Raw genomic sequence first — 114302 nt, 5'->3', positions numbered from 1 at the left:
TCCTGCTCGGTCGCCTCGAGCAGCATCTGCGTCAACCGGCCCCCCAGGCGGGTACCCTGTTTCTGGTCAACCAGCACAGGCAGATCCTGGCTCGCAGCCAACCGGGTACGGCGCCGCCCCTGACCCCTGACGAGGCGCAGGATGGCTATCACTGGCAACAAGGAGCCTTCCAGCTCACCCATGCCATTCCCGGCACCCCGCTGACCCTGATCCACCGTATTCCTCTATTGCCCTTGCTGCAGACACTGATCTGGCAGTCCGCCACGGCGCTGCTCACCCTGCTCTGCCTGGTGGTGGCCGCCATCTCCAGCCTCAGAGCCCGGTTGCTGAACCGGCAGCTGAACTACCTGTCCCGTCACGATGCCCTCACCGGCGCCTTCAATCGCCACCATTTCAACGCCTTCGAGCAACGGCACGCCCTGGCTGGCACCACCCATATCGGCGCCATCATGTTCGACTGCGATCACTTCAAGCTGGTCAACGATCGCTTCGGTCACGGGGTGGGCGATCAGGTACTGATCCAGCTGGTGCGGATATGCCGCCCCCTGTTGGGGAGAGGCAGCATACTGGTCCGCTGGGGCGGCGAGGAGTTTCTGCTGCTGGTCGCAGACAGGGATCTCCCCCTGGCTCAGCTTGCCGAACAATTGCGGCTGCGCATTGCGGAACACGACTGGGCCGAGATAGCCCCCGAGCTGAGGGTGACCGTCAGCCTGGGCCATTGCCGCCAGGGCCCCGGCGTTCGCCTGCAGGAGGTCATCCGCCGTGCCGATCTCGCCCTCTATCGGGCCAAGGCCAATGGTCGCAACCGCAGCGAAGGCTGGCAGGATGACGCACAGGAGAAGCAGGAGTAAGCTGGAACCCCAACTCACAACAGGAGACGCACAGTGGCACGAAAACCCCGCCTTGGCCTGGCCCTTGGCAGCGGCGCCGCCCGCGGATGGGCGCACATCGGCATCATACGGGCGCTGGAGCGCCTCGGAGTCAAACCGGATCTGGTGGCCGGCTGCTCCATCGGCAGTTTCGTCGGTGCCGCCTATGCCGCCGGCGAGCTGGACAAACTGGAGTCCTGGGTGCGCGGCTTCAGCCGCTTGCAGGTGATGGGGTTGCTCGATCCCGCCCTCTCCGGCGGCCTGTTCCGCGGTGACAAGGTGTTTGGCATCGCCGCCAGCCACCTGGGGGATCCCGCCATCGAGAGCCTGCCGCTGCCCTTCGCCTGCGTCGCCACCGAGCTCGATACCGGCCGCGAGATCTGGCTGCAAGAGGGGCCTCTGCGCCAGTGCGTGCGCGCCTCCTGCGGCATGCCCGGCATTCTGACCCCGACCCGGGTTGATGATCGCTGGCTGGTGGATGGCGCCGTGGTCAACCCTGTGCCCATCTCCCTGGCCCGTGCCATGGGGGCCGAGGTGGTGATCGCCGTCAACCTCAACACAGACCTGCATCAGCCCTGGACCGACGAGCCGGACGAGCCCGCCCCGGGAGGGATCTTCAGCCAGTGGCTGGGCCGGGGAGAACCCAGCACCCCCGGCATGTGGGGCGTGATGACAGGCTCCATCAACATCATGCAGGAGCGGATCACCCGGGCCCGCATGGCCGGGGATCCCCCCGAGATCCAGCTCTGCCCGCGCCTTGGCAGCCTCTCCATCATGGACTTCCACCGTGCCAGCGATGCCATCAACGAGGGGGAGGCTTGCGTCGAGCGCAACCTGGACCAGCTCAAGGAGGAGCTCTCCCGACTCGGCCTGATATGAGGGCGCCATCGGGGCACCCCAATGAAAAAGAGCGCCATCAGGCGCTCTTTTTCTGTCCGGAGCGCGAGGTCAGAACAGCCCCAGTCCCTTGAGCATGACGATCAGGATGAGCGGCGGCGACACGTAGCGGATGATGAAGAACAGCGGCTTGAGAATGGCCAGCTCCAGCTCGCCCCCATTGGTCAGCGCCGCCTTCATCCGCTCGAAGCCCCAGACCCAGCCCACGAACAGGCAGAGGAAGATGCCGCCAAGGGGCATCAGCACATTGGAAGAGACGAAGTCGAACAGATCGAAGAAGGTCTTGCCGGCTATCTGCACGTCCGCCAGCGTGCTGTTGGAGAGCGCACAGGTCGATCCGACCGCCCCCAGCACCAGCAGGTTGATCAGGGTCGCCCTTCTTCGGCTCATGTGGAAACGCTCCGAGAGCACCGAGACCGGCACTTCCAGAATGGAGAGCATGGCCCCCGTGGCCGCGATGGCGGAGAGCACGAAGAACAGCACCATGAAGAGGTGGCCGAACGGTATGCTGGCAAACACCGCCGGAATGGTGATGAACAGCAGGGAGGGACCGGCGGTCGGCTCGAAGCCGAAGGCAAACACCGCCGGGAAGATGGCGATCCCCGCCAGCATGGAGACGAACAGATCGGCGCACATCACCCGGACCGTGGTAAGCGGTATGTGCTGATCGTCCCGAAAGTAGCTGCCATAGGTCATCATGCAGCCCATGCCGATGGAGAGCTTGAAGAAGGCCAGCCCCATGGCCGTCAGCACCACGCCGGCGGTGACCTTGGAAAAATCGGGGGAGAACAGGAAATTCAGCCCCTCGCTCGCCCCGGGTAGGGTCAGACTGCGAATGCCGATCACCAGCAGCAGGATGAACAGCACCGGCATCAGCCGCTTGGTGACGGCCTCTATCCCCTTCGACACCCCCATCAGCAATATGCCTCCCATCAGCGCCAGCACCAGCCACTGCCACAGCAGGCTCTGCAAGGGATCCGTGATGAGCGAATTGAAGGCCGCCCCCGTGACGGCGGGATCGGTCGAGAGGATCTCGCCGCTGGCCGCCTTGAAGATGTAGGCAAACACCCAGGCCGCCACTTCGGAGTAAAACGACATGATGAGGAAGGCCGCGCTCACTCCCATGGCCGCGATCAGCCACCAGGGTTGTCCCTTGGGCGCCAGCTTGATGAGCCCGCTCACCGCATCGGATTTCGCCTGACGCCCCAGCATGATCTCCGAGATCATCACCGGCAGCCCCACCAACAGGGTGGCGATGACATAGACCAGCAGAAAACCGGCGCCCCCGTTTTCCCCGGTCAGATAGGGAAACTTCCAGATGTTGCCAAGGCCGACCGCCGAGCCCAGGGTCGCGGCAAGCACGCCGAAGGTGCTGGTAAAGCCATCTCTGGCTTTGGGAAGGGTATTGCTCATGCGTGTCTCGCTTTGTGGATCAGGGGCCTGAAATTAAAGGGTCGGAATTTTCCGGGGATTAATCCAGCTTGCCAAGGTGATTTAGTTGAAATCGCCACATGAAGCACACAACGCACTCTGTATTTAAATAAATGCCTGTTTTGACAAATAAAAAATGCCGCCTCGCGGGCGGCATTTTTATCAAGGCTCAGGCAATCAAGCCTTGGCAATATCGTCCGGACCGATCTGACCGATTTCGGCGACTTTCTTGTCGGCCAGCAGCCAGAGGGTGAACTTGTGCAGTTCCGGGTGATGAGCCAGGGCGACCAGGAAGGCGCCTCCAACTTCACGGTAACCCAGTTCATAGTTCTTCAGGGTAGTCGGGGGGACGCCCAGCAGATCGGCAAACTTGGGACGGCTCAGGCCAACCGCTTCGCGGATCTGACGGATCTTCTTGCCAACAGTTACGATATTTGAATTCATGTGTTCCATACTCCGTTCGGCGGATTCACTCCACCTTTATTTTTCGCGACGACTCGTAGTCAAGTGTATCAGTTTTGAACGGACTCGTTATGGTCGAGCCTCTATCTTTAATAAGCGTCTTTCGACGACAACCCTAACAAACCTCGGGGATGGTAATCGCAGAGTCGCCTCAGGTAAACAGTCTCGAAGAGAAACCTTTATTGTTGCCACGGCCATAACTCGTATAATTCGCCGGTTATCCCTTAGAGAGTATTCAGCATGGCATTTCCCGGCATCATCTCCCGACTTCACCCGGATTCAGACCCCGATTCCCTCCCCCGCCAGCTCCGTCAGAGCCAGCAAACCCGGGCCGAGGCACTCTGGCTACCCGCCGCCATGCAGAGCGAGGCCGCATCCGTACTGGCTTCCCTTCCGGACAAGTGCAGCCTCTATCTCGAGCAAGCCGCCCCCCTGCCCCTGCGCAGCCACGACGGCGTTCTGCAGCCAGATGGCAGCCTGCTGCTCGGCAATGGTAACCGCATGACACTGGCGACGGAAAAAGGGGATGGTGGACTGGTGCCCGAGCAGGGCCTGCAGGAGATGGCCCAGTGGCTGGAAGCCGGCCATCAACATTTCATCTGTTCAGCCGCGATTCAGCCGGTGGCCAGGGCCATCCTCAATATCTGGCCCCTGGACCCCTATCTCGCCCGCCATTTTTTACTCGGCTTCACACCCTTGCTGTGCGAAGCAACCGAGGCCGACTATCTCGCGGTGTTTGCGACCAGGGACGCTATCGCCACCCCGCAGCACGCTTGGGTTGAGGCCTATATGAAGCTTGAGCGAAAGCTGCATCGCGCCTACTTGGATCACTAATAAATCCAGATAAACAGCCAGTTATCCATACGACACAATCTGCCCCACAGATTATCTGTGAGCTTGATCATGTTTTGAAATGAGCATAAAGTGCGCCACGTCATCGGAATGACATCGGCTGTTCGTGGCGAAGTATGCGCTCTCGATAGTGCAACTCGCCCACCTGTGCACCCAGATAACGTGCCTCCTGGATGGATCTAGGATCCCTGCTCGGCGCAACCCTTGTTGCCCGGCAGAGCCAGCAGCTTACATAAATTACAAAGTGCGAAGCACGTGAACAACGTGCCATCTCAACGAGGATTAATTTTATGATGAAAATGGCTCCTTCCCTGATCGCCATCGCCATGGCTGCCATGGGTGCAACTGCTGCACACGCCGCTGATGATATCTACTTCGGTGCCGGTGTCGGTGCAACTCACTTCAACGGTCTGAATAAGATCGAAGGCGTGAACACTGGTGAAGAAGACGCGGCTGCTGCCAATGCCTTCGTTGGTTACAACTTCAACGAGTACTTCGGTTCCGAACTGGGCTACCAGTACACCGGCCGTGGCAACACCGATGGCAACCGTTACGAGAGCCAGGGTGCCACCCTGTCCGGTATCGCTCGTCTGCCGCTGGGCAACGACTTCTCCCTGTTCGGTGAAGCTGGCGCCTACTGGGGCCACACCGACGGTATGGGCACCAGCGATACCAAGGTATCCCCGCTGGCCGGTGCCGGTGTGACCTACAAGGTCAACGACGCGCTGGATCTGCAAGCTCGTTACCGCTACATGTGGGACGTGGCTGACCTGCACGCCGACAACGTACGCTACAAGTCCAACCAGAGCGTTGCGACCCTGGAAGCCGTTTACCACCCGTTCCGTACTTCCTACGTAGCTCCGGCTCCGGCTCCTGTTGTTGAAGAAGCACCGGCTCCTGCTCCGCAGATCGTTGAAAAGAACTTCGCCCTGAACTCCGACGTGCTGTTTGCCTTTGGCAAAGACAGCCTGAAGGCCGAAGGCGTGGAAGCCCTGAACGCTCTGTACCAGCAGATCGTCGAGTTCCAGCCGAAAGACGGCAACGCCGTTGTTGTTGGTTACACCGACCGTATCGGTTCCGACGCTTACAACCAGAAGCTGTCTGAAGCCCGTGCCCGCACCGTTGCCAACTTCTTGGTCAGCAAGGGTATGGCTGCCAGCAAGGTTGCCATCGAAGGTCGTGGCGAAGCCAACCCGGTTACCGGCACCAAGTGCAACGGCGTAACCGCCAAGGCTCAGCTGATCTCCTGCCTGGCCCCGGACCGTCGCGTAGAAGTGCGCGTATCCGGCGTACAGGAAGTTCAGCAGTAATCTGACTCCGCTCAGATAACGCGAAAAGGGGATGCCACGGCATCCCCTTTTGCATGTCTGTCGCCTCAAACGTCACCCTCTGTCTCATCACACTCTCCCCGCCCCCTCTCTGATCAGGCCGCGCCCCGTCGCGCCAGCGCTGCATATCTGACCAGAAACTTGATCAAGCCGATTCAAAAGAATACAGTAGCAACGCTTGTAAGACATTGGATGAACTATTAAAAGTCCCCATTGCCCGGTTAGTTGTCCATGGAGAAACAGCTTCATGAGAATCCAGGTTACCATCCATTTTTTATTCAAGCCGTCCGTGACGAGATCACGGAATCGCAACATGACAACATGAAGTGTCATCTGCGATCGGTATAACAAAGAGTGCGCAGTACGCCCATAGCACGGCAACTCAACGAGGATAAAATGATGAAAATGAAAGTGGCTCCAACCCTGATTGCTCTGGCTATTGCAGCCATGGGAACTTCCACCGCCCAGGCGGCTGATGACTGGTACACGGGTATGGGTGCAGGTTGGGCTTATGGCCATGACCTGGACTCCTTCGGTCTGGATGCTGACAAGGACGCCACCGCGATCTCCCTGTTCGGCGGTTACAACTTCAACGATTACTACGCGGCCGAGCTCGGCTACCTCTACGCAGGCAAGGGTGGCGTCGATGGCGTCGACTTCAAGACCCAAGGTGCGACCCTGTCCGCCCTTGGCCGTCTGCCGCTGGGTGACATCTTCTCCGTGTTCGCCGAAGGCGGTGCCTACTTCAATCATGTCAACGGCAATGGCGAGAGCGACAACGGCACCTCGCCCCTGGCCGGCCTGGGTCTGACCGCCAAGGTCTCCGATCTGCTCGATCTGCAGGCCCGCTACCGCTACATCTGGGATCTGGGTGACGAGCAGAAGACCTGGAAGACCGACATGAGCGTCGCCACCGTGGAACTGGTGATGCACCCGAACCGCAAGGCCTATGTAGCCCCAGTGGCCGCGCCGGCTCCCGAGCCGGTTCCCGAGCCCGTCATGGTCGACAAGAACTTCTCCCTGAGCTCTGACGTGCTGTTTGCCTTCGGCAAATCCACCCTGAAGCCGGAAGGGACTGCCGCCCTCAACACCCTGTATCAGCAGATCGTTGACGTTCAGCCGAAAGATGGCAGCGCCGTGGTAGTCGGTTACACCGACCGTATCGGTTCCGACGCCTACAACCAGAAGCTGTCCGAAGCCCGTGCCCGCACCGTGGCCGACTTCCTGGTCGGCAAGGGTCTGCCGGCAGGCAAGGTCGCCATCGAAGGCCGTGGCGAGGCGAACCCGGTCACCGGCACCCAGTGTGACGGCGTCAAGGGCAAGAACCAGCTGATCGCCTGCCTGGCACCGGATCGCCGCGTCGAAGTGCGCGTCACCGGCGTGCAGGAAGTCCAGCAGTAAGCGGTCAACCCGCACCTGAAAAAAAGGGGCCGTACGGCCCCTTTTTTATTCATCTGTCAGCCCCTCCCACCCCCGTTCCGGGGCGAAACAGTTGTCACCTTCCTCACAGATTTTCCATACGGGGTCGCCACTTAAGTGGTTAAACGTCTCATATGGCCTATACATAATGTTGGTTATACATAACAAAGGGCTGGGAGCCCTATAACACCCAACATCGACGAGGAAACGCGATGAACATTAGACTGAAACCGGTATGGATTGCACTGGCATTGGCGACGGGAGCGGCACAGGCGGCGCCTATGCACGACTGGTATATAGGGGCGGGGGCGGGCTGGGCATGGGCCCATGATCTCGATGATTTCAGCAAGGATGTCAGCAATGATGACGCGTACAACGCCTTCGCCGGATACAACTTCACCGAAAACCTGGGCGCCGAACTGGGCTATCTGTCGGGCGGGGACTGGGACGTCAATGGTCACGAGTTCAGCAACCAGGGGGCAACCCTGTCGATCCTGGGCCGCCTGCCATTGAACGACATCTTCTCGGTGTTTGCCGAGGGTGGCGGCTACCTCTACAGCGTCAAGTCCATCAACGGCAGCGAGGACAACCTGGCGCCGCTGGCCGAACTCGGCATGACCGCCAGGCTGCACGACTGGATCGACATCCAGGCCCGCTATCGCTACATGGTGCGGGTGGGGGATGACTCGGACAACGACAAGCTGGGCAGCGGCACCTGGCGCTGGGTCAGCGACATCAGCACCGCCACCCGCAGAACTGGTGCTGCACCCCAACCCTGGCCACCCGGTGCGGTGGCCGCCCCCTGGTGGTGACCCCGCCGCCGCCCCCGAGCCGGTGGATCAGACCTTCGGCTACGAGCTCTGACGTGCTGTTTGCCTTCGGCGAGGCCGAGCTCAAGCCGGAAGGCATGGCCGCCCTGGACGATCTCTACCAGCAGATAGTCGACGTCAAGCCCAAGGATGGCAACGCCCTGGTGATGGGCTATACCGACCGCATCGGCTCGGATGCCAACAATCAGGCACTGTCGGAGGCCCGCGCCAGCACGGTCGCCAACTTCCTCATCGGCAAGGGGCTGCCCGCCGACAAGGTGAGCATCCAGGGCAATGGCGAGAGCAATCCGGTCACCGGTACCCAGTGCGATGACGTCAAGGCGAGAGCCGCCCTCATCGACTGCCTGGCCCCGGATCGCCGGGTCGAGATCCGGGTGACCGGCGTGCAGGCAGCCGCACCAGCGGCCACCGAGCCCGCGGCCGAACCTGCTGCCGAGCAACCGGCACAATAACCCCTCATCCACCTCTGTCGTGCACAAAAAAGGGATGCTTGCGCATCCCTTCTGCTTTTGCGGCCTCTTCGATCAGAACGAAGTGCGACGATAGCGGCGGTATTCCGGCCGCCAGAAGTTCGCCTCGATGGCCTGGTCTATCACATCATCGGGGGTCTGTACCGCCTTGCCCTGCAGCATGGCGGTCTTGGCCACCATCTTGGCGATGTAGCGGGAGACACTATGGATATCCGCCAGATCCGGCAGCAAGGAGCCCTCCTCTCCCTTCACCAGCGGCGAGCACTCCGCCAGGGCCCGGCTGGCGGACATCAGCATGGCGTCGGTCACCCGGGTGGCGCCCGAGGCGATGACGCCAAGACCTATTCCCGGGAAGATGAAGGAGTTGTTGCACTGGGCGATGACGTAGCGCTTGCCCTTGTACTCCACCGGCGCGAACGGGCTACCGGTAGCCACCAGCACCTGGCCGTCGGTCCAGCGGATGAGATCCGCTGGCGTCGCCTCCACCCGGGAGGTGGGGTTGGAGAGCGGGAAGATGATGGGGCGGGAGCAATGCTTGTGCATGGTCTTGACCACCTCTTCGGTGAACAGACCAGGCTGGCCGGAGACCCCGATCAGGATGTCAGGACGACCGTGCTCCATCACCTCCAGCAGGGAGATGTTGTCCCCCACCGGCCACTCCTTGATCCGCTCCAGCGGCTGGGAGAGCTTGCGCTGGAAGTCGAGCTGGTTGGGGATCTTGTCGGTGATGAGGCCGAAACGGTCCACCATGAAGACCCGGCCGCGGGCTTCCGCATCATTCAGCCCTTCGGCCTTCATCTGCGCCACTATCTGCTCGGCGATGCCGCAGCCGGCGCTGCCCGCACCGAGGAAGGCGACCCGCTTCTCGGAGAGCTTGGCCCCCGAGGCCTTGCAGGCGGCGATCAGGCTGCCGAGAGTCACGGCGGCGGTGCCCTGGATGTCGTCGTTGAAGCAGCACAGCTCGTCCTTGTAGCGGTTGAGCAGCGGGGTGGCATTGCCCTGGGCGAAGTCCTCGAACTGCAGCAGGATCTCGGGCCAGCGGCGCTTGACCGCCTGGATGAAGGCATCGACGAACTCGTCGTACTCCTCGCCCGAGATGCGCGGATGGCGCCAGCCCATGTAGAAGGGATCGTTCAGCAGTTGCTGGTTGTTGGTGCCCACATCCAGCACCACCGGCAGGCAGTAGGCGGGGGAGATGCCGCCGCAGGCGGTGTAGAGGGAGAGCTTGCCGATGGGAATGCCCATGCCGCCGATGCCCTGATCCCCGAGGCCCAGGATCCGCTCGCCGTCGGTGACCACTATCACCTTGACGTTCTGCTTGGTGGCGTTTTGCAGCATGTCATCGATCCTGTCCTTGTCCGGATAGGAGATGAAGAGGCCGCGGGCACGGCGGTAGATGTTGGAGAACTCCTCGCACGCCTTGCCCACGGTCGGGGTGTAGATGACCGGCAGCATCTCGGTCAGGTGATTGTTCAGCAGGCGATAGAACAGGGTTTCGTTGGTGTCCTGGATGTTGCGCAGATAGATGTGCTTGTCCATGTCGTTGCCAAACGCCATGAACTGGCGATAGGCACGTTCCGCCTGCTCTTCGATGGTTTCGATGTTCTGGGGCAGCAGGCCTTCCAGATTGAAGCTGCTGCGCTCCTCGCTGGTGAAGGCACTGCCCTTGTTGAGCAGCGGGGTTTCCAGCAGGGCCGGGCCGGCGTAGGGAATGTAGAGGGGACGTTTCTGATTATTATCTTCAAACATGGATCTGTACCTTGACTGTGTGGCCCGCCGATCCTATGGGCTTGGGCCAACAATTTCAAAGGGTTTGCACCTCAGTGGCAACAGGTTTGCGACCTAGGCGACGAAAGGCGCCCGGGGTCTGACCAGTGAGGCGGCGAAAACGGTTCGCAAAGTTGGCGCCGTCGCTGTAACCGACCCGGCCGGCCAGCTCAGCCAGCGGCCAGTTGGTATAGAGCAGCAGCTGGCGCGCCTTGTTCATCCGAAGCTGAGTCAGCCAGGCCATGGGCCCCATGCCGAACACCTGCCGGCAGAGCCGATGCAGATGGGGCACAGAGCAGGCCATCTGGCTAGCGAGCAGGGTCACGCTCCAGGGTTCATCGAGGCGCGCTTCCACCCGGCGAAACAGTGCCTGCAGCCTGAGCTCGGGGGTGCCGCGCACCTCCCCCTGCAGGGTCCTGTCCAGCAGCGCCAGCAGCAGGCTGAGCAGCTGGGGCTGCAAGGGCGATCGCACCCCCTCCCCCTGCATCAGGCTGAGCAGATGGTAGAGCTGCTCCCCCTCTTCCCCCTGCCAGATCCGGTGGCCGAGCCGGTGCAGGTGCTGCCAGCGCGGCACGTCATCCAGCAGGATCCAGCTTGTCTGCCAGCCCTCGCCAATGAGCCTGAGCCCCCCCGGTACGGCCGCCGGCAGGAAGATTAGCGAGCCCGCGGGGATGGGCTGCTCCCCCTGATCCGTCAGCAGGGCCCCGCCCTCGTCGTGGCTCACCATCAGGATGTGGAACTCAGGCCTGTTGCGGCGAATGAGGTAGTGATCCCGCAAGCGGGAGAGGCCGGTCAGGAAGATGCCGGCCTCCCCCAGCAGGGGTAAGCCTTCGCGACCCAGCATCCGCTCCTCGCAGCCGGGAGCTATCTCAAGACACTCGCTGACAAATGCCATAACGCCTCAACATGATAGTTTTGAACAAGAAAGCCGAGAGGTGCTCACAGTGGAACCTCCCGCTACTACCCCTATCATACCCATGACAAACCTTGCTTTTCACATACCCGGTTAACATAAATGAATTATTGGCAAGCGATTTTAAAACAAACCACCGATCGTGAGTTCATGACCCGACTGTGGCGGCTGGCCCTGCCGGTGTCGCTGCAATCCATGATGTTCTCCCTGCTCGGTCTCATCGACATCATGATGGTGAGCCAGCTTGGCACCACGGCTGTGGCGGCGGTCGGCTTGGGTAACCGGGTCTTCTTCTTCAACCTGCTGGTGATAGCGGGACTCTCTGGCGGGGTCTCGGTGTTGGCGGCGCAATACTATGGCCGGGGCGAGCTGGCCGGGGTGCGCCGCTCCCTGGCCCTGGCCCTGGTGGGCGCCCTGCTGGTGAGCCTGCCGTTTGCCCTCCTCTATGTGCTCTCGCCGGGCAGCGTGCTCGGCTTTGCCAGCCAGGATCCCGCGCTGCGCCTGCTGGCCGACGAGTTTTTGATGATCACAGGCGCCACCATCCTCTGCACCGCCATAGTCGTGCCCCTGGAGGCGGCCCTGCGCTCGGTGGGCAACGCGGCGGCGCCGACCCGGATCGGCATCATTGCCATCATCGCCAACGTCATCCTCAACTACGCCCTCATCTTCGGCAACTTCGGCTTCGAGGCCATGGGGGTCGCGGGCTCGGCCTGGGGCACCACGATTTCACGACTGCTGCAGACGGCGCTGCTGCTGATCTATGTGCTGCGTCAGGAGCCGCGCCTGGTGCCGCGCAGACAGGACTGGTGCGACGCCTTTCGGCGCAAGGAGGTGGTGCGCTTCACCCTGATCGCCCTGCCGCTCCTGTTCCATGACGGGCTCTGGGCCTTCGGCATGCTGCTCTACGGCTTCCTCTACGCTCATCTGGGCACCGACTCCCTGGCCATCATGACCACCCTCGGCACCTTGGAGAGCATCCTTATCTCCCTCTTCTTCGGGCTGGCGGTGGCCTGCTCCACCCTGCTCGGTCACCGGCTCGGGGCCGAGGAGTACGAGGCGGCCTGGCAGCACTCCCAGCTGTTCCTGCTGCTCGCCCCCATAGGCGCCCTGCTGGTGGGAATAGCCGTCTGGCTGCTGCAGACCAACCTGCTGCAGTGGGTCGGCAACCTGCCGGGGGAGCTGATGGGGGAAGCGGGCCAGGTGCTTGCCATCATGTGCCTCGGCATGTTGCTCAAGGTGTTCAACATGGTGGGCATAGTCGGGGTGCTGCGCTCGGGGGGGGACGTGAACTACAGCATCTTCATCGACATCGTCGCCATGTGGTGCATAGGCCTGCCGCTGGCCTGGGTCGCGGTCAGTCTGCTCGGCTGGCCCCTCTCCTGGGTGGTGGCCGTGGTGCTGCTGGAGGAGCTGTGCAAGGTGCTGCTGGTGCAGCGCAGGATCCGCCAGCGTCACTGGCTCAAGAATCTGGTGATGGGGTGACGGCAGCCCGCAGCCGGGCAAAAAGCGGGGTCATATCAATGACAGAAAATCCCCCCTTGCAGTATGCTAATCGCCTCTTCAATCAGCGGCGGGGCACACCAGGCCCTGCCAGTAGTCGCTTAAGGAGACTCACATGAAACCACAAAAAGAGCTGATCACCGAGACTGCCCTGCTGGAGATGGCCAACGGCATCATCAAGAGCCACGAAGACTTCATCCACGGCATGCGTGCCGATGCGGTGGAGCAGAAGGGGGAGATCCTGGTATTCAAGGGGGAGTTCTTCCTGGCCGAGGATGGCACCCCGACCGGCAAGACAATGGCGGTGTTCAACATGTTCAAGCTGCTGGCCCAGCAGTTGTCAGGCAAGTACCGGCTGAACTGATAGCGCCCCCCAGACAAGATGCCGCCCTCAGGCGGCATCCGTCTTTGTGGACCCGGGCTTGCCCGGCGTCTTCGCCAGCTCGCCCACCACGCAGTTTCGCCCCGCCATCTTGGCCATGTAGAGGCACTCGTCCGCCCGGTTGAGCAGCTCCTCGACGCTCTCCCCGCGCAGGGACAGGGTCAGGCCTATGCTCACCGTCACCTCCAGCAGTTCATCCGACGTCGGGCTCTTCACCAGCCGCGCCTCCACCGCCACCCTCAGTCGCTCGGCGATCCGTTTCGCCTGGGCCAGATCGGCGCAGTTGGGCAGCAGTATGGCAAACTCCTCGCCGCCGTAGCGACCGAGCACCATGCCGGGCTCCAGCTGCTCCGCCAGGGTCGCCGCCACCTCTTTCAGCACGGCGTCCCCCGCCAGATGGCCGAAGGTGTCATTGATGCGCTTGAATCTGTCCAGATCCAGCAGCAGCACGGCAAAGGAAGCCTGCTTGCGGATCATGCTGACCCTGGCCTTCTCGAGCTGTTTCATCAGCAGGCGGCGGTTCATCATGCCGGTCAGCTCGTCCGTGGTGGACTCCCGATAGAGCTGCAGCAGCATGTTGAGCTGGCCGCACTGCACCCAGGCACTTGCCACCGTGAAGAGCCCCAGCAGCCAGACCTGGTTGAGGGTCTGCACGCTCAGGAGCGGCTGGCCCACCAAGAGCCAGTTGCCCGCCAGCATGGTGATCAGTATGCCCCCCGCCAGTTGCAGGCTGAGGGAGAGCGGTATGGGGAAGATGGCAAACAGGCTGATGAGCAGATAGGGGAAGGCCATGTAGCCCGCCTGCAGCTCCTGATCCGTCCCGAAGCTGTGCAGACAGATGAGGGAGAAGAGCATCATCACCGCCATCAGGTAGCCCAGGGCCAGCTTCATGCGCTCGCGCTTGAAGTGGATGAGATAGGAGAGGGGGATCAGGGGAGAGAGGGCCAGCAGGCAGAAGATCCTGACCTGAAACAGTTCGTCAAACTGGGTGGCGGGCAGGGTCAGCCAGTCCACCAGCGCCCAGGCAGGCAAGCCCACCATCAGCAGGCAGGTGAGCAAGCGCAGACGCACCGTCATAAAGCCCATGCGGGTCAGGGTGAAATCTTCGGAGTGGGCACGGGCACTCCAGAACTCCGACAGCTTCAGCATCCAGAGTCTCCATTTTACAACTGAGGGCTCATTCTACACCGTCCCTTCCTGGATGCATCAGCATGTCCCCCATTTATAACGAGAACTGCCTCACACAAACCGGCGGATCATAATCGCCGCGCGCAAACGCTTCAACCCATCGAAAAATAAACTGGTTATTGCTCCAATTAGCGCTGGTCAGCCCAGGTTCAGCCACTAGAATAGCGCCCAATTTTCTCCCCCTCCCCACACTCAGAGGTATTTATGGAACAGGCTGCCGCCGTGCGCGCGACTCCAGAGACCCACCCCCCCAGGCGAGCCCACAGCGAGCTCATCTACGGCATAGACGAGGTTCCGCCCCTGCCCCAGACCCTGTTCGCCGCCCTTCAGCACATGCTCGCCATGTTTGTCGCCATCATCACCCCGCCCCTCATCATCGCCAATGCCCTGGGCCTCCCGGCCGCCGACACCCGCTACATCGTCTCCATGTCCTTGGTCATGTCCGGCATCGCCTCCTTTATCCAGACCCGCCGCTTCGGCCCCCTTGGTTCGGGCCTGCTCTCGGTGCAGGGCACCAGCTTCAACTTCCTCGGCCCCATCATCGCCTCCGGCCTGGCCCTCAAGCAGGCCGCCATGCCCACGGAAGATCTGCTGGGCACCCTGTTCGGCACCATGCTGGCGGCCGCCCTCACCATAGTGGTGATGAGCCGCTTCCTGCATCTGGTCAAACGGATCATCACCCCGCTGGTGACCGGTATAGTGGTGCTGCTCATCGGCCTGACCCTGATCAAGGTGGGCCTCATCAGCATGGGTGGCGGCTATGCCGCGCTCTCGGACGGCAGCTTCGCCAGCCACACCAACCTCTTCCTCTCCCTGCTGGTGCTCGGCCTCATCGTGTTGCTGCAGCGCAGCCGCAACCCCTGGCTGCGCCTCTCCGCCATCATGATCGCCATGCTGGCGGGCTACGCCGTCGCCCTGCTGCTGGGCAAGGTCAGCCCTCCCACCTTCGAAGGCCCCCTGGTGATGGTGCCCATCCCGCTCCACTACGGCATCGGCTTTGACTGGCAGCTGTTCGTGCCGCTCGCCATCATCTTCGTGGTGACGGCACTGGAAGCCATAGGCGACATGACAGCCACCTCGGACATCTCCGGCGAGCCGCTGGACGGGCCCGTCTACATGGCGCGGATCAAGGGGGGCGTGCTGGCCGATGGCGCCAACTCCATGCTGGCGGCTGTCTTCTCCACCTTCCCCATGTCCACCTTCGCCCAGAACAACGGCGTCATCCAGCTGACCGGGGTCGCCAGCCGCCATGTCGGCCTCTTCATCGCCGCCATGCTGTCCCTGCTCGGCCTGTTCCCGGCGGTGGCGAGCCTGGTGCAGCAGATCCCCGAGCCCGTGCTGGGGGGCGCCACCATCGTCATGTTCGGCACCATAGCCGCCGCCGGGGTGCGCATCATCTCCCGCGAGGAGCTGGACCGCCGCGCCCTGATGATACTGGCGGTGTCGCTCGCCATGGGGCTGGGTGTCGCCCAGGTGCCCGAGGTGCTGCAGCACCTGCCGGAGCTGGCCAGAAGCGTGCTCTCCTACGGCGTCGCCACCGGCGGCCTCACCGCCATCGTGATGAACCTGCTGCTGCCCAAGCGCGGCGGCGCCCAGGCCTGACGCGCTCCAGAACGAACAGGTAAAGCCCCGCCGTGCGGGGCTTTACCTTGTTTGCCGCCCCGGGTACTGTGCTGGGCAGCCTCTGTTCAGGATGCCTTTCATGCCCTATACCCTGCTTCCCCCCCTGCCCGCCCGCCACACCCCGGATCAGATACTGGCCGAGGAGCAGCGCTGGCTGCGGGAGTGCGCCCATGACGGCCAGCCCAGCGCCCACCTCTGGCAGGCCCCCCAATGCCTTATCGTCACCCGCAAGGACGTGCGCCTGCCCCGCTATCAGGCGGCCTGCGAGCAGCTCGCCAGCGAAGGCTGGCCCGTCCATGTGCGGGACAGCGGCGGCACCGCCGTGCCCCACGGGGCCGGCATCCTCAACATGTCTATCTTGCTGCCCCGTACCACCACGGATCTTGGCCACTACTACCGGCTGCTAGGGGCGCCGCTGCTGACCCTGCTGGGCGAATACGGTCTAGAGGGAAACTATGACTTCGTGCCCGGATCCTTTTGCGACGGCCAGTACAATCTGGTGATCGGGGGCCGCAAGGTCACCGGCACAGCCCAGCGCTGGCTGGCGCCGGGGCAGGATCACGGGGGCGCCGTGCTGGCCCAGGCCATGTTGCTGGTGGCGGGGGATGTGGACGAGGGCACCCGGATGGCGAGCCGCTTCTACGAGCTGGCGGGCGGGGAGCTGCGTTTCTTGCCCGGCACCTCCACCACGCTCGCGCGCGCCATCTGTTGGCAGGGTGACGAAACCGAGCTGGTAGCCAGGGTGCAAGGGCGGCTGGCGCGCCTGCTGACGGAGAGTCCGATGCCCTTACCCTGATCCCCCCGGAGGGTGCGCCTTCCCCATGCGCCATCCATAAAAAAGCCACGACCCGGGTCGTGGCTTTGCTTTTCCGCATTGGTCGGGCGCAGATTCAGGCGGTCTGCGGCTCGGGCTCGGACTCCGTATCCCGGTCCCGACTGAAGTAGGCCCGGGTCTCGGCGATCACCACGTGACGCAGGCCGATGAGGCCGATGAGGTTGGGTACCGCCATCAGGCCGTTGACGATGTCGGCCAGCAGCCAAATCAGGTCCAGATGGAGGAAGGCGCCGCTCGCCACCAGCACCAGATAGACGATGCGGTAGGGCTTGATCGCCTTGACCCCGAACAGGTACTCGGTGCAGCGCTCGCCGTAGTAGTTCCAGCCGAGGATGGTGGTAAAGGCGAAGAACAGGAGGCCGATGCTCACCAGATACTGGCCTATGTGGGCGTCCAGCCCCTGGGCAAAGGCCTGGCTGGTCATGGCGGCGCCGCTCAAGTCACCGCTCCACACGCCGGTCACCACCAGGGTCAGGCCCGTCATGGTGCAGATGATGATGGTGTCGATGAAGGTGCCGGTCATGGAGACCAGCCCCTGCTCCACGCAGGAGTCCGTCTTGGCCGCCGCCGCGGCTATGGGGGCCGAGCCCAGCCCGGACTCGTTGGAGAAGACCCCCCGTGCCACCCCGGACTGGATCGCCAGCATGATGCCGGCCCCGACGAAGCCGCCGGTGGCCGCATGGCCGGTGAAGGCGCTCTCGATCACCAGCATGACGGCGTCGGGCAGGGCGCCGGCGTTGTTCACCAACACGCCGAGACAGGCGAGTATGTAGAAGATGGCCATGAAGGGGACCACCTTGCTCGAGACGCTGGAGATGGACTGGATGCCCCCCAGGGTCACCAGGGCCACTATCAGGGTCAGCACCACCGCGGTCACTTCACGGGGCACCGAGAAGGAGAGGCTCATGGCATCACTGATGGCGTTGACCTGAGGGAAGGTGCCGATGCCGAAGAAGGCGACGCCTATGCCGAACAGGGCGAACAGCTTGGCCAGCGGCCTGGAGCCCAGCCCCTTCTCCAGATAGTACATGGGGCCGCCCGCCATCTGGCCGTTGGCATCCTGCTCGCGGTATTTGACCGCCAGCAGGCACTCGGCGTACTTGGTGGCCATGCCGAACAGGGCCGCCATCCACATCCAGAACAGGGCGCCGGGGCCGCCGAGCTTGATGGCGGTGGCGACACCGACAATGTTGCCTGTGCCTATGGTGGCGGAGAGGGCAGTGCACAGGGCGGCGAAGCTGGAGACATCCCCCTGCTTGCCCTGACCCTGATCCCGGCCAAAGACCAGCTTGAGGGCGAGCGGCAAGCGCACGACCTGAAGCAGACCCAGACGCAGGGTAAGGTAGATACCGGTCCCGACCAGCAGGATCAGCAGGGGTGGACCCCAGACAAAGCTATCGATGGCGGCGAGCGCCGATTGAATTGATGACATGCATCCTCCTTAAAAAACAACGATTAAGGAGGAGAAGGATGATCTTCCCATAGGTGTCGCGATCGGCCAGAGGCGATCGGATGCGGGCCAAAAACGTGCTCACACTCTTACTGCAAGGCCGTGATCAAGGCTCATGCGCTGCTCGGAAGCCTCATGTATTCACATACACTCCGGTTCCTGCGCTGCTCTTTACCTTGCTGACAACCTCTCGTGACAGATCGTGAACAGTTCTAAGCTCAGGTACAACCATCCCATCCCCTCTGTCCTTTTGCCTGAGAGTTTCCGGCGCCAGCCAGCCCTTGCGGGTCGTCATGGTGCCTTGCTCCTTCGGCGCCCGATCTAACGGGTCTCTCCAGAGTATCGTCCAGTAGCAGTCCACACCGGTTGCCCGGTACCTGAAAGATTCACTTCTTCGGTGGATGGTCCCCCATCGCTCTCCTGCTACCTTCATCCGAACTAGTTTGGATTAGGAAGCGGGCATGTTAATCCAAAAAATGTGAGCTGTCTCCCACTCGGCCAGCCTCGGCGCCGCTTTTTTCTGTCCAGGCCATGAGCGGAACCATGTTAAATGCTCGTTAACTATCAATAGCTTATGAAGTCTTCTCTGCCAATGCTGCGCACCGGCAGGGGCAGACTGCCCCATATCAAGATGATGTTTCGTCTCGACCAGAAATACTTGCCAACATATCCAATCAAAATGCTTGCACACAAACTCAATAAGTCGATAATCCCGCGCATAACTAAGCACTTTGCAAGGGAGTTATGCATTGTGCCTGGTCGGTCCCTCCGGACCACTCGCCTGAGCCGGCCGTCGCCGGTTCAATCGCATATGGCTTGGGCATATCACGCCCCCTAAGGATGATCAAAAGAGAATGAACGAGACCCTGGTCGCACAAGATTACCGTCAGCTGGTTGAACAATTTGGCTCCCCCCTGCTGCTGCTCGACAAGGCAGCCGTCCGCAAACAGTATCGGGCCCTGGCCGCCGCCCTGCCCGATGTGCGCTTGCATTATGCACTCAAGCCCCTGCCCCATGAGGCTGTGGTCTCTGTCTTGAAGGAAGAGGGGGCCTGTTTCGATCTGGCCACCAATGGCGAAGTGGATCTGGTGCGCAGCCAAGGGGTTCGCCCGGGACGCTGCATTCACACCCATCCCATCAAGCGCGACAGCGACATCCGTTATGCGCTGGAATTCGGCTGTACCGTGTTCGTCTACGACAACCCGCTGGAGCTGGAGAAGTTCCTGCCCTACAAGGACGAGGTCAAACTGCTGCTGCGCGTCAGCTTCCCGAATCCCGAGACCAAGGTCGATCTCTCCAAGAAGTTCGGCTGCACTCCGGAGCAGGCGCTGCCGCTGCTGCAACTGGCCCAGGCCAAGGGGATCAAGGTGATGGGGCTGTCGTTCCACGTCGGCTCCCAGGTGCCCCACCCCCGTCGCCACGTGCAGGCCATCGACGCCTGCCGCGAGATCATGGAGCAGGCCTGGGATCTCGGCCTCAAGCCCTGGGTGCTGGACATCGGCGGCGGTTTCCCGGTGGATTATGAGGGTGGCGAGTTCGACATCGACGGCTTCTGCGCCCCGATCCGCGAGGCGCTGGCCAAGCTGCCCGCCACGGTGCAGAAGATTGCCGAGCCGGGCCGTTTCATCAGCGCGCCGGCCATGACCTCGGTCGCCAGCGTGATGGGCAAGGCCCACCGCGGCGACAAGATCTGGTACTACCTGGATGACGGCCTCTACGGCAGCTACAACGGTCAGCTCTATGACCACGTCACCTACCCGGTGAGCACCCCCTACGCCCAGGGCCCGCTGCACAATGCCGTGCTCTCCGGTCCCACCTGCGACAGCGTGGACGTGATCCGCGACGGCATCATGCTGCCGGATCTCGCCATCGGCGAGCTGGTCATAGGCCGGGTGATGGGTGCCTACACCTGGGCGTCGGCCTCTACCTTCAACTTCTTCCCCAAGGCGAGCATCCTCATCCTGGACAGCGCCCAGAAGCAGAAGCTGGTGGCAGTGGCCTGATCGGTTTGACTACGCCAACAACATAGAGAAGGGGAGCCATTGGCTCCCCTTCTTGTTTGTCCTGTCGTGCCCTATCAGAACTGGCTGGTCAACAGCCAACCGGTATAGGCGACGAAGATGCAGAGCAAGATGCCCCCTTCCACCCTGTTGATGCGGCCCTGTCCCTTGCGGCCCAGGCACATCACCAGCAGCAGCAGGGTCAGCCCCATCATCAGGCTCCAGTCGCGGGAGAGCACCGCCGGGTCCACGTCCAGGGGCGCTATGCCGGCGGCGATGCCCACCACGGCCAGGGTGTTGAACAGGTTGGAGCCAAGCACGTTGCCGAGGGCCAGGTCGTGCTCCTTCTTCTTGATGGCCATCAGGGAGGAGGCGAGCTCCGGCAGCGAGGTGCCCACCGCCACTATGGTCAGACCGATGACCAGGTCGCTGATGCCAAATGCCTGGGCTATGGTCACCGCGCCCCACACCAGCAGGCGGGAAGCGCCCACCAGGAGTACCAGGCCGACGATCAACCAGAAGATGGCCTTCTTGAGCGGCATGGCTTCGCTGTCGAGCTCCACGTTCACGTCTTCGTCCAGGGCGTCTCCCTTGCCCTTGATCCCGGTCCAGATGGACCAACCCAGCAGTGCGATGAAGACGCCACCCAGAATGAGGGCGTCGCCACGCCCCAGGTGACCATCGATGAGCAAGGCACCGGTCAGCAGGGTGATGCCGAGCAGTATGGGGATCTCCTTGCGCACCACCTGGGAGGAGACGGCGATGGGGCTGATGAGGGCTGTCAGCCCGAGAATGAGGGCGATGTTGGTGATGTTGGAACCATAGGCGTTGCCGAGCGCCAGACCCGGGTTACCCTGCATGGATGCCAGGGCCGAGACCACCATCTCGGGAGCCGAGGTACCAAAACCGATGATCACCATGCCGATCAGCAGCGGCGGCATGCCGGCATAACGGGCGGTGGCGGCGGCGCCATCCACAAATTTATCCGCACTCCAGACCAGCAACGCCAGTCCGGCAATCAGGGCAACAAAAGCCAGGGTCATATTCTTCCATCTCGTCGACTGCAAACACGAGAGCCAGGCGGCTAGCCTGGCTCCATCCAAACGCGGCCTCAGTGTAGCGAGCCGCCTTGCTATTTCAAGCTGAAATCAAACGGCGATTAACAATTCACAAGGCGGCCAGCAGGCTCTGTGCATCCGACACCTCGAACTTGCCGGGAGCCTCCACGAACAGTTGCTCGACCACGCCGTCATTGGCGATCAGGGCAAAGCGCTGGGCACGCAGGCCGCCGAAGGCGCCGGTCTCCTTGGCAAGGCCGAGGGCCCGGGTCCAACTGCCGTCCCCATCCGCCAGCATGGTGATGGCATCGGCATTCTGGGCCGCCTGCCACGCCCTCATCACGAAGGCATCGTTGACCGAGAGACAATAGAGGGCATCGACGCCCTTGGCCTTGAACTGATCCGCCAGCACCACATAGCCGGGCAAGTGGGCGTTGGAGCAGGTGGGGGTGAAGGCCCCCGGCACCGCGAACAATACCACCTTCTTGCCCGCAAACAGGGCCTGGGTATCCTTCACCTGCTTGCCCTCGGCGCTGATGAAGGTAAATTCCCCTGCGGGCAGGGATTGACCGACCGTGATCATGATGACTCATCCTTCTGTGGTTCAAAGAGGCCCAGTCTACTCCAATCCACCCACAGGTGAACGGGTCTATCCGGGCGCAGTAAAGAGAACGCGCAACAAGCGTTTGCGGCCGCTAACCCCGGCCTGCTTGCGAACGTCGCGCCTGCCAGGTGGCGATGGCCAACAATGAATCCGGCGTGAATTCATCGGCCCGCTCGGCTATCTCGGCCAGGCTCATCCAGTGCACCTCGCTCACCTCCTCCGCCTGGAGTTGCAGCGGCCCCTGATAATGGCAACTGAACAGACCGCCCCAGACCCGATAGCCTCCCCCGCTCGCCTCCCCTTCGGCGTAGAAGGTGCCGAAGTCGTGCAGGGGCACGTCGTGGATCCCCAGCTCCTCGGCCAGCTCGCGCCGGGCGGAGGGCTCCATCGCCTCCCCAGTGGTCACCACACCACCGGCGCAGGCGTCCAGCATGCCGGGGCAAAAATCCTTGCTCGGGGTGCGCCGTTGCACCAGCACGCGCCCGGCCTCATCGAGCACCAGGATGTAGCTGGCGCGATGGCGCAAATTCTCCTGACGCACCCGGGTGCGCTCGGCCACCCCGATCACCCTGTCCTGCTCGTCTACTACGTCCACCCACTCCACGTGCGGCACCTTGTCCATCCTGCGATGGCCGCAGTATATCGGGGCCGGGGCCGGGGGCTGCACTACTTTTTCAACGCCGGGAGCAGGATGCCAGCCCGCCATAACAAGGATTCATACAAACCTTCATCAAGTGTCACATCAGTGTCATGGTGAGGCGGCATAGTGTGCCCTGTCCAAACAACAGGGTCTCTTGCCATGAAGGTGTTCAAGCAGTTGTCTCCTCGTCGAATTGCCCGCTATATCAAAAGCTTCCATCACGGCAGCTTCATGGTAGAGGCACTGGGACGATTCGAGTTTCAGGGGGGAGTCATCGATGTGAAGACGCTGGACTGCCGTCAGGCATTGAGCCTGGCCCGGCAGATCAATCTGGCCGTGCGCGATCTGCGCACCAGTACCCTGTTGCCGGGCTGACATACTCCTTTCCGTTTGTAGTCTGCTTTCATGCATGTCTTTGCCCGCCGCTCACCGAGCCGGCGGGCTATTTTCAATGGGGTTGGCCCCGCCTGACCCGCATCAGTGCTGCAGGATCTGGGAGAGAAACAGCTTGGTCCGCTCCGACTGGGGGTGGTCGAAGAACTGATCCGGCACGTTCTCCTCGATGATCTGGCCGCGGTCCATGAAGATCACCCGATCCGCCACCTGCTTGGCAAAGCCCATCTCGTGGGTGACGCAGAGCATGGTCATCCCCTCGTGGGCCAGCTCCACCATGACATCCAGCACCTCGCGCACCATCTCGGGGTCGAGCGCCGAGGTCGGCTCGTCAAACAGCATCACCTGGGGGTTCATGCAGAGGCTGCGGGCGATGGCGACCCGTTGCTGCTGACCGCCGGAGAGCTGGCCCGGGTACTTGAGGGCCTGCTCCGGGATCCTGACCCGGCGCAGGAAGGTCATGGCGATCTCCTCGGCCTCCTTGCGTGGCAACTGCTTGACCCAGATGGGGGCCAGGCAGCAGTTCTCCAGCACCGTCAGATGGGGGAAGAGGTTGAAGTGCTGGAACACCATGCCCACCTCCCTGCGTACCGTCTCTATGTTCTTGAGATCCGACGTCAGGGCCGTGCCCTTGACCAGGATGTCACCGCTCTGATGCTCCTCCAGCCGGTTGATGCAGCGGATCATGGTGGACTTGCCCGAGCCAGACGGCCCGCAGATGACGATCTTCTCCCCCCTGCCCACCTGCAGATTGATGTTGCGCAGCACATGAAACTCACCGTACCACTTGTTGACATCCTTGAGTTCTACCACAGCGTCCGTTTTCATCTCGAAACTACTCCTAATGCTTGTGACCGGTGTTGAGTTTGCGCTCCAGATAGATGGAGTAGCGGGACATGCCAAAACAGAACATCCAGAAGATCATGGCGATGAACACATAGGCCTCGGTGGAGAATCCCAGCCAGGCCGGATCCGCCAGCGCCACCTTGGAGATGGCCAGCAGATCGAACAGCCCTATGATCAACACCAGGCTGGTGTCCTTGAACAGGGAGATAAAGGTGTTCACCAGGGAGGGAATGGTGATCTTGAGGGCCTGGGGCATGATGACCAGTCCCATCACCTTCCAGTAGGAGAGCCCCAGGGCTTCACCCGCCTCGTACTGTCCCTTGGGGATCGCCTGCAGCCCGCCCCTCACCACCTCGGCCACATAGGCCGCCTGGAACAGAATGATGCCGATGAGCGCCCTCAGCAGCTTGTCGAGCTCCACCTCGGTACTCATGAACAGCGGCAGCATGACGGAGGCCATGAAGAGCACTGTGATGAGCGGCACCGCCCGCCAGAACTCGATGTAGACGGTGGAGAGGCTGGAGATGACCGGCATGTGGGAGCGGCGTCCCAATGCCAGCAGGATGCCGAACGGCAGGGCGACCACTATGCCCACCACCGCCAGCACCAGGGTCAGCATCAGGCCGCCCCAGCGGTTGGTTTCCACCACCTCGAGACCGGCCCCGCCGTGGATCAGCACGAAGGCGATGACAGGGAACACCAGCAGGGTAAAGAGCGCCAGCCAGCCCTTGCGCGGGGTGCGCGGCCAGATCAGCAGCGCCAGCAGCACGGCCAGACCGGCGAAGGCCAGATTGATGCGCCAATACTGATCGACCGGGTAAAAGCCGTAGAGGTATTGCCCCAGACGGCTCTCGATAAAGACCCAGCAGGCCCCGCCCTGGGCACAGTCGGCACGGCTGCTCCCCTGCCAGTTGGCGGAGAAGATAGCCCAGTCCAGCGCCGACCAGAGCAGTGGCAGCAGCAGATAGGCCAGCACCAGGGTCAGCAGGCCGTTCCACCAGTTGGGGAAGAGGTTCTGCCTGACCCAGGCGACCAGCCCCCGGCGATGATTGGGAGGCGGCAGCGCCTCCTGCAACTCGTTCACAAACATGACAGCTCCCTAGCGCTCGACCAGCGTCATCCTGCGGTTGTAGATGTTCATCAGGACTGAGGTGGTGATACTGATGATGAGATATACCCCCATGGTCATGGCGATCACCTCGATGGCCTGCCCGGTCTGGTTGAGGGTGGTGCCCATGAACACAGAGACGAGATCCGGATAACCGATGGCGGTGGCCAGCGAGGAGTTCTTGGTGAGGTTCAGGTACTGGCTGGTCAGCGGGGGAATGATGACCCGCATCGCCTGGGGAATGACCACCAGCCGCAGCGTCTTGGTGGACGAGAGCCCGAGGGCGGAAGCGGCCTCGGTCTGCCCCTTGCTGATGGCCAGTATGCCGGATCGCACTATCTCGGCGATGAAGGCCGCCGTATAGATGGTGAGCGCCAGCAGCAGGGCCGCGAGTTCCGGCAGCACCGTCAAGCCCCCCCGGAAGTTGAAGCCCTGCAGTATGGGCACACTCCAGGAGAGCGGGCTGCCTGCCAGCAGGAAGGCGATGGCGGGGAGCAGGATCACCAGAGCGGCCGCACAGCGCCAGAACGGGAAGATCCTGCCGGTCAGCGCCTGACGGCGCCTTGCCCAGCGACTCAGTCCCCAGCTCAGGACGACAGCGACCAGCAGGGCCCAAAGCACATAGCCAAACCCCTCTTCAAACAAGGGTTTGGGCAGATAGAAGCCCCGTACGTTCAAGAAGGCTAGCCCTCCCAGCTCCACGCTCTCACGGGGAGACGGCAGGGTGCGCAGCACCGAGAAGTACCAGAAGAAGATCTGCAGCAGCAGCGGAATGTTGCGAAACGTCTCTATGTAGACGGTGGCTATCTTGGCTACCAGCCAGTTGCGGGACAGACGCGCTATCCCGAGCACGAAGCCGAGCAGGGTGGCAAACAGGATGCCGAGCACCGAGACCAGCAGGGTATTGAGCAGGCCGACCACGAAGGTGCGACCGAAGGTATAGGTCTCGTCGTAGGGGATCAGGCTCTGCAGGATGCCGAACCCGGCGGTGTTGCCCAGAAAATCGAAACCTGTGGTGATGCCACGGGTCGCCAGATTGGTCAGGGCATTGTTGATGATGTAGAACAGAAACGCGAGAACGGCCGCAATGGCCAGGCACTGGAAGATCTGCGCCCGCACCTTAGCGTCATACCACCAGCGGCCCTGTTCTTTCCTATGGTTTGATGCTTGTATCGCCATGAGGATGACTCCGACAAAGCCAGGGCAAGGGGGAAATGGGGGGCCAGGCCCCCCGACAGCTGTCTAGTTAGCGGATGGGCGGGGCATACATCAGGCCCCCCTTGTTCCAGAGCGCGTTGATGCCGCGGTCGATCTTGAGGGGAGAGCCGGCACCGACGTTGCGATCGAAGGACTCGCCGTAGTTGCCGACCTGCTTGACGATGTTGTAGGCCCACTTGTCATCCAGCCCCAGCACATTGCCCTTGGGCTCTTCCAGCCCCAGCAGGCGACGGATGTCCGGGTTGGTGGATTTGAGCATCTCGTCCACGTTGGCGCTGGTCACACCGGCCTCTTCGGCGTTGAGCATGGCGTAGAGACTCCAGCGCACCACCTTGAACCACTGCTCGTCACCCTGGCGCACCGCCGGGCCCAGCGGCTCCTTGGAGATGACCTCGGGCAGCACCAGGGCATCTTCCGGCTTGGTCAGCTTGATCTTGAGGGAGTAGAGCTGGGATTGATCCGAGGTCAGCACGTCACAACGCCCCGCCTCGAACCCCTTGACGGTCTGATCCGAGGTGTCGAACACCACAGGGGTATATTTCATGCCGCCGTTGGCGCGGAAGTAATCCGCCAGGTTGAGCTCTGTGGTGGTGCCGGACTGGATGCAGACGGCGGCCCCGTCCAGCTCCTTGGCGCTCTTGACCCCGAGGGACTTGTTGACCAGGAAGCCCTGACCATCGTAGTAGTTCACCCCGGCAAAGGTGAGGCCCAGCGAGCCGTCCCGGGTCAAAGTCCAGGTGGTATTGCGCGACAGCAGATCCACTTCGCCGGATTGCAGGGCGGTGAAACGCTCCTTGGCGGTGAGGGAGACATACTTGACCTTGCCGGCATCCCCGAGCACGGCCGCGGCGACGGCGCGGCACACGTCCACGTCGAGCCCTGTCCAGGTGCCCTTGGCATCCGGGTTGGAGAACCCGGGCAGGCCATCACCGACCCCGCACTGCACGAACCCCTTCTTCTTCACGGCATCCAGGGTACCCTCTGCCCAGACATTGGCTGCCGCCAGCGACAGCACTATCACCATACCTGCCTTGTGTATCTGCTTCATGTCACTCTTCCCTGTGGTTTGATTCGAATTGGCACCCAAACCGAGCAAGATGCCATCGTTTCCCTGCTTTTTTGCAGCTTATCCAGCGCTTCAAAAACCTGTCAATCGGTGCAACCCGGCACAACTGTGGTGCAACAGCACAAAATATTCGAACGATGTGATATGCACTCTCAGAATCAAAAGTAGACCCTTATTCACCAAATAGCCTGCTGTTAAAGGCCATTCCCACTGTGAGGATTATTTTCACAAAAAAATGGGACGCACCGGGATGGGGCAGCGAAATCGGACTCCAACTGACTCATCAGACTCACTTTTCTATCGGCAAGCCCCAACGCGGGGAGTCAGGGGCAAATATTGGGCTGCGTCGATATGGTGCCATGGCGGGGGGAGAACAGGCTCCAACACTCAATCTTCGGGTGGGAGACGAGGCCGGGACAAGGGGCCTCAAGATAGGGGCGCCGATCCGGGGTCGGCACTCAGTGGATCAACCGCCGCGGGGGCCGTCTTCAATCTCGGTGATGACGCCGTTTTCGACGGTGACAAACTGCATGAATTCGCTCCTGCCGAAGTTGTAGGTCCAGCGCTCGGCATACTTGACCGTCATCCGCGCCCCGAAGCCGTTCTCCTCGTAGCGGGTCAGATCCTCCTTGAGCATCGGCTGACCACAGCGGATCAGCAGCTCGGCCGTGGTGTCCCCCTCGGTCAGCAGGGCGCTCTTGCAGCGCAGGGTGCCGGCATCCACCGGCAGCGTCGCCACCAGCAGCAACCACAGTATTGGCTTCATTTTGCGCTCCATTTGAACAATGCCGCCCCCAGCGTGATACACACCAGGGCAAACACCATGACCTGGGCCAGCATCCCCGCTACCGCCTGCCAGCCCGCCCCTTCCAGCATGACGGCGCGGGCCGCCTCGATGATCTGGCTGAGAGGCAGGCGGGCTGCCACGGCCTGCAACCAGGGGGGAGATCCCTCCAGCGAAAACCAGACGCCGGACAAGAACATCATGGGCAAGCTGATGAGATTGAGCAAACCGCTCGCCAGCTCCTCGTTCTGAATGCGGGCGGCGATGAGCAACCCGAGGGAGGCCATGGCGGTCCCGCCGACCAGGGCGATGAAGAGCAGCAGCCAGCCAGAGCCGAGCAGGGGCACATCCAGCAACCAGTAAGCCACCAGGAAGACCAGCAAGCTCACCACCAGGGTGATCAGCACCCGCGACAGCAACTGGGCGCAGAGAAACTCGGCCGCCGACAGCGGGGTGGCGCGCAAGCGCTTGAGCACCCCGTTCTTGCGATAGCGCACGATGACGAAGCCGACCCCGAACAGACCGGAGAACATCAGGTTCATGCCGATCACCCCGGGCAGCAACCAGTCGCCATAGCGGATGGCCCGGCCGCTCAGGGCCTCTCTTTGCAAGGGCGCGCGCACCGCCTGGCGCAGCAGGTACTCGGCCATGGCCCCCTGGGGCGCATCCGGGTTGACCCAGTAGTGGCCGCGCGCCGGTGACAGCAGCAAGTCCAGCTGATGGTGGCGCACCTTGAGGATCCCTCTCGCCTCGTCGTCATAGGGGAGGAGCTTGAGCAGCGGGATATGGGCCAGGGGCTGATAGGCCGTCGTCAGCTCCCCCACCACCCCTATCTGCACCAGCGGCTTGGGTGGGCCCGAGAAGATGAGGGAGAAGCCAATCACCAGCAGGAGCGGAAAGAGCAGGTTCCAGACCAGGGCCGCCCTGTCGCGTACGAACTCCAGGGTGCGGGCGTAAAAGAGGGCGCCTATGCGCCTTAGGGATCCCGTCATCTTTCGCTCCTTGCACAGGCTGACTTCGGCGGCATGCCGGCAGGTGCCACAGTTGGGCGCCGCCATGGGGCGGCGTTCATGCGCCGCTCCGGAGGCTGTGGCCGGTCAGGTGCAGGAAGAGATCCTCCAGATTGGGGGAGCGCACCTGCATGCCGGTCAGCGGCACCCCCAGTCCCAGCAGCCGCGGCAGCAAGGCCGCCACGTCGGGGCAGTTAAGCTCCACCTGATCCCCGTGGGGCCGCAGCGGATAACCCAGGCTGGCGAGGGCCGGGTGATCCGCGAGGCGCACCAGCACACCGTCGAAGTGCCGCGCCAGCAGGGCCGCCGGCGTGTCCAGGCTGAGCAGATGGCCGTGATCCACGATGGCGATGCGATCGCACAGTTGCTGGGCCTCGTCCATGTAGTGGGTGGTGAGCACCACCGTCTTGCCCTGGGCCTTGATCGCCTCGATCCGCTGCCAGAAGTGGTGACGGGCCTGGGGATCCAGCCCTGTGGTGGGTTCGTCCAGAAACAGCAGTTCGGGATCCCCGAGCAGGGCCAGGGCCAGCAGCAGGCGCTGACGCTGGCCGCCGGAGAGCTTGCGGCTGTCCCTGTCGATGAACTCCCCAAGGGCGCACAGATCGATGAGCAGTTCCCGTGGCAGGGGGTTGGGATAGAGGCTGGCGAACAGGCGCAGGGTGTCGCGCACCGTCAGAAAATCCTGCAGCGCCGTGTGCTGGAACTGGATGCCGATGCGGGAGCGATAATCGGGGCCGCGGGGGGCGCCATGAAACAGGATCTGGCCGCGGTCCGGGGTGAGGATCCCCTCGAGCAGCTCTATGGTGGTGGTCTTGCCCGCCCCGTTCGGGCCGAGCAGGCCGAAACAGCTCCCGGCGGGAATGGCAAAGCTGAGTCCGTCCACCGCCCTGACACCGGGAAAGTGCTTGATGAGATCGACGACTTCGATGATGGCAGCCATGGCCTGTCTCCCTGGGTGGCCGAGAGTGCGACGTCCTGACTATATCCAAATCTCCCGAGAAGGCCATGGCTCATCCACCAGGGCGTGGCGGCGCGCAAAAACAAACGGCGACCCAGGGGTCGCCGTTTGCATCACGCCAGCCGGATCACAGGATGTCCAGCAGCTCCACTTCGAAGACCAGAGCGGAGTAAGGCGGGATGGAGCCGGCGCCACGGGCACCGTAAGCCAGATCCTGCGGAATGTAGAGCTTCCACTTGGAGCCAACCGGCATCATCTGCAGCGCTTCCACCCAGCCGGCGATGACGCCGGTGACCGGGAATTCGGCAGGCTGGCCGCGAGCGACCGAGCTGTCGAACACGCCACCGTGGGTGAAGGTACCGTGGTAGTGCACACGCACGGACTGACCGGCCACCGGCACGGCGCCGTTGCCTTCTACCATGACTTCGTATTGCAGACCGGAGTCGGTCACTTTCACGTCGGCGCGCTTGGCGTTGTCGGCCAGGAAGGCTTCGCCATCGGCGGCGGCGGCCTTGGCGACGGCTTCCTGCTCTTCCTGCATGCGGGCGGTGATGACCTGGAAGGCATCATTGATATCGTCACGGCTGACCGCGAACTCCAGGCCGTTCAGGGCATCTGCCAGACCTTGTTGCAGGGCAGGGATATCCAGACCGGCGAAGGCTTGCTGCGCCAGCTGATCACCCATGTTGCGGCCGATGCCATAGCTGGCCTTCTGTTCGATAGAGTCGTATTGGGACATTGAGATGTTGCTCCGGGTCCTGAGGGTAAAAGAGACGGGATAATATCAGACTTTTTGGCGAGGTGCTGCCGGCGGCCATCCTGATTTCCCCGCCCGTGGGAGAGACTTCACATCCCCCTCATCCCCGACCCTTCTCCCGCAAGGGGAGAAGGGAGAGGAGACGGTCCAACCACAGGCTGGCTCAGGCGCGATCCAGCAAGGCCCGCACCGCGGCCACCTTGGCGCCGTCGGTGATATTGACCCGGCCGTCGTCCGAGGTGCCCATGTTCACACACATGGGGAGGCACCATGCCGCCGCGCGGCACCTATCAGGCCTTGTCCAGCAAGGCCCGCACCGCTGCCACCTTGGTGCCGTCTGTGATATTGACCCGGCCGTCGTCCGAGGTGCCCATGTTCACACACATGAGGAGGCACCATGCCGCCGCGCGGCACCTATCAGGCCTTGTCCAGCAAGGCCCGCACCGCTGCCACCTTGGCGCCGTCGGTAATATTGACCCGGCCGTCGTCCGAGGTGCCCATGTTCACACACATGAGGAGGCACCATGCCGCCGCGCGGCACCTATCAGGCCTTGTCCAGCAAAGCCCGCACCGCTCAGGTCTTGTCCAGCAAGGCCCGCACCGCTGCCACCTTGGCGCCGTCGGTAATATTGACCCGGCCGTCGTCCGAGGTGCCCATGTTCACCCCGTGGGGCACCATGCCGCCGCGCCAGCCCATGCCGGACATGTGCACCTCGCTCACCCCGGTGAACTCGAGTATGGTGCGCACGTTGTCGGCATTGACCCCGGCGCCGGGCATCAGGCTGGCGCGGCCCGCCAGGGTCTGCTGCATCGCCTGCAGTGTCTCCAGACCCGCCAGGGCGGTCGGGGCATGGCCGGAGCTCAGGATCCGCTCACAGCCGGCCGCCACTATGGTCTCCAGATCGGCGCGCCAGTTGGAGCTGAGATCGATGGCGCGATGGAAGGTGACCCCCAGGGGACCGGCCGCCTCGACCAGCTGTTGCAACTGGGCGGCAGGCACCCTGCCCCCCTCGTCGAGCAGACCCACCACCACCCCTTGCAGACCCGCAGAGCGCGCCGCCGCGATATCCAGCAACATGAGTTCGAACTCGGCGGCACTGAAGCAGAAATCCCCGGCACGGGGGCGGATCATGGCGTAAACCGGCACGCTGGCGTGGCGGGCAGCAAGCTGCATGAAACCATAGGAGGGGGTGAGACCACCCAGCCCCAGCGCAGAGCAGAGCTCGATGCGATCCGCGCCGGACCGCTCTGCGGTGAACAGGGATTCCAGGTTGTCGATGCAGATTTCAAGACGGGTCATGATGACTCCTTATCCAGGGAGATCAGACCCAGTGCCTGATCTCATAAATTGAGCAGGGCGGCGCCACGCACGCCCCCGGCGCCGCCGAAACGGGCCTGGCGGATAGCCGGCAGGGCGACACCGGGCAGCAGATGGCCGGGCAGACGCCTGGGCAGCTCCTCATACAGGGCGGGCAGCCCGCTGAGGCCGCCCCCCAGCACCACCACCTCGGGGTCTATCACCGAGATGGCGGTGGCGAGCCCGGCGGCCAGGATCTCCAGCCAGCAGTCGATGGCCGAGAGCGCCGCGGGTTCCCGGGCCTCGGCACGGGCGACTATCTGGTGGCCGCTGGCGCGCTCGCCGCGGAAGTGGTGATAGAGCCGCTCCAGGCCGGTGCCCGAGGCGTAGGTTTCGAAACAGACCAGGCGGCCGCAGCCGCAGCGGGGACGGGGCAGGTCGGGGTATTTCATCAATATGGTGGCCGGCAGCGGGTAATGGCCTATCTCCCCCGCCAGCCAGTTACGACCCTGGATGAGCCTGCCCGCCAGATAGACGGCGCCACCTATGCCGGTGCCAATGGTCACCCCCAGCGCACTCTCGGCCGCGGCGGCGGCCCCCTGATGCACTTCGGACCAGAGGAAGCAGTTGGCGTCGTTGTCGACGCTGACGGTGCGCGCCAGTCGTGTGGCCAGATCCGCGCCCAGATGACGACCGTGAATGGCGGGCAGGTTCGCCGCCACTATGCTCCCATCCAGGCGATTGATGATGCCGGGAAACCCGATGCCGACGGCGCCTTTCGCACCGAAGCGGGCGTCCGCCGCCTCGACCCGCGTCAGGATCAGCTGCAACAGCCCCTCGTAATCATTGCCGGGGGTGCTCATGCGCTCTTCGTGACAGAGGTTCAGGCCACCGTCATACACCGCGAAGGCAATCTTGGTACCACCAATATCAAATCCGTAATACATGCCACACTCCCTTGCCGGTGAACCGGGTCACCTCAGTCTGTCCAGATGGGGCACATTGTATTAATTCGCAAAAAAAATAAAGTAACCATGGGCGAAAAACGGGAGCCAGCTCAAAGCAAACGGAACATTTGTCGCTGAAGACAGGGTTGTCCTAGGCTCGTCAGGGTGCGCTCCTGGCCGTCAAACACGAAGCCGCGGCGCAGGTAGAACCCCTCGCCGATGTGATTGCCATCGAGCAGCCATAACCTGACGCACTCGCAGCCGGCCCGGCGCATCTGCACCGCCACCGCCTGCCACAACCGCTTGCCATGGCCCCGACGCCAGTGTTCCGGGTGCAGATAGAGCGCCCGGATGCGCGCCGTCATCATCCCCTCCTCATGGGCTGGGTGCCAATAGAGCAGGCCGATGACGACCTCGTCCTGGCAGAGCAGCATGGGAACGGGGGCCGGCTCGGCGAGCCGGCGGCGCCAGATCTGCAGATGCTCGGTGACCGCCAGCTGGGCCAGCAGATCCTCCCCGAGCACGCCGCCATAGGCCGCCAGCCAGCTGGCCCGCTGCATCACCGTCATGGCGGCGGCATCGGCGGGACGGGCCAGCCGCAGGCTTATGCCTTGCACTTGGGCTCCAGCCCTGCGGCTCGCGCCTGCTGATACAGAGGCTGCACTTCGGCCTGCTGGGCCTGCAGTTCGGCGATGCGATTCTCGTCGCTCGGGTGGGTGGAGAGCAGCTGGGGCGGCGCCTTGCCCCCGGCGGCGGCACTCATGTTCTGCCACAGGGGGATGGCCTCGGCCGGGTTGAAACCGGCGCGAGCCATCAGCTCCAGTCCGAGTCTGTCGGCCTCGCTCTCCTGGGTCCTGCCATAGGGCAGGGTGATCCCCACCTGGACCCCGAGCCCGAGCGCCGCCATGGTGGCACCGCCTCCCTGGCTGCTGCCGATGGCGGCATCGGCCACCGCCAGCCCGATGCCGGTGAGCTGATCCCGGGAGAGGCGTTCGTTGGAGTGCTGTGCCAGCACGTGGGTCAGCTCGTGGCCGATGACGGTGGCGAGCTGATCCTGATTCTTGGCGACCTTGAGCAGGCCGCTGTAGACGCCGATCTTGCCGCCAGGCAGGGCGAAGGCGTTGACCTCCTTGGAGTCAAACACCACCACCTCCCAGCTGGTAATGCCATAGCTGGCAGGCACCCGGGCGGTGACCGCCTTGGCCACGCAGGAGACATAGGCATTCACCCTGGCATCCTTGCTCACCTTCTCCTGCTTCTTCATCTGCTCGAAGGAGTCGGCCCCCAGCTGGTTCATCTGCTGGGGGGAGAAGAGCAGCATCTGGCTGCGGCCGGTCGGCGACTGGGCACAACCGGCCAGCAGAGCGCTGCACAAGGCTGCCAGGCCGAATTTGGACAGGGAAGATGCACGCATGAGAGGGTCCTTTACCGTGAAGTTGCCCTATTCTCGGGAATGCCGCCCTCCGGTGCAAGCCAGGCGCCACCCCATGCGACCAAAAAGATCCCGTGGCGCCAAAATAAAAACGAGCCCGTGCGGGCTCGTTTGTTTGCGGTGCAGAAGCGGGATTACATGATGCCCAGCTTCTTCAGATCGGCTTCGGCGATCTTGGCAGGAACCGGTACATAACCATCCTTGGCGACTATGGTCTGACCCGCCTTGGAGAGCATCATCTTCACAAACTCCTGCTCCATCGGGGAGAGCGGCTTGTTCGGAGCCTTGTTCACGTAAACGTACAGGAAGCGGGAGAGCGGATACTTGCCGGTCAATGCGTTGTCTGCGGTCGCTTCGACGAAGGTAGTGCCGTCCTTGGAGAGCGGTACGGCGCGCACGCCGGAGGTGACGTAGCCGATGCCGGAGTAGCCGATGCTGTTCAGGGATGCGGAGACGGATTGCACCACGGAGGCGGAGCCCGGCTGCTCGTTCACGCCGCTCTTGAAGTCACCGTTGCACAGGGCGTGCTCCTTGAAGTAACCGTAGGTGCCGGAAACGGAATTGCGACCGAACAGCTGCAGATCCTTGCTGGACCAGTTGCCATCCAGACCCAGATCGGACCATTTGGTGGCGGCCTTGGCTTCGCCGCACTTGAGGGTGCTGGAGAAGATGGAGTCAACCTGCTGCATGGTCAGCCCCTTGATGGGGTTGTCCTTGTTCACGAACACCGCCAGGGCATCGACCGCGACGCGGATGGCCGTCGGCTTGTAGCCGTAGCGCTTCTCGAACGCCTCTTCCTCACCGGCCTTCATGGCACGGCTCATGGGACCAAACTGGGCGACGCCCTCGGTCAGGGCAGTCGGGGCTGTGGAAGAACCGGCGGCCTGGATCTGCACGTTGACGTTGGGGTAGACACGCTTAAATTCTTCGGCCCACAGGGTCATCATGTTGGCCAGGGTGTCCGAGCCCACGGAGGACAGGTTGCCCGAGATGCCACTGGTCGGGGCGTAATCCGGCAGATCTTTATCCACACCGGCAGCCAGGGCGCTGACGGAAAACAGGGTTGCTGCGGTGAATCCGATTACACCAGCCAGTTTGTTGAGTTTCATCCAATCTCTCCAAAGTTACAGAAGGCAATTGCCAATACATGGCGCCGATTAACACTGTCTTGCGGTGGTCAACCCGACTGCATCAGTCAGATTGTTGAGTTCTATTCCGTCCCCTCTTTCCCAAGGTGACGCTGGGTCTGTTCTTAAGACGGCGCCAGTATCTGACCTGGCAGTGACAAATTTATGGAATTTATATGACACTTTGATGACATGGGCCGGGCGCGGCACAAATGCCAAGGGGGCCGCTCTCGCCGCCCCCTTTCTTATTGCTAACCCTTTGTCAAAAAAGACTATTTAACCACCACCATACGGCCGGGAATGAGGAAGCTGAAACGGCTGCCCTGGCCGACCCGGCTCTCTATCTCGAGCTGGGCATCGTGATGACTCAGGGCATGCTTGACGATGGCGAGGCCAAGGCCTGAGCCGCCGGTGTGGCGGGATCTGGCCTTGTCGACCCGATAGAAGCGCTCGGTGAGCCGCGCCAGGTGTTCCGGGGCTATCCCCTCCCCCTCGTCCTGCACCACAAAGAGCGCCATGGCCCCCTGCTTGCGCCACTCCACCGTGATCTTGCGACCGGCCGGGGTGTAGTGAATGGCGTTGTAGACCAGGTTGGAGACGGCGCTGCGCAGCTGGTCCCTGTCCCCCTTCACGAACAGATTGGACTGCACCTGGAACTCTATCTGATGGGCACTCTCTCCCGACAGGGCCCGGGCCTCCTGCTCCAGCAGCCCCAGCATGGCGGGCATGTCCACCAGATGGGAGAGATCCACGGTCGGGGCCGCCTCGATGCGCGACAGGGTGAGCAGCTGATTGACCAGGTTGTCCATGCGGATGGTCTGCTCCATCATCACCTTGTGCGCCTTGGCCCACATGGCGGGGGGTGGCGGCTCCTCGGTCATCTCCAGATAGCCCTTGAGCACGGTGAGCGGGGTGCGCAGCTCGTGGGAGACGTTGGAGACGAAGTGCTTGCGGGTCTTCTCCAGGCTGCGCAGCCGGGTCACGTCCCGCACCACCAGCATGGCCTGATCCTCGGCATAGGGCATGATGCGAAACTCGAGAAACTTCTCCTCGTTGATGGGGGAGCTCATCTCGAACGGCTCGTCATACTGCCCCTTGCCGAGGTAGGCGACGAAACCGGGGTGACGGATGAGGTTGCCAATGTGCTGGCCGGCATCCTCGGGCCAGCGAAAGCCGAGCAACTGCTCCGCCAGCCGGTTGCACCAGAGAATGCTGCCGTCGGTGCGAAACACCACGGCGGCATCGGGCAAGGCCTCAGCCCCCTCCCGAAACCGGCGGATGAGACCCGCCAGCTCGCGGCGCCTTGCACGGTGGCGCTGCTGCAACTTGTAGATGCCATTGAAGATGTATTCCCAACTGCCGCTGCCATGGGGCGGCACCAGGCTGCGATCGTGCCACAGCCAGTCCGACAGCCGCTTCTGGAAGCGGTAGTGCCAGCCCAGGTGCAGCACGGTCGCCACCAGCAGGCAGAGGGAAAGGTGTTCTATCAACCAACCTACCAAGACGAAGGGGGCGTAGAAGAACGCCATTCGCCACAACTGTCGCCGCCAGGCGTAAGGTTGCAACATGTTATCCCCTAGAGACGGGTTGAGAAGCGGTATCCGGCTCCACGCACCGTCTGGATCAATCTGTCGTGCCCGGTCTCTTCAATGGCCTTGCGCAGGCGACGGATGTGCACGTCCACCGTCCTGTCTTCTACATAGACATTGGTGCCCCAGACATTGTTCAGCAGTTGCTCGCGGCTATAGACCCGCTCGGGATGGGTCATGAAGAAGTGCAGCAGCTTGAACTCGGTCGGCCCCATGTCCAGCGCCTTCTCCTCGGCGCTGACCCTGTGGGAGACAGGATCCAGCTTGAGCCCCTGCACCTCGATCACCTCGTCCACCGAGGTGGGGGAGACCCGGCGCATCACGGCGTGCAAGCGGGCGGTCAGCTCCTTGGGAGAGAACGGCTTGGTGATGTAGTCGTCGGCGCCCGCTTCCAGCCCGCGCACCTTGTCCTCCTCCTCGCCGCGGGCGGTCAGCATCACCACGGGGATCTGGCGGGTCACCTCGTCCTGCTTGAGCTGCTTGATGAACTGGATGCCGCTGCCACCTGGCATCATCCAGTCCAGTACGATGAGCTCGGGGTAAGGTTCACGCACCTTCGCCAGTCCATCGGCATAATCTTCTGCCTCAACCGTCTCATATCCTTTTTGCTCGAGCACGAAGCAGAGCATCTCGCGGATTGGTGCCTCGTCCTCGACCACCAGAATTCGCTTAGCCATATCCCTTCTCTCTCCTCTGTGAAGATGGGTGCGCCAATTATTAGAACTTTCTGTGACACTTTTATGACTTTATGACAGGCGGGATGATAAACGTTTTCAGATTCAACTGGCAGCAGCGAGTTGCAGCAGGTCCCAGCGGTTGCCACTGATGTCCTCGAACACCACCACTGTGCCATAGGGCTCCTGGCGGGGCTGTTCACAAAAATGGACACCGTACGCCTGCATGCGCTGGTAATCCCCCCAGAAGTCGTCGGTTTCGAGGAACAGGAAGACCCGGCCTCCTCCCTGCCGCCCGATGGCGGCCTGCTGTTCGGGGGTGGCCGCACGGGCCAGCAGCAGGGCAGAGCCGGGAGCGCCTTGCGGAGCGACCCGCACCCAGCGCTTGCCCGGTTTGCCCGGCTCGTCGAGGGGCGTGTCTTCGAGCAGCGCGAACCCCAGCCCCTGGGTGAAGAAGGCGATGGCCTCGTCATAATCGGCCACCAGCAGAGCCAAGGCGCCCAGATGTTGTGACATGGAGATACTCCTCGATGAATGAGTGAAGGGGGCCAAGCCCCGGCTGGGGCGCATCATAACGGCTGCAAGGCCAGTGCTCCAGCCCCAATCACCTGCGCGAAGGCAAGGCACTGCGCCGGTTGGCAGGCCTGCGCCCTAGCCCACCTCGACCCGGTTGCGACCCCGCTCCTTGGCCTGATAGAGCGCCTCGTCCGCCCGCTTGAGGGTCAGCTCAAGGGAGTCCCCGCGCCGCTCCGCCACCCCGAAGGAGGCGGTGATCCTGAGCCCCAGGGGCCACTCCCTGTAGGCCTCCAGCGCTCCCCTCAGCCGCTCGGCCAGCCTCTCGGCCCTCGCCTGTTCATGGTGCAGGCAGACCAGCACGAACTCCTCTCCCCCCCAGCGCACCAGGCGGCACAGGCTGTCACAGTGGCGCAGCAGCTCGCTCACCATGTGCTTGAGCACCTCGTCCCCCATGGGGTGGCCGTGGGTGTCGTTGACCCCCTTGAAGTGATCGATGTCGATGTAGATGAAGGAGAGCGGCATCTCCCCCAGCTCGCTCAAGAGCTTCTCGCCACCGAGCCGGTTGAGGGCCCCGGTCAGGGGATCGTAGCGGGCCTCCTCCTCGGTGCGGCGATACTGCTCGCACAGGCTCTGGCTGAGCGCCTCCGCCGCCAGCCGCGCCTCGCGGGCCTTGCGCAGCTTGTCTCCCATCAGCAGGTACTGGGTCAGAAACAGCAGTATTCCGTATACCAGCCAGCCCAGCAGCAGCTGGCGGTAGAAGTCCCCCGGCTTGCCCCAGCGGCCATAGAACTCCAGTTTATCCAGGATCAACCGGTAGTCCCCGGGCTGCATCCTGTCGTCGGTGGCAAGCTCGATGGCATAGACATGGTGCAGATCCGTCCCCTGCTGCGCCAGCGGGATCCGGTACTGCTGCACCCACCAGGAGCTGGGGGCGAACACCTTGAGGGGGATGTCCTGGATGTGGCCGTAATCGTCGGGACGAAAGAGTACCTCGTTGAACTTGTGGGAAGTCTCGTCCCCGGCTATCGAGTAGGCGGGATCATAGTTGCGCAGATAGAGGCGCCAGCTCTGCGGTTCGCCCCCCTCCACCCTCAGCTTGACCCGCACGCCGCTGAAGTGGGAGAGATCCAGCCCCCACTCGGGGGCAGACAGGGTCAGGATCAGCTCACAGAAGGGGGAGCTGTGGCCCGCGCGCAGCTTGCAGTCGATGGCAGGCTTGTCGCCCCCGGCGATCAGCGTGGTAACCGATTGGCCCCCATGGGCGCGGTCATCCTGGGCCCTGGCGGCTATGCTGGCCTGACCCAGTATGTCCAGCCGCTGCTCTGGCCCGAACTCGAACACCAGGATGGCCAGCAGGCTGCCGAGCAGCAGGCTCCAGAACAACATATTGGTCACGCGGGAATAGGATGGGGTCATGGCGATCACACCTGAAAAAGAGCTTTTACTCTACACCTTGGAACTCCGCACCGTGCTGATCCAGATCCAAGGTTATTACACACGCCCTCGTGGGCGCAGGGGCATTGGTCGGCTCAGCCCGCGCGCAGGGCGTCCCCTGCCATCCGCCGGGCTGAATCCTGTCGGCATTGCACCGCAAGAGGCGGACGCCAGCTCCTGGGGAAGCGGGTTCCCGATGTCATCATTCCTTTCACCACTGAGCGCTCCATGCCATGGAAAAATAAAGAAAAATCATCGCAGAGCCCCAGTCTACACAAGCAAGCGGTACGGCAACACCCCCTAGACCTCTTCCCGCAGCGCCCGATAGAGGGTGGTGCGGCTGATGCCGAGGCGGCGCGCCGCCTCGCTCACGTTGCCACCACACTCCGTCAGGGTCTGCTGCACCCGCAGCCGGCTCTGCTCGCGCAAGGTGGTGGCGCCCCGGGGAGACGGCATGGCGGCCACCTCGGGCAGGTGCAGGTGGGCGGGGTCAATCCAGCCCTGCCCCTCCGCCAGCACGCAGGCCACCTCCAGCGCCTGCTTGAGCTGACGCACGTTGCCGGGCAGGGGATGGGCCAGCAGCTGTTGCTCAGCCTGCGGCGTCAGTTGCAGGGCCGGGTCCATCTCGGCGAGCAGGCACCGGATCAAGCCCAGACGCTCGCCCTGGGGCCAGGCCCGCAGCGGCGCAAGCTGCTGGCGCCAGCCGCAGATGCGGTAATAGAGGTCTTCGCGAAACCCGCCGCCCTGCACCATGGCCGCCAGATCCCGGTGGCTGGCGCTCACCAGCCAGAAGTCCACCGGCTCAGGTTTGTGGCTGCCCACCGGGGTGACGGCGCGCTCCTGCAGCACCCGCAGCAGCCGGGTCTGGGCCGGGAGCGGCAGCTCACCGATCTCGTCCAGCATCAGGATGCCCCCATGGGCGGCGCGCAGATAACCCTGGCTGCCCTGGCTGCGGGCGCCGCTGAAGGCCCCGCCCACGTAGCCAAACAGCTCGGCCTCCACCAGATCGGCGGGCAGGGCGCCGCAGTTGACGCACACCAGGGGCTTGTCCCGTCGGCTCGACGCTCGGTGGAGGACGCGCACCAGGTGCTCCTTGCCGCTGCCGGTCTCCCCCTCGATGAGCAGGGAGATGCCCCGCTCCAGCATCTTGAGGGGCACCCCGGCGGTGGCGGGCGGCGTTGCCGGCAAGGACTGAGTTTCGGTTTTAATCACCACGGGATCGGGCACCAGCCGCAATCCGCGCCGATCCCGCAGCAGCTGCTTGCCGTCAAACGGGTGCTGGCCTAGCCAGAGCCGTCCGGCCCGGTTGGCCCCGAGCAGCTCGCCCCCCTCCCCCAGCAGCAGGCGGGCGGACCAGAGACTCTGGGGATCGAGATCCACCAGCCAGCCCGGTTGGCGCGCCAGCAGGGCGTTTTCCAGCGTCATGGCCAGGAGCCGCACCGTGCCCAGCATGTCGCCATCGTGGTGGGCCGCATCGGTTGAGATGTCGAGCACGCCGAGCAGTTGCCCGTCCGGCCCGAGCAGGGGGCAGGCGCTGCAACTGAGGAAGCTGTGCTGGGCGAAGAAGTGCTGGGCCCCCAGTACCTGCACCTCGCTCTGCTCTGCCAGCGCGGTGCCGATGGCGTTGGTGCCCTTGCTCGCCTCCCCCCAGCGGGCGCCGCTGCGCAGGAAGATCCGCTCGGCGTGGCGGGCAAAGCCGTCGTCCCCGCTGGCGGCCAGAATGGCCCCCTCACCGTCACACAGCAGCAGGCGACAGGGCCTGCCCGCCAGCAACTGGGCAAACAGCGGCAACACGAAGCGCTGGAAGCAGGTGATAAGGGTTCTGTGCTGCTCCTGGCGGGCCGACAGCTCCCCCTGGGGCAGCAGATCCAGCTCGGCGCTCTGCTGACGGAGCAGGCCCTGATGCAGGCAGCGCTGCCAGGAGCGCTGGATCGGGCTGGGACTGGGACTGGATTGAGGTAACTCGCTCATCACGCCTCCTGTTCACAAAGGGCACAGTGTCACGGCCACTGTCCAGAAACGGCACAGTCTCATCGGCACCGCCGCGGTCACTGGTTAATCAAGATACGCCGCCACACCCCGTTTGATAACGTTTTTGTAACTTTTAGCCCTCTGGTCAGACCCTCTGGCACGGCCCTTGCGATACGGAGAAGCAACCGGACTGCCCGCCAGGCCGGTCAGGACCACACACACATAAGGATGATGAGATGATTTATACCGCTCCCGGTCAGGCAGGTGCCCTGGTCAGCTTCAAGTCCCGTTACGACAACTTCATCGGTGGCGACTGGGTGGCGCCGCGCGCCGGCCGCTATTTCGAGAACGTCTCGCCGGTGGATGGCCGGGTGTTCTGCGAGGTGGCCAGATCCGACGCCGCCGACATCGAGCTGGCGCTGGATGCCGCCCACAAGGCGTTCGCCAGCTGGAGCAAGACCAGCGTCACCGAGCGCAGCAACCTGCTGCTGCGCATCGCCGATCGCATCGAACAGAACATTGAAGTGCTCGCCGTCGCCGAGACCTGGGAGAACGGCAAGGCGGTGCGCGAGACCCTGGCCGCCGACCTGCCCCTGGTGGTGGATCACTTTCGCTACTTCGCCGGCTGCATCCGCGCCCAGGAGGGCTCGGCCGCCGAGCTGGATCAGCACACCGTCAGCTACCACTTCAAGGAGCCCATCGGCGTGGTCGGCCAGATCATCCCCTGGAACTTCCCGCTGCTGATGGCGGCCTGGAAGCTGGCCCCCGTGCTCGCGGCCGGTTGCTGCAGCGTGCTCAAGCCCGCCGAGCAGACCCCGGTCACCATCATGCTGATGATGGACCTCATCAAGGACATACTGCCCCCCGGCGTGGTCAACGTGGTCAACGGCTTCGGCGCCGAGGCGGGCCAGGCCCTCGCCACCAGCGACCGGATCCAGAAGCTCGCCTTCACCGGCTCCACCGAGGTGGGCGCCCATATACTGCGCTGCGCTGCCGACAAGCTCATTCCCTCCACCGTCGAGCTGGGCGGCAAGTCCCCCAACATCTACTTCGCCGACGTGATGCAGCACGAGAGCAGCTACATCGACAAGGCGGTGGAAGGGATGCTGATGACCTTCTTCAACCAGGGGGAAGTGTGCACCTGCCCCTCCCGCGCCCTGGTGCAGGCAAGCATCTATGACGACTTTATGGACCGTGTGCTGGCCCGCGCCCGCACCATAGTGCAGGGCAACCCCCTGGACACCGCCACCCAGGTCGGCGCCCAGGCGTCCCGCGAGCAGTTCGACAAGATCCTGAGCTACATGGAGATCGGCCGTGGCGAAGGGGCCAGGATGCTGATCGGCGGCGGCCCGGCCACTGTGAATGGCCTGGAGGGGGGCTTCTACATCCAGCCCACCATCTTCTCGGGCCAGAACAAGATGCGGGTGTTCCAGGAGGAGATCTTCGGGCCGGCGCTCGGGGTCACCACCTTCAAGGACGAGGCGGATGCCCTGGCCATCGCCAACGACACCCAGTACGGGCTGGGGGCGGGCCTCTGGACCCGGGACAGCAACCTGGCCTGGCGCATGGGGCGCGGCATCCAGGCCGGCCGGGTCTGGGTCAACTGCTACCACGCCTACCCGGCCCACGCGGCCTTCGGCGGCTACAAGAAGTCAGGGATAGGCCGCGAGACCCACAAGATGATGCTGGACCACTACCAGAACACCAAGAACCTGCTGGTGAGCCACGACATCAACCCCCTCGGTTTCTTCTAAATCCATCCTGTGATCCACAAGGGCGCCCGCAGGCGCCCTCTCTTTTTCCACCGGGAGCGTCAGCCCCCTGGCTGGCCCAGTTGCTGGCGATAACGCTGGGGGGCGCATCCCTGCTCCCGCTGGAACATGGCGATGAAGGCGGAGGTGGAGGTGTAACCGAGGCGCCAGGCTATCTCCTGCACCGGCATCTCCCCCCGCAGCCAGTCCAGCGCCTTCACCAGCCGCAGCCGGGTGCGCCACTGGCCGAGGCTCATGCCGAGCTCCTTCTGGCAGCGCCGCGCCAGGGTGCGCTCCGTGGTGTGCAACACCCTGGCCCACTCGGCCAAGGTGCGGTTGTCCTCGGGGGCCGCCTGCAGGGCTGCCAGCAGCGGGGCCAGCAGGCGGTCGCGACTCTGGGGCAGGTAGCTCGGCTGGCAGCGGGTGCGGGCCAGCTTCTCGATGAAGAGCTCCCCCTGGCGCGCGTCCCACTCGTCTTCCAGATGGCCAACCCGGCGCTGGGTAAAATCCTCCAGCAGGGCACGCAGCAAGGGCGTCAACGCCAGCAGCTGGGGTTCCCTTGGCAGGCGCGGCGCCAGCGCGTGGCTCACGTAGATGGAGGTGTAGTCCAGGGTCTGCTCGTTGAAGGCGGTGTGGGGCAGGTTGGCCGGCACCCAGATGAGGTAGTCGGCCGGCGCCACCAGCCGCTCTCCCCCGACCTCCACCACCATGACCCCCAGGCTGATGAGGCTGAGCTGGCCCCAGGGGTGGGCGTGCTCGGCGCAGGCGTTGCCCCCCTGGATCTGGCTGTAGCGAAAATAGAGGGGGTTGGGGTCGGCCAGCAGGCGATCCTGCTCGGCCAGGGTGAGGCTGCCCATGAAGATTGTCCCAAAGCGGTTATGACATGTCTTATTTACGCTACTTGCATCGTTCAAGACAAGGCTAGACTCTCCCCATCGTATCAAGGAGTGCCTATGCCCTTTCTCTTTCCCCTGCTCGCCATCCTGATCTGGGCCGCCAATACCGTGGTCTCCAAGGCCGCCGCCGGCGTGCTGGATCCCGCCGCCATCTCCTTCTACCGCTGGGTGATCGCCGCCCTGGCGCTCTCCCCCTTCTGCCTGCCGCAACTGTGGCGCCGCCGGTGCGATCTCCGCCCCTGGCTCGGCAAGCTGCTGGTGCTGGCAGCCCTTGGCATGGTGCTCTACCAGTGCCTGGCCTACTACGCCGCCCACAGCACCTCGGCCACCAACATGGGGGTCATCGGCTCCCTCATCCCGCTGCTGACCCTGCTGCAGAGTGCCCTCTTCTTCGGCCAGCGCCCGGGCAAGCAGGCGCTGCTCGGCATGAGCCTCTCCCTGTTCGGGGTGCTCTGGCTGCTCGGCAAGGGCAACCCCCTGGCCCTGCTGCACGACGGCATCAATCCGGGGGATGGCCTCATGCTGCTCGGCTCCGCCAGCTATGCGCTCTATGGCCTGCTGATCCGCCGCTGGCAACTGCCGTTCGGCCCCTGGCTCAACCTCTATCTGCAGATCCTGCTGGCGGTGCTGCTGCTGATCCCGGTCGCCCTGAGTGCGGACTCCCTGGCGGTGCCTGCCGAAGGCTGGGGTCTGGTGCTGTTCGCCGGGCTCGCCTCCTCCCTGCTGGCGGCCTACTGCTGGATGCGCGGCCTGGCCAGCCTGGGGGCGGAGCGCACCTCTGTGTTCATGAACCTGATGCCCCTGTGCACGGCGCTGATCGCCGTCATCTCCCTGGGTGAGCCCATCCACGGCTATCACCTGCTGGGCGGCGGCCTGATCCTGACCGGCGTCATGATCTCCCAGTTCAAGCCAAGGCTTCGCCGCCCTCTGCCCGAAGGGGCATAAGCTTGCGAACGCCGCTCTGGCGAGATGAAAGAAGGGAGCCTCAGGCTCCCTTCTTTCATCAGCGGGTTAGCACCACCTCAGCTGCTGCGGCGCCAGTGGTAGCGGCGCTCGGGGCGACCGCGCTGGCCGTAGTTGAGATCCACGTCCAGCTTGTCTTCGGACTCCAGAAACTCCAGGTAGCGGCGCGCCGTGGTGCGGCTAAGCGACAACCGCAGCGCCACCGTGTCGGTGGAGAAGGCGGTGTCCGGCTCCCCCGCCAGCAGCTCCAGCACCTGGCGCAAGGTGATGGCGTCTATGCCCTTGGGGGTGTCGCGCACCTCCCTCGGCTGAATGCGCCCCTTGCCCATCAGGCGGTCGAGATCGCTCTGCTCCAGCAGGCCGCGCTCGCACAGGCGGCGATGCAGGGTCAGGATCTCGTCCAGGCTCTGCTGGATGCGAAACAGCCGCAGCGGCTTGATGATGTAGTCCTGCACCCCGAGATTCAGGGCCTGCTGTATGGTCTCCACGTCGCAGGAGGCGGTCACCATGACCACCAGCACCTCCCGGTTGTGGCTGCGCAGCCGGTTCACCCACTCGAGACCCGAGCCGTCTGGCAGGGAGATGTCCACCACCAGCAACTGGGGTTCGGTGGCACGCATCATGAGATCGGCCTGGGCCAGGCTCTCGGCCCGCCCCAGCAGGGAGTAGCCCGGGGTCGAGGAGATAAGCTCGGCCAGGATGGCGCCGATCCGCTCGTCGTCCTCGATAACAAGAGTGAAGATTGGCTTCATGACTCACACCAATTGGTTTTTATTCAAATAGATACCGAACAAGGTGGTCTGTTCGGCGGTGCGGCGCCATTCTATCACACCCCCACGGCGAGCCACCGTCTTCTTGACCAGGAAGAGGCCGACCCCGTGATCCCCGGTCTGGCGGCTGACCCCATAGTCGAACAAGTGATCCGCCAGCGCCTCGTCCACCCCCTCGCCACTGTCCTCCACCTCGATCACCAGCCGACGCCCGAAGTCATCCACCGAGATGAGCACCCGGGGGGCGCACCGCTGGCGGTTCGCCCAGGCGGCCCTGATGCCGTTGTCCAGCAGGTTGCCGATGCAGGTGATGAGATCCGCCGACACCTCGGCCGGGTACTCCCCGAGCGCCGAGCCGGGATCCAGCACCAGCTCGACCCCGAGCTCCCGCGCCCGGCTGAACTTGCCGAGGATGAGGCCGGCCACCGGTTTGTTCTCGATGGAGCGCAGCAGATCCTGCAGCATGGTCTGGCAAGCCTCGTTCTCCTGCTGGATGAGCTCCACCGCCTGATCCACGTGACCGAGCTGCAGCAGGCCGGAGAGGCTGCTCAGCTTGTTGGCAAACTCGTGGGTCTGAATGCGCAGCATCTCGGCATACTGGCGCAGGTGGGTCACCTGCATGCCGAGGCTGCCGGTGCCGTCCGGCCGGCTGAAGATCAGCATGCGCCCCGGCTCGCGGCCGCCGAGCTCCTGCCAGTGGCCGACGAAGGCCTCCCCCTGCACGGTGAAGTTCACCCCCCCCTCCTGCTCCAGGGCGGGCAGCAGGCCGGGGGCCAGCTCGGCCAGGGAGTGGCCCAACAGGGCGTGGCGACCGGTGCCCGGCAGCCGCAACTGGTAGAAGGCCGCGCTGTTGAGCATCTTGATGCGATGGTTGCCATCGAGGGCCACTATCCCCTCCGAGATGCTCTCCAGCACCAAATCCTGCTGGGCGAAGCGGTTGACTATGGTCTCCGGCTCCAGATCCAGCAGGGTGCGCCTCAGCCGGTGCTGCAACCAGAACGCCAGCAGCAGACCGCAGCCCAGCACGGCGCCGATGGCGCTGATGAGCAGGGCGATCCGCTCCAGATAGATGCCCTCCACCGTGCGCATCAGGTAGCCCACCGCCACCGCGCCTATGGCGCGCCCGTCCGCCCCTATCACAGGCGAGAAGCAGCGGATGGCCGGGCCGAGCGTGCCCGCGTCCCTGGAGCAGTAACTGCGCCGCTCGTGGATCGCCGGCCAGATGTCCTCGCCACGGAAGGTCGCACCGACCAGCTCGGGAGAGGGGTGGCTCAGACGGCGGGCATGCTCGTCGGTCACCACCATGTAGGCGGCATCGGTGCGGCTGCAGATCCCCTGCACATAGTCCCGCAGGCCGGGATCCCTGCCCTGCTGCAGGGCCTGCACCACCCGGCTGTCCGCCGCCAGCACCCGGGCCAGATCGCTCCCCTTCTCCTCCAGGTTGCTCTCCAGCAGGTGGCGGATGAAGAGGGCGAGCAGGCCCCCCAGGATCAGGATCAGCAGCAGTGACAGCCCGAGGGAGAGGGTGACCAGTTGGTGGCGCAGTTTCATCGATTCACCTTGCAACGTCAGGAGGCGGACCAATAGTGCGGGCGCCACCAGGTCTGGTCAATGAGCGGCGCGGGATCACCGTCAAAATCCGCCAGCCCCTCCTCGCGGGCGGTCAGGGCCACGGCCCTGGCGACGGCGCGGGCCACCTCCCCCACCTCCTCTATGGGGGGCAGCAACCGCCCCTCCGCCAGCGCACAGGCGCCCACCGCCCGCACCGCCGCCTGCAACATGCCATCGCTGATGCGCCGCGCCTTGACCGCGCAGGCCCCGAGGCCAATGCCCGGGAACACATAGACGTTGTTGCACTGGGAGACCACCCGCAGCTCCCCTGCCACCTCGACCGGGGCGAAGGGGCTGCCGGTGGCGAGCAGGGCGCGCCCTTCGGTCGCCCGCCACACCTGCTCCGGGGTCGCCTCGGCGCTGCGGGTCGGGTTGGAGAGGGGCAGTATCACAGGGCGCTCGCACGCCTCCCCCATGGCCGTCAGCACCGCCTCGTCGAACAGGCCCCCCTGGCCGCTCACCCCGATCAACACCCCGGGGCGCAACCGGGCGATGAGCTCGGGCAGGGAGGTGCAGGCCTCCTCTGCCGGGCGGGCGAAGGGCTGCTGGGAGGGGGTCAGGTTGGCCCTGTCCAGGCAGACCAGGCCGTCCTGATCGAACAGCTGCACCCGCTGCGGGCTGCCCGCCAGCCGGGCCAGCATGGCGGCGATGCCGCAGCCCGCCGAGCCAGCGCCGACGATGAGCACAGGGGTATCAGCAAGCGTGCTGCCCGCCTGTTGCAAGCCTGCCAGCACGCAGGCGGAGGCGACCGCCGCCGTGCCCTGGATGTCGTCGTTGAACATGCAGAGCTCGTCCCGGTAGCGGGCCAGGAGGTTGGCGGCATGCTTGCCGGCAAAATCTTCAAACTGCAGCACCACCTGGGGCCAGCGCGTGCGAATTGCCGCCACCACCTTGTCCATGAAGCTGTAGTAGGTCTCGCCGTCGATGCGCGGGGCCTGCCAGCCGAGGTAGGAGTCATCCTCCAGCAGGGCCGGGTTGTTGGTGCCCACGTCCACGCACAGGGGCAGGGTAAGCGCCGGGTTGATGCCACCGGCGGCGCTGTAGAGCGCCAGCTTGCCGATGCAGATCCCCATGCCGCCGATGCCGAGATCGCCGAGCCCCAGCACCCGCTCCCCGTCGGAGATGACGATGACGTCCACCTCCTGCTCCACCGCGGCGAAGATGGCGTCCAGCTCGTCCCTGTCGTGCCAGGAGAGGTAGAGACCGTGGCTGCGCAGGTAGAGATCGCTGTGGCGCTGACAGGCCTCCCCCACCACTGGGGTGTAGATGATGGGCAAGAGCTCCGGCAGGTGGTGGCGCACCAGATCGTAAAACAGCACAGGGTTGTCCTCCTGCAACTGGCGCAGTAGCAGGTGCTGGTCGAAGGGGCTCTGCATGGCCGAGACCAGGCGGTAGATGCGGCGGCGCTGCTGGGAGAGGGACTCCTCCTTGTGGGGCATGCGCCCCATCAGACCCTGACGCTTGCGTTCGGCATAGGGCAGGCTGGTGCCCATCATGATGTCGTTCATGTCGTTTTCCTGTATCCGGTCGTCACGCGAGCAGAGAGATGAGGGCGGTGGCCAGGATCAGCATCACGGCCCCGCCGAGGCGAGAGGAGATCTGGGCGAAGGGCATCAGCTTCATGCGCTGGGCTGCCGACAGCACGGCGACGTCACCTGTGCCCCCCATGTTGGCCATGCACAGGCCGCCGGTGATGGCCGCCTCTATGGGATAAAAACCTATCATGCGCCCCACCAGGGCCGCCCCCAGGGCGCCGCCCACCACTGTGGTCAGCACCATGATGAAGTAGTTGACCGAGAAGGCGCCGATGAGCTCGGGGATGCTGGTGTAGGCCACCCCTATGCCCACCAGCAGGGAGGGGGTGAGGTTGCTCACCACGAACTGGTACCAGTCGGCGGCCGCCTGCTCGTAGCGGCGCGGCAATACACCGCTCACCTTGATGAAGGCCACCGCCAGTATCATCAGGGCGAAGGGGTGCATGGGGATGAAGTTACCGAGCAAGGAGCCCAGCACGAACATGCTGGAGCTGATGAAGAGGCCGAGCCCCAGGCTCTGCAGGGTCGGCGCCTCGGCCTGCTCGTCGGCGACGCTCTGGCTGTTTTCCTTGACCATCAGCTTGCCGTTGCCGGTCAGGGAGGGGTAGCGGCGACCGAGGCGCGCCAGCAGGGAGCCCACCAGTATGGCCAGGGTGTTGGCGATCACCACGGCGGGCACCATGCGCGACAGCAGATCGGCGCTGGACATCTGCAAGGGGCCGGAGAGAATCTCCACCAGCGGCACGGCGCCGGCGCCCATGCCGCCCCCCATGATGGGCAGGCCGATGAGCAGCACCGCATTCTTGAAGCCGTACCCCATCAGGGAGCCGACCAGGCCAACGCTCAGCAGCGCCAGCGCCACGCCTCCCAGGATCACCGGAAGGTAGCGCATGGCGGCGTTTTTCAGCAGGGCGCCGCTCATGCCGAACACCGAGCCGGTCACCAGGCTGGCGATGAAGAAGTTCAAAAAGCCCCCCTCCTTCATGAAGCGGGTGATCACCTCACCCGCCTCGGCCGGCAGTATCCTGTACTCGAACAGGGCGGCGCCGCCGAAGATGGCGAGTATGGTGCCGCCCCCCAGGTACTCCCGTATCGGGGGGATCCGCTCGCCCAGCTCGCTCAGCAGGGTGCCGAGCACGAACATCAGCGCCAGGGCACCGACCATGCCGAGTGGCAATGAGCCGTTCCAACCGGCGTAGAGGACGCAGGTGGCGAGCCCGAGGAAGATCATCATGGGCATGCCGGCGATCTGCTGGTCGCCCCAGGCGCCCTTCATCTGTACTTCGGAGGTAGAGAGGTTTTTCATTGTTATGCTCCAGCTTGTGGTGTGGCGCCACTCTACGTATCCCCTCCTCTGCTGTCGGTTAGCGGCCCTGCAAAGCCATATAAAAACATTGAAACCTTAAGCACCATTGCCCTCCCCGCGTCCCCGGTCCCGAGACTGAATGTGAGCTGAATCACGCTTTACTTAGCCTGCTAAATAAATATAATGCTTAGCAGGCTAAGTATATGAGGTGTCTGCCATGAAAAAGGATCTGGAGATGTTGCGCGAGCTCTCCCTCGCCGAGCGAGTCGGACGATTGCACCGACTGTGGCGCACCGTGGCCGATATCGAGCTGGCTCCCTTGGGGTTGACCCATCCGCGCTGGACCGCGCTCTGGAAGCTGAGTCGCCTCGGCGGCCACCTCAGCCAGAAGACCCTGGCCGAGGCGCTGGAGATAGAGCTGCCCTCCCTGATGCGCACCCTGGGTCAGCTGGAAGAGCAGGGACTGGTGGAGCGCCACTGCTGCAGCCAGGACAAGCGCGCCCGCATCGTCACCCTGACCCCGGCCGGCAAGGCGCTGCTCGACCAGATCGAGGATCGCATCATGGAGATACGCCGGGAACTGCTCGCCGGCATCAGCCAGCAGGAGCTGGCCCAGTTTGAAGAGATAGTGCACCGGATCTCCGCCAACGCCCTCGGCAAGATCGGTGCCCAGCATGAAGAGAGAGAATAAGATGACCCCGGATCAACAATTCAAGCGCTGGATCAAGTGGGCCATGGCCTGCTTCGTCCTGGTGTTCGGCTACTTCCTGCTGGCCGACATCAAGATGCCCCTCACCCCCCAGGCCATGGCCACCCGGGTCGTCACCAAGATGGCGCCCCAGGTCAGCGGCAAGGTGGTCGAGGTGGCAGTGGTGAACAACCAGCATGTCAAACAGGGGGATCTGCTGTTCGTGCTGGATCCGGCCCCCTTCGAGCTCGCGGTCGAGCAGGCCAGACTCGCCCTGGATCAGGCCGAGCAGCAGAATCGCCAGCTGGATGCGACCCTGAACGCCGCCGCCGCCGACTTCAGCTCGCTGCAGACCCAGACCGCCCAGAAACAGCGGGAGGCCGAGCGCATCGATACCCTCTATCGCCGCCACATGGTGTCTGAGCAGCAGAAAGATGACGCCGACAGCGCCGCCCGCACCGCCCGTGCCAACCTGCTGGCCAGCCAGGCCCGCATGGAGCAGGCTCGCGTCAACCGCGGCCTGGCCGGTGATGACAACCTGCTGCTGCGCCAGGCGCGCAACCGCCTCGCCCAGGCCGAGCTGAACCTCACCTACAGCCAGGTCCATGCGAGCCAGGATGGCATCATCACCAACCTGCAGCTCAAGCCGGGCAGCGTGGCCACGGCGGGCTCTCCCCTGCTGGCCCTGGTCTCGGAGCAGGTGGACGTGATCGCCGATTTTCGCGAGAAGAGCCTGCGCCACATCACCCCGGAAAGCCGTGCGCTGGTCGCCTTCGACGGTGAGCCAGGCCGCCTCTATCCGGCCCGGGTCGCCAGCCTGGACGCCGGGGTCAGCGCCGGCCAGTTCGACGCCAACGGCCTCTTGGCCAACCCCATCGAGTCCGATCGCTGGGTGCGGGATGCCCAGCGACTGCGCCTGCACCTGACCCTGGATCAGTTGCCCGCCCATCTGCCGGCCGGGGCCCGCGCCACTGTCCAGCTGCTGCCGGACAACGCCCTGAGCGCGTTCTTTGCCCGCGGCCAGATCCGCCTGCTCAGCCTGCTGCACTACATCTACTGAGATGACGACCATGAACCTGTGGCACAGACCCCTCACCGCCAACGAGCTGCGCCAGTGTCTGCGCATCGCCTTCGGCTGCACCCTGGGGTTTGTACTGTGCAAGATCTTCGGCTGGAGCAACGGGGTCTTCTTCACCGTCACCCCCGTGCTGCTGCTCGGCATGATCCCCGTGATGAACGGCCACGCCGCCCGCCAGCTCATCGCCTCGGCCGCCATGTGCGGGCTGGAGGTCGGCCTGCTGGGCGGCCTGTTCGGCAGTCATCCCGGGCTGATGACCCCCCTCGTCTTCCTGCTGTTCCTCTACCGTTTCGCCGCCATGTCCCGGGGCAGCCTCTTCCTGTTTGGTGCCAACGGCGTGCTCAGCCTCAGCATCATGCTGCACTTTGCCAGCTATCCCGGGACAGATCTGAACGATCTCATCTTCAGCAACCTCTGGGCCAGCGTCCTGTCGGTGCTCATCGCCTACCTGATGACGGCCCTGATCCGGACGGGAGGCGCGGCCCGCCCCCGCCCTCTCCCAAGGCGCCCCACCGGATGCGCCACGAGGCCTGCTCGGCGCCAGCATCGCCACCCTGTCGTTCCTGGTCTTCCAGCTGTTCGATCTGCGCGACTCCATGTCCGCCCAGGCGACCACACTGCTGGTGCTCTTCCCCATGCACTGGGACGGGGCCCTGAGCTACGCCCGCAAGCGCGCCATGGGCACCCTGCTGGGGGTGAGTTTCGGCATCCTGGGGCAGCTGGTGCTCTACGACTGGTCCGGTCTGCTCCTGCTGGTCACCCCCCTGCTCTGGCTCGGGGCCATGCTGTTCAGCCATGCCCATGTGAAGGAGGCGAGCGGCTCCGGGGTCGGCTTCGGTGCTCTCACCACCCTCGGCATACTGTTTGGCCAGTACCTGACCCCGGGCAACGATCTGGTGTTCAGCGCCCTCTACCGGGTGAGCAGCATCCTCTTTGCCATCGTCGCCACCCTGCTGGCCTGCTACCTCATTCACCGTCTGCTCAACCGTTTCGAGGCGACCCGTTTCGGTTATTGATCCCCTTTCCAATGGCCAAGGATGTGCTGTCTTTCGCCCCGCAACCCTGCGGGGCGTTTTTTTGCCCGCCGGTTGCACAGGGGACGGACGCATCCCGACGCACGGCCCCCACCATGAGGTTGCACTCATCCCCCAGCCTGTTAGGCTCAACTCCATATGACACCGACAAAGGATGCGACATGAAACACGCCAAGCTCTTTCTACTGGGGATGGGGGGCATGATCCTGCTCGGCGGCTGCGATCTGGGGGCCGGCAAGCTGGGGGTGACAGGGGGCGATCCCGTCACCTATCTGTGCGAGCAGAACCAGAAGGTGCAGGTGCGCTACTTCTCCCTCTCGGACGAGAGCCTGAACTTCGTCAAGCTCGCCCTGCCCGATGGCAAGGATTACACCCTGCCCCAGGCGGTCTCCGCCTCCGGCGCCCGCTACACCGACGATCACGAGGTGGTCTGGTGGAACAAGGGGAAGGAAGGCTTCGTGGAGATGCGCGATGACGCCGGGGAGTGGCAGAGCCGCTACAACGACTGCAAGGAGCAATAAGCCCCGCAGGCAACAGCGCCCCGCAGTGACAAAGACCCCGACCAAGGCCGGGGTCTTTGTCATCTCACTTCGACGTCATATCGGACCACAACCCGTACCGGGATGGCTTACGGATTCTGCTCGGACACCCGATAACGCACCTGCGCCAGCCCTGAGATGGCGATGAGATCCAGCACGCCAGGGGGCACGGACTCCAAGACCTCGGGACTGAACAGATCGCCATTGGAATCGATGAGGTAGCGAAGGGTCACGCAGCCCTTCACCGGCCTCTCTTTGGGCAGTCCACCGACCGGATTGAAGTCGCCGATCTGCTCCACCTGAACCCAGTATCTGGGCAGATCTTCCCAGACGATATCCACCGGAGGCTGATTCAGCTTCGCGGTGGGGCTGGCGCAGCCCCCCAGCATCAGGGCGACCCCCAGCAGCACTAGCTTCAAACCCATTCAACTCTCCTTGTCCTGTGGCCGCTCGGCTCCTTGAACGGCCAGCCAGTGTCTGGCAGTGAGGCTCATTCGGGAAGTCCCCATCTGGCGAGGCACTCTCGCGGGCAATGAAAAGGCCAACCCTGGGGTTGGCCTTTCTCGCAAGGGGATGACTCAGGCGCGCTTGTCGCTGACCACCAGCCAGAGCGCATGGACCATGCCGGGCAGGCCGCCGAGCAGGGTCAGCACTATGTTGATGAAGAAGTGCAGGCTGAGCCCCACCTGGATAAAGGCACAGACCGGCGGCAGGAAGATGGCCAGCAGGATCTTGAGCAAATTGTTCATCTCATGGTTCCTCATGAAAGATGTCATGTGATTCGGATGGGCTAACCATAAACAGCCTTGCCCACAACTGCAAACCACAGCGAACAGCTTTCGCGCCTTTCTCGCCCGGGATTGAGCCAGGGTTCAGCTGACAGTGGCTGGCGCGCACCTAGCCCCCGGGAAGCGCAATGATCAGGCCAGCAGCTGGCAGGGGATCCGGCTCTTATGCTCCCGCTCCCGCCAGGCGTTGAGGTCGTGGATGATCTGGTTGCTGCTATTGTCACCCCAGTAGCTGGCAGGGGATCCGGCTCTTATGCTCTCGCTCCCGCCAGGCGTTGAGGTCGTGGATGATCTGGTTGCTGCTATTGTCACCCCAGTAACAGGCAGGGGATCCGGCTCTTATGCTCCCGCTCCCGCCAGGCGTTGAGGTCGTGAATGATCTGGTTGCTGCTATTGTCACCCCAGTAGCTGGCAGGGGATCCGGCTCTTATGCTCCCGCTCCCGCCAGGCGTTGAGGTCGTGAATGATCTGGTTGCTGCTGCCGCGCCAGAGCAGGCCGGGGTCCGCCAGCCCTTTTTCGAACCTGCCATCCACCAGCACATCCAGCAGGGCGACCAGCTCGCACTGGGCTGGAGTGAGCTCGCTTAAGCGATAACCGGTCCAGCACCAGATGTCCTTGCCGGGGCACTCTGCCCGCACCCGTTTCACCAGCGCCAGCACCTGAGGCACATTGGCCGGGTGCAGTGGATCGCCGCCGGAGAGCGACAGACCTCGCCGCTTGATGCGCGAATCCTTGAGATCCCTGATGACGCGATCGCTCATCGCCTCATCGAACGGCTTGCCCCCATCGAGACGCCAGGTGCTCTGGTTGTAGCAGCCCGGGCACTGGTGCTCGCAGCCCGACACGAACAGGGTGGCCCGGGTGCCGGGGCCGTTCACCACATCGACCGGGTAGTATTGGTGGTAGTGCATCTCGTCTCTCCTCAACCCGTCATAGGCCGGGTTCGCCAATAAAAATGGCTCCCTCATCATCGGGAGCCATCTTGCCGCTCAGCCGCCCGACTCACATATGCTTGACCCGGCGCTTCACCTCTTCCTGCTTGCCCGCATTGAAGGGGCGTGCATCCGGGCTGCCGAGGTAGCCGCAGACCCGGCGGGTCACCGACACCTTGGCAGGGTCGTGGTTGCCGCAGCGCGGGCAGGTGAAGCCCTTGGAGGTGCACTCGAACTCGCCGGTGAAGCCGCAGTCGTAGCACTCGTCTATGGGGGTGTTGGTGCCGTAGTAGGGCACCTTGTCATAGCTGTAGTCCCAGACGTTCTCGAGCGCTTCCAGGTTGTGCTGGATGTTGGGGTACTCGCCATAGCAGATGAAGCCGCCGCTGGCGATGGGCGGATAGGGCGCCTCGAAGTCCAGCTTGTCGTACGGGTTCACCTGCTTCTCCACGTCGAGGTGGAAGCTGTTGGTGTAGTAGCCCTTGTCGGTTACGCCTGCCACCACGCCGAACTCCTTGGCGTCGATGCGGCAGAAACGGGTGCAGAGATTCTCGCTCGGGGTGGAGTAGAGGCTGAAGCCGTAGCCTGTCTCCTCCTTCCACTCGTCGGTGGCCGCCTTGAGCCGCGCTATGATGGCGATGGCCTTCTGGCGCAGAGTGTCGCTGTCGAACAGATGAGTCTGCGTGCCGAACAGGGCGTTGATGGTCTCGTGCACCCCGATGTAGCCGAGCGAGATGGAGGCGCGGCCATGTTTGAAGATCTCGCTGACGTTGTCGTCGGCCTTGAGGCGCACGCCGCAGGCCCCTTCTATGTAGAGGATGGGGGCGACCCGCGCCTTGACGCCATCCAGTCGCTTGATGCGGTACATGAGCGCAGTCTTGGCGACCCGCAGTGCCGCATCCAGCTTGTCCCAGAAATCCGCCTCGTCGCGGGATTTGAGCGCGATGCGCGGCAGGTTGAGGCTCACCACCCCTATGTTGTTGCGCCCTTCATGAATGAGCTCGCCATTTTCCTCGTAGGCGCCGAGGAAGGAGCGGCAGCCCATGGGGGTCTTGAAGGAGCCGGTCACCTTCACCACCTGGTCATGGTTGAGGATGTCCGGATACATCCGCTTGGAGGCACACTCCAGCGCCAGCTGCTTGATGTCGTAGTTGGGATCGCCCAACTTGTGGTTGAGGCCATCCTTGATGGCGAACACCAGTTTCGGGAAGACGGCGGTCTTCTTGTTCTTGCCAAGGCCGGCGATGCGGTTGCCGAGGATGGCGCGCTGGATGAGGCGCGACTCCCAGCTGTCGCCGAGGCCGAAGCCGAAGGTGACGAAGGGCGTCTGGCCGTTGGCGGTGTGCAGGGTGTTGACCTCGTACTCCAGGGACTGGAAGGCGTCGTAGCACTCCTTCTCGGTGCGGGCCATGGCGTAGGCGTCCACATCGCTGATGCCCCACTCCTCGGCCACTTCCCGGTGTTTCTGCCAGCTGATGGTCACATAGGGAGCCAGCACCTCGTCGATGCGGTTGATGGTGGTGCCGCCATAGATGTGGCTCGCCACCTGGGCGATGATCTGGGCGGTCACGGCGGTGGCCGTGCTGATGGATTTGGGGGTGTCTATCTCGGCGTTGCCCATCTTGAAGCCGTGGGTCAGCATCCCCTGCAAGTCGATCAGCATGCAGTTGAACATGGGGAAGAAGGGGGAGTAGTCGAGATCGTGGAAGTGCAGATCGCCGCTCTCGTGGGCCTGCACCACCTCGCGGGGCAGCATGTGGCTGATGGCGTAGTGCTTGGCGACTATGCCCGCCAGCAGGTCGCGCTGGGTCGGGATCACCTTGGAGTCCTTGTTGGCGTTCTCGTTGAGCAGGGCCGCGTTGGTCTGCTCCACCAGGCCACGGATCTCCTGGGCCAGCCGGCCGCGGGCCTCGCGGGCCTGATCCCGGTCGTGACGGTACTCGATGTAGGCGCGGGCGATGGCCTTGTCGTCGGACGCCATCAGATGGTTCTCGACCCGGTTCTGGATCTCGTGGATATCCACCTCGCCCCGCCCTTCCAGCTCCTGGCTGACCGCGCCTGAGATGCGCAGTGCCAGCGCCGGATTGGCCTGATTGACCGCTTCCGCCGCCCGGCTCACCGCCTCGGCGATCAGCTGGCCATTGAATGGTGCGCGACATCCATCACGTTTGATCACTACCGGTTTCATCGATTATCCCCGCATTAAAGGCCTGGCAGCCACCCTGGGCTCACCCTTGTTGAGTCCCCTTCTCCACACCCTATCCCCGGCGCACATGCATTCAGCCGGGGCCTGAGAGGCCCGGGCTGACGCTGAGAGGGAGACGACTTATGCACAGCTTGATAACACTATATATGGGTATTTTTTTTATGCTAACCCCTATATGTGGTAGCTATTAGGCCCCAAAGCGATGACCCGTTTCTTGATCCAGGACAGGTTTTGGAAGGAGTGGCACAGTTCACAATCAGCTCCAAAAGAGGCCATTCGTGCGCATCCCAGACGGGGTGCGGGCTGGCGCCCGATGGAGGGCCCCGGGGAAGGATGGCACCATCTGACAACAATTGACCGAGGCAACCAACAGCCGGAACGCACATAATGGGTGCAGTGTCCTGCCAATGGAAAATGAACGTGACCAAGGTGTGGCTTCTGTTAGCCCTATTCCCGCTCCAGCTGCTGGCCGCCGAGATCCTGGTGATCAGCAGCTACCATCAGGCCAATCTGTGGGATCAGAGCTACAGCGCCGGCCTGAAGACGCATCTCAAGGGCGAGCACCACATCAGTCACCTCTATCTGGATACCAAGCGTCAGCCTCAGCAGACCCGGGAGCAGCTCGTCAGCCAGGGGATGGCGGCCTATCAGGCGCGCAAGCCGGCCTTGGTGGTGCTCGGCGATGACAACGCCATCAACGCCCTCGCCCGCCCCATCGCCGCCCTGGGCACCCCAGTGGTGTTTCTCGGCATGAACGAAAACCCGCGCCCCAAGGGGCTGGTTGGCCACGCTCTGATCACCGGCGTGCTGGAACGCCCCCTGCTCAAGCGCAACATCAGCGAGATGAGCCAGCTGATGGGCGGCATCGGCAAGGCGCTGGTGCTGTTTGACGAGAGCGAGGTGTCGCGCACCGCCATCGAGGAGGAGTTCAAGGGGCGCAGCGAGCTGCGGGTCGGCCAGACCCGGGTGAGCAGCCGGCAATTCAACGACTACGGGCGCTGGCAGGAGGCGGTGCTCGCCAGCCGGCAGAACGGCTATGAGGCTCTCTTCCTCGGCCTCTATCACACCCTCACCGACGAGCAGGGGCTGCATGTGGGCGAGCAGCAGGTGCTGGCCTGGACCAGCGCCCACAGCCCCGTGCCCCTGTTCGGTTTCTGGGAGTTTGCGGTGGGGCCGGGCCGCACCATAGGCGGCCTGGTGCTCGATGGTCGCACCCAGGGGGAGAAGGCGGCAGAGCTCGCCAACGCCATACTGGCGGGTACGGCGCCACAGGCCCTCTCCCCCCGCGCCGCCCAGCGCGGTGAATACCTGTTCAGCAAGAGCGAGCTGGCACGCTGGCAGCTCGAGGCCCCATCAAGATGGCAGGGGCGGGTGAGCTATGTCGACTGAGCCCGAAAACGACAGACCCGGCCATCTGGCCGGGTCTGTTTTATTGTGCTCCTGTCAACTCAGGGCTGGATCGCCGCCTGCAACTCTTCTTCGGTCCAGACGGTGATGCCGAGCTCCTGCGCCTTGGCGAGCTTGGAGCCGGCGGCTTCCCCTGCCACCAGCACATCTGTCTTGGCCGACACAGATCCCGCCACCTTGGCCCCCAGGGCCTGGAGCGCAGCCTTGGCATCGTTGCGGGACAAGGTGGTGAGGGTACCGGTCAGCACGAAGGTCTTGCCGGCGAAGGGCTGCTGCGCAGCCTCCTTCTTCTCGATGGCCGGCCAGTGGATGCCGGCGGCCAGCAGGGCGTCGAGCACCTCTATGTTGTGGGGCTGGCGCAGGAAGTAGTAGACGTGCTTGGCCACTATGTCCCCCACGTCGGCCACCTCGAGCAGCTGCTCCACCGAGGCGGCGCGCAGGGCATCCAGGGTGAGGAAGTGGTTGGCAAGGTTCAGCGCGGTCGCCTCTCCCACCTCGCGAATGCCCAAGGCAAACAGGAAGCGCGGCAGGGTGGTGCTGCGGGCCTTGTCGATGGCGGCCACCAGATTGAGGGCGGATTTTTGCCCCATCCGCTCGAGACCGGCCAGCTGGATGGCGTTGAGGCTGAACAGATCCGCCGGGGTCTTCACCAGCCCCTTGTCCACCAGCTGCTCCACTATCTTGTCACCCAGGCCGTCCACGTCCATGGCGCGCCGCGCCGCGAAGTGCTTGATCGCCTCCTTGCGCTGCGCCTCGCAGAACAGGCCGCCGGAGCAGCGGGTCACCGCCTCCCCTTCCAGCCGCTCCACCGCCGAGCCGCACACCGGGCACTGGGTGGGGAAGAGGATCTCGCGGGCATCCGCAGGGCGCTGGGCCTCCACCACGGCCACTATCTGCGGGATCACGTCCCCCGCCCGGCGCACTATCACGGTATCGCCGATCATGACACCAAGGCGCGCGATCTCGTCGGCATTGTGCAGAGTGGCGTTGGAGACGGTGACTCCGCCGACGAACACCGGCTTGAGCTTGGCCACCGGGGTCACGGCGCCGGTACGACCCACCTGGAACTCGACGTTCTCAAGCTCCGTCATCTCCTCTTCTGCCGGGAACTTGTGGGCCGTGGCCCAGCGCGGGGCCCGGGCCACGAAACCGAGCTCCTGTTGCAGCGCTATGTCGTCCACCTTGTAGACCACGCCGTCGATCTCGTAGGGCAGCTCGCTGCGACGGGCCAGGATGTCGTCGTGGAAGGCCTGGCAACCGGCGGCGCCTTCTTTCAGCTTCACCTCGGGGCTGAGCGGCAGCCCCCAGGCCTTGAGCTGGTTGAGGCGAACGAAGTGGGAGTTCCCCAGCTCGTCGCCGCCTATGCCCACGCCATAGGCGTAGAAGCTCAGGGGACGGCTGGCGGTGATGCGGGAATCGAGCTGGCGCAGGCTGCCGGCGGCGGCGTTGCGCGGGTTGACGAACACCTTCTCCCCTGCGGCCAGCGCCCTGGCATTCATCGCCTCGAAACCGGCCTTGGGCATAAAGACCTCCCCACGCACCTCCAGTCGCGCAGGCCAGCCCGAGCCCCGCAGGACGAGCGGAATGGCCTTGATGGTGCGCACGTTCTCGGTGATCTCCTCCCCCGTGGCGCCATCGCCCCGGGTGGCCGCCTGCACCAGCTGGCCGTCCACATAGAGCAGGCTGACCGCCAAACCGTCCAGCTTGGGTTCGCAGCAGAAGGTGAAGTTCAGCTCGCGCTTGAGGCGATCGCGCATGCGCTGCTCGAAGGCCTGCAGCTCTTCGTCGCTGAAGACGTTGTCCAGGCTCAGCATGGGGATCTCGTGGCGCACCTGGCTGAAGGCAGAGAGCGGCTGGCCGCCGACCCGCACGCTGGGGGAGGCCGGGGTTTTCAGCTCGGGGTGCTCGGCTTCCAGCGCGATCAGCTCGCGCATCAGGCGATCGTATTCGGCGTCCGGCACCGTGGGGTTGTCCAGCACATAGTACTGATGGCCATATTCGGTGAGCAGTTCACACAGTTGACGGTGGCGGGAGAGGATGTCGCTCATGAAGAAGTCTCGAAGTGTGATGGAACAATCAGTCTGGGGCAGAAATGAAAATGCGGCACCTGGGTACCGCACTTTTCATGGCTGAGGCCACATGGCGCATCAGTCGCGGCTGGCCTCGTAGGCGGCCAGCTCATGGCGATAACGGGCAATGTCGTCGTCGCTGAGCGGGCTGCGCGAGGCATCGGTCAGCATGGCATCGAGATCGCTCGCCAGCTGATCCGCCGCCTGCAGCATGTGCTCGAACGCAAAGGCCGCATTGCTGCGCAGGGGCAGCTGCATGAAGAGGGACACACCCGGGGTGCTGAACTGCTCCATGCGGTAGGGGTTGAAGGTACCCGGCTTGACCATGTTGATCATGGAGAAGAGCACTTCACCCTTGCCGTTGAGATCCTCGTGACGGTGGAAGATGTCCATCTCGCCAAACTTGAAGCCCAGCGCCAGCAGGGAGGAGAGCAGGGTCGCCCCTTGCAGATCGTGACCAGGACGAGCCATCAGGTTGATGACATAGACATCCTGCCAGATCTTCTCGACCGGCGGCAGCTCCTGGACGGGCTCGACCACCTGGACCGGCTCTTCGTAGGCGGGCTCGTCATCATAATCGGGCTCTTCATACGCAGGCGCAGGCTGGGCATAGCGGGCTTGCTGCTGCGGCGCGGGCTCGCGGGCACCGAAGGTCGGCGCCTGGGCGTAAGCAGGCTCCACCAGCGGCTCGTCGTCCAGTGGCTGCATCATGGGTTCGCGCTGGGGGCGGGAGCGGTGCACCGGAGTGCGGCGGATCACCTGGGCAGGCTTGCGTACCGGCGCGGCAGGCACCTCTTCGACAGGCTCGGCGCTCGGCTCCTCATACTCGTCTTCTTCTTCATAGACGGGGGGCGGCGTCACCGGACGAGGGGCTGGCTTGCGCACCACGGGCGGCGGCAAATCGTCATCCTCGTCCTCATCGAAGGCGGGCACTGTGGCGGCACGGCGGGGTTCCGGCTGATGGGCCTCGTCGTTGCGCAGCTTGGGCTCGGCACGACGGCCACCGCTGACCACGCGCACCTGACCGATGCCATCGCTGTCAAACGCATCGCTGTCACGATCCCGTGACTTGGATTCCATCCGACCCAGGGGTTTTTCCTTGATCGGTGCCTGACGGTTCTTTCTGTTGCTCCACAACCCGTGAATGAGCAATGCCGCGATGGCAATACCGCCCAGGGCAACCAAGATGTAACGCAATTCCTGCATTAGCTGCTTCTCTTTCTAGTTTTGCTCAGCCAAAGCGACGGCTTCACCGATGTCAACCGACACGATGCGAGAAACCCCGGGCTCTTGCATCGTGACGCCTATCAGCTGCTCGGCCATCTCCATGGAGACCTTATTATGACTGATGTAAACGAACTGTACTGTGCTCGACATCTCTTTGACAAGAGAACAGAAGCGACCCACGTTCACTTCATCGAGCGGTGCATCCACCTCATCCAGCAGACAGAAGGGTGCTGGATTGAGTCTGAAGATGGCAAAAACCAGCGCAAGGGCGGTTAACGCCTTCTCCCCCCCGGAAAGCAGGGCAATGGTAGCATTCTTCTTGCCCGGAGGTCTTGCCATGATGCTCACTCCGGCTTCCAAAAGATCGTCCGAGGTCAGCTCAAGCCAGGCACTGCCCCCCCCGAACACTTTCGGGAACAGGGATTTTAAATCTTCGTTGACCTTATCGAAAGTGTCGCGGAAGCGTATTTGTGTTTCTTTATCAATTCTTTTAATGGCTTGGCTCAGGGTTTCCAGCGCCTGCTCCAGATCCTGGCACTGGTTTTCCAGGTAGCTTGCCCGGGTTTTCGCCTCTTCATACTCCTCCAGTGCCGCCAGGTTGATGGCGCCAAGTGCCTCCACCTGTGTCTCCAGGGTCTGGATCTCCTGGCGCAGCTTGCCGCGATCGGCGGCGATCAGCACCGCCTGATCGAGATCCACCAGACGCACGCCCAGCTCTTCGAACTGCTCGTGCAGCCCCTGTCGCCGGGTCAGGTTGCGCTCCCGCTCCAGCCTGAGCTGGGCGAGCTTCTCCTGCAGGGCCACCAGCTGCTTGTGGTCGGCGCTTCTGGCCTGCTCCAGCTCGGTCAGCTGACGCTCCAGCTCGGCGAGCCGCTGATGGCAGGCGAGCTGCTGCGCCTCCAGGTTGCGTTGCTCCGCCAGCAGGGGCGAGATGTCCTGCACCGCCTGGGCGTCCGGCCCCTTGAGCTCGGCCAGTTCCAGCCCGAGCCGGGCCAGCTCCTGCTCGCGCAGGGCGATGAGCTGCGCCAGATTTTGCTGCGCCAGTTGCCAGCGCTGGCAGCTTGCCTGCTGCTGCTCCCGGCGCGCACGCGCCTCCTCCAGCGCCCGCTCGGCACTGGCGACCCCTTCCTGGGCCAGCAAGAGAGCCTCCGCCAGCGGCTCCCCCTGCTCCTGCAGCTCGGCAAGGTGCGCCTCTTCCAGCTCGAGCTGCTGCTGGACCGCAGTCAGCCGCTCGGCCTCCTCGGCCTGCTCCTTGTCCAACCGGGTCAACTCTTCCCCCAGCTGGCCGAGGCGCAGCAGCCGCTCCTGACGCTGACCCTGCTGCAGGCTCCAGGCTTCCCGCAGTTGCTGCCATCGCTGCTCCTGCTCGCGCAGAGTGCGCTGGCTCGCCTCAAGGGCGCTGTGCAAATGGGCACGGTCGGCATCTGCGGCCTTCAACTGGGCATCGAGCTGAACCAGCGCCTGCTCCCCAGCGGCCAGTTCGGTGTGTAACCGCTCACGTTCACCGAGCAGCGCCAGGGTGCCGAGGGCGCCGCCCTGGCCGAGATCGGCCCAGTTCGGGCCAAACCAGTCCCCCGCCGGGGTCAGCACAGACTCACCGGCCAGGAGGGATGACTGGCGGGCCAGGGCCGCCTCCCTGTCATCGGCCAGCCAGATGACGTTGAGGAAGGCGGGGATGTGATCCCCCTCGAGCCGGGCCGCCAGGGTGCCGGGCACCGCTGGGTGAGCCGGGCCTATCCAGAGCCCGCCCTGCTCGAGGTTGCACTGGTCCCCCGGCTGGGCGGTGAGCCAGCGCCCGAGCACCTTGTCCAGCGCCTGGGTCCACTCGGGGGCGACCTGCAACCGATCCGCCAGGGTCGCACCCTGCATCTGCTCCCCCAAAATCTGATCAAGGGTTGTGAGGCGGGCGCCGAGCTCGCGCAGCAGGCCGCCCTGCCGATCCCGCTGTCCCTTGAGGGCCTCGTGGCTGGCCACGCCGGCCTGCCACGCCTGTTCCAACGCCTCGTGGTGGGCGCGAGAGAGTGCCAGCTCATCCGACAGGGCATCCAGCGCGGGCTGCAGGCTCTCACCTTCCCCGCCGAGGGGGCCGGCCTGTTCATCCTCCAGCTTGAGTCGCGCCAGCCGGGTCTTGGCCTGCAGCTCCTGCAGACCGCTTCGCTGGGCACGGGTCTGGTTGAGCCTGCCCTGTGCCTGACCGAGCTGCTGCTGCCACTGCTGCTGGTGTTGGCGGGCCAGCTCAAGCCGCTCACCGGCCGCGAGGCGAACGGCCTGCTGATCGGCAAGTAACTGCTCACACTGCTCGAGGCGAGCCGACTCCACCTCCCCCTGGAGGGCGCCCTCGGTCAGCTGCGCCTGCTGGCTGGCCAGCTGGGCCTTGATGCCGTCGATGCGCTCGCCGAGGGCCTGGCGCCGCGCCTGCCAGTCGCGACCGAGCTCGGTCTGGTGAAGCTGCTGCTGTTCGAGGCGGGCGATGGCCTGGCCGCCGAGGAAGATCTGCTGCTGACGGCTCGCCTGCTCGGCCTGGGCCTCCTGGCGGGCCACCGACAGGGTGACGTGGCGCCCTTCGCCCGCAGTGCGCTTGGCATCGAGTGCCGCCAGCGCCTGCTCTGCCTGGGCCAGCTCGCTCTTGGCTTCGCCGAGGCGGGTCTCCAGCGCCCACAGCTCGGAGCCGATGAGCTCGGCCCTTGCGGCGCGACTGCGGCTCTTGAGCTGCTTGTAGCGCTCGGCAGTTTCGGCCTGGGATTTGAGGTGCTCGAGGCGGGAACCCAGCTCGCCACGAATGTCGCCGAGGCGCTCCAGGTTCTCCTGGGTGTGACGGATGCGCTGCTCTGTCTCCCGTCGCCGCTCCTTGTAGCGGGAGACCCCGGCGGCCTCTTCCATGAAGAGCTTGAGGTCCGCCGGGCGCGACTCCACCAGCCGGCTGACGGTGCCCTGCTCTATGATGGCGTAGCTGCGCGGGCCCAGGCCGGTGCCGAGGAAGAGATCGGTCACGTCCTTGCGACGGCACTTCTGGCCGTTGATCTGGTAGTGGTTGGAGCCGTCACGCAGCACCTCGCGGCGCACCGAGATCTCGGTATAACGGCCAAATTCACCGGGCACCCGGTTGTGGGGATTGTCGAACACCAGCTCCACCGAGGCGCGGCCGTGGGGGCTGCGGTTGATGGAACCGTTGAAGATGACGTCCGTCATGTTCTCCCCGCGCAGGTGGCGGGCCGAGCTCTCCCCCAGCACCCAGCGCACGGCGTCGATGACGTTGGATTTGCCACAGCCGTTGGGGCCCACCACGGCGGTCATGTCGGCCGACAGTTCGATGCGGGTCGGCTCGACGAACGACTTGAAGCCGGCGAGTTTGATCAGTTTCAGACGCATGGCGACCCGTGTCAGTGGCGAAATGAAGAGGCGGCGGGCGGGCTGTCAGCCCACGAATATCATCCGACGTCCGGCCTGACCGGACGGGATATCGGGAATAGTTCGCGACTTTACCAAATTGGAGGCTTGTTTGTAATATGCTGGCACCCTACCCCTTCATTGATGGATCTCAAATGAGCCAATCTCCTCACATGGTCAAAGATTCGGTCAGCGGTGCAGACTACTTCCTGCGCGGCTTCTCCCTCATTCGCCAGCCGGGGATCCGCACCTTCGTGCTGATCCCCCTGCTGGTCAACTTCGTGCTGTTCGCCGGCGCCTTCTATGCCCTGCTGCTGCAACTCGACGGCCTGTTCGCCTGGCTGCACCAGCAGATCCCGAGCTGGCTCTCCTGGCTCGACTACCTGCTGTGGCCCATCGCCCTCGTCACCATACTGGTGGTGTTCTCCTTCATCTTCAGCTCGGTGATCAACTGGATAGCGGCCCCCTTCAACGGCCTGCTGGCGGAGAAGGTGGAGCAGATCCTCACCGGCGAGGCGGTGAGCGACACCGGCATGCTGGACGTGGTCAAGGACGTGCCGCGCACCTTCAGCCGCGAGTGGACCAAGCTGAAGTACTACCTGCCCAAGGCCATCGGCTGCCTGATCCTGTTCCTCATCCCGGTGGTGGGCCAGACCCTGGCACCCGTGCTCTGGTTCCTGTTCAGCGCCTGGATGATGGCGATCCAGTATGTGGACTACCCGTTCGACAACCACAAGATCGACTTCATCACCATGCGCGATGCCTTGAAGCAGCGCCGCGGCAAGTGCCTGAGCTTCGGTGCCCTGGTCACCCTCTTCTCCGCCATTCCCGTGGTCAACCTGTTCGTGATGCCGGTCGCCATCTGTGGCGCCACCGCCATGTGGGTGGATCAGTATCGCAGCGAGCAGCTTCGCCGCTGAGCCGGGCACTCATAACCAAAAACGGGGGCATAGGCCCCCTTTTTCATTACTTAATCTAATGCAAATGTGAGAGTGCTTGTCGTGCCAGACCAGGCTTGTTAGGATGCGGGCCTTTCTCGCACCCTGGGATAACTCATGTTACATGCACTCTTCTTGCTCGGCCTGGTGGCCGAAGGGATGACTGGCGCGCTGGCGGCGGGCCGGCGGCGGATGGATCTGTTTGGTGTCGTCATCATCGCCTCGGCGACGGCCATAGGGGGAGGTACCATCCGGGATGTGCTGCTGGGCCACTACCCCCTGCTCTGGGTGGAGCACCCCGAATACGTGCTGCTGGTGGCGGGGGCTGCCATGGCAGGCGTCATCTCGGCCCCGCTGATGCGCTATCTCGGCAAGCTGTTCCTGGCCCTCGATGCCCTGGGGCTGGTGGTCTTCTCCATCTTTGGCGCCGCCCGGGCGCTGGAGATGGGCCACGGGGCCGGCATCGCCTGCATCATGGCGGTGGTCACCGGCGTCTTTGGCGGCGTGCTGCGGGATCTCCTATGCCAGCGCATCCCGCTGGTGTTCAAGCGCGAGCTCTACGCCGCCGTCTCCCTGGTGACGGCCGCTCTCTACTGCTTCGCGCTGGATCAGGGCCTGCCCAATGACTGGGCCGCCTTCGGGGCCATCGGCATCGGCTTCGTGCTGCGACTGCTGGCGGTGCGCTTCAAGTGGGGACTCCCCACCTTCAATTACCAGTACGCCACCCACTGAGCGCGCCAGTTTCTGGCCAGATCGGCTGGATTGCACGCAACAAAAAAGCGCCGGATGGCGCTTTTTTGTTGCTGATGACAGTGAAAAAACTGACTCAGTTGATCCCTTCCGAACTGAAGAAGGTGGCCTTGTCGGCGATGAAACGGATCTTGATGTTCTTGCCCTCACCGCCCCAGATACAGCTGGTGGTGCCGAGCGCATCGTCGCAACGCTCCGCCTTGCCGAGGATGGCGCTCGCCTCGGCATAGGTGATCCCCATCTTCAGCTTGTCGTAGTTTTCCCGGTTCAGCTTGCTGCACCCGGCCAGCAGCAGGGCGATCAGCCCGCCAAGCAAAATATGCTTCATCTGTCTCTCCTCTGGATAGTGTCCAGAGCCTAGCAGCTCGGGGCCACCCTGTGCCAACCCGTTACCAGCTGCGCACCGGCCCGGTATCCAGGTGGACGAAGTTGTCGGAGGGGTAGTAACCCACGCCGCCGACCTTGAGGTTCAGGGCCGCCTTGCGCAGGTGCGCCAGCTGCACGCCGGGGATGCGCACATCCACCGCCTGCCCCAGGGTGTGGTAGCTGTGCTTGGCAACACCACGGCTGCGCTGGCGCTTCTGGCGATTGGTGGCCGGGGAGCGATACCCCGAGATGAGCTGAATCTCCCCCTTGCGACCCAGCTTGTGCTGCAGCAGGAACAGCTGATCGAACAGCTTCCTGTCGATGTTGAACACCTCGTTGCGGCGATAGTCGCGGAAGATATGGTTGAGCTCCGCCAGGCCATCGTTCAGATAACGGCCATTCTCCCAATAGCTGGCGTTGACCCGCTCGCCGGTATTGAGGTTGAAGAAGCTGAGTTCACGCCCCGTCGTGCTGCGGCTCGCCACGGCCGGGAACGACAGCAGGCTGGCCCCCATCAGGCAACCGGCCCCCAGCAGCAGACGGCGTCGGCTTATCTCTTGGTCCAGCATCCGTTGTCCGTCCATTCCAGAGTGAAGTAACAGTGGTGAATGAATATGATACAGAGGCCGAAACTACCCGCCCGTAAAAGTCATGTCAAACCGCAAAGGGCCATGAAAAAGCCCGGCAGGAGCCGGGCGCTTCACTCTGTGGCGGGGATCACAGCAAGCGGCTCTGGAAGCTAACTCGATCGAATCCGTAAATGTCATTGCGCAGTTGCTGGCGCCCCTCTTCGTCGATCCAGCTGCTCCAGTAGACGGTGAAGACGGGGATAGGGGTGGTCAACGGCAGCCACTTGGTCTGGGTCTCTTTCAGTATGCTGGCCACCTTGTCCGGCTGATAGCGGGAGTCGGCGAGCAGCAGCTCGGCCAGATCGTCCGCATGCTCGACCCGGATGCAACCGGAGCTGAAGGCACGCGCCCCCTGCTCGAACAGGGCCTTGCGCGGCGTCGAATGCAGGTAGATGGCGTCGTTGTTCGGCAGGTAGAACTTGTAGCGCCCCAGGGCATTGTGATCCCCCGGCTTTTGCCGCAACCGGTAAGGGAAGCCGGACGCCAGCGCATGGTGCCAGCCATCCTCGCTGAACTGCACCGGATTGCCCTCGCCGTCGATCACCTCGAACTGCTCGCGGTCCAGATAGGCGGGATCCCGACCCAGCTTGGGCAGAATGTCCTTGCTCAGGATGGAGCGCGGCACGTGCCAGGCGGGGTTGAGCACGATGGAGCGGATCTCGCTCGCGAGGATGGGGGTGGCCCGCTGCTCCTTGCCGACGATGACCCGGCTGGTGAAGACCTCGCTGCCGGACTCCACCACGCTCAGGCGGTAATCCGGGATGTTGACCAGCACGTAGCGACCTGCGAGGTGATCCACCAGATCACGGCGCCACAGGTTGCGCAGCAGCAGGCTGGCGCGCACTTGCGGCCCGGTATTGAGCCAGGAGCGGGTCTGGCGACCTATGATGCCGTCGGCGGTCAGGCCGTGGCGGCGCTGGAACTGCTTGATGGCCTGCTCGGTGTCCGCGTCGTAGAGGCTGTCCTGATGGGTGGGGGCACCGTCCCCCAATTCGTTGAGGATGGAGCGGATCTGCCCAAGCTCGGTGGCGCTCTCCCCGGCCCGCAGGGTCGGCATGTCCAGGGTCGGCCAGTGCTTGGCCATGGGCATGGCCAGCAGCTTGCGCACTTCGTCGCGCACGGCCTCGTATTCGGCGACCTGGGGCCTGAGCTGTTTGACCTGATCCAGCAGGTTGTCACCCAGGGGCTCGTGGGCCAGGGGCTTGGTCAGATCGAGCTTGAGGGTCTGCATCTGCTCGCGGGCGACCAGATCCATGGCGCGCCAGGCCTGCTGGAATCGCGCCAGCTTGCCGAAGGCTTCGTCATAGAGGGCGCCACGCCGGTCGGCCGGGGTCTTCTGCAACTGCTGCCAGAGCCGGTAGAAATCCGGGTGCAGCTGGGCAAGCACCGCCTCCTGCAGCTGCAGTTCCAGCTCATGGCGCGCCTGCTCTGCGGTGCTGTTCTGATACCAGTCATGCTGGATGCTGGGACTGGCCACCACCATCTGTTCTGCGCTGGCCTGGACCATGCCCGCCGGCCAGCAGCCCAGCCAGATAAGGTTTGCCAATGCCAACCAATACTTCTTACCCATGCTTCTTACCACGCTTACCTCATATCGGTTCACTTCGGCCTGTCAGGCGCCACGGTCAGGTGCCCATGATGCGTGAATGCTGGCGACTTTGCTAGCGGGCGGGCACGTAACGGCGCCAGATGAGCGCATGCTCCCCGCTCCTGCCAACGGCCTCGAGCGCCTGGTTGAAACGCTGCACAAATGCCTCCGACAAGGTCTTCTTGCTCAGCATGAAGAAGGTCGGCGTCTCATAGACCCCCATGATATGGGGGACTATCTCCTCTGCCAGTCCCTCTCTCTTCAGACCCCAGGGGGTGGCCAGAATATCCCCAAGAAATCCGTCTATCCGTCCCAGTTGCAGCTTGCGATAGTTTTGCACGTCGTTGACCTCGCTCACCTGGGCGCGGTAGCGCTGCAGCAGACGGGCTATCTCGGGGCCATAGTTGTAGTCCCTGGTCACCCCCAGCCTGTTGCCCCTGGCCAACCAGCTCGCCAGATCCTGCTCCCCCTTGTCACCGGACTTGCGCACCCAGAGTGCCGTGCGCCCCGGGTTGTAGGCGGTGGAGAACCAGGCATAGCGCGTCCTCTCTTCAACGAAATAGGCTTCCATGGCGATGTCCAGCCGACCCAGTTCCAGATCGTGCAACCCCCGTTTCCAGGGACGCTCCAGATAGACGAGGCGGCAGCCCAGCCTGGCAGAGACGGCGTTGAGATACTCGACAGCGAAGCCGCGCAGCTCACGGTGGCCGTTCTCCTGCTGGTAATAGTGATAAGGGGGCCAGTCGTCGAAACCGACGCGCAGGGGAGAAGTACAGAGCGGTTGGGCCAACAGCGAGTGAAGGGGCAGGCAGCAGAGCAGGCACAGAGCTAGCAGTCTCATGAGTCATCCTTGACGGCGGGACGGCTCATCTTAATTCTGCCAAAGGGAAATGGCGACAGATCCTGCCACAGCAATGCGCAATATCAGCCATTTGCCTGATGCGGCCATGGGCAGGACAGAGCCCCAGGCCATGCTGTTAGCCCACTGCAGAGGCAGGATGCACACGACCCCAAAGTCCCTTGGTCTGCAGGGGCATTGGGGGTTAATATGTGAGCAAATTTATTTTTGTGATCCACTATGCTTTTTTTGCAATTGGATTAGCATATGCGCGAATCCAGCCTACCTATCCGTCGGGCATCGAGTGAGTAATATGACCTACAAAAAGTTCGGTTTTCTGGCTGCCATACTGGCATTGAGCGGTTTTTACCTTTACACCCTCTACCTGGCCGCTCACCCCAACGTGAGTCTGGCTTACAAGCTCTATTACCTGGAAGGCAAGACCCGCTTCTGGGAGCACAACTCCAGCATGACTTACCAGCCGGGCAACGAGCTCAACCTGACCAAACCGAGCCGCTTCCTCTCCAGCGAAGGCTGGGCCAAGAAGCCCAGTGCCGAGGGTACCCAGCTCAGTGGCAAGGGAGGCCTCTATTTCGTGCTGCCCAAGCAGCAGGCCCAACCTGAGCAGCTCACCATCCAGGCCAGGATCAACAGCCCCGAAGCCGGTACCCTGCTCAAGGTGGCCCTGGGTCATGATTTCACCACCACGGTCAAGCTGGCCAAGGCGGGCATCAACGAGATCCGGCTCAACCTGCCGGGCGACTCCCTGACGGCCGATCCCAAGCATCCCAACTTCCTGGCGCTCTCCGCTCCGACACCGCTCAACGTCCAGTCGGTACGTCTGACCGTCGCTCAGTGAAGCTGAAGATCCCAGCAGTCTTATAAAATAATTCTTTCAATAAGGAAGTTTCCATGTCCCGTGCCGATTTTCGACTCTCTCTGGTCGTGCCCGTTTACAACGAGGAAGAGAGCATTGACGCCTTCATCAGCGCGATAGATGCCGAACTGGCCCCCCTCAAAGACCGGCTTGAAATCGTGTTCGTCAACGACGGCAGCCGCGACCGCACCCGCGAAGTGGTCGAGCAGGCCATCGCCCGCGACCCGCGCGTGACCCTGGTCAACCTGGCCCGCAACTTCGGCAAGGAAGCGGCCATGACCGCGGGCCTGCATCAGGCCAAGGGCGATGCCATGGTCCCCATGGACGTGGATCTGCAAGATCCCCCCTCCCTCATCCTGGAGTTCGTCAAGCTGTGGCAGACCGGTGACTACGACACCGTCTACGGCATCCGGGTCGACCGCAGCGCCGACACCCCGATGAAGCGGCTCACCGCAGGCGGCTTCTACCGCTTCTTCAACGCCCTCTCTACCAGCACCAAGCTGCCGGAGAACGCCGGCGACTTCCGACTCATCGATCGCAAGGTGGTCGAGGCTCTCAAGCAACTGCCCGAGCGCAACCGCTTCATGAAGGGGCTGTTCGCCTGGGCCGGTTTCCGTGCCGTCGGCGTTCCCTATGAGCGTCCCGCCCGCCACGCCGGCGAGACCAAGTTCAACTACTGGAAGCTGTGGAACTTCGCCCTCGACGGCCTGATGAGCTTCTCCAGCTGGCCGCTGCGGGTGTGGAGCTACGTGGGGGTCGGCGTCTCCTTCATCGCCTTCCTCTATATCCTCAAGATCATCACCCAGGTGCTCTTCTTCGGCATAGACGTGCCGGGTTACGCCTCCCTGATGTCGGTGATGCTGTTCCTCGGCGGCATTCAGCTGCTGTCGCTCGGCATCATAGGCGAGTACATAGGCCGCATGTTCGTGGAAGTGAAGCAGCGCCCCGTCTACCTCATCGAGGGCGTCTACGGCCAGTATGCCCGTCAGGACGCGGGCAAGCAGCCGGATGCGGCGGCAACCCAGAGTGAGAAGGCGCAGGATGCGGACAAGCAGGAGCCGGCGCCCCAATGATCTCCCGCGAGGAATTCTGGCGGCTGGTTCGCTTCGGTTTTGTCGGCGGGGGGGCCACCCTCGTCGATCTGGGCACCTCCATCGCCCTGTTCCACACCTGGCCCGCCATCTCGGAGCATCTGGTCACGACCCTGGCCTTTGCCATCGCGTTCTGGTTCTCGTTTTTCGGCCATCGCTACATCACCTTCCAGAAGCAAGGTGCCGCCAGCAAGTTTCTGCTGGTGGCCCTCTTCTCCCTGGCGGTGCGTAACCTCATCCTGAGCGGCCTGCTGTTTGCGGGCCTCTCCGGACTGCTACCGGTGGTGATTGCCACCCTGACCGTTACCGTACTCACCTACATACTCTCTCGCGTCTGGGTTTTTGCCTGATGAATGACATGACCAATACTCCTCCCCTCGCCGGGGATGCACTCCCCTATCGCCCGTCACTACACATCAGCAGCCGCGACTGGCTGATGATCATCGCCGCCTTCGTGCTGAGCCGGGTGGCCCTGTACGGCATGGGCTATTTCGGCGTCCAGCTCTACGGCGCCCCCGACATTGGCCCGTTGCAAGCCTATTGCCAGTTCGACTGCGTCTGGTTCCAGCGCATCATAGAGAACGGCTACGACCTCTACCCGCGCTGGCTGAGCAAGGGCAACGCGGCGAACTGGGCCTTCATGCCGCTCTACCCCATGCTCGCCGGCGGGCTCTCCAGCCTGCTCAACATGGAGAGCCTGATCGGCCTGATGCTGGTGGCCAACATCGCCTTCTTCATCAGCCTGCCGCTGATGCTGCTGGTGCTGCGCCAGCTCAAGCTGGGGGATGAGACCGCCCGTTTCGGGGTCTGGCTGCTGGCCTTCTCCCCCTTCTCCGCCTACTTCGTCTCCGGTTATACCGAGTCCATGTTCATGGCGCTGATGCTGGGGATGTTCCTGTTCGCCTACCGCGAGCAGTGGCTGATGGTCGCCTTCCTCGGCATCTTCATCTCCGGGACCCGCAACCTGGGGGTCATGATGGTGTTCCCCGTGCTGATCCTGGCGCTGCAGGCCTATGGCTGGCGCGAGTTCTTCCGCTTCACCGAGCGGGCCTTCAAGGTGGTGTTCACCCTCTGGCTCATCCCCCTCGGCCTCTTCTCCTACATGGTCTACCTCTATCACCTGACCGGGGATGCGCTCGCCTTCAAGCACATCCAGGTCGCCTGGGGTCGCTACATGGACAGCCCCCTAGACTGGTGGCTGAGCGGCTTCGAGCTGGGCGGTCGCAAGGCCTACCTCTCCATCATGGTGATCTTCGGCTGGTGCCTGAACGGCTACCTGTTCAGCCAGAAGCGCTGGGCCGAGGCGACCCTGATGTTCATCTGCTGCACCATACCGCTGATGACAGGGCTCAACGCCATGCCGCGCTACATGTTCGGCCTCTACCCGACCCTGCTGGCCATCATCCTGCTGGCCCATCGCTGGCCCTCCATCCGCCCTGCGGTGCTCTGCATCAGCGGCATGGTCGCCTCCTTCATCGCGGTGGCCTTCGTCAACTTCAAGTTCTTTACCGTCTGACGAGCGCTCGCCCGCAGGCGAACAGCCCCACCTGAACATGCCGGTCCATCGACCGGCATTTTTTATGGCGCCGCGCTCCGGGCAGCAGGGCGGCCATCACACTTTGCCGGGCTTGAAAACGTAACCATTTGAACTGACCTCACAAATCGGCATTTTGCCGGTCCAAGCCCACCCCCTGGGCCCCTAGAATGAGTGTCTCAACGGAACCCGATCTCCTCACTCAGCTCAAGGAATGGCCTATGCGTCCCTCGCCTCGTTTCGATCTCCGCCCATCCTCCCTGTGGCTCGCCCTGCTGGCCACGCCGCTGTTCGTCGGTCAGGCGCTGGCCGCCCCCGAGGTGCATCTCCACGTGGATGGCAAACCGGTGGCCGAGGCGCTGACGCTGGACAAGGGCACAGTCACCCTGACCCACAAGCTGGACAAGGGGAGCCACCAGATCCGCATCAGCGACGCAGGCAACAGCTGCGGCACCAGCTTCGGGCCGACCGAGGCCAGGCCCCTCCCCTTCGGCACAGCCCAGCCCATGGACAAGTGCAGCAAGGGGGCGAGTTTCACCCTGAGGGTGATGCTGGCCGGTGACTACGAGTTCACCTTCAACCCGGATACCCCCAGCCTCAAGGTGCTGCGGGCGACCAAGAAGAGCGAGTTCAAGCGCCAGCCCCCCACGGAGCCCTGCATCAGCTGGGATGGCAGCCCGGTGACGGTGTCGCTGAAGGGGGTCTGGCCCGACGGCACCCGGCTGCGGGATGCCTACTCGAAACAAGAAGCCGTGGTCACACAGGGCAAGCTGACCCTGACCCCAAGCAAGGAGAGCGGCGGCCTGCTGCTGCTCGAGCCGGTCGAGGCGACCAAGGCGGCCCCCTTCAGCTGGGATCAGGCGAGCGTCTATTTCCTCCTGACCGACCGCTTCCACAACGGCGACCCGGCCAACGATCACAGCTTCGGTCGCCAGAAGGATGGCCAGGACGAAGTGGCCACCTGGCATGGCGGCGACTTCAAGGGGCTGACCGAGAAGCTCGACTACATCAAGAGCCTCGGCATGAACGCCATCTGGATCACCCCCATGGTGGAGCAGGTGCACGGCTTCATCGGCGGTGGCGAACAGGGGAACTTCCCCTTCTACGCCTACCACGGCTACTGGGCGCTCGACTTCACCAAAATCGACCCCAACTACGGCGACGAGGAGAGCCTGAAAACCCTGGTGGACGAGGCCCACAAGCGTGGCATGAGGATCATCCTCGACGTGGTGATGAACCACGCAGGCTACGCCACCCTCGCCGACTTGCAGGATCTGGGGCTCACCGATCTCACCCAGAACAGCGGCAAGCTGCCGAGCCGCTGGAACGAATGGCGCCCGAGCGGCGGTCTCAACTGGCATGGCTACAACCAGTTTATCGACTATCAATCGAGCGATTGGCGCAGCAAATGGTGGGGCCCTGACTGGGTGCGCGCAGGCCTGCCCGGCTACCCCCAGCCCGGCACCGACGACGTCACCGGCTCGGTGGCGGGGCTGCCGGACTTTCTGACCGAGTCCAGCAAGCCGGTGGGCCTGCCGCCGCTGCTGGCGGTGAAACAAGACACCCGCGCCAAGGCCCTGCCCGACGCAAGCGTCAGCGATTATCTCATCGCCTGGCACACCGACTGGGTGCGCCGTTTCGGAATCGACGGCTTCCGGGCCGACACCGTCAAGCATCTGGAGCCCGCGGTCTGGGCCAAACTCAAGCAGGCGGGCATGGCGGCGCTCAAGGAGTGGAAGGCCGCCAACCCGGACAAGGCCCTCGACAACCTCCCCTTCTACATGGTGGGCGAGGTGTGGGATCACGGGGTCGCCAAGGATTTCTGGTATCAGAACGGCTTCGATTCCCTGATCAACTTCGACTATCAGCGGGAATTCGCCCTGCCCCAGGCCCAGTGCATGGCGGGCGCCGAGCCCACCTATGCCAGCTACGCCAGCCGCATCAATCAGGATCCCGAGTTCAACGTGCTGAGCTACATCAGCTCCCACGACACCAAGCTGTTCTTCGGCGACTACCAGGATGTGCCGCTACAACGACGGGTGGCCAACAGCTTTATGCTGCTGCCGGGGGGCATCCAGGTCTACTACGGGGATGAGTCAGGCCGCGGGCTGGCCAAGGATGGCGGCGTGTTCGATCAGAGCGTGCGATCCGACATGAACTGGCAGGAGCTGGGGAGTGGCGACAAGGCCGAACTGGTCAAGCACTGGCAGCAACTCGGCCAGTTCCGCGCCGCCCACCCGGCGGTGGCGGCAGGAAGCCACAAGAAGCTGTCCGATGCCCCCTACGCCTTCGTGCGGGAGAAGGGGGAGGACAAGGTGGTGGTGGTGTTCGCCGGCCGGCAGCCATAACCGGGCCAGTGTCGGACAAACGATGAGGGGAGCCAGTGGCTCCCCTCTCTCATTGCGCAGGCACGTTCACCTCATGCCGGCTGGCGGGCCGCGGCCGGCCATTGCAGCCGCGCCTTGACCAGGGTCTCCTGCCACAGGGGCCAGGCCAGCAAGGCCTGCTGATAGGCCCCCGCCTGACCGGGCAGCGAAATGCCATAGCTTGCCAGCCGATAGGCCATCACCCCGTAGAAGGCATCCAGGATCCCCGCCTCCTCAAAGTAGAAGGGCCCCCGAGCCTGTGACCAGAGCGTCTGCAGCCGGGCCAGCTCCCCCAGGGTCTCCACCGGGGGCTCGCTCTGGGTCGGCGCGCCGAGGAAGAAGGGCAGACGGCTGCGGATCTGGCCAAAGCCCGAGTGCAACTCGGCGCAGAGGCTGCGGGCCAATGCCCGCTCGGCCCGGTCCAGGGGGTAGAGGTGGCGCGACGGGCACAGCTCGTGGAGATACTCGGCGATGGCGAGGGAGTCGTGGATCCGCAGCTCGCCGTCATCCAGCCAGGGCACCAGCCCGGCCGGCGCCGTGCGCTTGAGCCGCGCCAACGCCTTGGCATCCTCCAGATCGAACACCTGCTCCTGCCACTCCAGCCCGCTCATGGCGAGCACCAGCGACGCCCGCATCGCCCAGGTGGAACCTGTGCCTACCGTCAATACCAGGGATCCCATGGATTGCCTCCTGCGTTGGGTTGTTCATGACCATCCCGTCGGCCCCGCTGGCACGACATCCGACGGTCGCCTCACATTTGCGCACCCGCGGGTTTGACCCCCTTGGGGAGCAGTGCTAGTTTGATTTTTCAAAACAATCAGTTAGCAAAAATGTGAGCAATGGACAGCCAATTTACCATCGTCATCGCAGATGACCACCCCCTGTTTCGGGGCGCCCTCTATCAAGCGGTGCACATGGCCATCGACGAGGCCAGGCTGCTGGAGGCCGACTCCATCGACAGCCTGACCCACCTGCTCGCGGAGCACCCGGAAGTCGATCTGCTGCTGCTCGATCTCAAGATGCCCGGCGCCAACGGCTTCGAGGGGCTGGCCTATCTGCGTGGCCAGTACCCGGATCTCCCCATCGTCGTGGTCTCCGCCTCGGAAGATGCCGCCATCATCCAGCAGGTGCTGCGACTCGGCGCGCTCGGCTTCATTCCCAAGTCGGTGCCCATGAAGGAGCTGGTCAGCGCCCTCAATACGGTGATCGGGGGGGACAACTGGGTGCCGGAAGGGATCTCCCTGCATCCCGAGTCCGAGGATGGCCCCGACTTTGCCAGCAAGCTGGCCAGCCTCACCCCCCAGCAATACAAGGTGCTGATCATGCTGCGGGACGGCAGCCTCAACAAGCAGATCGCCTGGGAGCTCAACGTCTCCGAAGCCACCATCAAGGCACACATCACCGCCATCTTCCGCAAGCTCGGGGTCAAGAACCGCACCCAGGCGGTCATCGCCCTGCAGCAGATGGGCATCAAGGACAGCTGAGCCCCTTGTCACCCTCAGGGCCCATATCACGCCCATCTTTCAGAAAGCTCGGGGTCAAGAACCGCACCCAGGCGGTCATCGCCCTGCAGCAGATGGACATCAAGGACAGCTGAGTCAGCACCTTGTCTCCACCACAATGGGCGTTTGTTGCTCGACAATTAGCACGATCGTACTTTATGCTGCAGAACCCAGAGAGGAGAGTGCGATGAGCAAGGGCCGCCTGACCCGCGACACCATTTTGCAGACAGCCTTCGAGCAGGCGAGCCAGCAAGGGCTGGAGAGCCTGACCATAGGCTCCCTGGCCAGTGCGTGCGAGATGTCCAAGAGCGGTCTGTTTGCCCATTTCCAGTCTCGCGACAACCTGCAAATCGCCGTGCTCACCCATTCCGCCGAGGTGTTCAGGGAGCGGGTGATCCAGCCGGTGCGCCAGCAGCAGCACGGCACCCAGCAGGAGAAACTGCTGGCCCTGCTGCGGGCCTGGCTGGCCTGGAACCAGAGCTTTGCCGGACGCTGCATGTTCCTCGACGCCTGGACCTCGGCCCAGGAGGGGGAGGTGCAACAGGCGGCCCGCCAGCTGGTGCGCTTCTGGCTCGACTACCTGGCTCGCCAGGTGGTGCAGGGCCAGGAGAAGGGAGAGTGGCGCAGGGATCTGGATCCCTGGCGCGCCGTCTACCGGCTCTATGGCCTCTATCTGGGAGATCAGGTGTTCAATGCCCTGGACTTGTGTCAGGATCCGGCCCGCCACTTCTGGCCCGAGGTGGAAGATCTGCTGACCAGCTGGCGCTGAGGTTCTGGCCCTTCTTTTTAAAAACAGACAAAAAAGCACGACCGTTCGCACATAAAAACCACAGGATGACCATGAGCAGCAAGATCTATTTCAACACCCGCCGCGTCAGCCCGAGCAAGTTGCTGCTGGGGCTTGGCACCCGTCTGCACCATGCGCTGGCCCCGGCCCACGCCAAACGCACCGCCAGCAAGTTGCTGCTCACCCCCCAGCGCCCCACCCGGGAGATCGTCGCCCCCGCCGGTCTGGTGCAGCAGGCCATCCACACCGGCGAGGGCACCCTGATGAGCTACCGGCTCGGCCAGGGTCCGGTCTGGCTGCTGATGCACGGCTGGTCCGGCAGTGCCAGCCAGTTCTACCCGCTGATGAACCACATCGCGGCCCAGGGCTTCACGGCGCTGGCCTATGATCACCCCGCCCACGGCCAGAGCGAGGGCAGCACGGGGCACCTGCCTCGCTTCGTGCGCGCCTTCGACGAGATCCTCGCGCGCCTCGGCCCAGTCCAGGGAGTCATCACCCACAGCATGGGGGGTGCCGTCACCCTCAGCAGCCACCACCCCGCCCTCGACGCGCTGCCGCTGCTGCTCATCTCGCCCGTGCTCGACTACGTGCCCCAGCTCTATGGCATGGTGGCCCGCTCCGGCTACTCCATCCGGCTGTTCGATGCTGTGGTCAAGGAGATAGAGCACGAATACCAGCATCCTTTGAGCACTGTCGATCCCCTGGGTCGCCTCGCCCGTCGCCAGGGGGCGGCCCTTATCGTTCACGACGAGGAGGACAGGTTCGCCCCCCATAAGGACTCGTTGCGGGCGGTAGAGGATGGCCGCACCCGGCTGGTCAGCACCCGTGGGCTAGGCCATGGCCGCATCCTGGCGAGCCCGCCCGTCTTCGCCGCCTTCGATCAGCTGACCCAGCCCGGAGGCACGGCCTGATCCCGGCGCACCGGTCGCCTCAAAAAATGATGAGGCGGCCCATTTTTATCCGGGATACAACGTCTTATAGTTAAATTGCGCGGTGGCAACCCGCCCTTGCAATCACAATAAGGCGCAGCATCATGGCCGACCTATTTATATCAGCCGTGGCGCTATCACAATAAGGACAGCAGCATGGCCAAACCCAATACAGCTCTCCTGTTGACCGGTGGTGGTGCTCGCGCCGCCTATCAGGTCGGTGTCCTCAAGGCGGTGGCCGAGCTCTACCCCCGCAATCTCGGCATTCCTTTTCCCATCCTGTGCGGCACCTCGGCGGGGGCCCTCAACATCACGGCACTGGCCTGCTACGCCTCCTGTTTTCACCTGGGGGTGCGCAAGCTGGAGTGGGTCTGGCGCCGCTTCGAGACCCATCACATCTTCGATTTCCATCCCTGCCAGCTGCTGTGGCGCACCCTCTATCAGGGCTCGGCCGGTCTCATCAGCCCCCAGAGCAACCGCGCCTTCCACCTGTTCGACAACGCCCCCCTGCGCCGCCTGCTGGATCAGCTCATCGACTATCACCGCATCGATGACAACATCCTCTACGGCAGTCTGGAGGCCATCGCCATCACCGCCTCCGACTACGACGACGGCCTCTCCACCACCTTCTTCCAGGGGCGGGCCGAGCATCAGCCCTGGGAGCGGGCCAGGCGGCGCGGCCTGCGCACCCTGCTCACCTCGGATCATCTGCTGGCCTCATCGGCCCTGCCCTTCGTCTTTCCGGCCACCCCCATCGGCGAGCGCTTCTACGGCGACGGCTCCATCCACCAGCTGAGCCCGCTGAGCCCCGCCATTCACCTGGGGGCGGAGCGGATCCTGCTGGTGACCCTGGACTCCCCCCGTCAGGAGAGCGCGGCCCCCCGTCAGAGCCACCTGACCAGCTCCAACATCGCCAGCCACCTGCTCAACACCGTCTTCTCCGACACCCTCAATTCGGATCTGGAGCGGCTGGGGCGCATCAACCAGACCCTCTCCCTCATCCCGGCGCGGGAGCGCAACCGTCTGAAGCTGCGCCAGGTGGAGACCTGCGTCATCAGGCCGAGCCAGGATCTGGATCTCATCGCCCTCGGCTACCTGCCCAGGCTGCCGACCCAGTTGCGCCGCCTGCTTCGGGTGCTGGGGGTGAACGGCCAGGAGAGCAGCAGCCTGGCCAGCTTCCTGATGTTTCACCCGGGGTACTGCCAGCAGCTGATAAATCTGGGGTATCAGGATGCGCTGGCGCAACGCCAGCACATCGAGTCCTTCCTCGACATCGAAGAGCGGGTCCGCGAGGAGGCCTGAACAGGCTTGCTGTCACCAGGGATAGCCGCCACCTGGGCTCGGGCCCTCAAGCCTGTTGAGGGCAGAGCTAGTGCCCCTCCAGCAGGCGCTGCTCCGCCTGCTCCATGGCCACGGCCGTTCCAAACAGCACTAGCCGATCCCCCGCCATCAGCCTCAGATCGGCCTTAGGCTCCAGGCTGCGCTCCCCGCGATGCACCGCCTTGATGCGCACCTCCCCCAGAGAGAGATCCCGCACCCGGCGCCCCACAGCCCAGGCCTGATCGTGCAGCAGCACGGGGTGCAGCCGCTCCAGCAGCTGATCCGTCTCCAGGTTGCCCGCACTCTGATCCCCCCAGTAGAAGCCGTGCAGGAAGCGGTACTGGCTGCTGCGCTCGTGCTCCATGCGCCGGATCACCCGGCCTAGGGGGACGTCGCAGTTGACCAGCAGGTGGGAGACCAGCATCAGGGCCCCCTCCTGGGACTCAGGTATCACCTCGAAGGCCCCAGCCTGCTTGTAGTGCTCGAGGAAGCTGTCGTCCCGGGTGCGCACCAGCACCTTGAGATCCCCCGCCAGCGCCCGGATCTGCATCAGCATGGCATCGACCCGCTTGCGATCGTCGAAGGTGATGATCACCAGGCGGGCCCGCATCAGACCGGCCGCCAGCAGGATGTCGCGCCGGCTGGCATCACCGAACGCCACCTGCTCCCCCGCCAGCTTGGCCTCGCTCACCCGCTCGGGATCGAGATCCAGCGCGAGAAAGGGGATCTCCTCGAGCTTGAGGAAGCGGGCGCAGGTCTGCCCGGTGCGCCCGAAGCCGGCGATGATGACGTGCTGGTGCTTGCTGAGCCCAGACTGGGCGACCCCGGCGCGGGAAAGCAGGGCCGCGTCGGTGAGGGAGTGGGCCAGCCCCAGGGCCCGCTGCACCAGCCAGGGGGTAAGAGAAATGGTGATGACGCCGACGCCGATGAGCAGGGAGACCATCTCGTGACCGAGCAGGCCATGGTGGCTCGCCAGCGCCAGCAGCACGAAGCCGAACTCGCCGACCTGGCTCAGCATGATGCCGGCCGCCATGGCATCGCGCTTGCGCTCCCCCATCAGCCGGCCCGCCAGCAGCACCAGCAGCGACTTGCACAGGATGAGCCCGAGTACGCAGAGCAGCACCTGCCACCAGGCGTTCGCCACCAGCGTCCACTCCATGGTCATGCCGATGGTGATGAAGAAGAGCCCCAGCAGCACGTCCCGAAACGGCTTGATGTCCACCTCCAGCTGATGGCGGTAGTGGGACTCCCCCAGCATCATGCCGGCCAGGAAGGCCCCGAGTGCCATGGAGAGCCCCATCCACTGGGTGAGGGAGGCCGCCAGCAGGGCCACCAGCAGGGTGCTGAGCACGAACAGCTCGTCGGAGCGCGCCCGCGCCACCTCGTGAAACACCATGGGCAGCAGCCACTTTCCCACCGCGAGCAGCACCGACAGGGCGAACAGCCCCTTGAGGGAGGCCCAGGCCACCTCCGCCAGCAGGGCGCTGCCCTGCACCTCGGGTTGGGCCAGGATGGGGATCATCACCAGGAGCGGCACCACCGCCAGATCCTGAAACAGCAGGACGCTCACCCCGAGCTGGGCACGCCGGGTATGGAGTTGCTGCAACTCCCCGAGCTGCTTGATCACCACGGCGGTGGAGGAGAGGGCCAGGGTGCCGGACACCACCAGCGCCTGGGGGAGACTCAGGCCCCACCACCAGCCGAGCCAGAAGAACAGCAATGAGGTGAGCAGCACCTGCAGGCCGCCGACCCCCAGCACCAGCTTGCGCATGGCGAGCAGGCGCGGCAGCGAGAACTCGAGCCCGAGGGAAAACATCAGGAAGACGATGCCGAGCTCCCCTATGGTCTGCATCATGGCCTGCCCGGTGACGATGGCCGCGCCATGGGGGCCGAGCAACATGCCGACGAACAGATAGGCGAGGATCACCGGCTGGCCCAGGCGTCGGAAGATGGCCACCAGCAGAACGGCAGAGAGCAGCAGGATCAACACATCGGCGTACACACATCCCTCCCTCTTATCTGTCCCCATGGCCCGAAGAAGCTGTACCTCAGGCTCCGGCCATCGTCGCTGCCGGGCAGGATCCCACCCTGGCCGCGGGTGCTTGGACTGCGGCGCACAGGGGGTTATTTCCCCTCCCGTTTCATGTTGCTAAGCCTAGCCAGCCCCTTTGTTTTCCATCGAACATATTTTGGGCACGGGGATTGCAAGAAACAGGTCAATGAGTGGAGAGGTGCAAGGCTGCAACGTGGAAAACACATCGTCTTTGAACGGCTTCGGACATGGCATAGAGCAGTGGGTTCAGCAGATGGAGCGGCTCACGCCGCTGACCGGGCAGGATACTTATCAGCAGCTTCAGGAGCTGCTGAGGCAACGGGATCTTGACGCCCTGCTGGCAATCTTTGCCGAGCGGGTGGCAAAGATTGTCCGGATCCACACGCTCCACCTCGACTGCGGTCAGCCCCACAGCCTCATCGCCCACGCCCCCCAGGCCCGGCAGGTGCTGCATAGCTATCGCTTCGAGCTGCGCGGCCAGCACGAGCAGTTGCTCGGACAGCTGCAATACGAGCTGGAGCAGCCCCTGAGCGACAGCCAGCGGCGGCAGCTGGGGCAATATCACCAGCTGTTCTGCCTGCCCCTGCCGCTCTATCTGCGGCTGAGCCGGCTGGAGCAGCAGGTGCGGCTCGATCACCTGACCGGGCTTGGCAACCGCTCCTATTTCGACGAGGCCATAGGCCGGGCGGTGGAGCAACACTGCCGAGAGCCCCACGGTCTGGTGCTGGTGCTGCTGGATCTCGATCGCTTCAAACAGGTCAACGACACCTGGGGTCATCCGGTGGGGGATCTGGTGCTGAGCCGCTTCGCCCAGCTGCTGCAGGGCTGCATCCGTGGCACGGATCAGGCGTTTCGCCTCGGTGGCGACGAGTTCGCCCTGCTGCTGCAACCCGCCGATCCCGAGGCCTGGCGCCCGGTCTGGCTGCGGCTGCAACATGTGCTGCACAGCCACAAGGAGCTCAGCGCCTTCTCGGTGGGCTGCAGCCTGGGGGCCGCCAGCTGGCACTCTGGCATGGACGTGCAGCGCCTCTATGCCACGGCGGATGCCCACCTCTACGCCCGCAAGAAGGCCGGCGTGACAGGGCCGTCCGAATAGGGCGGCCTGGCACTCCCTCGGCGGCGTTCAGTCAAGTTCCGGGGTGACGGCCCGTAGCCAGTCTCCCTTGATGCCCCTCCCGGACGCCAGAAATCCGTCGCAGACGAAGAGTCCGGCCACCAGCGCCACCTGCTCCCCGTAATAGAGGATGGGAATGCGCCCCCGTTGCCAAGAGGGCACCCCGTACTCTTGCAGCAGCTTCTTCAGGCGCCGGCTGCCCACCCGCCCCACCGGCTTGAGCATGACGCCTGGCGCCACCTGGAAGCGCACCGACAGGGGCTCGTCCGCCCGTGGCGGGCGCAGCCCTTCTGCCCCATCCGATGACAGCAGCCTGAAGGTCCCCAGCCCGTCCGGCAGGCAGAGCGTCTCTCCCACCCGGATGGGCAGCACCTCCTCACGGGGGACAAGGCCGGGCGGCACCAGATGGAGTCGCCCCTGAAAGCGGCGGCACTCCAGTCCCTGCAGGCTCAGCCTGGGGTTGGCGTCTTCGCGCGCCAGCGCCACCTCCTGCCACAGCAGCCCCAGCAGTTCCCGGGACGGCATCTCCCCCCCCTGGCGGCGGATCCAGTGGCGCAGCAGGTTGTTGCGCCGCACCGGAGAGAGCGGCCGCAGCGCCTCGATGCGCAGCGCATCGCGCTCCCCGGCCTGTTGCCAGTCCGCCTCCGCCAGCTCGTTGATCAGGGCCTCCTGCTCGGCGCACAGGGCCATGCTGCGCGCCGCCGTCTGGGCCATGGCGGGCCAGCGCGCCTTGAGCTGGGGAATGAGCTGCTGGCGCAGGAAGTTGCGATCGTAGCTCACATCCTGGTTGCTCTCATCCTCCACCCAGCCATAGGGCAGGGTCTCGGCCAGCGCCGCCAGCTCGGCCCGGCTGACCTCGAGCAGCGGGCGCAGCAAGCGGCCGCCGGCGAAGGGCTGGTCCGGCACCATGCCCGCCAGCCCCCGCAGTCCGGCGCCGCGCTTGAGCGCCAGCAGCAGGGTCTCCAGCTGATCGTCCTGATGATGGGCGGTGAGCAGCCACTCCCCCTCCCCCAGGCATGCGGCGAGGCGCTGGTAGCGGGCCTCCCGCGCCTGGGCCTCCAGGCTGTCGCCGCTGCCCCGCTGCAGTTGCACCCGCTCGACCATGAGAGGCACTCCCAGTTGCCGGCACACCCCTTCACAATGGGCCACCCAGTGATCGGCGTGAGGGCTCAGGCCGTGGTGGACGTGCAGGGCACGCAGGGCAAGGCCCTGCTCCCGGGCAAAACGCGCCGCCAGCACCAGCAGCACCGTGGAGTCGAGCCCGCCACTGAAGGCCACCAGCAGGCCCCGGGAACCTTCCGGCGCGGGCAGAGTCTGACAAAAACGAGAATAAACACGAGAAATCATAGGCTTCCCCAATACGACCAGGCCGATCTTAGCAGACTCGGGCTTATCAAGCGCTAACCCGACTGCTAGAGTGAGTCTCCTCCCGACCTGGGCCGGGACGCTGAGTAACCCGAATTGGAATCAGACAATGAACAATAAGAAAAGCATACTTGCCGGCCTCATCGGGCTGGCCTTGCTGGCCGGTTGCAGTCAGGGACCGGACCAGGCAGACAAGCACTCCGGCCTCGCGCTGGCCAACATGGACACCAGGGTCAAGCCCGGTGACGACTTCTTCCGCTACGTGAACGGCCACTGGCTGGCCACCGCCAAGATCCCGGACGACAGGCCCGCCGACGGCGCCTTCTACCTGCTGCGGGACAAGTCCCTGGCAGACGTGCGGGTGCTGGTGGAAGGGCTGGACGGCAAGGCCGCCACCGGCACCCCGGCCCAGCAGATCCACGACCTCTACCAAAGCTATCTGGATCAGGCCACCCGCAACGCCAGGGGCACCACGCCCCTGCTGCCCCTGCTCGGCGACATCGATCAGATCCATGACCAGCAGGGGCTGGCCCAGGCCTTCGCCCGCGCCGGCAAGCTGGGGGGCAGCGCCCCCTTCGGCTTCTGGATAGACGCGGACGCCAAGGCGCCGGACAGCTATGCGGTCTACCTCTATCAATCCGGGCTCGGCCTGCCGGACCGGGACTACTACCTCAAGCAGGATGCCGCCAGCCAGGCGCTGCGCCAGAAATACGAGCAGCACATCGCCGGCATGCTCGGCCGCTTCGGCGAGACGGATGCGGGGGCCAAGGCCAAGCGCATCCTGGCCCTGGAGACCCGGCTCGCCCAGATCCAGTGGGACAACGTCGCCCTGCGGGATCGGCAGAAGAACTACAACAAGGCCCCCGTCGGCGAGCTCAGGCGCCTCGCCCCCAGCATCGACTGGAACAGCTATCTGGATCAGGCCGGCTTGAGCGGCCAGCAGAGCCTCATCATAGGCCAGCCGAGCTACCTCACGGCCCTGGACGAGGTGATGAAGCAGACCCCCATGGGCGACTGGCAGGCCTACCTCAAGTGGCAGCTCATCACCGACTTCGCCCCCTACCTCGACAGCCAGACCGATGCCCAGAACTTCGCCTTCTTCGGCACTACCTTGAGCGGCACCCCCAAGCAGCGCGCCCCCTGGGAGCGGGCCCTGGGGGTACTGGACAACAACCTGGGGGAGGCGGTGGGCAAGCTCTATGTGGAGCGCTACTTCCCGCCAGAAGCCAAGGCCCGCATGGAGCAGCTGGTGGAGAACCTGCGCACCGCCTACGGCCAGAGCATCCAGGAGCTGGACTGGATGTCGCCGGCCACCAAGACCCAGGCCCTGGAGAAACTCGCCAAGTTCAGGCCCAAGATAGGCTACCCGGACAAGTGGAAGGACTACAGCGCCATCGAGATCCGCGCCGATGATCTGGTGGGCAACCTGCAGCGGGCCCGCGCCTTCGAATATGCCGACAGCCTGGCTCGCCTCGGCAAGCCGGTGGACAGGGACGAGTGGCACATGTCGCCCCAGACGGTGAACGCCTACTACAACGCGAGCAACAACGAGATCGTCTTCCCGGCCGCCATACTACAACCCCCCTTCTTCGACATGAGCGCGGACGACGCCGTGAACTACGGCGCCATCGGCGGGGTCATCGGTCACGAGATGGGCCACGGTTTCGACGATCAGGGGGCCAGGTCCGACGGTGACGGCGTGATGCGCGACTGGTGGACGCCGGCGGATCTCAAGGAGTTTCGCTTTCGCACCAGCCGGCTGGTGGCCCAGTACAACCGCTTCGAGCCCATCAAGGGGCAGTATGTCAACGGCCAGTTCACCCTGGGGGAGAACATCGGCGATCTCGGCGGCCTCACCATAGCCCACAAGGCCTACCTGCTGTCGCTGGATGGCAAGGAGGCCCCGGTGCTGGACGGCTTCACCGGGGAGCAGCGCTTCTTCCTCGGCTGGGCCCAGGTGTGGAAGGGCATGTATCGCCCCGAGCTGATGCAGATGCTGCTCGCCTCGGATCCCCACTCGCCGCCGGAATACAGGGTCAACGGCGTGGTGCCGAACATCCCCGCCTTCTACGAGGCGTTCAACATCCAGCCGGGTGACAAGCTCTATCTGGACCCGGCCAAACGGGTCAAGATATGGTAAACACGAGGTTGACAGGGGCTGGCCGAGCGCCGGCCCCGGGTCGGCCACAGACAAGGCGGGGGCCAGGCCCCTGCCCACTGATACCGCAAGACAAGCAGCAACAAGGGTCACATCCATGAAAGCCTTACTCATTACTCTCGGCCTGCTCACCCTGCCCCTGACCACCCAGGCGGCGGAGGGATTCTTCCAGCAGCTGACGCTGCCCACGGGCCAGGTGCTCACCGTCGGCGAGGGGCGCGGCGAGCCCGCCTCCACCGGCAGCTACGACGTGCGCCTCTACTCAGGCGCCAACCCCGAGTTTCCGCTGGATCAGTTCATCGACGGCAAGGTGATGCCCCGCGATGGCAGCATCAAGGCGCTCAAGTTGCTGGATCTCAACGGTGACAAGCAGCCCGAGCTCATCGTCCTGGTGGAGAGCGCAGGCAGCGGCAGCTACCAGAGCGCCGACGCCTTCACCATCAATGGGCAGGAGGGGCTGGAGAGCTTCAACCACGTGGAGGGACTGGCCCCCAATGAAGATGTGATCCAGGCGCTCAAGACACCCCGCGACTGAGCCGCCACCGCCATCACAACGCCCCGCCCCGCGGGGCGTTTTGCTGTTGCCGCCCCTCTTTTCACCGGATCCCCCCAGCTATCCTGAGGCTGGCCCTCCGATAGACGGCTGTTTTTTATGCGCTTATAATCGCCTCACCCAGCCATTACTAAACACAAGGAGGTAAAAAATGGTTATCCAAGCGTGTCCGATGTTCTCGGCTCGCCTGTTCGGCACATTCGCCCGCTCTTGCCTGCATACCATCGCGCTGCGATAGCGGGTTCGAGCAAAGCCGACTCCTTCCACACCGAGACCTTTCTCGACCGTTGTCGCCAGCGCTCCTGATGACAGGGATTTCCGATCCCGCCATTTTAGAGAGCAAGAGCATGACGACACTGATGAGTACCCACTCCCTGCAGATGACTGCGGGACACCTCCCCTTGTTTGACCACCTGGATCTCGGCATCCAGAGCGGCGATCGCCTGGGCCTGATTGGCGCCAATGGCTGCGGCAAGAGCACACTGCTCGCCCTGCTGGCCGGTGAGCTGCAACCCCATGACGGACGGGTGCAGCAGGCCGCCCCCTGCCGCTGCGAGTTCGTGGCCCAGCACCTGCCTTCAAGGCTGCAAGGGCTCGGCACCCGGGCCGTGCTGCAGGATGCCCTGGGGGGTGACCCTGCCGCCGACTGGCAGGTGGACAAGATGCTGACCGAGCTGCAGCTCGAAGAGCAGGCCGAGCTCCCCGCCAGCGCCCTGAGCGGCGGCCAGCACACCCGGTTGCAGATAGGCCGCGCCCTGCTGCGCCAGCCGAACCTGCTGCTGCTCGATGAACCCAGCAACCACCTGGACCTGCCCGCCCTGCTCTGGCTGGAGCAGTTCCTCCTGGGCTGGCGGGGCGCCCTGGTGCTGGTCTCCCACGATGCCCGCCTGCTCGATCGGGTGACCCGCGAGACCCTGATCCTGCGGGAGGGGCGACTCCATCGCTTCGCCCTGCCCTGCAGTCAGGCCAGGGTGGCGCTGGCCGAAGAGGACGAGCAGGCCCGCCTGCGCCGGGCCGACGAGCAGAAGGAGATAGATCGCCTGAGTGCCAGCAGCAAGCGCCTCGCCATCTGGGGACGGGAGCATGACAACGAGAAGCTGGTGCGCCAGGCCAAGTCCATGGAAAAACGCATCAGCCGCCTGCAGGAGGAGCAGAGCCAGGTCGCGGCGCCGGCCCCCTGGCGCCTCGAGCTGCACGGGCAGGCACTGCCCGCCGATGCCCTGCTGCGACTGGAAGCCCTCGAGGTGCGCCCCGCCCCCGGCTTGCCGCCCCTGCTGCGGGCCGAGGATCTCTGGTTGCGGGCCGGCGACAGGGTCGCCCTGCTCGGCGCCAACGGCACCGGCAAGTCCTCCCTGCTGCGCCAGTGCTGGCGCGAGGTATGCGATCAAGGGCCGGGTGAGGGCTGGTATCGCCACCCAGGCGCCAGCATCGCCTACTACGATCAGTCCCTGCAGCAGCTGGATGGCGACGCCACCCTGAGCGACGCCCTCTATCCCCTGGCGCCCTTGCCGGAGGTGACACGGCGCCAGGCGCTGATCCGCGCGGGCTTCCCCTACTCCCGCCATGGCCAGCGGGTGCACGCCTTGAGCGGGGGGGAGCGGGCCAGGCTGCTGTTCCTCGCCCTCTCCCTGGCGAGCCACCATCTGCTCTGGCTCGATGAACCCACCAACCACCTGGATCTGGCGGGCAAGGAGGAGCTGGCCGAGGCCTTGAACGCCTTCCCAGGGGGCGTCTTGCTGGTCTCCCACGACCGGGATCTGATCGAGCGCAGCTGCAACCGCTTCTGGCTGATCAGAGACGGGCGCATCCAGGAGGCCCACAGTGCCGAGCGGGCCTATGCCGAGCTGCTCGGCGATGCGCCCTCGTTGGCTGCAGACAAGGCAAGCCTGGCCGCCTCCGCAATGGCGCAAGCCCCGGCCGGCCCGGCGGATAACGAAGAGGCCCTGCTGGCCCGCTGGTATGAACTCGATGCCCTGCTGGCCGCCGATCTCGCCCGCAAGCCCAGGCACCAGACGCCGCGGCTGCAGCAAGAGTGGCGCCATGAGCTGGCAAGGCTGGCCGGCCTGCTCGGGCTGGTCGAATCATGAGCAGCCCCATAAACCACCTTGGCCATCCCCCCTGTTTGACTCAACACAAGCGGCCAGCCATGGCTGGTCGCAAGGAGCCACCATGACTTCAACTTCACCACCGGAGGTCAGGCTGGATCCCGTCACCGAGGCCGACCTGCCCCACGTCTATCGCGGCCTGTCGGATCCGCGAGTCGTCGCCTGCTACGGCGTCAGCTACGACAGCCTGACGGCATGCCAGGCCCAGATGGATTGGTACGCCGAGTTGACCCGCACCGGCCGAGGTGCCTGGCACCTCGTGCGCGACCGGCTCACGGGCGAGCCGCTGGGGGCCATCGGCTACAACGATGCCGACCTTCAGCACCGGCGGGCCGAGCTGGGCTACTGGCTCTATCCCGAACACTGGGGCAAGGGGGTGATGAGCGCGGCGTTGCGGCTGTGGCTCCCGCTCACTTACCGCACCACAGCGCTGCACCGGCTGCTGGCGGTGGTGGAGGAGCCCGCCTGCTGGAGCGGGCCAGCTTTCGCTACGAAGGCACGGCGCGGGAGTGCGAGCGCAAGGGGGATGGCTTCATCTCCCTTCGCCACTACGCCCTGTTGCGCAGCGACCTGCCAGACCTTTAAGCACCACCATTTCTGATAGCCAGTAAAAAGCCCCGCACTGCGGGGCTTTTTTTCGGGAGCTACTTGATGGCGCAGACGTCGCCTGATGCCGAGCGACGGCGCCTGCGCCGCCACAGGGAGAAGCAGCCGTAGCCCAGGCTCAGCACCACCGCATAGAGCACCTGGGAGGCGAGCGCCACCAGCACGGCCGCGCAGAGCAAGACGCTCACCCCCGCCAGTCCCTTGCCCGTGCCGCCGAGCAGGCGCCAGCCCGCCGCCATGCAGAGCAGATAGACCAGCACGAAGTTGCCGTTGGCGTAGCGGATGAGCTCATCGAGCGGCAGCTTGAGCCAGAGGATCAGGGTGATGGAGACCAGGCAGATGGCGAGCACCCAGCACAGGGCATTGAGGGGGGCGCCCCGGGCCGAGAGCCGGGAGAGGGAGGCGGGCAGTTTGCCTTCCCGCGCCATGCTCCAGATAAGGCGCGCAAAGCCCTGCAGGTAGATGTTGATGCTGGCGAAGCAGGAGAGGTAGCCGAGCACCGCCACCAGCCACTTGGCGGTGGGGCCGAACAGCAGGGAGAGCAGGGCCGGAATGGCGGTGGCATTGGTCGCCTCGTCCCCATAGAGACCGTATTTGAGCACCACCAGGGAGTGCACCCAGTAGATGAGCCCCGCCAGCAAGACGCCGCCGAGCAGGGCCAGAGGATAGTCCCGCTCCGGTCGCTTGAACTCCTCCCCCATGTGGGCGAAGGCTTCCAGCCCGACGAAACACCAGAACATCACCGCCAGCGCCGTGCCCATGGCGGGCCACTCGGCGGCCGTCGGCAGCGGCTGGGCCGCGTCGCGCCAGCTCAGATCCCCCTTGAACCAGATGAGCAGGGTCAGCCCCAATATGGCCAGGGCAATCAGCAGTTGCAGGTTGCCGGAGGAGCGCGCGCCCCTCAGCCCCAGCAGGAAGACCCCGAGCAGGGTCAGTAGCTGGATGGCCCACAGGGTCCACTCCCCCATGTCGAACAGGGCGTGCCAGAAACCGGCGGCTATGGTGAGGGCGGCAGGCAGCCCCACCGGCAGCACCGCCAGAAACAGGAAGGCGGAGAAGCGCTCGGCGCCGTTGCCAAAGGCGAGGCCAATCAGGTGCGGCGCCCCGCCCGCATGGGGATAGCGGCGCCCGAGCCGGGCGAAGGTGAAGGCGATGGGCAGCACCAGTACGATGAGCAGCACCCAGGCCCAGAGCGAGGCCCCTCCCGCCAGCGAGGCCGCGGTGGCCGGCACCACGAAGATCCCGGTGCCGAGCAATGAGGTGGCGAGCAGCCCCATCCCCTGCCAGAGCCCGAGATCCTTTTTCAACCCAGACATATCCTTTTGTCCTGTCTAGAAAAACATCCCGCCATGTTAGGCCGCTGCCACGGCTTTGTTAAGCACTCTGCGCCGCAAATAAAAAAGCCGCCTCTTGGGAGGCGGCTTCTTCATTCAACGGCGTAACCGGAGTTATCAGGCAATCAGCTTGTAGATGATGCCGGACATGGCGATCAGGCCAATCAGGGTCACGAAGCCGTTGCTGATGTTGCCGGCGTATTTGCGCATGGCCGGGATCTTGGCGATGGCGTACATCGGCATCAGGAACAGCAGCATGGCGATGATGGGGCCGCCCAGGTCTTCGATCATGCCGAGGATGCTCGGGTTAATGGTGGCGATGGCCCAGGTGGTCAGGATCATGAAGAGCGCGGTCACCTTGTTCAGCTGCTTGATCTCGACCTTCTTGCCCTTCTCGCGCAGCGCCTTGGCCATCAGGCCGTTCATGCCTTCCTGCGCACCCAGGTAGTGACCCAGGAAGGATTTGCTGATGGCAACCAGGGCGATCAGCGGTGCTACTGTGGCGATCACCGGGTTGTCGAAGTGGTTGGCCAGGTAGGAGAGGATGGAGATGTTCTGCTCCTTCGCCGCCGCCAGATCAGCCGGGGAGAGGCTCAGTACGCAGCTGAATACGAAGAACATCACAGTCATCACCATCATGACGTGGGCGCCCAGCAGTATGTTGCTGCACTTCTTCTCGGCACCTTCACCGTAACGACCCTTGTTGTCCACCGCGAAGGAGGAGATGATCGGGGAGTGGTTGAAGGAGAACACCATGACAGGGATGGCCAGCCACAGGGTCTTGATGAAGTCACCGTTGAAGGCGTCACCCAGAGCCGGAGCTTCAGTGATGATGGCACCGTTCCAGTGCGGGATCAGGTAGAGCGCCAGGCCCATCAGGGTGATCACGAAGGGGAAGACCAGCACGCTCATCGCCTTGACGATCACCTGGCCGCCGAGGCGAACGATCGCCATCAGACCCAGGATCAGCACCAGGGAGAGGATGGCACGGGGAGGCGCCGTCATGCCCAGCTGGTGAACCATCAGGCTCTCGACTGTGTTGGTGATGGCCACAGAGTACATCAGCAGAATGGGGTAGATGGCAAAGAAGTAGAGCAGGGTGATGAACTTGCCTGCGGTCTTGCCAAAGTGCTCTTCCACCACTTCGGTGATGTCGCCATCACGGGTGGAGCCGGACAGCACGAAGCGGGTCAGGCCGCGGTGGGCGAAGAAGGTCAGCGGCAGGGCCAGCACCAGCATGGCCACCAGCGGCCAGAGGCCACCGACGCCGGCATTGATCGGCAGGAAGAGGACACCGGCACCGATGGCGGTACCGTACAGGCCCAGCATCCAGACCAGATCGGCCTTGTTGATGCCACGGGAGGAGGCTTTGCTCAAGCTGCCTTCAACTGCAATATTCATGTCAGACATAGGGATGTTCCTGTCATCAAGGAAAGTGGATTCTTACTAGTCGGTGGGCATGGGCCCGGTTCCCTCTCCCTGGAACACCTGCTGTTCGTCCTTTTTTATTCTCAGGCCCCGGCTATCCGGCCATCACTCCATGTGACAACCAAATTGCAACAAACGAAGGCATGAGATCGTGATGCTGAGGGTGTCGCTCGCGCCATTTAACAAACTGGCAACGGCCACCTCATCCGATGAGCTGACTCTAGTTAAAAGCCCCTATTAATCACAGCGTTTTTTTGAATTAATCAACCAAAGTTTGATTCCAGTCGCCTTTCAAACGAGCAAGATCACATTACGTACGCCATGTTGCGAAAATTTTTTAACAAATCAAAAATGGGTGTGATTTTTGGCCCCCCTGAAAGAGCAACAAAGCCGTTAAGAACTCCCGCAAATAGTGTGCCGATTGTCTCCCGCCCGGCCTTTGGCGTACCCTTGGTTTTCCCCCACTGCCTCCCTTTGCTGAATATGACCACCGCCCAAAAACGATCTTGCCGAACTGGCGGCATTTCAGCGTCGCCCGGCCACCGCAGCTTCAGCAGGGCCGCCCCCGAGCTCGGGGCCTTGCCCGCCCTTGAGCCACTCCCTCAAGGGCTGAAGAGTCGTCTGGGAGTCAGCCGCTCATCCCGCGCACCCGGGCCGTGGTGCCGACCGAGGTGGGGGAGCGATTGCTGACGCAGTTGTTGCCGACCCCGGGTCAGCTGAGGAGGCGCTGGAGGAGTCGACGCGCCACGGGGATGAGCCGGTCGGCAGGCTGAAGATCTGTGCGCTCAGGCCGCCATCTGGTAGAGGTGCTGGCCCCTGTGCTTATCGACTACCTGGTGCGCTATGCGCGCATGCAGGTGGAGGTGGTGGAGCAGGAGCTGATGCCCTGCCCCATCGAGGATACATGACGCCGCCCTCTTCTCTACGGCGATCTGCCACCAGGAGATGATAGCCGTGCCTCTGGGTCCGTTGCAGCGCTATTCGGTGGTGGGCTCCCCCGACTACCTGGCAAGGCGCGGCATCCCCTCGCACCCCTCCGAACTCAGCCAGCATGACTGCATCGGCTACCGCCTGACCCCCCACCACCACTATCGCTGGGCCTTGCCGCCGACGGCGCTCTGCTGGAGATAGAGGTGAGCGGGCCGCCGACCACCAGCACCCCCGCCCCCATTCCGGGGGGCGGCCGAGGCGGGCCGACCGGCTCACTACGTGAGGAGCGCTGATGCCCTGGCGGCGGGTCGGCTGGTGAGCGTGCTGAGCGCCTGAGCCCCACCTTGCCGGCTTCCATCTTCTTCTACCCCAGCCGCCACCAGCTGGGCCACGGCCTGCGGGCCCTGATAGACATGTTGAAGGCTCCACCAGTTCGCGAGACTGATGAGCATTACTCATCAATGTATCAAATAAACACCGGATTATCAATGGAAAGATAAGAATCTACACTGTGGCTTCGATCCCCGACCCGGCGGTGAAGCACAGATATGTCAGCCTATTTTATTTGCCGTCAGCGGGCCATGACCGCCGTTTCTGGGGCTATGCCCTTCCTCCATCATGGCCATGCTGGTCTCCGGCGCTCTTATTAATGGTGATGGCATTCGTCAGCCACTATGTGGGGGCCGCCGGTCTCGCCGATCAACACCTGGTCTACCCGTCATCATGTTGATCGGCTCCTGCCGCCATGATCGCCATGGGGCAGACACCGCCATCTCTCCAGCAGGGGGCCAGAAACGTCGCTCTGGCCTGCCAGGCCTGGTCAATGCGCCTCTGTCATTGCCGCTGCTGGGGCCTCAAGGTTGCCGTTGCCGCACCACTGGCACATCGACATCCTGCTGGCCCTACCTGCACTGGGATACCGAGACCTGGCAACAGGCCAGCGACTACCTCGCTGATCGGGGCGGCACCCTGCTGCTGGCTGCAGCAACCTGGCGGTGCCCCATTCGCTGCGCAACGACGGTCGACCCCGGCCTGCACATGGTGCTGGTGAGCGGCGGTGCCCTGCTCAACATACTGCTCAACTGGCTATCATGGTCGGCCTGGGGCTGGGGCTGGTGGGCACGGCCCAGGCTACCCTCATCTCGGAAGGGGTGGTCAGCCTGCTTGGCCTTGGCCATGGCTTCTTTACCTCCCGCGCCAGATTGCGGCTGGACTGGCGCCAGCTGGTGCCCAGCTTCCCGGCCATGCCCAGGCTGCTGTTCACCGGGCTGCCGAGCCTGATCGCCCAGTTCAACCTGGGTTGTTGTTGCTGCTGCACAACAGCCAGCTGATGGTGCACGGCTCGGTCAAGGATCTGGCGGGCTTCACGGTGGCGGGTTACACGGAGGTGTTCATCGTGGTCCTGCAGGGGCTGGCCTTCGGCATCCAGCCGCTGATCAGCCAGGCCACAGAGCGGGCGCCAGTGGATCTCAGATTCCCTGATGGCCATGGGCTCGGCATCTGGCGCCTATCTACGGTCTGGGCGGTCGGTCGCCGATCCAGCTGCTGCTCCTGCCAGGTCGCCATGCTCTACACCGGGATCAGGATGCCGAACTGCTACGGCCGCCGTCAGCAGCCTGACCCTCACCCGCTGCCATACCGCTGAGGATCATCATGTTCGGCATAGTGCTGCTGCAGTCCATGGCGCGCACTCCGCCAGGCCCTGGTCATCTCGGCCGCCAAGACGGCGCTGCTGCTGCCCTCATCTTCCTGCTGCCGCTCTGGTGGGGCCGCGACGGCGTGCTGCTGGCCCAACCCGCGACCGTGCTGCTGCTGACCCCGCCGCTCTGCTGGCTGGGTTGTGCGAGTGGCGTCAGCCTCGCGCAGGGCAAGGCCCCCTGCCACCCGCTCCGCCCCCCGATGCAAGTGGGGGAGGAGGTGATGACGAGATGAGATCTCAGGTTTTCTGCCGCCCATAAAAAAAGTCCCCGCAATGCGGGGACTTTTCACAAGAGATGATCGCCGGGTATCAGCAGTAGCCGTAACCCAGCAGGCGCTGGTAGCGCTGCTCCAGCAACTGGTCGCTGTCCAGCGGGCGCAAGGCCGCCAGGTCTTGCTTGATGCGATCCTTCAGGCGCTGGGCCATCAGCTCCACGTTGCGGTGGGCGCCGCCGAGGGGCTCTTCGACGATGCTGTCGATGAGCTTCAGCTCCTTCAGGCGCTGGGCGGTGATGCCCATGGCATCGGCGGCCACCGGCGCCTTGTCGGCGCTCTTCCACAGGATGGAGGCGCAACCTTCCGGCGAGATGACGGAGTAGGTGGAGTACTGCAGCATGTTGACGCGATCGCCGACGCCGATGGCGAGGGCGCCGCCGGAGCCGCCTTCACCTATCACGGTGCAGACCACGGGCACGGTCAGACCGGCCATGACTTTCAGGTTGCGGGCAATGGCCTCGGACTGGCCACGCTCCTCGGCACCCACGCCGGGGTAGGCGCCCGGGGTGTCGATGAAGGTGATGATCGGCATCTTGAAGCGCTCGGCCATCTGCATCAGGCGCAGGGCCTTGCGGTACCCTTCCGGGCGCGGCATGCCGAAGTTGCGACGGATCTTCTCCTTGGTCTCGCGACCCTTCTGCTGACCAATCACCATGACGGGCTCGCCGTCCAGGCGGGCGATGCCGCCGACGATGGCCTTGTCATCGGCGTAGGCGCGATCACCGGCCAGCTCGTCGAAGTCGGTGAAGATCTGCTCGATGTAGTCGAGGGTGTAGGGGCGCTGGGGATGACGCGCCATCTGGGACACCTGCCAGGCACCCAGATCGCCGAAGATCTTCTTGGTCAGCTCTTCGTTTTTCTTCTCCAGCCGACGGATATCTTCGCTGAGATCCACGGCACTGTTGTGCTCGCTCACATGGCGAAGTTCATCGATCTGAGCCTGCAATTCGGCGATCGGCTGTTCAAAATCCAGAAAAAGACTCATAGGGACAATAGATCCTCTAATCAAAAACCAATTCAACCCGCTCTCGTCCAAGCAGGACTCGCAAGTCATCTATCAGTTGATCGGTGGGCGTCACCCGCCACTCGGTACCGAGCGTCAATCGCGCCCGGGAGCCGGGCCGACGATAGTTTACCTGAACCGGACAGACTCCGGCACGGGCGGGCTCCAAAATCTCGCACAAACGCGGGAAAAAGCGTTCGTCAATGCGTTGTTCATCGAGGGAAATGCGGATCGCCCTGGCGAAACGCTCCCTCGCATCGTTGATATCCAGCAATTCGCGGGCCGACATTTTAAGGCCACCGGAGAAGTCATCAAAGCTGACCTGTCCAGAAACCACTAAAATACGGTCTTTTTGCATCAATTCTTCGTATTTTTCCAGCGCTTCACTGAAGAGGGTCACATCCAGACGGCCGGATCTGTCGTCCAGGGTGAAGATCCCCATCTTGTTGCCGCGCTTGGTCACCATGCTACGGGCCGCGATCACCAGCCCCGCCGCCGTGGTCACTGTGTCCCGGGAGGTGGGATGCAGATCGCACAGCCGGCCCGAGGTGTAGCGACGCAGCTCGCCGCTGTACTGGTTGATGGGGTGGCCGGTCAGGTAGAGCCCGAGGGTCTCCCGCTCCCCTTCCAGCCACACCTTGTCGGGCCAGTGCGGCACGTTGGCGAACGCCTTCTTGACGTCGTCTATCTCCTCGGTGAGCACCCCAAACATGTCGACCTGCCCCACCGCCTGGGCCTTGGCGTGCTGCTCGGCGGCGCGCATCGCTTCTTCCAGCGTCGCCATCAGGGCGGCGCGGTGCGGGCCCAGTCGGTCCATGGCGCCGGAGAGGATGAGTTTTTCCATCACCCGCTTGTTGAGCTTCTTGATGTCGACCCGGTTGCAGAAGTCGAACAGATCCCGGAAGGGGCCGTCCTGATCCCGCGCGCTGAGAATCGCATCTATGGGGCCCTCGCCGACCCCTTTCACCGCGCCGATTCCGTAGACGATGTGGCCATCTTCGTTGACCGAGAAGCGATAGCGGCCGGTGTTCACGTCAGGGGGTATGACGGTCAGCCCCATCCGCTGACACTCGTCCACCAGCGTCACTATCTTGTCGGTGTTGTCCATGTCGGCGGTCATCACCGCCGCCATGAACTCGGCCGGGAAGTGGGTCTTGAGCCAGAGGGTCTGGTAGGAGACCAGCGCATAGGCGGCGGAGTGGGACTTGTTGAAGCCGTAGCCCGCAAACTTCTCCACCAGATCGAAGATCTTCATCGCCAGTTCGCCGTCGACGCCGTTCTTGATGGCGCCCTCCTCGAAACCGGCCCGCTGCTTGGCCATCTCCTCGGGTTTCTTCTTGCCCATGGCCCGGCGCAGCATGTCCGCGCCCCCCAGCGTGTAACCCGCCAGGGTCTGGGCTATCTGCATCACCTGCTCCTGGTAGAGGATGATGCCGTAGGTGGGCTCGAGTATGGGCTTGAGGCTCTCGTGCTGCCACTTCTCGTCCGGGTAGGAGATGGCCTCCTTGCCGTGCTTGCGCTCGATGAAGTTGTCCACCATGCCGGACTGCAGCGGGCCCGGACGGAACAGGGCCACCAGGGCGATCATGTCTTCGAAGCAGTCGGGCTGCAGCCGCTTGATGAGATCCTTCATGCCGCGGGATTCGAGCTGGAATACCGCCGTGGTCTCGAAGCGCTGCAACAGCGCGAACGACTTCTTGTCGTCGATGGGGATGGCGGCGATGTCGACCGGCGGCTTGCCCTCCTTGGCCAGGCGCGGGTTGATCATGCCGAGGGCCCAGTCGATGATGGTGAGGGTTCGAAGCCCCAGGAAGTCGAACTTCACCAGGCCGGCGTACTCCACATCGTTCTTGTCGAACTGGGTCACCGGGTGGTGGCCGGAATCGTCGCAGTAGAGCGGCGCGAAGTCGGTGATTTTGGTGGGGGCTATCACCACACCACCGGCGTGTTTGCCGGCGTTGCGCACCACACCTTCCAGTCGGCGCGCCATGTCGATGAGGTCCTTGACCTCCTCGTCCTGCTCGTAGAGCTCCGGCAGCTTGGGCTCGGCCTCGAACGCCTTGGCGAGCGTCATGCCCGGATCCGGCGGAATGAGCTTGGAGATGCGATCCACGAAGCCATAGGCGTGGCCCAGCACCCGGCCCACGTCCCGCACCACCGCCTTGGCCGCCATGCTGCCGAAGGTGATGATCTGGGACACCGCCTCCCGGCCATACATCTCGGAGACGTGGTCGATCACCTCGTCCCGTCTGTCCATGCAGAAATCGACGTCGAAGTCGGGCATGGAGACCCGCTCGGGGTTCAGGAAACGTTCGAACAGCAGATCAAATTCGAGGGGATCCAGATCGGTGATCTTGAGGGCGTAGGCCACCAGCGACCCCGCGCCCGAGCCCCGGCCCGGGCCGACCGGGATGCCGTTGTCCTTGGACCACTGGATAAACTCCATCACGATGAGGAAGTAACCCGGGAAGCCCATCTGGTTGATCACCTTGAGCTCGATGTCGAGGCGCTCGTCATACTCGCCACGCTTGGCGGCGCGGACTTGCGGATCCGGGAACAGGAAGGCCAGGCGGTCTTCCAACCCCTCCTTGGACTTCATCACCAGGAAATCTTCGGTGGTCATGTCGCCGGTCGGGAAGTTCGGCAGGAAGTACTCCCCCAGTCGCACCGTCACGTTGCAGCGCTTGGCGATCTCCACCGTGTTCTCCAGCGCCTCCGGGATGTCGGCAAACAGCTCGCACATTTCTTCCTGACTGCGCAGGTACTGCTGCGGGCTGTAACGGCGCGGACGGCGCTTGTCCATCAGGGTGTAGCCGTCGTGGATGGCGACCCGGATCTCGTGGGCATCGAAGTCGTCGGCCCCGAGGAACACCACCTCGTTGGTGGCCACTACCGGCAACTCGAACTCGGCGGCGATGGCCACCGCCATGTGCAGGTAGACCTCCTCGTCCGGGCGGCCGGTACGCAGCAGCTCCAGATAGTAGGCATCCGGGAAGTGAGTCCGGTAGAAGGCGAGGCTCTGCTCCACCATCTGGCGGTTGCCCTTGAGCAGGAACTTGCCGAGATCCCCCTCGCGACCACCGGAGAGCACTATCACCCCCTTGGCGTGCTCGACCAGCCAGCCCTTGTCGATGACAGGCCGCCCCTGCACGTGCCCGCGCTGGTAGCCGCGGGAGATGAGCAAGGTGATGTTCTGGTAGCCGTCGTTGTCCATGGCGAGCAGGGTGAGGCGGAACTGCTCGTCGCCGAGCTCCTCGCTCTGCACCCAGAAGTCCGCCCCGACAAGGGGTTTGATCCCCTTGCCGTGGGCCGAGCCATAGAAGCGTACCAGGCCGCACATGTTCATCTGGTCGGTCAGGGCCAGGGCCGGCATGTTGTTGGCCGCGGCCGCCGAGACGATGGGGCCGATTTTCTGCAGGCCATCGACCATGGAGAAGTCGGAGTGGACTCGCAGGTGGACGAAGCGAGGATCGGCCATCTATTCGATCCCCAGCGCCCGGCGCACCGGTTTGAAGCTCTGCCGATATTCGGGCAGGGGGCCGCGCTCGGCCAATATGGCGAGGTGTTCGGCAGTGGGATAGCCCTTGTGGCGGGCGAAACCGTACTCGGGATGACGGCCGTCAAGCTCGGTCATCTCGGCGTCGCGGGTCACCTTGGCGAGGATGGAGGCGGCGCTGATGGCGGCCACCAGGCTGTCCCCTTTGACCACGGCACGGGCCTCCATCGGCAAACTTGGACAGCGGTTGCCGTCGATAAAGACCAGCTCGGGGGTGATGGACAAGCCCGCCACGGCGCGCTGCATGGCCAGCATGGTGGCGTGCAGTATGTTGAGCTCGTCGATCTCCGCCGGGGTGGCACGGCCGATGGACCAGGCCAGGGCCTTTGCCTTGATTTCATCAAACAGGGCGAGGCGCTTCTTCTCGGAGAGCTTCTTGGAATCGGCGAGGCCAAGGATGGGATTGGCGGGATCCAGGATCACCGCGGCGGTGACCACGTCACCCACCAGGGGGCCACGGCCCACCTCGTCAACCCCGGCAACCCGCTTGTCTTGTGGAATATCGATCGTCATATCACAGGCCTTGAATCAAAACCGGCCCCGCAGGGCCAGTATCAGCACAACATAACGCCAACAGCGCGCCGCCAGCCACCCTAACTGTCGAGCAGCTCGGCCACCGCCTCGGCGGCCTGCACATCGGCGTTGCAGCGGATCTTCTGGTGCAACTTGGTGAAGGTGGCGATGAGCTCGCTGTTGTCGTGCTCCAGCAGCTTGCTGACCTCTTCCACCAGATTGGCCGCAGTGCACTCATGCTGGATGAGCTCGGGCACCAGCATCCTGTCTGCCAGCAGATTCGGCAGGGAGACGTACTCCGTCTTCACCAGCCACTGGGCGAGCCAGTAGCTCAGCGGCTTGAGCTTGTAACCCACCACCATGGGGCGCTTCACCAGCATGGCCTCCAGCGCGGCCGTGCCGGACGCCAGCATCACCACGTCGGCGGCAATCATGGCCTCACGGCCCTGACCGTCCAGCAGCACCATGTCGAGATCCGGCGCCACCTCGGCCTTGATGGCGAGGAACTGCTCGCGCCGCTTCTCGTTCACCAGCGGCACTATGAAGCCGAGATCCGGGCAGTGCACCGTCAGGTGCTTGCAGGCCTCGAGGAAGACGGGGGACATGAAGCCGACCTCGGCGCTGCGGCTGCCCGGCAACACCGCCAGCCAGCGGCGGCCCGGCTCGAGGCCGAGGGTCTCGCGCATCTCCTGCCGATCCGGCACCAGGGGAATGTCGTCCGCCATGGTGTGCCCGACGAAGCGGCAGGGGGCATCGAAGCGGTCGTAGAAGGCTTTCTCGAACGGCAGGAAGGCGAGCACCATGTCGGTGGCGGCCTTGATCTTGTGAATGCGGCCCTGACGCCAGGCCCAGACCGAGGGGCTGACGTAGTGGACCGTCTTGATACCGGCGCGGCGCAGTTTCAGCTCCACCCCGATATTGAAATCCGGTGCATCCACCCCGACGAAGATGTCCGGGGGATTGGCAATGAAGTGGCGCAGCAACTCGCGGCGCACCTGGAGGATCCGGGGCAGACGTCCCAGTACCTCGCTGATGCCCATGACGGAAAGCTCTTCCATCTCGAACAGGGCCTTGACGCCCAGAGCCTGCATGCGCGGCCCGGCGATCCCTTCGAACTGGGCATCGGGATAACGAACCAGCAGCTCGCGCACCAGACCGGCAGCCAGGATGTCGCCGGAGGTCTCTCCGGCGACGATGCCGATGCGGATGGGCTTAGGCACGGATGATCCCGCGCTCGTTGCCCTTGAGGAAATCCACATAGAGCTGGACGGCCGGCTCGGTGGCCGCCATCTCGCTCAGTACCGGCAGCACCTCTTCGATGGTCTTGCCGGAGCGGAAGATCTCCTTGTAGGCACGCTTGACGGCCGAGATGGCTTCGGGCGTGAAGCCGCGACGACGCAGCCCTTCGGAGTTGACCCCGAACGGCTTGGCGTAGTTGCCGGCGGCCATCACGTAGGGCGGCACGTCCTTGTTCAGGGCGGCGCAGCCACCGACGAAGGCGTGGGAGCCGACGCGGCCGAACTGGTGAATGGCAGACAGACCGCCGAAGATCACGAAGTCACCGATGTGAACGTGGCCAGCCAGGGTCGCGTTGTTGGCGAAGATGCAGTTGTCACCGATCATGCAGTCATGGGCCACGTGCACGTTGACCATGAAGAGGTTGCCGCTGCCGACCTTGGTCAGGCTCTGATCCTGGGTGGTGCCGCGGTGCACGGTGCAGTTCTCGCGAAACACGTTGTTGTCGCCGATCTCGAGGAAGGTGCGCTCGCCAGCGTACTTCTTGTCCTGGCAATCCTCACCGATGGAGGTGTGCTGGAAGATCTTGTTGCCACGGCCGATCCTGGTCGGGCCCTTGATCACCACGTGGGACCCCACCCAGGTGTCGTCACCGATTTCCACCTCGGCACCGATGACGGTAAAGGGGCCGATTTCCACCCCTTTGCCGATCACGGCAGACTCATGGACGATGGCGGTATCGTGGATGATGGCAGTCTGGTCAATCACGGTTACACCTCGCGTTTGGCGCACATCAGTTCGGCGGTACAGACAATTTCACCATCGACTGTGGCAACGCCGGTGAACTTGGCGATGCCGCGACGCTCCTTCAGAAACTCTACGTCGAGCACCAGCTGATCGCCAGGGCCGACCGGACGCTTGAAGCGGGCGTTGTCGATGGAGGCAAAGTAATAGAGCTCGTTGGGGGACGGCTTGCCCACCATGGTAAAGGCCAGGATACCGGTCGCCTGGGCCATGGCTTCCAGGATCAGCACGCCGGGGAACACCGGCTTGGCCGGGAAGTGCCCCTGGAAGATCGGCTCGTTGAACGAGACGTTCTTGATGGCGCGCAGGGTCTTGCGCTCATCGCTGATCTCGTAATTTTCCACCTTGTCCACCATCAGGAACGGATAACGGTGGGGCAGCAGATCCATGATTTCCTGGATCCCCAGGCTTTTCTTTTCAGTAGTCAAAACAGTACCCTATACCAATCGTGATTATTCTTGATCCAGCTTTTTCTCAAGTCGGCTCAACCGCTTGTGCATCTCTTCGATACGCATCACCCGGGCGGCGGTCTTGCGCCACTCTTTATTGGTTTGCAGGGGGATGCCTGAAGAGTAGATTCCGGGCTCGGTAATGGGTCGCATCACCATGGCCATACCGGTGACGGTGGCCTGGTCGCAGATCTCCATGTGCCCGTTAAAGACGGAAGCGCCGCCAATGATACAGTATTTGCCGACCTTGAGACTACCGGCCATCACGGTCGAGCCCGCCACGGCGGTGCCGTAGCCAATCTCGACGTTGTGGGCGATCTGGCACTGGTTGTCGATGATGACGTTGTCCGCGATGCGGGTGTCTTCCAGGGCACCGCGGTCTATGGTGGTGCAGGCACCGATTTCCACCCGGTTGCCTATGGCCACGCCGCCGAGCTGGGGGATCTTGATCCACTCGCCACGCTCGTTGGCATAACCGAAACCGTCGGCCCCGATCACGGTGCCGGCTTGCACCAGACAATCCGTGCCCAGGGTCACGTTATGATACAGGGTGACGTTGGCCCACAACCGGGAGCGCGCTCCCAGTCGGGTATCCTTGCCAACGAAACAGCCCGGGCCGATGCGGACATCATCCCCCAGCACGACGCCGGATTCGATGACCGCATTGGCGCCGATGGCCACTCTCTCGCCCAGTTGCACATCCGCCGCGATGACGGCACTCGGATGGATATCCGTGGCCGGCTGCGGGGTGGTGTCCAGCAGTTGGGCTACCCGGGCAAAGCCCACATAGGGGTCTTTGAGCACCAGGGCATTGGTGGGGCAAAACGGCAGGTCCGCCTCAGTGATGAGCACGGCAGTCGCCTTGCTCTGCTCCAGGAAATGCCGGTACTTCTTGTTGGACAGGAAGGCAATCTCCCCCTCCCCGGCTTTTTCCAGTGTCGCTACCTTGCGGATTTCCCGGGTCCCATCCCCATGGACCTCGGCCCCCAGTTGCTGGGCCAGCTGTGCGAGAGTGAATGCCATCAATTAGTTGCTCTTGCTTACCTGAGAGATAACCTGGCTGGAGATGTCCAGCTTGCTGGCGGCATAGGGAGCAGCATTGCGCTCCAGCACCAGATCGTAACCATTGCTCTTGGCGATGGCGTCGATGGCAGCCTGAACCTTGGTCAGGATCTTGTTGCGCTCTTCAGCCTGACGACGGCCGTTGTCCTGCTCGAACGCCTGACGCTTCTGGTTGAACTCCATCTGCAGCTTGGCCAGCTTCTCCTGGTTCTGCTTCTTCTGCTCGTTGCTCATGAAGGCTTCGTCCTTCTTGAACTTCTCGACCAGAGCCTGACCGTCGGATTCCAGCTTCTGCAGCTCGCGCATGCGCGGCTCGAACTCGCCCTTCAGTTTCTTGGCCACGGCTTCACGCTGGGGCAGCTTTTGGAAGACTTCGCCCATGTCGACCACGGCGATCTTGGTCTCAGCCCAGGCGGAGCCCATACCGGCAGCCATCAGTGCAAAACTCAAACCAGCTACTTTCAACGCTTTATTCACACTTACTCCTTGGTCCCTCGGTCGAGGGCTACCTGATTTACCTGATTGTGCAAGCGATCTCTGGGACCGGCTTGTTACCTGGTGAGGCACGCAAGCTGCGCGTCCCATCATTGAATACCCCCTGGTGGGGGCGGGCCCGCCTTTAGAAGGTACGGCCGATGTTGAAGGAGAAGACTTCGGTATCGTCCCCTTCGTATTTCTTGAGCGGCTGCGCCAGCACGAACACCAAGGGTCCCATGGGGGAGAGCCACTGCAGTGACAGACCCGCCGACATCCGGATATTGGTGGGGTCAGAATAGTCCATCAGATAGTTACAGCCACTGAAGCAACGGTTCTGGTACTGACCATATTCGAAGGTGGTATCCCACACGGTACCGGCATCGATGAAGAAGCTGGTCCGCAGCTGGGGCTGGTAGCTTTCAGACGCGAACGGCGTCGGCACTATCATCTCGAGGGAGGCCACCGCCAGGGCATTGCCCCCCACAGAGCTGTCGGTGCCCTGGATCACGTCGTTACCGCCCAGGTTGTAGTAGTAGAGCGCCTTCGGACCGACGGTGTTGCTCTTGAAGCCGCGCAGGGTGTCGAAGCCACCGGCGTAGTAGTTCTCGAAGAAGGGCAGGACGTGGTCGTAGTCACCGTTGCTGCCGTAGCCATTGCCGTAAGAGGCGCGGGCCTTGGCCAGCATGACCCACTGGTGGTCGGCATCAAACGGGAAGTAATGGGAGTCTTCGGCGTTGAGCTTGAAGTACTGCAGATCCATGCCAGGCACAGTCACCTTGGCGTTCACCCGCTGACGGTCACCGGCGGTCGGGAACTGACCCTTGTTGAGGGTGGAGCGAGTCCAGCCGGCGGTGACGTCCACGGTGTTGAACACCATGCGGTTGTCGCCGTCCAGGTTGGACTGATACACCTTCCAGAACTCATCCACCTGCACATAGGGGTTGGGCTGGGACAGCTTGTTGTTCTCGTAGCCGAGGCTGAAGTCGAGACGGTTGTTCTCGTTGACCGGGAAACCGCTGGAGAGACGGAAGCCTATGGTGGTGTTTTCGTAGTCGACGATGTTGGCATCGGCCGCACTGAACTTGTTGTAGTAGAGGCGGCCGCCCAGGCTGACCCCATCGACGGTGAAGTAGGGATCGTTGTAGCTGAGATCGATGTTCTTCGAGTAGTCGTTGGTGCTGGCGTTGATGCCGATCTTCTTGCCGGTCCCCATGAAGTTGTCTTGCTGCAGGCCCGCCTGCAGGCTCAGACCAGACTCGGTACCGTAGCCGATGCCGGCATTGATGGAACCTGCCGGCTGCTCCTTGACCTTGAAGTCCAGATCGACCTGATCGTCGCTGCCCGCCACCCGCTTGGTGTCCACTTCCGCGGTCTCGAAGAAGCCGAGGCGGTTGAGACGGGTCTTGGACTGCTCGACGTTGTCGGAGGAGAGCCAGGTGCCTTCCATCTGACGCATCTCGCGACGCAGCACTTCGTCCTTGGTGGTGACGTTGCCGCTGAAGTTGATGTTGCGCACATAGACCCGGGGACCCGGCTCTATGTTGACGATCAGCTCCACTTCCTTGGTCTGGTCATTGACCTGGGGGAAGGTGACCACTTTGGGATAGGCGTAGCCATAACGGCCGAGGAACTTGGAGAGCACCTCTTCGGTGTGGGTCACCTGGCTGGCGGAGTAGACGCTGCCTGCCTCTATGGGGATGAGCCCCTTCATGTCGCCGCCACGGTCGATGAGATCGCCCTTGAGCTGCACGCCGGAGACCTTGTACTGATCCCCTTCCTTGATGTTCAGGGTGACGTAGACGCCCTTCTTGTCCGGGGTCATGGAGACCTGGGTGGACTCCTGAGCGAAACGGATGTAGCCGCGGTCCATGTAGTAGGAGCGTAGCACTTCGATGTCACCGGCCAGCTTCTGCTTCTGATAGCGCTGATCGCCGGTGAAGTTCCACCAGGGCACATCGTCCTTCAAGGAGAGCTGGGCCAGCAGTTTCTCTTCCGGGAACACCTGGTTACCGACTATGTTGATCTGCTGGATCTTGGCCGCTTCCCCTTCCACGAAGGTGAACTTGAGGTCGACCCGGTTGCGGGGCAGCGGGGTGACGATGGCCTTGACCTTGGCGGAATACTTGCCCACGCCGTAGTAGAAATCTTCCAGTCCCTTCTCGAGGGAGCTCAGCACGGTGCGATCCAGGGGATCACCGACGCGAATGCCGGAGGACTCCAGGCTCTGGGTCAGCTGCTCCTCCTTGATGTCCTTGTTGCCGGAAAACTCGATGCTGGAGATGGTCGGGCGTTCCTTCACCACGACTTGCAGCACCTGGCCGTCACGATAGACCTTGACGTCCTCGAAGTTGCCGGAGGCATAGAGCTTCTTGATGGCGTTGGCCAGGGCCACCGAGTCCACGGAGTCACCGACCCGGACCGGCAGATTCAACAGGGCGGCGCCCAGGGTCACCCGCTGCAGACCCTCGACCTGAATGTCTTGCACCACAAAAGAGGCAGGGGCCGCCTGAGCCAGGAAGCTGGCTCCCAGCAGGCAACTCAACACCAATGCTTTTTTAACAGCCATTTTGTTCTTATGTGTCCTTGTTGATGCTCTAGCCTCAGAGGCGAGCGAAATCATTAAACAGCGCAATGCCCATCAGTAACATCAGAATGGCGGCGCCTATCCTGAACCCAATTTCCTGAATTTTTTCTGGTACCGGCTTGCCGGTGACTGCCTCGATGAGGAAGTAGACCAAATGGCCCCCATCCAGCACCGGCAGGGGGAACAGATTGATGATCCCCAGGTTGACGCTGATAAGCGCCAGGAAACCGAGGAAATAGACCAACCCGTAATCTGCGCTGCTGCCAGCCCCCTTGGCGATGGAGATGGGGCCGCTCAGGTTGTCCAGGGAGACGATGCCACCGATCAGCTTGCCGATCATGTCGAAGGTCAGCGTGATCAGGCTCCAGGTCTTCTGGACCCCATGCCACAGGGCTTGCAAAGGCCCATACTGTAACAGAACTCGATACTCATCCGGTAATGGAACCAGTTGCGGCGACAGGCCGACGAAACCGACCAGCTGGCCCCGTACTTTTTTCACATCCGGGGTCAGGGTCAGGGTCAGATCGCTGCCCTCGCGCTCCACCGTCACCTGCAGTGGCTGCTCCGGTGATTGCTGCACCCTCTCAACAAACTCGGTCCATTCGGTGATCGCCTGATCACCCACGCCCTTGATGCGATCGCCCACCTGCAGACCCGCCTTCTCGCTGGCGCTTGAGGGCACTATGGCCTGCACCACGGGCAACACCTTGCCGCCGAGTGGGACTATCCCCAGGCTGCCGATGGGGGACTCCTTGTCCGGGTCGAAGCTCCAGCTGTCCAGCATCAGCGTCTTGTCGACGGCGTAGCTGGCGCCAGGCGCCTTCAGCTTGAGCTGTACCGACTTGTCACCCAGGTGGCTGATGAGGGCATAGGTCACGCTCTCCCAGTCTCCGGTGGCCTCGTCGCCGACGCCGACGATCTCCATGCCAGGTTCGACTCCCGCCGTCGCCACTATGGACGCAGGGCGCACCTCGCCGACCACCGGCTTGACGCTCGGCACCCCTATCATGAACATCAGCCAGAAGGCGAACAGGGCGAATACGAAATTCGCCATGGGGCCGGCCGCGACTATGGCCATCCGCGCCCAGACACTCTTGTGGTTGAAGGCCTGCGCCTCCTCCCCCGGCTTGAGTTCATCGACCCGGCCGTCCAGCATCTTGACGTAACCGCCGAGCGGGATCAGGGCCAGCACATACTCGGTGCCATCCTTGCCAATGCGGCGCCAGATCGCCTTGCCAAAGCCGATGGAGAAACGCTCGACCTTGACGCCGCAGCGGCGGGCTACCCAGAAGTGGCCAAATTCATGCACCGCCACCAGCAGCCCGAGGGCCACGATGAAGGCGCCTATGTTCCACAACACACCGCCCATCAGAGCTTCACCTCGACATCATTCCCGAAGGCGTAGAGAGAGGCCGCTGGCCACCACAGTCCGTTCATCGAGCAAGCTCCTCTATCAGTTGCTGGGCATGGGCACGGGCCCTGCCATCCAGCGCAATCAGATCCTCCAGCGAACCTGCGGCACTGGTGCCCAGTGTCGTCATGATGGATTCGTTGACTCTGGCAATATCCATAAATCCAATGCGCTCTGCAAGAAAAGCCGCGACGGCCTCCTCGTTGGCGGCATTGAGAGAGGTGGTCGCCGCCTGCCCTTGCTGGCAGGCCGCCATGGCCAGTGCCAGGCAGGGATAACGGGCGTAGTCGGGGCGGATAAAGCTGAACTCTCCGACACTGAAGAAATCCAAAGGTTCCACGCCGGACTCAATCCTGGCCGGGTAGGCCAGGGCGTGGGCGATGGGGGTACACATGTCCGGGTTGCCGAGCTGGGCCAGCACTGAACCGTCCTTGTACTGCACCATGGAGTGGATCACCGACTGGGGGTGGATCACCACCTGGATCTGCTCCGGGAGGGCGTTGAACAACCAGCGCGCCTCTATGTATTCCAGCCCCTTGTTGATCATGGTGGCGGAGTCCACCGAGATCTTGGCCCCCATGGACCAGTTGGGGTGCGCCACCGCCTGGGCCGGCGTGACCCTGGCCAGCTCGTCGATGTCGGTATAGCGGAAGGGGCCGCCTGAGCCGGTCAGCAGTATCTTGCTGATGCCAGCCCCTGCCAGATCGCAGAAGCCAGGCTCGCGCTGAATCGCCTCGGGCAGGCACTGGAAGATGGCATTGTGTTCGCTGTCGATGGGCAGCAGCTCGGCGCCGTGGTGGCGCACCGCCTCCATGAAGAAGGCGCCGGACATCACCAGAGCCTCCTTGTTGGCCAGCAGGATCCGCTTGCCTGCACGCACCGCGGCCATGGTGGGTGCCAGACCCGCCGCACCGACGATGGCCGCCATGACGCTGTGAGCGTCAGGGTGAGCGGCTACTTCGCACAGGGCAGCCTGGCCACAGAGCACCCGGGTGGGGCAGCCGTGGGTCTTGAGCCGGCCAGCCAGATCGCTGGCGGCCTTCTCATCCACCATGACGGCGAAACGGGGGGAGAATTCGAGACAGTCCCGCACCATGGCGTCCACGCTGCGAGCCGCGGTCAGCGCCAGCACCTGCCAGCGCCCCGGATTCTGCCGCAGCACTTTCAGGGTGCTCTGACCGATGGAGCCCGAGGCTCCCAGAATGACCAGATTGCGCATCAGAACTCCTGACCGAGCAGCAGATAGCTGAGCAGGAAGACGGGCAGGGCCGCCGTCAGGCTGTCGATGCGATCGAGGATGCCGCCGTGGCCCGGCAGCAGGGTACCGGAATCCTTGATGCCGGCCTCCCGCTTGAACATGCTTTCGGTCAAGTCGCCGAGCACGGACGCCAGCACCGCCAGCAGGGAGCAGAGCAGCACGACCCCCATCTTGGCCGGCACGAAGCCCATGAACCAGGTCACGCCTATGGCCAGCACGCTGGCGGTAAAGAGGCCGCCCAGCATGCCCTCTATGGTTTTACCCGGGCTGACGGCCGGGGCCAGCTTGTGCTTGCCGAACGCCTTGCCGAAAAAATACGCGCCAGAATCTGCCGCCCAGACCAGGCCCATCACGAACAGCAGGATCCAGGCCCCCATCATGGGGTCGTGATAGAAGTTGTACCCACGGATGGCCACCAGGGACCAGAAGAAGGGCACCAGGGTCACCAGACCGAACAGGGACTTGAGCCAGACGGACTCTTTCCACAGCCTGGCGCTCCTGGGGTAACGCAGCACCAGCAGCAGCCCGAGCAACCACCAGCTGATGGCGGTCCAGAGCACCCCCATCACCAGCGGATGCAGCTGGGGGATCCAGAGTTGCTCTACGGGCACCCAGAACAGGCTGGCACCGAGCAACAGACAGAACACCAGCGGCAACCATTGTTGCGGCTGGGCAGAGACGAAGGCGCTCCACTCACGGCTGGCCAGCAGAAAGACCAGGGCAGCGAGCAGGGCAAAGAATTTCAATGGCAGGAAAAACAGTGCCCCCAACACCAGGGGTACTAACAGTAATGCGGTAATAATTCGTTGTTTTAGCAAAAGAAACCTCTCTCTTGGGAGCGGGGTTTAGCCGGTCTGTTGCGCGGCGATCAATTCCCGTATCTGTTCACCCGTACACCCGAAGCGACGCTCGCGAGCAACGAAGGAGGCAACTGCCCCGCTGAACTCGGCCTCGTCAAAGTCGGGCCACAAGACCGGGGTAAAATAGAGCTCGGCATAAGCAAGCTGCCATAACACAAAATTGCTGATGCGATGATCCCCGCCGGTGCGGATCAGCAGATCCACCGGAGGCAGGTCGGCCATGCAGACCTGACGTGCCAGTGCCTCTTCATCGACCGCCTCCGCATCCAGCTCGCCCGCTGCCACGGCGCGAGCCAGCTTGCGGGCCGCCTGGGCTATGTCCCACTGACCGCCATAGTTGGCGGCGATGTTGAGGGTCAGTCCCTGGTTGCCGGCGGTCAGGGCCTCGGCCTTGGCGATCTTGGCCTGCAGCCGTTCACTGAAACGGGCGGTATCGCCGATCACCTTGAGCCGAATGCCATTGCTGTGCAACTTGTTCACCTCGCGGCCAAGCACCGTCATGAACAGCTCCATCAGGGCATTGACCTCCCCTTCCGGGCGGCGCCAGTTCTCACTGGAGAACGCGAACAGGGTCAGCGCCTCCATCTTGGCACGGGCGGCAAAGGCCACGGCCTCACGCACGGATTTCACGCCCGCCTTGTGGCCAGAGACCCGCATCTTGCCACGGTTCTGAGCCCAGCGACCATTGCCATCCATGATGATGGCGACGTGACGAGGCAAGGACGAGCTGGCGCTATCGCCTAGCGCTGCCAAAAGCGACATTCATTTCTCCCACAAAGACAAAAGCGCCGTGCAGGGGCACTACACGGCGCTCGTAATATACCTGTCGGAGGCTTAGATTTCCATTAGCTCCTTTTCCTTCGCGGCCAGGGCTTCATCCACCAGCTTGACGAAGGCGTCGGTCAGTTTCTGGATCTCTTCCTGGGCACGACGGTCGTCATCCTCGGAGATCTCCTTGTCCTTCAGCAGCGCCTTCAGGTCTGCGTTGGCATCGCGACGGATGTTGCGCACGGCAACCCGGGCGCCTTCGGCCTCGGCACGGACGATCTTGGTCAGATCGCGGCGACGCTCTTCGGTCAGCGGGGGCAGCGGCACACGCAGGGTCTGGCCGTTGCTGGACGGGTTCAGGCCCAGATCGGAGGTCAGGATGGCTTTTTCCACCGCCTGGATCATGGAGCGATCGAAGATGGAGATGGACAGGGTGCGGGCATCTTCTGCCACTACGTTAGCCAACTGTTTCAGAGGAGTGGCGGCACCGTAATACTCCACCTGGATACCGTCGAGCAGGCTCGGGTGAGCGCGGCCGGTACGGATCTTGGACATCTGGGTCTTGAGCGATTCTACGCTCTTGGCCATGCGGTCCTTGGCGTCGTTTTTAATCTCGTTGATCACAGTGGTTTTCCTTTTGGCGAACGAGCCGGCATGCGGCCCGTATCTATCTTGTTTACTGGCGTAATGGACAAGCGCGCCAGGCGGCTCAGGCTTGTCTTACTTGCTGACGTGGTGGATCAGGGTACCTTCCGGCTCACCCATGATAACCCGACGCAAGGCGCCCGGTTTGTTCATGTTGAACACCCGGATCGGCAGATCGTGGTCGCGGGCCAGGGTAAAAGCAGCAAGATCCATCACTTTGAGTTCTTTTTCAAGGACTTCATCATAACTCAGTTCTTGATAGAGCACTGCATCCGGGTTCTTGACCGGATCATCGGTGAACACACCATCGACCTTGGTAGCCTTGAGCACCACGTCGGCTTCGATCTCGATGCCGCGCAGGCAGGCTGCGGAGTCGGTGGTGAAGAAGGGGTTGCCGGTACCGGCGGAGAAGATCACCACCTTGCCGGCGCGCAGCTGGCTGATGGCCTCGGCCCAGCTGTAGGAATCGCAGACACCCTGCAGGGAGATGGCAGACATCAGACGGGCGTTCACATAAGCACGATGCAGGGCATCACGCATGGCCAGGCCGTTCATGACGGTCGCCAGCATGCCCATGTGGTCACCCACCACGCGGTTCATGCCCGCCTTGGCAAGACCGGCACCACGGAACAGGTTGCCGCCGCCAATGACCAGACCGACCTGAACACCCAGCTCAACCAGCTCTTTGATCTCTTGGGCCATCCGCTC

At 63.6% G+C, this 114302-nt stretch carries 97 protein-coding genes, 7 pseudogenes and 1 riboswitch (2 of these 105 running past the window's edge); of the genes and pseudogenes, 38 read left to right on the top strand and 66 right to left on the bottom strand.

Annotation, left to right across the window (positions count from 1 at the left end):
- Nucleotides 1-851 carry the 3' portion of a sensor domain-containing diguanylate cyclase gene (locus ACWPWQ_RS01315; RefSeq protein ID WP_454008816.1) on the top strand. It extends 709 nt beyond the left edge of the window, so only the last 851 of its 1560 coding nucleotides appear in the window; the start codon falls outside the window, past its left edge; it ends in the stop codon at nt 849-851.
- Nucleotides 852-884: 33 nt separating this feature from the next.
- Nucleotides 885-1748 (top strand): patatin-like phospholipase family protein, encoded by an 864-nt coding sequence (locus tag ACWPWQ_RS01310; RefSeq protein WP_139438218.1) that lies wholly within the window; start codon nt 885-887, stop codon nt 1746-1748.
- Nucleotides 1749-1817: 69 nt separating this feature from the next.
- On the opposite strand, the gene ACWPWQ_RS01305 is transcribed toward ACWPWQ_RS01310, so the two are convergent.
- Together ACWPWQ_RS01305 and ACWPWQ_RS01300 are read right to left on the bottom strand one after the other, a co-directional pair.
- A complete protein-coding gene (locus tag ACWPWQ_RS01305; RefSeq protein ID WP_139438216.1) occupies nt 1818-3179 on the bottom strand; it encodes a sodium-dependent transporter in 1362 nt (453 codons plus the stop codon).
- A gap of 195 nt (nt 3180-3374) precedes the next feature.
- The gene (locus tag ACWPWQ_RS01300) at nt 3375-3641 is read right to left on the bottom strand and encodes a helix-turn-helix domain-containing protein (protein ID WP_005298604.1); all 267 of its coding nucleotides are present in this window, start codon (nt 3639-3641) and stop codon (nt 3375-3377) included.
- Between the two features lie 258 nt (nt 3642-3899).
- On the opposite strand from ACWPWQ_RS01300, the gene ACWPWQ_RS01295 reads away from it, so the two are divergent.
- From ACWPWQ_RS01295 to ACWPWQ_RS01280, 4 genes and pseudogenes are all read left to right on the top strand, one after another.
- Nucleotides 3900-4493, top strand: a complete 594-nt coding sequence (locus ACWPWQ_RS01295) for a hypothetical protein (RefSeq protein WP_342058129.1) — start codon at nt 3900-3902, stop codon at nt 4491-4493.
- 308 nt (nt 4494-4801) lie between these two features.
- The gene (gene ompA / locus ACWPWQ_RS01290) at nt 4802-5821 is read left to right on the top strand and encodes a porin OmpA (protein WP_041206213.1); all 1020 of its coding nucleotides are present in this window, start codon (nt 4802-4804) and stop codon (nt 5819-5821) included.
- A 417-nt stretch (nt 5822-6238) separates the two neighbouring features.
- The gene (gene ompA, locus ACWPWQ_RS01285) at nt 6239-7240 is read left to right on the top strand and encodes a porin OmpA (protein ID WP_139438212.1); all 1002 of its coding nucleotides are present in this window, start codon (nt 6239-6241) and stop codon (nt 7238-7240) included.
- A 230-nt stretch (nt 7241-7470) separates the two neighbouring features.
- A pseudogene (locus ACWPWQ_RS01280) lies at nt 7471-8540 on the top strand (OmpA family protein).
- A gap of 72 nt (nt 8541-8612) precedes the next feature.
- Here ACWPWQ_RS01280 and ACWPWQ_RS01275 read toward each other — a convergent pair.
- The gene (locus ACWPWQ_RS01275; protein WP_454008815.1) at nt 8613-10307 is read right to left on the bottom strand and encodes an NAD-dependent malic enzyme; all 1695 of its coding nucleotides are present in this window, start codon (nt 10305-10307) and stop codon (nt 8613-8615) included.
- A gap of 55 nt (nt 10308-10362) precedes the next feature.
- Nucleotides 10363-11220, bottom strand: coding sequence for a helix-turn-helix transcriptional regulator (locus ACWPWQ_RS01270; RefSeq protein ID WP_454008814.1), 858 nt, complete (start codon nt 11218-11220; stop codon nt 10363-10365).
- A 120-nt stretch (nt 11221-11340) separates the two neighbouring features.
- On the opposite strand from ACWPWQ_RS01270, the gene ACWPWQ_RS01265 reads away from it, so the two are divergent.
- Complete coding sequence (locus ACWPWQ_RS01265) at nt 11341-12720, top strand: MATE family efflux transporter (RefSeq protein WP_454008813.1); 1380 nt, start codon at nt 11341-11343, stop codon at nt 12718-12720.
- Between the two features lie 133 nt (nt 12721-12853).
- Nucleotides 12854-13102, top strand: coding sequence for a DUF2498 family protein (locus tag ACWPWQ_RS01260; protein WP_247627018.1), 249 nt, complete (start codon nt 12854-12856; stop codon nt 13100-13102).
- Nucleotides 13103-13129: 27 nt separating this feature from the next.
- Here ACWPWQ_RS01260 and ACWPWQ_RS01255 read toward each other — a convergent pair whose 3' ends face one another.
- The gene (locus tag ACWPWQ_RS01255; protein WP_454008812.1) at nt 13130-14269 is read right to left on the bottom strand and encodes a diguanylate cyclase; all 1140 of its coding nucleotides are present in this window, start codon (nt 14267-14269) and stop codon (nt 13130-13132) included.
- Between the two features lie 243 nt (nt 14270-14512).
- Here ACWPWQ_RS01255 and ACWPWQ_RS01250 point away from each other — a divergent pair, with 243 nt between their 5' ends.
- Together ACWPWQ_RS01250 and ACWPWQ_RS01245 are read left to right on the top strand one after the other, a co-directional pair.
- Nucleotides 14513-15910 carry a nucleobase:cation symporter-2 family protein gene (locus tag ACWPWQ_RS01250; RefSeq protein ID WP_454008811.1) on the top strand — a complete coding sequence of 466 codons (1398 nt, stop codon included), beginning with the start codon at nt 14513-14515 and terminating at the stop codon, nt 15908-15910.
- 100 nt (nt 15911-16010) lie between these two features.
- The gene (locus ACWPWQ_RS01245; RefSeq protein WP_454008810.1) at nt 16011-16727 is read left to right on the top strand and encodes a lipoyl protein ligase domain-containing protein; all 717 of its coding nucleotides are present in this window, start codon (nt 16011-16013) and stop codon (nt 16725-16727) included.
- A gap of 94 nt (nt 16728-16821) precedes the next feature.
- On the opposite strand, the gene ACWPWQ_RS01240 is transcribed toward ACWPWQ_RS01245, so the two are convergent.
- Entirely contained in the window at nt 16822-18198 is a 1377-nt protein-coding gene (locus ACWPWQ_RS01240; protein ID WP_454008809.1) for an alanine/glycine:cation symporter family protein, read from the bottom strand.
- 250 nt (nt 18199-18448) lie between these two features.
- Nucleotides 18449-18564: riboswitch (glycine riboswitch) on the bottom strand.
- 506 nt (nt 18565-19070) lie between these two features.
- On the opposite strand from ACWPWQ_RS01240, the gene ACWPWQ_RS01235 reads away from it, so the two are divergent.
- A complete protein-coding gene (locus ACWPWQ_RS01235; RefSeq protein WP_139438195.1) occupies nt 19071-20219 on the top strand; it encodes a type III PLP-dependent enzyme in 1149 nt (382 codons plus the stop codon).
- A gap of 74 nt (nt 20220-20293) precedes the next feature.
- Here ACWPWQ_RS01235 and ACWPWQ_RS01230 read toward each other — a convergent pair whose 3' ends face one another.
- The 3 genes from ACWPWQ_RS01230 to yfcD all read right to left on the bottom strand — a co-directional run bounded on the left by ACWPWQ_RS01230 (nt 20294) and on the right by yfcD (nt 22500).
- Nucleotides 20294-21259 carry a calcium/sodium antiporter gene (locus tag ACWPWQ_RS01230; RefSeq protein ID WP_202046889.1) on the bottom strand — a complete coding sequence of 322 codons (966 nt, stop codon included), beginning with the start codon at nt 21257-21259 and terminating at the stop codon, nt 20294-20296.
- 124 nt (nt 21260-21383) lie between these two features.
- Nucleotides 21384-21857: a peroxiredoxin gene (locus ACWPWQ_RS01225; protein ID WP_404836937.1), complete on the bottom strand. Its 474-nt coding sequence runs from the start codon at nt 21855-21857 to the stop codon at nt 21384-21386.
- Nucleotides 21858-21969: 112 nt separating this feature from the next.
- Nucleotides 21970-22500: an NUDIX hydrolase YfcD gene (yfcD, locus tag ACWPWQ_RS01220; protein ID WP_404836938.1), complete on the bottom strand. Its 531-nt coding sequence runs from the start codon at nt 22498-22500 to the stop codon at nt 21970-21972.
- A gap of 177 nt (nt 22501-22677) precedes the next feature.
- Between yfcD and ACWPWQ_RS01215 the strand changes: the two genes are divergently transcribed.
- Nucleotides 22678-22893, top strand: coding sequence for a DUF1107 family protein (locus tag ACWPWQ_RS01215; protein ID WP_139438188.1), 216 nt, complete (start codon nt 22678-22680; stop codon nt 22891-22893).
- Nucleotides 22894-22995: 102 nt separating this feature from the next.
- On the opposite strand, the gene ACWPWQ_RS01210 is transcribed toward ACWPWQ_RS01215, so the two are convergent.
- From ACWPWQ_RS01210 to ACWPWQ_RS01110, 21 genes and pseudogenes are all read right to left on the bottom strand, one after another.
- Nucleotides 22996-23739 (bottom strand): amino acid ABC transporter ATP-binding protein, encoded by a 744-nt coding sequence (locus ACWPWQ_RS01210; protein WP_005328952.1) that lies wholly within the window; start codon nt 23737-23739, stop codon nt 22996-22998.
- A 13-nt stretch (nt 23740-23752) separates the two neighbouring features.
- Nucleotides 23753-24847, bottom strand: coding sequence for an amino acid ABC transporter permease (locus tag ACWPWQ_RS01205; protein WP_202046892.1), 1095 nt, complete (start codon nt 24845-24847; stop codon nt 23753-23755).
- A 9-nt stretch (nt 24848-24856) separates the two neighbouring features.
- Nucleotides 24857-26044 carry an amino acid ABC transporter permease gene (locus tag ACWPWQ_RS01200; RefSeq protein ID WP_241672805.1) on the bottom strand — a complete coding sequence of 396 codons (1188 nt, stop codon included), beginning with the start codon at nt 26042-26044 and terminating at the stop codon, nt 24857-24859.
- 67 nt (nt 26045-26111) lie between these two features.
- Nucleotides 26112-27131, bottom strand: a complete 1020-nt coding sequence (locus tag ACWPWQ_RS01195; protein WP_202046893.1) for an amino acid ABC transporter substrate-binding protein — start codon at nt 27129-27131, stop codon at nt 26112-26114.
- Between the two features lie 484 nt (nt 27132-27615).
- Nucleotides 27616-27915, bottom strand: a complete 300-nt coding sequence (locus ACWPWQ_RS01190) for a DUF2845 domain-containing protein (protein WP_139438182.1) — start codon at nt 27913-27915, stop codon at nt 27616-27618.
- Nucleotides 27912-28925: an ABC transporter permease gene (locus tag ACWPWQ_RS01185; RefSeq protein WP_454008808.1), complete on the bottom strand. Its 1014-nt coding sequence runs from the start codon at nt 28923-28925 to the stop codon at nt 27912-27914. Before ACWPWQ_RS01185 ends, ACWPWQ_RS01190 begins: the two co-directional genes overlap by 4 nt.
- Nucleotides 28926-29001: 76 nt before the next feature.
- Entirely contained in the window at nt 29002-29883 is an 882-nt protein-coding gene (locus ACWPWQ_RS01180; protein WP_454008807.1) for an ABC transporter ATP-binding protein, read from the bottom strand.
- Nucleotides 29884-30028: 145 nt separating this feature from the next.
- Complete coding sequence (locus ACWPWQ_RS01175; protein ID WP_005324672.1) at nt 30029-30640, bottom strand: FKBP-type peptidyl-prolyl cis-trans isomerase; 612 nt, start codon at nt 30638-30640, stop codon at nt 30029-30031.
- 181 nt (nt 30641-30821) lie between these two features.
- Complete coding sequence (locus ACWPWQ_RS01170) at nt 30822-30917, bottom strand: copper homeostasis protein CutC (RefSeq protein WP_139438175.1); 96 nt, start codon at nt 30915-30917, stop codon at nt 30822-30824.
- Nucleotides 30918-30948: 31 nt separating this feature from the next.
- On the bottom strand, nt 30949-31044 hold the full coding sequence (locus ACWPWQ_RS01165; protein WP_454008806.1) for a copper homeostasis protein CutC: 96 nt from the start codon (nt 31042-31044) through the stop codon (nt 30949-30951).
- 31 nt (nt 31045-31075) lie between these two features.
- Nucleotides 31076-31193, bottom strand: a pseudogene (locus ACWPWQ_RS01160) (copper homeostasis protein CutC); the annotation flags it as partial.
- Nucleotides 31194-31232: 39 nt separating this feature from the next.
- On the bottom strand, nt 31233-31958 hold the full coding sequence (locus ACWPWQ_RS01155; protein ID WP_454008805.1) for a copper homeostasis protein CutC: 726 nt from the start codon (nt 31956-31958) through the stop codon (nt 31233-31235).
- Between the two features lie 41 nt (nt 31959-31999).
- Nucleotides 32000-32902: an ROK family protein gene (locus tag ACWPWQ_RS01150; protein WP_454008804.1), complete on the bottom strand. Its 903-nt coding sequence runs from the start codon at nt 32900-32902 to the stop codon at nt 32000-32002.
- A 110-nt stretch (nt 32903-33012) separates the two neighbouring features.
- The gene (locus ACWPWQ_RS01145; RefSeq protein WP_139438168.1) at nt 33013-33519 is read right to left on the bottom strand and encodes a GNAT family N-acetyltransferase; all 507 of its coding nucleotides are present in this window, start codon (nt 33517-33519) and stop codon (nt 33013-33015) included.
- Nucleotides 33507-34316: a M48 family metallopeptidase gene (locus ACWPWQ_RS01140; protein WP_454008803.1), complete on the bottom strand. Its 810-nt coding sequence runs from the start codon at nt 34314-34316 to the stop codon at nt 33507-33509. The genes ACWPWQ_RS01145 and ACWPWQ_RS01140 overlap by 13 nt, the downstream gene beginning before the upstream one ends.
- Nucleotides 34317-34468: 152 nt before the next feature.
- The gene (locus ACWPWQ_RS01135) at nt 34469-35443 is read right to left on the bottom strand and encodes a PstS family phosphate ABC transporter substrate-binding protein (RefSeq protein WP_139438166.1); all 975 of its coding nucleotides are present in this window, start codon (nt 35441-35443) and stop codon (nt 34469-34471) included.
- Between the two features lie 290 nt (nt 35444-35733).
- Nucleotides 35734-37029: a phosphate regulon sensor histidine kinase PhoR gene (gene phoR, locus ACWPWQ_RS01130; protein WP_042648619.1), complete on the bottom strand. Its 1296-nt coding sequence runs from the start codon at nt 37027-37029 to the stop codon at nt 35734-35736.
- An 8-nt stretch (nt 37030-37037) separates the two neighbouring features.
- Nucleotides 37038-37727, bottom strand: coding sequence for a phosphate regulon transcriptional regulator PhoB (gene phoB / locus ACWPWQ_RS01125; RefSeq protein ID WP_041206225.1), 690 nt, complete (start codon nt 37725-37727; stop codon nt 37038-37040).
- 102 nt (nt 37728-37829) lie between these two features.
- A complete protein-coding gene (locus ACWPWQ_RS01120; protein WP_202046898.1) occupies nt 37830-38240 on the bottom strand; it encodes a VOC family protein in 411 nt (136 codons plus the stop codon).
- A gap of 135 nt (nt 38241-38375) precedes the next feature.
- Nucleotides 38376-39656 carry a GGDEF domain-containing protein gene (locus ACWPWQ_RS01115; protein ID WP_454008802.1) on the bottom strand — a complete coding sequence of 427 codons (1281 nt, stop codon included), beginning with the start codon at nt 39654-39656 and terminating at the stop codon, nt 38376-38378.
- Nucleotides 39657-39974: 318 nt separating this feature from the next.
- Nucleotides 39975-41645 carry a sigma-54-dependent Fis family transcriptional regulator gene (locus ACWPWQ_RS01110; RefSeq protein ID WP_454008801.1) on the bottom strand — a complete coding sequence of 557 codons (1671 nt, stop codon included), beginning with the start codon at nt 41643-41645 and terminating at the stop codon, nt 39975-39977.
- Nucleotides 41646-41881: 236 nt separating this feature from the next.
- Here ACWPWQ_RS01110 and exaC point away from each other — a divergent pair, with 236 nt between their 5' ends.
- On the top strand, nt 41882-43399 hold the full coding sequence (exaC, locus tag ACWPWQ_RS01105) for an acetaldehyde dehydrogenase ExaC (protein WP_202046901.1): 1518 nt from the start codon (nt 41882-41884) through the stop codon (nt 43397-43399).
- A 59-nt stretch (nt 43400-43458) separates the two neighbouring features.
- Here exaC and ACWPWQ_RS01100 read toward each other — a convergent pair whose 3' ends face one another.
- Nucleotides 43459-44253 (bottom strand): AraC family transcriptional regulator, encoded by a 795-nt coding sequence (locus ACWPWQ_RS01100; RefSeq protein ID WP_454008800.1) that lies wholly within the window; start codon nt 44251-44253, stop codon nt 43459-43461.
- Nucleotides 44254-44349: 96 nt separating this feature from the next.
- Between ACWPWQ_RS01100 and ACWPWQ_RS01095 the strand changes: the two genes are divergently transcribed.
- Nucleotides 44350-45237: a DMT family transporter gene (locus ACWPWQ_RS01095; RefSeq protein WP_454008799.1), complete on the top strand. Its 888-nt coding sequence runs from the start codon at nt 44350-44352 to the stop codon at nt 45235-45237.
- Nucleotides 45238-45314: 77 nt separating this feature from the next.
- On the opposite strand, the gene ACWPWQ_RS01090 is transcribed toward ACWPWQ_RS01095, so the two are convergent.
- Genes ACWPWQ_RS01090 through ACWPWQ_RS01075 form a run of 4 tightly spaced genes read right to left on the bottom strand, consistent with a single transcriptional unit; the run spans nt 45315 to nt 50477 of the window.
- Nucleotides 45315-46007, bottom strand: a complete 693-nt coding sequence (locus ACWPWQ_RS01090; RefSeq protein ID WP_005324712.1) for a response regulator — start codon at nt 46005-46007, stop codon at nt 45315-45317.
- 3 nt (nt 46008-46010) lie between these two features.
- On the bottom strand, nt 46011-47576 hold the full coding sequence (locus tag ACWPWQ_RS01085) for an ATP-binding protein (protein WP_265436846.1): 1566 nt from the start codon (nt 47574-47576) through the stop codon (nt 46011-46013).
- A 17-nt stretch (nt 47577-47593) separates the two neighbouring features.
- Nucleotides 47594-49144: an NAD-dependent malic enzyme gene (locus ACWPWQ_RS01080; protein WP_454008798.1), complete on the bottom strand. Its 1551-nt coding sequence runs from the start codon at nt 49142-49144 to the stop codon at nt 47594-47596.
- Between the two features lie 22 nt (nt 49145-49166).
- Nucleotides 49167-50477, bottom strand: coding sequence for a 2-hydroxycarboxylate transporter family protein (locus ACWPWQ_RS01075; protein WP_202046906.1), 1311 nt, complete (start codon nt 50475-50477; stop codon nt 49167-49169).
- A 217-nt stretch (nt 50478-50694) separates the two neighbouring features.
- On the opposite strand from ACWPWQ_RS01075, the gene slyA reads away from it, so the two are divergent.
- From slyA to ACWPWQ_RS01055, 4 genes and pseudogenes are all read left to right on the top strand, one after another.
- Entirely contained in the window at nt 50695-51168 is a 474-nt protein-coding gene (gene slyA, locus ACWPWQ_RS01070; protein ID WP_454008797.1) for a transcriptional regulator SlyA, read from the top strand.
- Between the two features lies 1 nt (nt 51169).
- Nucleotides 51170-52225 carry an HlyD family secretion protein gene (locus ACWPWQ_RS01065; protein WP_139438309.1) on the top strand — a complete coding sequence of 352 codons (1056 nt, stop codon included), beginning with the start codon at nt 51170-51172 and terminating at the stop codon, nt 52223-52225.
- A 10-nt stretch (nt 52226-52235) separates the two neighbouring features.
- Nucleotides 52236-53259: pseudogene (locus tag ACWPWQ_RS01060) on the top strand (DUF2955 domain-containing protein).
- A 179-nt stretch (nt 53260-53438) separates the two neighbouring features.
- Nucleotides 53439-53798 (top strand): MliC family protein, encoded by a 360-nt coding sequence (locus ACWPWQ_RS01055; protein WP_139436481.1) that lies wholly within the window; start codon nt 53439-53441, stop codon nt 53796-53798.
- Nucleotides 53799-53905: 107 nt separating this feature from the next.
- On the opposite strand, the gene ACWPWQ_RS01050 is transcribed toward ACWPWQ_RS01055, so the two are convergent.
- The 4 genes from ACWPWQ_RS01050 to nrdD form a co-directional block, all read right to left on the bottom strand.
- Nucleotides 53906-54241, bottom strand: a complete 336-nt coding sequence (locus ACWPWQ_RS01050) for an energy transducer TonB (RefSeq protein WP_454008796.1) — start codon at nt 54239-54241, stop codon at nt 53906-53908.
- A 153-nt stretch (nt 54242-54394) separates the two neighbouring features.
- On the bottom strand, nt 54395-54565 hold the full coding sequence (locus ACWPWQ_RS01045) for a YqaE/Pmp3 family membrane protein (RefSeq protein WP_025327864.1): 171 nt from the start codon (nt 54563-54565) through the stop codon (nt 54395-54397).
- Nucleotides 54566-55000: 435 nt separating this feature from the next.
- On the bottom strand, nt 55001-55516 hold the full coding sequence (nrdG, locus tag ACWPWQ_RS01040; protein WP_454008795.1) for an anaerobic ribonucleoside-triphosphate reductase-activating protein: 516 nt from the start codon (nt 55514-55516) through the stop codon (nt 55001-55003).
- Nucleotides 55517-55607: 91 nt separating this feature from the next.
- A complete protein-coding gene (gene nrdD / locus ACWPWQ_RS01035) occupies nt 55608-57725 on the bottom strand; it encodes an anaerobic ribonucleoside-triphosphate reductase (protein ID WP_454008794.1) in 2118 nt (705 codons plus the stop codon).
- A 432-nt stretch (nt 57726-58157) separates the two neighbouring features.
- On the opposite strand from nrdD, the gene ACWPWQ_RS01030 reads away from it, so the two are divergent.
- A complete protein-coding gene (locus ACWPWQ_RS01030) occupies nt 58158-59132 on the top strand; it encodes an ABC transporter substrate-binding protein (RefSeq protein ID WP_454008793.1) in 975 nt (324 codons plus the stop codon).
- Between the two features lie 59 nt (nt 59133-59191).
- Here the strand turns inward: ACWPWQ_RS01030 and ligA are convergent, their stop codons facing one another.
- From ligA to ACWPWQ_RS01015, 3 genes are all read right to left on the bottom strand, one after another.
- Nucleotides 59192-61198 (bottom strand): NAD-dependent DNA ligase LigA, encoded by a 2007-nt coding sequence (gene ligA / locus ACWPWQ_RS01025; protein WP_454008792.1) that lies wholly within the window; start codon nt 61196-61198, stop codon nt 59192-59194.
- Nucleotides 61199-61297: 99 nt separating this feature from the next.
- Nucleotides 61298-62425 (bottom strand): cell division protein ZipA, encoded by a 1128-nt coding sequence (gene zipA / locus ACWPWQ_RS01020; RefSeq protein ID WP_342058100.1) that lies wholly within the window; start codon nt 62423-62425, stop codon nt 61298-61300.
- A 15-nt stretch (nt 62426-62440) separates the two neighbouring features.
- A complete protein-coding gene (locus tag ACWPWQ_RS01015; protein WP_454008791.1) occupies nt 62441-65815 on the bottom strand; it encodes an AAA family ATPase in 3375 nt (1124 codons plus the stop codon).
- Nucleotides 65816-65988: 173 nt separating this feature from the next.
- Here ACWPWQ_RS01015 and cysZ point away from each other — a divergent pair, with 173 nt between their 5' ends.
- Together cysZ and ACWPWQ_RS01005 are read left to right on the top strand one after the other, a co-directional pair.
- On the top strand, nt 65989-66753 hold the full coding sequence (gene cysZ / locus ACWPWQ_RS01010; RefSeq protein WP_454008790.1) for a sulfate transporter CysZ: 765 nt from the start codon (nt 65989-65991) through the stop codon (nt 66751-66753).
- 135 nt (nt 66754-66888) lie between these two features.
- Nucleotides 66889-67503 (top strand): trimeric intracellular cation channel family protein, encoded by a 615-nt coding sequence (locus ACWPWQ_RS01005; protein WP_042649503.1) that lies wholly within the window; start codon nt 66889-66891, stop codon nt 67501-67503.
- A gap of 94 nt (nt 67504-67597) precedes the next feature.
- Here ACWPWQ_RS01005 and ACWPWQ_RS01000 read toward each other — a convergent pair whose 3' ends face one another.
- The 4 genes from ACWPWQ_RS01000 to ACWPWQ_RS00985 all read right to left on the bottom strand — a co-directional run bounded on the left by ACWPWQ_RS01000 (nt 67598) and on the right by ACWPWQ_RS00985 (nt 70945).
- The gene (locus ACWPWQ_RS01000; protein ID WP_202046917.1) at nt 67598-67849 is read right to left on the bottom strand and encodes a DUF3862 domain-containing protein; all 252 of its coding nucleotides are present in this window, start codon (nt 67847-67849) and stop codon (nt 67598-67600) included.
- Between the two features lie 61 nt (nt 67850-67910).
- Nucleotides 67911-68456 (bottom strand): YcbK family protein, encoded by a 546-nt coding sequence (locus ACWPWQ_RS00995; protein WP_139436499.1) that lies wholly within the window; start codon nt 68454-68456, stop codon nt 67911-67913.
- A 148-nt stretch (nt 68457-68604) separates the two neighbouring features.
- Entirely contained in the window at nt 68605-70086 is a 1482-nt protein-coding gene (locus tag ACWPWQ_RS00990; protein WP_319913176.1) for a L,D-transpeptidase family protein, read from the bottom strand.
- A gap of 91 nt (nt 70087-70177) precedes the next feature.
- The gene (locus tag ACWPWQ_RS00985) at nt 70178-70945 is read right to left on the bottom strand and encodes a substrate-binding periplasmic protein (protein WP_429158711.1); all 768 of its coding nucleotides are present in this window, start codon (nt 70943-70945) and stop codon (nt 70178-70180) included.
- Between the two features lie 310 nt (nt 70946-71255).
- On the opposite strand from ACWPWQ_RS00985, the gene ACWPWQ_RS00980 reads away from it, so the two are divergent.
- The 5 genes from ACWPWQ_RS00980 (at nt 71256) to ACWPWQ_RS00960 (ending at nt 76792) form a co-directional block, all read left to right on the top strand.
- The gene (locus ACWPWQ_RS00980; RefSeq protein WP_025327877.1) at nt 71256-71801 is read left to right on the top strand and encodes a hypothetical protein; all 546 of its coding nucleotides are present in this window, start codon (nt 71256-71258) and stop codon (nt 71799-71801) included.
- 53 nt (nt 71802-71854) lie between these two features.
- Nucleotides 71855-72892 carry a glycosyltransferase family 2 protein gene (locus tag ACWPWQ_RS00975; protein WP_429107317.1) on the top strand — a complete coding sequence of 346 codons (1038 nt, stop codon included), beginning with the start codon at nt 71855-71857 and terminating at the stop codon, nt 72890-72892.
- Nucleotides 72889-73260: a GtrA family protein gene (locus tag ACWPWQ_RS00970; RefSeq protein ID WP_005324511.1), complete on the top strand. Its 372-nt coding sequence runs from the start codon at nt 72889-72891 to the stop codon at nt 73258-73260. Before ACWPWQ_RS00975 ends, ACWPWQ_RS00970 begins: the two co-directional genes overlap by 4 nt.
- Entirely contained in the window at nt 73260-74426 is a 1167-nt protein-coding gene (locus ACWPWQ_RS00965; protein WP_429107315.1) for a hypothetical protein, read from the top strand. The genes ACWPWQ_RS00970 and ACWPWQ_RS00965 overlap by 1 nt, the downstream gene beginning before the upstream one ends.
- A gap of 239 nt (nt 74427-74665) precedes the next feature.
- Nucleotides 74666-76792 (top strand): alpha-amylase, encoded by a 2127-nt coding sequence (locus ACWPWQ_RS00960; protein ID WP_454008789.1) that lies wholly within the window; start codon nt 74666-74668, stop codon nt 76790-76792.
- Between the two features lie 71 nt (nt 76793-76863).
- On the opposite strand, the gene ACWPWQ_RS00955 is transcribed toward ACWPWQ_RS00960, so the two are convergent.
- A complete protein-coding gene (locus ACWPWQ_RS00955) occupies nt 76864-77490 on the bottom strand; it encodes a glutathione S-transferase N-terminal domain-containing protein (RefSeq protein ID WP_202046922.1) in 627 nt (208 codons plus the stop codon).
- A gap of 159 nt (nt 77491-77649) precedes the next feature.
- Here ACWPWQ_RS00955 and ACWPWQ_RS00950 point away from each other — a divergent pair, with 159 nt between their 5' ends.
- The 5 genes and pseudogenes from ACWPWQ_RS00950 (at nt 77650) to ACWPWQ_RS00930 (ending at nt 81330) form a co-directional block, all read left to right on the top strand.
- Entirely contained in the window at nt 77650-78294 is a 645-nt protein-coding gene (locus ACWPWQ_RS00950; RefSeq protein ID WP_454008788.1) for a response regulator, read from the top strand.
- Between the two features lie 10 nt (nt 78295-78304).
- Nucleotides 78305-78407 (top strand): annotated as a pseudogene (locus ACWPWQ_RS00945) (DNA-binding response regulator); the annotation flags it as partial.
- Between the two features lie 92 nt (nt 78408-78499).
- Nucleotides 78500-79081, top strand: a complete 582-nt coding sequence (locus tag ACWPWQ_RS00940; protein WP_319917181.1) for a TetR/AcrR family transcriptional regulator — start codon at nt 78500-78502, stop codon at nt 79079-79081.
- Nucleotides 79082-79152: 71 nt separating this feature from the next.
- Nucleotides 79153-80010 (top strand): alpha/beta hydrolase, encoded by an 858-nt coding sequence (locus tag ACWPWQ_RS00935; RefSeq protein WP_454008787.1) that lies wholly within the window; start codon nt 79153-79155, stop codon nt 80008-80010.
- Between the two features lie 174 nt (nt 80011-80184).
- Complete coding sequence (locus tag ACWPWQ_RS00930) at nt 80185-81330, top strand: patatin-like phospholipase family protein (RefSeq protein WP_454008786.1); 1146 nt, start codon at nt 80185-80187, stop codon at nt 81328-81330.
- A 67-nt stretch (nt 81331-81397) separates the two neighbouring features.
- On the opposite strand, the gene ACWPWQ_RS00925 is transcribed toward ACWPWQ_RS00930, so the two are convergent.
- Nucleotides 81398-83350 carry a cation:proton antiporter domain-containing protein gene (locus tag ACWPWQ_RS00925; RefSeq protein WP_454008785.1) on the bottom strand — a complete coding sequence of 651 codons (1953 nt, stop codon included), beginning with the start codon at nt 83348-83350 and terminating at the stop codon, nt 81398-81400.
- 217 nt (nt 83351-83567) lie between these two features.
- On the opposite strand from ACWPWQ_RS00925, the gene ACWPWQ_RS00920 reads away from it, so the two are divergent.
- On the top strand, nt 83568-84497 hold the full coding sequence (locus tag ACWPWQ_RS00920; RefSeq protein WP_454008784.1) for a GGDEF domain-containing protein: 930 nt from the start codon (nt 83568-83570) through the stop codon (nt 84495-84497).
- Nucleotides 84498-84524: 27 nt separating this feature from the next.
- On the opposite strand, the gene tilS is transcribed toward ACWPWQ_RS00920, so the two are convergent.
- Nucleotides 84525-85862, bottom strand: coding sequence for a tRNA lysidine(34) synthetase TilS (tilS, locus tag ACWPWQ_RS00915; RefSeq protein WP_342058088.1), 1338 nt, complete (start codon nt 85860-85862; stop codon nt 84525-84527).
- A gap of 127 nt (nt 85863-85989) precedes the next feature.
- Here tilS and ACWPWQ_RS00910 point away from each other — a divergent pair, with 127 nt between their 5' ends.
- From ACWPWQ_RS00910 to ACWPWQ_RS00895, 4 genes and pseudogenes are all read left to right on the top strand, one after another.
- Nucleotides 85990-88020, top strand: coding sequence for a M13 family metallopeptidase (locus ACWPWQ_RS00910; RefSeq protein WP_454008783.1), 2031 nt, complete (start codon nt 85990-85992; stop codon nt 88018-88020).
- Between the two features lie 115 nt (nt 88021-88135).
- On the top strand, nt 88136-88573 hold the full coding sequence (locus ACWPWQ_RS00905; protein ID WP_454008782.1) for a PliI family lysozyme inhibitor of I-type lysozyme: 438 nt from the start codon (nt 88136-88138) through the stop codon (nt 88571-88573).
- Between the two features lie 365 nt (nt 88574-88938).
- Complete coding sequence (locus ACWPWQ_RS00900) at nt 88939-90678, top strand: ABC-F family ATP-binding cassette domain-containing protein (RefSeq protein WP_454008781.1); 1740 nt, start codon at nt 88939-88941, stop codon at nt 90676-90678.
- 82 nt (nt 90679-90760) lie between these two features.
- Nucleotides 90761-91281, top strand: a pseudogene (locus ACWPWQ_RS00895) (GNAT family N-acetyltransferase).
- Between the two features lie 59 nt (nt 91282-91340).
- On the opposite strand, the gene yjeH reads toward ACWPWQ_RS00895, so the two are convergent.
- Nucleotides 91341-92618 carry an L-methionine/branched-chain amino acid transporter gene (gene yjeH / locus ACWPWQ_RS00890; RefSeq protein WP_454008780.1) on the bottom strand — a complete coding sequence of 426 codons (1278 nt, stop codon included), beginning with the start codon at nt 92616-92618 and terminating at the stop codon, nt 91341-91343.
- Between the two features lie 135 nt (nt 92619-92753).
- Complete coding sequence (locus ACWPWQ_RS00885) at nt 92754-94046, bottom strand: HAAAP family serine/threonine permease (RefSeq protein ID WP_025327895.1); 1293 nt, start codon at nt 94044-94046, stop codon at nt 92754-92756.
- A gap of 532 nt (nt 94047-94578) precedes the next feature.
- Between ACWPWQ_RS00885 and ACWPWQ_RS00880 the strand changes: the two are divergent.
- Nucleotides 94579-95494 (top strand): annotated as a pseudogene (locus tag ACWPWQ_RS00880) (LysR substrate-binding domain-containing protein).
- Nucleotides 95495-95542: 48 nt separating this feature from the next.
- Nucleotides 95543-96926: pseudogene (locus tag ACWPWQ_RS00875) on the top strand (MATE family efflux transporter).
- A 76-nt stretch (nt 96927-97002) separates the two neighbouring features.
- Here ACWPWQ_RS00875 and accA read toward each other — a convergent pair.
- From accA to pyrH, 15 genes are all read right to left on the bottom strand, one after another.
- Nucleotides 97003-97953, bottom strand: a complete 951-nt coding sequence (gene accA, locus ACWPWQ_RS00870) for an acetyl-CoA carboxylase carboxyl transferase subunit alpha (RefSeq protein ID WP_025327902.1) — start codon at nt 97951-97953, stop codon at nt 97003-97005.
- 16 nt (nt 97954-97969) lie between these two features.
- Nucleotides 97970-101449 (bottom strand): DNA polymerase III subunit alpha, encoded by a 3480-nt coding sequence (dnaE, locus tag ACWPWQ_RS00865; protein ID WP_454008779.1) that lies wholly within the window; start codon nt 101447-101449, stop codon nt 97970-97972.
- Nucleotides 101450-102040, bottom strand: coding sequence for a ribonuclease HII (gene rnhB, locus ACWPWQ_RS00860; protein WP_454008778.1), 591 nt, complete (start codon nt 102038-102040; stop codon nt 101450-101452).
- An 80-nt stretch (nt 102041-102120) separates the two neighbouring features.
- A complete protein-coding gene (gene lpxB, locus ACWPWQ_RS00855; protein ID WP_139436539.1) occupies nt 102121-103260 on the bottom strand; it encodes a lipid-A-disaccharide synthase in 1140 nt (379 codons plus the stop codon).
- Nucleotides 103253-104044, bottom strand: coding sequence for an acyl-ACP--UDP-N-acetylglucosamine O-acyltransferase (gene lpxA, locus ACWPWQ_RS00850; protein WP_454008777.1), 792 nt, complete (start codon nt 104042-104044; stop codon nt 103253-103255). The genes lpxB and lpxA overlap by 8 nt, the downstream gene beginning before the upstream one ends.
- A gap of 2 nt (nt 104045-104046) precedes the next feature.
- Entirely contained in the window at nt 104047-104508 is a 462-nt protein-coding gene (fabZ, locus tag ACWPWQ_RS00845) for a 3-hydroxyacyl-ACP dehydratase FabZ (protein WP_041206255.1), read from the bottom strand.
- Nucleotides 104509-104532: 24 nt separating this feature from the next.
- The gene (gene lpxD, locus ACWPWQ_RS00840) at nt 104533-105552 is read right to left on the bottom strand and encodes a UDP-3-O-(3-hydroxymyristoyl)glucosamine N-acyltransferase (protein ID WP_454008776.1); all 1020 of its coding nucleotides are present in this window, start codon (nt 105550-105552) and stop codon (nt 104533-104535) included.
- Between the two features lie 3 nt (nt 105553-105555).
- A complete protein-coding gene (locus ACWPWQ_RS00835; protein ID WP_139436545.1) occupies nt 105556-106068 on the bottom strand; it encodes an OmpH family outer membrane protein in 513 nt (170 codons plus the stop codon).
- Between the two features lie 142 nt (nt 106069-106210).
- Nucleotides 106211-108634 carry an outer membrane protein assembly factor BamA gene (gene bamA / locus ACWPWQ_RS00830; protein WP_454008775.1) on the bottom strand — a complete coding sequence of 808 codons (2424 nt, stop codon included), beginning with the start codon at nt 108632-108634 and terminating at the stop codon, nt 106211-106213.
- A gap of 34 nt (nt 108635-108668) precedes the next feature.
- Nucleotides 108669-110021 (bottom strand): sigma E protease regulator RseP, encoded by a 1353-nt coding sequence (gene rseP / locus ACWPWQ_RS00825; RefSeq protein WP_202046938.1) that lies wholly within the window; start codon nt 110019-110021, stop codon nt 108669-108671.
- 64 nt (nt 110022-110085) lie between these two features.
- Nucleotides 110086-111282: a 1-deoxy-D-xylulose-5-phosphate reductoisomerase gene (ispC, locus tag ACWPWQ_RS00820; protein WP_139436551.1), complete on the bottom strand. Its 1197-nt coding sequence runs from the start codon at nt 111280-111282 to the stop codon at nt 110086-110088.
- Nucleotides 111282-112139 (bottom strand): phosphatidate cytidylyltransferase, encoded by an 858-nt coding sequence (locus ACWPWQ_RS00815; RefSeq protein WP_041206258.1) that lies wholly within the window; start codon nt 112137-112139, stop codon nt 111282-111284. Before ACWPWQ_RS00815 ends, ispC begins: the two co-directional genes overlap by 1 nt.
- A 27-nt stretch (nt 112140-112166) precedes the next feature.
- Entirely contained in the window at nt 112167-112943 is a 777-nt protein-coding gene (uppS, locus tag ACWPWQ_RS00810) for a polyprenyl diphosphate synthase (protein WP_139436553.1), read from the bottom strand.
- A gap of 72 nt (nt 112944-113015) precedes the next feature.
- Complete coding sequence (gene frr / locus ACWPWQ_RS00805) at nt 113016-113573, bottom strand: ribosome recycling factor (RefSeq protein ID WP_139436556.1); 558 nt, start codon at nt 113571-113573, stop codon at nt 113016-113018.
- Nucleotides 113574-113669: 96 nt separating this feature from the next.
- Nucleotides 113670-114302: the 3' portion of a UMP kinase gene (gene pyrH / locus ACWPWQ_RS00800; RefSeq protein WP_025327915.1), read on the bottom strand. The gene runs 102 nt beyond the window's last position; the window shows 633 of its 735 coding nt (coding positions 103-735); its start codon lies off the right edge, out of view — the gene reads right to left on this strand; it ends in the stop codon at nt 113670-113672.

The sequence above is a fragment of the Aeromonas sp. Marseille-Q7275 genome, from assembly GCF_965119515.1.
Note: the sequence above shows the minus strand (reverse complement) of the source record. Positions and strands in the feature narration are given on the sequence as shown.

Coding starts and splice junctions, on each gene's coding strand:
- ACWPWQ_RS00980 (WP_025327877.1), top strand. CDS start 71,256: ATGACCTACAAAAAGTTCGGTTTTCTGGCTGCCATACTGGCATTGAGC.
- ACWPWQ_RS00910 (WP_454008783.1), top strand. CDS start 85,990: ATGAACAATAAGAAAAGCATACTTGCCGGCCTCATCGGGCTGGCCTTG.
- ACWPWQ_RS00900 (WP_454008781.1), top strand. CDS start 88,939: ATGACGACACTGATGAGTACCCACTCCCTGCAGATGACTGCGGGACAC.
- rseP (WP_202046938.1), bottom strand. CDS start 110,021: ATGGGCGGTGTGTTGTGGAACATAGGCGCCTTCATCGTGGCCCTCGGG.
- rnhB (WP_454008778.1), bottom strand. CDS start 102,040: ATGACGATCGATATTCCACAAGACAAGCGGGTTGCCGGGGTTGACGAG.
- ACWPWQ_RS00990 (WP_319913176.1), bottom strand. CDS start 70,086: ATGGGTAAGAAGTATTGGTTGGCATTGGCAAACCTTATCTGGCTGGGC.
- ACWPWQ_RS01235 (WP_139438195.1), top strand. CDS start 19,071: ATGAACGAGACCCTGGTCGCACAAGATTACCGTCAGCTGGTTGAACAA.
- ACWPWQ_RS00970 (WP_005324511.1), top strand. CDS start 72,889: ATGATCTCCCGCGAGGAATTCTGGCGGCTGGTTCGCTTCGGTTTTGTC.
- ACWPWQ_RS00905 (WP_454008782.1), top strand. CDS start 88,136: ATGAAAGCCTTACTCATTACTCTCGGCCTGCTCACCCTGCCCCTGACC.
- lpxD (WP_454008776.1), bottom strand. CDS start 105,552: ATGGCATTCACTCTCGCACAGCTGGCCCAGCAACTGGGGGCCGAGGTC.
- uppS (WP_139436553.1), bottom strand. CDS start 112,943: ATGTCGCTTTTGGCAGCGCTAGGCGATAGCGCCAGCTCGTCCTTGCCT.
- slyA (WP_454008797.1), top strand. CDS start 50,695: ATGAAAAAGGATCTGGAGATGTTGCGCGAGCTCTCCCTCGCCGAGCGA.
- ACWPWQ_RS01255 (WP_454008812.1), bottom strand. CDS start 14,269: ATGCTGAAGCTGTCGGAGTTCTGGAGTGCCCGTGCCCACTCCGAAGAT.
- ACWPWQ_RS00985 (WP_429158711.1), bottom strand. CDS start 70,945: ATGAGACTGCTAGCTCTGTGCCTGCTCTGCTGCCTGCCCCTTCACTCG.
- ACWPWQ_RS00995 (WP_139436499.1), bottom strand. CDS start 68,456: ATGCTGGACCAAGAGATAAGCCGACGCCGTCTGCTGCTGGGGGCCGGT.
- ACWPWQ_RS01155 (WP_454008805.1), bottom strand. CDS start 31,958: ATGACCCGTCTTGAAATCTGCATCGACAACCTGGAATCCCTGTTCACC.
- ACWPWQ_RS01030 (WP_454008793.1), top strand. CDS start 58,158: ATGAACGTGACCAAGGTGTGGCTTCTGTTAGCCCTATTCCCGCTCCAG.
- ACWPWQ_RS01190 (WP_139438182.1), bottom strand. CDS start 27,915: ATGAAGCCAATACTGTGGTTGCTGCTGGTGGCGACGCTGCCGGTGGAT.
- zipA (WP_342058100.1), bottom strand. CDS start 62,425: ATGCAGGAATTGCGTTACATCTTGGTTGCCCTGGGCGGTATTGCCATC.
- ACWPWQ_RS01110 (WP_454008801.1), bottom strand. CDS start 41,645: ATGAGCGAGTTACCTCAATCCAGTCCCAGTCCCAGCCCGATCCAGCGC.
- ompA (WP_139438212.1), top strand. CDS start 6,239: ATGAAAATGAAAGTGGCTCCAACCCTGATTGCTCTGGCTATTGCAGCC.
- yfcD (WP_404836938.1), bottom strand. CDS start 22,500: ATGGACAAGGTGCCGCACGTGGAGTGGGTGGACGTAGTAGACGAGCAG.
- phoB (WP_041206225.1), bottom strand. CDS start 37,727: ATGGCTAAGCGAATTCTGGTGGTCGAGGACGAGGCACCAATCCGCGAG.
- ACWPWQ_RS01300 (WP_005298604.1), bottom strand. CDS start 3,641: ATGAATTCAAATATCGTAACTGTTGGCAAGAAGATCCGTCAGATCCGC.
- ACWPWQ_RS01065 (WP_139438309.1), top strand. CDS start 51,170: ATGACCCCGGATCAACAATTCAAGCGCTGGATCAAGTGGGCCATGGCC.
- ACWPWQ_RS01015 (WP_454008791.1), bottom strand. CDS start 65,815: ATGCGTCTGAAACTGATCAAACTCGCCGGCTTCAAGTCGTTCGTCGAG.
- ACWPWQ_RS00930 (WP_454008786.1), top strand. CDS start 80,185: ATGGCCAAACCCAATACAGCTCTCCTGTTGACCGGTGGTGGTGCTCGC.
- yjeH (WP_454008780.1), bottom strand. CDS start 92,618: ATGTCTGGGTTGAAAAAGGATCTCGGGCTCTGGCAGGGGATGGGGCTG.
- ACWPWQ_RS01275 (WP_454008815.1), bottom strand. CDS start 10,307: ATGTTTGAAGATAATAATCAGAAACGTCCCCTCTACATTCCCTACGCC.
- ACWPWQ_RS01140 (WP_454008803.1), bottom strand. CDS start 34,316: ATGCGTGCATCTTCCCTGTCCAAATTCGGCCTGGCAGCCTTGTGCAGC.
- ACWPWQ_RS01210 (WP_005328952.1), bottom strand. CDS start 23,739: ATGAAAACGGACGCTGTGGTAGAACTCAAGGATGTCAACAAGTGGTAC.
- phoR (WP_042648619.1), bottom strand. CDS start 37,029: ATGTTGCAACCTTACGCCTGGCGGCGACAGTTGTGGCGAATGGCGTTC.
- nrdD (WP_454008794.1), bottom strand. CDS start 57,725: ATGAAACCGGTAGTGATCAAACGTGATGGATGTCGCGCACCATTCAAT.
- ACWPWQ_RS01215 (WP_139438188.1), top strand. CDS start 22,678: ATGAAGGTGTTCAAGCAGTTGTCTCCTCGTCGAATTGCCCGCTATATC.
- ACWPWQ_RS00965 (WP_429107315.1), top strand. CDS start 73,260: ATGAATGACATGACCAATACTCCTCCCCTCGCCGGGGATGCACTCCCC.
- ACWPWQ_RS00885 (WP_025327895.1), bottom strand. CDS start 94,046: ATGTCTGACATGAATATTGCAGTTGAAGGCAGCTTGAGCAAAGCCTCC.
- ACWPWQ_RS01240 (WP_454008809.1), bottom strand. CDS start 18,198: ATGTCATCAATTCAATCGGCGCTCGCCGCCATCGATAGCTTTGTCTGG.
- ACWPWQ_RS01050 (WP_454008796.1), bottom strand. CDS start 54,241: ATGGGTTTGAAGCTAGTGCTGCTGGGGGTCGCCCTGATGCTGGGGGGC.
- ACWPWQ_RS01170 (WP_139438175.1), bottom strand. CDS start 30,917: ATGTGTGTGAACATGGGCACCTCGGACGACGGCCGGGTCAATATCACC.
- cysZ (WP_454008790.1), top strand. CDS start 65,989: ATGAGCCAATCTCCTCACATGGTCAAAGATTCGGTCAGCGGTGCAGAC.
- ACWPWQ_RS01305 (WP_139438216.1), bottom strand. CDS start 3,179: ATGAGCAATACCCTTCCCAAAGCCAGAGATGGCTTTACCAGCACCTTC.
- ACWPWQ_RS01135 (WP_139438166.1), bottom strand. CDS start 35,443: ATGAAACTCAACAAACTGGCTGGTGTAATCGGATTCACCGCAGCAACC.
- ACWPWQ_RS01000 (WP_202046917.1), bottom strand. CDS start 67,849: ATGAAGCATATTTTGCTTGGCGGGCTGATCGCCCTGCTGCTGGCCGGG.
- ACWPWQ_RS01045 (WP_025327864.1), bottom strand. CDS start 54,565: ATGAACAATTTGCTCAAGATCCTGCTGGCCATCTTCCTGCCGCCGGTC.
- ACWPWQ_RS01270 (WP_454008814.1), bottom strand. CDS start 11,220: ATGGCATTTGTCAGCGAGTGTCTTGAGATAGCTCCCGGCTGCGAGGAG.
- ACWPWQ_RS00940 (WP_319917181.1), top strand. CDS start 78,500: ATGAGCAAGGGCCGCCTGACCCGCGACACCATTTTGCAGACAGCCTTC.
- ACWPWQ_RS00955 (WP_202046922.1), bottom strand. CDS start 77,490: ATGGGATCCCTGGTATTGACGGTAGGCACAGGTTCCACCTGGGCGATG.
- ACWPWQ_RS01295 (WP_342058129.1), top strand. CDS start 3,900: ATGGCATTTCCCGGCATCATCTCCCGACTTCACCCGGATTCAGACCCC.
- ACWPWQ_RS00960 (WP_454008789.1), top strand. CDS start 74,666: ATGCGTCCCTCGCCTCGTTTCGATCTCCGCCCATCCTCCCTGTGGCTC.
- ACWPWQ_RS01150 (WP_454008804.1), bottom strand. CDS start 32,902: ATGTATTACGGATTTGATATTGGTGGTACCAAGATTGCCTTCGCGGTG.
- ACWPWQ_RS01205 (WP_202046892.1), bottom strand. CDS start 24,847: ATGTTTGTGAACGAGTTGCAGGAGGCGCTGCCGCCTCCCAATCATCGC.
- ompA (WP_041206213.1), top strand. CDS start 4,802: ATGATGAAAATGGCTCCTTCCCTGATCGCCATCGCCATGGCTGCCATG.
- ACWPWQ_RS00950 (WP_454008788.1), top strand. CDS start 77,650: ATGGACAGCCAATTTACCATCGTCATCGCAGATGACCACCCCCTGTTT.
- ACWPWQ_RS01090 (WP_005324712.1), bottom strand. CDS start 46,007: ATGAAGCCAATCTTCACTCTTGTTATCGAGGACGACGAGCGGATCGGC.
- ACWPWQ_RS01230 (WP_202046889.1), bottom strand. CDS start 21,259: ATGACCCTGGCTTTTGTTGCCCTGATTGCCGGACTGGCGTTGCTGGTC.
- ACWPWQ_RS01055 (WP_139436481.1), top strand. CDS start 53,439: ATGAAACACGCCAAGCTCTTTCTACTGGGGATGGGGGGCATGATCCTG.
- tilS (WP_342058088.1), bottom strand. CDS start 85,862: ATGATTTCTCGTGTTTATTCTCGTTTTTGTCAGACTCTGCCCGCGCCG.
- ACWPWQ_RS01100 (WP_454008800.1), bottom strand. CDS start 44,253: ATGGGCAGCCTCACCCTGGCCGAGCAGGATCGCCTGCTGGCCGACCCC.
- ACWPWQ_RS01175 (WP_005324672.1), bottom strand. CDS start 30,640: ATGTCCCAATACGACTCTATCGAACAGAAGGCCAGCTATGGCATCGGC.
- ligA (WP_454008792.1), bottom strand. CDS start 61,198: ATGAGCGACATCCTCTCCCGCCACCGTCAACTGTGTGAACTGCTCACC.
- exaC (WP_202046901.1), top strand. CDS start 41,882: ATGATTTATACCGCTCCCGGTCAGGCAGGTGCCCTGGTCAGCTTCAAG.
- ACWPWQ_RS01165 (WP_454008806.1), bottom strand. CDS start 31,044: ATGTGTGTGAACATGGGCACCTCGGACGACGGCCGGGTCAATATCACA.
- ACWPWQ_RS01085 (WP_265436846.1), bottom strand. CDS start 47,576: ATGAAACTGCGCCACCAACTGGTCACCCTCTCCCTCGGGCTGTCACTG.
- ACWPWQ_RS00935 (WP_454008787.1), top strand. CDS start 79,153: ATGAGCAGCAAGATCTATTTCAACACCCGCCGCGTCAGCCCGAGCAAG.
- ACWPWQ_RS01120 (WP_202046898.1), bottom strand. CDS start 38,240: ATGTCACAACATCTGGGCGCCTTGGCTCTGCTGGTGGCCGATTATGAC.
- nrdG (WP_454008795.1), bottom strand. CDS start 55,516: ATGCACTACCACCAATACTACCCGGTCGATGTGGTGAACGGCCCCGGC.
- accA (WP_025327902.1), bottom strand. CDS start 97,953: ATGAGTCTTTTTCTGGATTTTGAACAGCCGATCGCCGAATTGCAGGCT.
- ACWPWQ_RS01225 (WP_404836937.1), bottom strand. CDS start 21,857: ATGATCACGGTCGGTCAATCCCTGCCCGCAGGGGAATTTACCTTCATC.
- ACWPWQ_RS01095 (WP_454008799.1), top strand. CDS start 44,350: ATGCCCTTTCTCTTTCCCCTGCTCGCCATCCTGATCTGGGCCGCCAAT.
- ACWPWQ_RS01245 (WP_454008810.1), top strand. CDS start 16,011: ATGCCCTATACCCTGCTTCCCCCCCTGCCCGCCCGCCACACCCCGGAT.
- ispC (WP_139436551.1), bottom strand. CDS start 111,282: ATGCGCAATCTGGTCATTCTGGGAGCCTCGGGCTCCATCGGTCAGAGC.
- ACWPWQ_RS01005 (WP_042649503.1), top strand. CDS start 66,889: ATGTTACATGCACTCTTCTTGCTCGGCCTGGTGGCCGAAGGGATGACT.
- ACWPWQ_RS01075 (WP_202046906.1), bottom strand. CDS start 50,477: ATGAAAAACCTCTCTACCTCCGAAGTACAGATGAAGGGCGCCTGGGGC.
- ACWPWQ_RS01080 (WP_454008798.1), bottom strand. CDS start 49,144: ATGAACGACATCATGATGGGCACCAGCCTGCCCTATGCCGAACGCAAG.
- ACWPWQ_RS01265 (WP_454008813.1), top strand. CDS start 11,341: ATGAATTATTGGCAAGCGATTTTAAAACAAACCACCGATCGTGAGTTC.
- ACWPWQ_RS01185 (WP_454008808.1), bottom strand. CDS start 28,925: ATGACGGGATCCCTAAGGCGCATAGGCGCCCTCTTTTACGCCCGCACC.
- ACWPWQ_RS01115 (WP_454008802.1), bottom strand. CDS start 39,656: ATGACCCCATCCTATTCCCGCGTGACCAATATGTTGTTCTGGAGCCTG.
- ACWPWQ_RS01180 (WP_454008807.1), bottom strand. CDS start 29,883: ATGGCTGCCATCATCGAAGTCGTCGATCTCATCAAGCACTTTCCCGGT.
- ACWPWQ_RS01260 (WP_247627018.1), top strand. CDS start 12,854: ATGAAACCACAAAAAGAGCTGATCACCGAGACTGCCCTGCTGGAGATG.
- dnaE (WP_454008779.1), bottom strand. CDS start 101,449: ATGGCCGATCCTCGCTTCGTCCACCTGCGAGTCCACTCCGACTTCTCC.
- ACWPWQ_RS01250 (WP_454008811.1), top strand. CDS start 14,513: ATGGAACAGGCTGCCGCCGTGCGCGCGACTCCAGAGACCCACCCCCCC.
- ACWPWQ_RS00975 (WP_429107317.1), top strand. CDS start 71,855: ATGTCCCGTGCCGATTTTCGACTCTCTCTGGTCGTGCCCGTTTACAAC.
- ACWPWQ_RS01195 (WP_202046893.1), bottom strand. CDS start 27,131: ATGAAGCAGATACACAAGGCAGGTATGGTGATAGTGCTGTCGCTGGCG.
- bamA (WP_454008775.1), bottom strand. CDS start 108,634: ATGGCTGTTAAAAAAGCATTGGTGTTGAGTTGCCTGCTGGGAGCCAGC.
- ACWPWQ_RS00920 (WP_454008784.1), top strand. CDS start 83,568: ATGAGTGGAGAGGTGCAAGGCTGCAACGTGGAAAACACATCGTCTTTG.
- ACWPWQ_RS01200 (WP_241672805.1), bottom strand. CDS start 26,044: ATGGCGATACAAGCATCAAACCATAGGAAAGAACAGGGCCGCTGGTGG.